The sequence below is a fragment of the Hymenobacter coccineus genome (assembly GCF_001816125.1).
GTDB lineage: Bacteria > Bacteroidota > Bacteroidia > Cytophagales > Hymenobacteraceae > Hymenobacter > Hymenobacter coccineus.
On sequence record NZ_MDZA01000312.1, the window covers coordinates 1 to 81917 of the forward strand.

The window sequence follows — 81917 nt, forward strand, 5'->3', positions numbered from 1 at the left end:
CGGGCCCCGGGGCCCCCTCCCCCTGCGCCCCTGCCCCGAGCTGCCCCTGCCCGAGCTGCTCACCTCGCCGCTGGAACCCGCCGCCGCTGCTGACGCTGGGGGCCCCGGCTGGGGCTTCCATCGCTACGAGCGGCTGCCCGCGCCGCCGGCCCAGGTGTACGCCCGCCACCTGGGGCTGTTTTTGCTGACGCTGCTGACCACCACGCTGGCGGGCGTGCAGCTCACGCGGGGCGACGTGGGCCTGCCGCCGCTGGGCGTGTGGGGCCTGCCGCCACTGCCGGGGCCGGGCGAGTGGGCGCGCGGGCTGTGGTTTGCGCTGCCGTTTCTGGCCGTGCTCACGGTGCACGAGTTTGGGCACTACTTCGTGGCGCGGCGCAACCGGGTGGCCACGTCGCTGCCGTATTTTATCCCGTTTCCGCTGGGGCTGGGCACCTTCGGGGCCGTCATCCGCATCCAAGACCGGATTTTTTCGCGGCGCGAATTCTTTGATATCGGGCTGGCGGGGCCCCTGGCGGGCTTCTTGGTGGCGGTGCCGCTGCTCATCTACGGCTTCACGCACCTGCCGCCGCTCGATTATTTGTTCCAGATTCACCCCGAGTACGCCCGGTTCGGGGCCAACTACGCGCAGCACGTGTACCCGCCGGGGGCCCCGGACGGCATCAGCCTGGCCCGGCCGCTGCTCTACCGCCTGCTCGAAACGGGCTTTGCCGACCCCACCCGCCTGCCCCACCCCAACGAGCTGCTGCACTACCCGGTGCTGCTGGCCGGGGCCCTGGCCCTGTTCTTCACGGCCCTGAACCTGTTGCCCATGGGCCAGCTCGACGGCGGCCACATCCTCTACGGCCTGCTGGGGGCCCGGCGCTTCAACCGGCTGGCACGGGTGCTCTTTATCGGTTTCATTTTCTACGCCGGGCTGGGGTTGTTTTCGCTGCGCTCGGCGCCCGATACGTGGCTGTACTGGGGCCCTGCCTACGCGCTGTACCTGGGGCTGGTGTGCTGGCGGGCGCTGCCCACGCCGCGGCAGGGCCTGCTGCTGGCGGCGGGCATCTGGGGGGCGCAACTGGCCGTAGCGGCGGCCGTGCCGGGGGTGCTGGGCAACCCCGGCTGGCTGGTATTTGGGCTGCTGCTGGGGCGCCTCACGGGCATTTACCACCCACCCGCGCCCGACGACCGCACCCTGAGCCGCGGCCGCCAGTGGCTGGGCTGGGCAATGGTGGTTATTTTTGTGCTTTGCTTCACGCCCTCGCCGTTTAAGTAATTGTGAGGTGGTGAATGAGTGATTTGGTGAATGAGTGATGGGGCCAAGTGGCTTTTGCGCACTTACTCCTTCACTAAATCACTCATTCACCGGATCACTCATTCCCCCGTTCCCATGCACTTTCAACAACGCCAGCCCACCCGCGCCACCTTGCTGACCCTGCGCGAGCATGGCCTGTACGTGTGCCAGCGCGACGGCCGTGGCCACATTGCCCTGGAGCTGGAAATGCCCTACGAGGAAATATTGCCCGTGCGCACCGAGCGCCGCCGCCAGGTGCCGCAGCGGCAGCTGGCGGGGCTGCTGTTTGGGGCCCTGTGGCTAGCGGCCATCCTGGTGCCCCGCGGCGACCTGGCCTCCCCCGAGGTCACTGCGTTTTGGGGGTGGGCCCTGGTGGCGGCGGCCGGCGTGGGGGGCCTCTTTTTCCATGGGCTGCACCATTGGTGGAGCCAGCGGGTGCTGCACACGGCCCGCGCCCAGGTGGTGCTGCCCGACACGCCGGCCGAACGGGCCGCGTTCCAGGACTTTACCACCGCCCTCGACCGCCGCGCCAAAACCTACCTGCGCCGCGAATACGGTACCGTGAACCCGCTGGGCAACATTGAGCCCCAGCTGCGCCGCGTGGCCTGGCTGCGCGAGCTCGACGTGTTCAGCCCCGATGAGGCCCGCGCCCTCACCACGCGCCTCACTGGCCAGGTGCCCAACGCGCCCCTCACCAGCCTGGGCCAGGACCTGGACATGCCGTTCGTGAACTAGGGCCCCGGGCGCAGCAGAAGGGGCAGCCCGGCAGCGGCGCGGCGGTAACACCGGGGCCACGGGGCGCGTACGTGCGGGCACACCCTTTCCCACCCCCTGCCATGGCCATTGCCCTCAACCCCGCCGCCGTCACGTTCGCCAAAAAGCTCATCGAGGCCGGCAAAATCCAGCCCGACGCCGGCCATTGGGGCCAGCACAACCCCGACCCGGCCCACCAGAACACGTTCCTCCAGCAGCACAGCATGGCCGAGTACGCCAACTGGCACCTGGCCGTCGATGCTGGCCACCAGGAATCAACCAAGGGCCGCTACAAATTTCCTTACGGCGACTTTCAGACCGTGCACCGCGACGGCCTAATCGCCGCCAAGGAGCGCGCTGCCCAACAAGGCTACCACGACGTTGCCAAGGCCGCCGACGAGCTATTAGGCCTACTGGAAGAAGCCGCTAAATAATGTGAAACGGAGTGGCACTCCGTTCGGCGCGCAGGTGCCAACCCTTCTGTAAAACGCGGTGGCACTGCGTTCGGCGCGCGGATATCGTCCCTTGTTGTGAAATGGAGCGGCACCCCGTCCAGCGTCCGTGCGCCGAACGCAGTGCCACTCTGTTTTACATCACACGACTTCCGCGCTTTCAGCCCCGGCGGGGCGGCCTATCGGTAGAAAACTGCTGATTAATAGCGACAAAACCCCAGCGGGGCGACCCAACGGTATGGGTTGCCGCTGGGGCTTTAGTATTCTGACACAACGGCTTACTACCGATGGACCGCCCGCCGGGACTGGAAGCGCGGTTAAGTATCTCCTTACTCCCCGCTCACCACTAGGCGGCGCGTTACGGCGCTGCCGTTGGCCAGGTGCAGGCGCACCAGGTACACGCCGGCGGCCAAGCGGCCGGGCGTGAGCCGGGGCCGGCCAGCCTCGGCGGCGGGCTGCTCCCAGATGGTGCGGCCCAGGGCATCGAGCAGGCTGGCGCGGGCGAAGGCGGGCCCCGCTACGGCGATGGTGCCGCCCGTGGGCGAGGGGTTGGGGTAGAGCGTGAACGCAGCGGGGGCCCCAGCGGCCGCGGGCGGCGCAGTCGCGGTAATCACCGTCTGGTTGTTGGTGAGCAGCGGGCGCACCATGGGGGCCCCGGCGGGCAGGGCCGAAAACGTGAGCCACGTGCCCTGGTTGGTGCGCCAGAGCGTGTTGGCGGGGGGCGGGTTGTTCAGGTCGATGCTGTAGGGCAGAAACTGGCCGCGAGCGGTTTGGCCGTAACCCACGTACACGCGCCCACTCACGGGCACGGAGGTACTAAAGAACACGTCCACAAAGGTTTGGCCGGCGGCTGACGAGTCGGTAAGGGGGTTGCGCAGCGTGGCGGTTTGCGTCATCAGGGGCGTGGCGGCGGGCTGGCCGTTGGCATCGGCCCACACCCCGATGGTGACGCTACGGTTGGCCCCGTTATCGCCCTGGCCATTGTTCAGGAACACGGGGTACAGGCGCACGCCCTTCACCTGGTCGGGCTGGTTGAGGTCGAGGGCGTAGGCCAGGTACTGGATGGGGCCCGTGGACGTGGCCGGCAGCGCCAGCACGGCCTCCGCCGAACCATCATCGAAGGCGTAGTAATCGTTCAGGAACACGTCGCGGCTGAGCGTATCGTTGGGCAGGGTGCGGTCGCCAGCGGCCACACGGGTGTTCAGGGCCAGGGTGTAACGCAGCTGCTTGGCGGCGGGGGTGGTGGGCAGGGGCGCCGTGCGGGCGCTGCCCCCGATGATGGTCTGGCGCGGCTGCGTCGGAATGCTGCGGCTGTCCGTCAGCCACGTGCCCTGGAAGCTGCCGGCTACGTCTTGCACTGTACCCGTCCAGCTGATGGGCGTGGGGATGGGCGGTGGGTTGAGGTTCGTGATTTCAGCGTTGAGCATGGGGTTCAACTCACTGGCGGGCGCGGCGGCGTTGTACTGCCACCAGGGCAGGGCCGTGTAGCGGCGCAGCGGGTTGCCTAGGCCCTGAGCGGTGGCCAGGTCGGCGTAAGTGGTGTCGGCGGCCGTGCGGTTGGGCCCCAGCACGAAGTAGTCGAGGCTCCAGGCATCGGTGCTCACCGAAACGTTGCCGGTGGCCAGGAATTGAAACTGAAAACCGGCGTGGAAGTAGCGCGCATCGGCCACGGCCACCGCTTTTTGCCGGAAGCCGCTCACCGCCGCCCCGCCGGCCTGCTGCTTCCACTGCGACACCCAACGCCCGTCGCGGTCCAGGAAAAACAGCTCCAGCGCCACCGGCGTGCTGCCGCTGCTGCGCTCCGAGGGCCCCACCACGCTCCCCTCCTGCCAGGCAAAGGTGAGGTACACCCCGTTGCCGGGCCCGTAGCCACTCAGGTCGATGGGCTGGGAAGTGAGCGAGTCGATGGCCCCGAAATTGGGCGTGTTGCCGTAGCCCTGGCCGTTGGCCCGCAGCCCGTCGAGCGTGGCCACGCCCCGCGTGAGCGGGTGCACCGGCAGGCGGTTGTTCACCAGGGCTCCGCCGCCGGGCAGCCAGTTTTGCACCCGCGGGTTGCCCTCGCGCGGCGTCGTGAAGTCGTCGAAAAACGGTAGCGTGAGGGCCGCCGTGCCACGCCGCGCTGCCTCGGGCCCCGGGCAGGGGCCGCGCGGCTGGGGTCGGCGGGCAGGGGCTGCACGGGCAGCTCGTTTTGGGCCCGGGCGGCCAGGGCCAGCAGCAGCAGCGCCGGCAACAAGCGAAGCAGTCGAATCATAATCAATTAAAAGGCAGCAGTCTAAAACGGGGTGGTCCGGCGAATTGCCCGAAGGGCTTCGTCGGGCCACTCTTACTCAAGAACAGCGGCTCCGGTTCATCGCCAGCGTGGCCCGACGACGGAAAAAGTCATCGGACCACCCCGTTTTAAACCACCGCTAACTAAAAATCAAAAATGCGGGATTAATAACGCCTTTCTATCTGCACCCATTCGCCTCATTTTTAACCCGTTATTTCAATCCTTAATTTCCTTCGAACGGCAACGCCCCGCCCCGCGCTTTAGTGCCTGCCGGGGCGGGGGCCCCGGGTGGCTCGGCTCTGCCAGGCACTCGCTGGGGCCCCCAGGCGCATCCCAAACGACGCAACGATTAGCGGGCAGCCGGCAAAAAAGCCGGCAGCCCGCGCCGGTTCTGGGGCCCTATTGGGCCACCCACAGGTCCACGAGCTGGCCCATGCGGATGGTGGCGTCGGGGCCCGGCACGGGGCGCTGGCGCACCACGGTGCCAGACGCTTGGCCTTCCTCGGCGGCTACTTCAAACACCTCGCCTTTTTGCAGGCCCTGGCCCACGAGCAGCGTAATGGCTTCGTCCTGCGGCATGTCCACCAGTTTAGGCACCGGAAATTCCTGGTTGCCCAGGCCGTCGCCCACTTCCAGGTCGATGCGCGTGCCCTTGGCCACGGGGGCCCCAGGCGCGATTTCCTTACCATTCACAAACTGCTTCAGCACGGCGTTTTGGGCCAGGTTAGGCACCAGCTTAATCTGGCCCACCACCAGGTCGTAGCTCTGCAAAATGAGCTGGGCGTTTTTCACCGAGCCTTCCACCAGCTTGGGCATTTTGATGACCGGCGGGCGCTTCATGGCCACTTGCAGGTAAATCTTGCGGCCCTCCTTCACCTTTTCGCCCGGCGCAGGGTCTTGGGTCAGCACCGTAAACGGCCGGGTGCCGGGGTTGTAGCTGGAGTCGTCCACGAAATACGCCAGGTTGCGCTCGTCGAGGTACTTCTCCAAATCGGCCACGTTCATGCCCGTTACCTTGGGCACGGTGATGGTTTCGCCGTGGTGGGTGGTTACGGGCAGGTACACGTAGAAAAAGCCCAGCACGAGCAGCGCCGCCGCGCCTAGCACCAGGGCTAGGTGCTTCACGACGTCGAGCGGGGTGTTGGCTTTGAAAAAACTGGCCATTAGGTAGATAAAACTTGGATATTATTTATTGATTTTTTGAGCCGTTTGTCATTGCGAGTGCAACGAAGTGAAGCGCGGCAATGACAATTAATCACTAAACACCTAGCAACGTTTTCTTCTGCCGCGCCTTGCCGAACTCCAGAATCCGGTCCACGAACTGGTAGGGCGTGTAGCCGGCCAGGGCCGTTTGGTGGAAGATGCAGGTGGCGGGCGTCATGCCGGGCAACGAGTTGACTTCGATGATGATAACCTCCACCGCGCCGCCCGGGCGCACCCGCACAAAGGCGTCGATGCGGGCGTAGCCCTGGATGTCGAGCACCTCGGCCACGCGGCGCAATACCGCCTTCACCTTGTTGCTCACGCGCTGGCGCTCGGCGGGCTCGGCGGCGTAGCGGGCGGGCGTAATGTTCTGGCCCTCACCGGCCAGGAACTTCTCCTCCAGGCTCAGCACCTCGCCGTTGGCCAGGGCCTCGCTGGCCTCGAATACTTCGATGGCGAGCCGGCCGTCCTCGTCGTAGCTCGTGAGCAGGCCCCCGGTCACTTCGAGGAAGTGCGCGGCCCCGTCGCGGCTGATGAGCGTTTCCACCAAGAAGGCGTCCTTCTGCGGAAATTCCTCTTTGAAGCCCAGGTGCAGCACCTCGGCGGGGCCCGCCAGCAGGTCTTCCTGGTCGCGGAACATCAGCTCCGAGAAGGCCACCAGCTCGGCGCGGTTCTTAATTTTTTTCACCGCCGACGAGCAGCCGTCGTCGGCCGGCTTGGCGATGAACGGGTACGGAAACTGCGTTTCCAGGCTGCGGTAGAAGCTTTCGGGGTCGGCGGCCCACTCCAGACGCGGGGCCATGCGGTGGTCGGCCACCAGCAGGCCGGCTTCGCGCAGGCGCTGGTTGGTTTCGAACTTGTTGATGGTGACGGCGCTGCTGGCCACGCCCGAGCCGTTGTAGGGCAGGCCGAATTTCTCCAATTCCTGCTGCAGGGCCCCGTCCTCGCCGGGGCGGCCGTGTAGGGCAATGAACACCTCGTCGGCCAGCTCGGCTAGCTCCGCAAAGGAGATGCGGCGCGGCTGGGCCAGCCCCTGCCCGGCGTAGGTGCGGGTGAGGGCCCCCGCCTCGGCCTGTATTTTGGCCAGGATGGGGTGGGGCCCCTCGCCGGCCTCGGCGTGCTCAATCTTCTCGCGGATGTCGTCGGCGTTGTCCTTCAGCATCACGTTGATGGGCAGCACGTAGAGGCGGTGCTCCTGGGCCGAGCCTGTGAGGAACACCGGCACCGGCGCGTACTTGGCCGACGAGCTGAGCTTCTCGAAAATGTTGCGCCCGCTCTCCACCGAAATGTGGCGCTCCGACGAGTACCCGCCCATGATGACGGCCACGCGGATGCGCCCGCCCGCGCCGGCCTGCTGCCGGTCGGCCACCGCCGCGTCAAGCTTCGCCAGCAGGGCCCCCAGCTTGAAGGGTGCCATACCACCCGCTCGCCGCGCCGCCACCGACGTGCGGATGAGGTAGGTAAGGAACTGGCTGGGGTTCAGGCCAATCTCGGCCGCTTGGTGGAAGAAGAACGAGGCCGGCAGCATGCCACTGGTCGTGTTCGGGTCGTTGAGGAAGATGGTGCCGTCGGCCTGAATGAAGCCGTCGAGCCGCGCGTACACCTGGAAGCCGAACGTGCGAAACATGGCCTGGCACTGCTGCCGGATGCGCTCAATTTCAGCCTCGGGCAGGTCGATGGGCGTGATTTTGCGGGCCAGGCCGGGCAGGTACTTCGAGCGGTAGTCGAACAGCTCATCGCCTTTCACAATCTCGGTGGGCGGCAGGGCCAGTGGCTCGCCGCGTTCGTCTTCCACCACGATGCAGCTGAACTCGCGGCCTGCCACGAAGGCCTCCACGAGCACCGCAGTTTCGCCGTGAGTGCTGGCCAGGCGCACCGCGTCGGCGGTTTCAAACCAGGCCGTTAGGGCCCCCAGCAGCGCTTCGGGGTGGTAGATGGGCACAGGCTCGGCGACCGGGGCCCCGGCGGTTTCGAGCACCACGGGCAGGCCGATGCCCTCGCGGATGTCGGCCAGGTGCTGCACCCAGGCGCGCTGGCCTTCCGCATCCATCCCTTGCCACTCGGCGCGGGTCAGTTTCTTGCGAAACAAGCTGCGCTCTACGGCCGCCTCGAACGCAGCCAAGTTGCTTTCCTTCAAGATGCTGATGCCAATGCTGCTGCCCTGGTGCGGCGCCTTGAACACCAGCGGCAGGCCCAGGGCCCCCACGGTGTCGGCCAGCACGGCGGCGGGGTCAGCGGCGTCCCAAGCAGCGGCGGTGATAACGCGGAAATCCGGCGTGGGCAAGCCCGTGGCTTGCAGCAGCCGCTTTTGGGCCACCTTGTCGATGCCGAACGCGGAGGGCAAAATGCCCGAGCCCGAGTACGGTACACCCAGCCACTCCAGCAGGCCCTGGATGGCGCCGTCTTCGCCGCCCGGCCCGTGCAGGGCCAGGAAGGCAAAATCCATCAGCAGCGGCAGCTCCTCGGGCAGCACCTGGCGGCCCACGCGGCTCAGCTGGCCGTCGAGCTGCGGGCCAGTGGGGGGCGCCAGGCTCTCCACGTACACCGACCACGGGTGGGTCGTGGGTGGCAGCGCGGCCACCGGCGGGTAAAAGTCGCGAATGGTGCCTTTGTACAAATACGGCCAGTCGAGCAGCAGGAAGCGCCCCAGACTGTCCACAAAAATGGGCACCGGCTGAAACAGCGCCTTGTCCAAGTTATCGAAAACGGTGCGGCCCCCGGCAAACGAAATTTCCCGCTCGCGCGAAGTACCCCCGAAAAAAATGCCAATTCTCATAGTAGCGCAAAGGTAAGGCGGGAGCGTTGGGGCCCACCCGTAGCGTGGACTCTGCGAGTTCGCGCGGTAGAACGGTCACCGCCCGGGCTGTAGCGCGGAATCTGTAGTCCGCGGCTCTGAACGGTCGCCGAACGATTACCGGCAGGACGAAGCGAGCGCCGCGGACTACAACCGAAGGTCAGCGAAGCTAAAGTCCGCGCTACAGCGCAACGGCCACCGGCAAGACGAAGCAAGCGTCGCGGACTACAAAGTCCGCGCTACAGCAGCGCCACTAGCTCGGCCACTAAAGCGGCGTCGGTTTCGAACTGCGGGGTGGCGAACAGGCCCGCGCCAGCCTCAGCTGGCACCAGGCGTTTGGCGCTAGCGTGGAACTCGGGGGCCCCGGTGTGGGCAGCCAGCGCTTGGACATTGGCCGCCGTGATGCCCGCGCCCGGCATAATGCGCACGCGCCCAGCAGCCTGCGCCACCAGCGCGGCCAGCTGGTTTTGCCCGGCTTCGGCGGAGGCTTGGCCGCCCGAGGTGAGCACGCGCTGGCAACCCAGGGCAACGACGGCCTCCAGGGCCCCCGGCTGGTCGGGGCAAGCGTCGAAGGCGCGGTGGAAGGTGACTTCCAAGGGCCCGGCGGCGGCGATGAGGGCCCGGCAGGCGGCTACGTCCACGCGGCCGGCGGCATCCAGGGCCCCCAGCACCACGCCCGCGCAGCCCAGGGCGCGGCAGGCTTCGATGTCGGTTTGCATGAGGGCCAGCTCGTCGGCGCTGTACACGAAGCCACCCGGCCGCGGCCGAATCAGCACGAACACCGGGATGGCCAGCCGCGCCCGCACCGCTTTAATAAGACCGTAGGAAGGCGTGGTGCCGCCCTGCTCCAGGTTTTGGCACAGCTCAATGCGCTGGGCCCCACCGGCCTGTGCGGCCAATGCCGAAGACAGCGACGCAGCGCAGATTTCCAACGGCCGGCTCACTTCAGGAAGTACGCGCTTTCGACGAGGCGCGGCGTGTCGGTGGTGCTCAGCGAGTAGCTGAAGCCCTTTTGCAGGGCGTAGGCCCCGATCTGGCCCTGGCGGTTCACGGCGATGAACGCCACCTGGATATCGCGCGCCTGGGCCCCCTTGATTTTGGCAACGCGCGCAACGGCCTCTTGGCAAGCGGCTTGCGGCGAGCGGCCCTGGCGCATCAGCTCCACCACGGTGTGCGAGCCGGCCATGCGAATCACGTCCTCGCCCTGGCCGGTGGCGGCCGCGGCGCCCACCTCGGGGTCCACAAACAAGCCGGCGCCGATGATGGGCGAGTCGCCGAGGCGGCCGCGCATCTTGAAGCCCATGCCGCTGGTGGTGCAGCTGCCACTGAGGCGGCCCTGTGCGTCCAGGGCCAGCATGGCGATGGTGTCGTGGTTGTTGGCCCCACCGGCGGGGCCCGGGGGCCGCGTACCCGAGTTCTCCACGTTGATAATGGGCTTATACTGGCTGGTTTTCAACCACTCGCGGTAGGCTTTTTCGGCGTCGGGGCTCAGCTTCTGCGCTTCGAGCGGGAAGCCTTGGGCCACGGCAAATTGCTGGGCCCCAGGGCCCACCAGCATCACGTGCGGCGTGCGCTCCATCACGCGGCGCGCCACACTGATGGGGTGCTTGATGCGCTCGAGCGCGGCCACGCTGCCGCAGCCGTACTTGTCGTCCATGATGCAGGCGTCGAGCGTCACGATGCCGTCGCGGTCGGGGTTGGCGCCCAGGCCCACGCAGCAGCTCTGCTCGGCCTCGGTCACCATCACGCCGGCCTCCACGGCGTCGAGGGCGTAGCCGCCGGCACCCAATATTTTCCAGGCGCCGCGGTTGGCGTTCAGGCCCGCGTCCCAAGTGGAAATGACGAGGGGTTTGCCCACCGCGGGGGGCCCCGGCAGGGCCGAGGCGGCGAGCGGCGCGGCGGCCAGCCCGGCCAGGCCAGCGGCGGAAGAATGCAGAAATTTCCGGCGAGAAGACATAAAGCAAGGCAAATGAGGAGCGGCGCAAGATAGGGCCCGCCGCCAACTCGCGCGTACTTTCGCGCCGATGCTACTCCTCGCCGACGGCGGTTCGACCAAATGCAGCTGGTGCCTGCTCGACGACGCCCCCTCCACTCCGCCCACCCACTTCACCACCGAAGGCTACAACCCCTACTTCTGGGACTCGGCCGCCATTGCCGCGTCGCTGGCTAGCGGGCTGCCCGTTGGTGTGGCCCCCGAGCGGGTGCGCGCCGTGCACTACTACGGGGCCGGCGTGCTCTCGCCGGCCAAGGCCGAGGTGGTGGCCGGGGCCCTGCGCCAGGTGTTTCCCGGGGCCCAGGTGCACGTGGCCGAAGACCTGCTGGCGGCGGCCCGCGCCCTGCTGGGCCGCGCGCCGGGCTTCGCCGCCATCCTGGGCACGGGCACCAATTCGTGCTTGTTCGACGGCGAGAAAATCACCCACGTGGTGGAGTCGCTGGGCTACTCGCTCGGCGACGAGGGCGCAGGCACGTACCTGGGCCGGCTGCTGCTGCGCGACTACCTGCGCGGCCGGGTGCCGGCGGGCCTGGCGGCGGCCATGCGGGCCAGCCACGGCCTGGGCGACCTCAGCGAAGTGCTCGACCGACTCTACAGCCAGCCGCTGCCCAACCGCTTCCTGGCCAGCTTTGCCCGGCTGGCGCGCGAGCACTACCACGAGCCCTATTGCCAGGCCGCAGTGGCGCAAACGTTCGAGGCGTTTTTCCAGCAAATTGTGACGCATTACCCCGATTACCAGCGCTATTCGTTCAACTGCGTGGGCTCGGTGGGCTACCACTTCCGCGACGCGCTGGCCGCCGCCGCCACCCGCCACGGCATGGCGGTGGGCCACATCCTGCAGGGCCCCATCGACGCGCTGGCGGCCTACCACCGAGCCGCTGCCGCGCAGTAGGGCCCCGGGCGCGGCGTCACAAAAGCCGCGCGCGCCGTTCAATGGCTAGCCGGGGCCCCGCGGGGCGTTCGGCGTTCTTCCGGCACCTTTGCAGCAATTTCTTCTCCTAAGTTGTCGGTTGATTCATTAGTTATCAGGCTTGTTACTGAATTAGAAAAAAGCAGGCCGTCATGCAGAGCACAGCGAAGCATGACGGCCTGCTTTGTGCAATTCCTTTATTTGGGAATGCCTGTATTGACTAACGACGAACAACTGACCACCCGTTTACTTTCTTCTCCTAACCCCTCCCCTGCTCCATGAACACCCTGGATAACACCAACTTCGCCGGCCGCCGCGCCGTGGTGCGCGTCGATTTCAACGTGCCGCTCGACAAAGACCTGCGCATCACCGACGACACCCGCATCCGGGCGGCCACGCCGTCCATCAAAAAATCCTGGCCGACGGCGGCGCCGTGGTGCTGCTCTCGCACCTGGGCCGGCCCAAGGGCGGCTACGAGAAGAAGTTTTCGCTCGAAAGCCTCGTGCTGCGCCTCCAGCAGGAATACGGCCAGGAAGTGCTCTGGGGCGGCGACGTGCTGAGCGACGAGGCCCTGGCAAAAGCCAAAAACCTGCAAGCCGGCCAAATCCTGCTGCTCGACAACCTGCGCTTCCACAAGGAAGAAGAAGCCGGCGACCCGGCCTTTGCCCAGCGCTTGGCCGCGCTCGGCGACGTGTACGTGAACGACGCCTTCGGCACGGCCCACCGGGCCCACGCCTCCACGGCCGTTATGGCCCAGTACTTCGCCCCCGAAAACCGGGTGGGCGGCTACCTGCTGCAAGGCGAAGTGGACAACGCCCGCAAGGTGCTGGAGCACGCCGAGCGGCCCTTCACCGCCATCATGGGCGGCGCCAAAATCTCGGATAAGATCCTGCTAATCGACAAGTTGCTCGACAAGGTGGACAACCTGCTCATCGGCGGCGGCATGGCCTACACGTTTGCCGTGGCCCAGGGCGGCCACGTGGGCAGCTCGCTGCTGGAAGCCGACAAGGTGGACCTGGCCCGCGACCTCATCGCCCGCGCCAAGGCCAAGGGCGTGAACCTGGTGCTGCCCGGCGACAGCCTCATCGCCGATGTCTTCGCCAACGACGCCAACGTGGACGTGGCCCCCAACGACAGCATTCCGGCCGGCTGGATGGGCCTCGATTTGGGCCCCGACGCCCGCGAAGAGTTCGCCGACATCATCCGCGCCAGCAAAACCATCCTCTGGAACGGCCCGATGGGCGTCTTTGAAATGAGCAATTTCTCGCTCGGCACCGAGTTCGTGGCCCGCGCCGTGGCCGAGGCCACCGAGGCCGGCGCCTACTCGCTCATCGGCGGCGGCGATTCGGCCGCAGCCGTGCAGCAAATGGGCTTCGCCGACCGCGTGAGCTACATCAGCACCGGCGGTGGGGCCCTGCTCGAATTTATGGAAGGCAAGGAGCTGCCCGGCGTGGCTGCCCTGGGCTAAGCACGAGCTTTTCGGCCTGGCATTTTAGGGCCCCGGCTGCGTTGCAGCCGGGGCCTTTGCGTGACTGCTACTGCGGGGCCCTGTAGCTTTGCGGCCAGCATTTTTGCTTTGTACCGCTTTTTTTTGCGCTAGATTCCATGGCCGACATCACTTCCGACGAGCTAAAGCAACGCCAACAAGCCGGCGAAACCCCCACCATCATCGACGTGCGCGAGCCGTGGGAATTTGAGGAAAGTCGAATCCCCGGGGCCCAAAACATCTCCCTCGGCACCCTGCCCACCAAGCTCGACGACTTGGAAGAACTCAAGGACCAGGAAGTGATTGTGCATTGCAAAAGTGGGGCCCGCTCCGCTTCGGCAGCAGCGTTTCTGAAGCAGCAGGGCTTCACCAACGTTCGCAACCTGCTGGGCGGCATCATGAATTACTAAGCGTAGATTTTATCCCGTAGAGACGCGACACTTTGCGTCCCAATTGTTGAACAGTTGCTATCAACACTGGGCATTGATTGGGACGCAAAGTGTCGCGTCTCTACGTTTATTAGCCTGCCAGCTATCGGCTAAAGCGGCGGCCGCAGCTGCCCGTCGGCTTCGTAGCGCAGGGCCCCGGCGTCCACCAGTTCGCGCAGGGTGGCCTTCACCTCGTCGGCCTGGGCGGGCGCGAAGGCGGCCACCACTTCACGGGGCGTTTGGGCCTGCTGGGCCAGGCGCTGCACCAGCTGCTCGCGCAGGCCGGCGGTGACCACGGGGCCCTGGGCGGCTTTTTTGGCAGCTAGGCACACGTCGCAGACCCCGCAGCGGGGCGGGCTGTCCTCATCGAAGTACGTGAGCAGTAGCTGCTGGCGGCAGCGCGTGCCGCTGAGGTAGTGGATGGTGGCGGCGGTTTTTTCCTCAGCCAGGGCCCGGGCGGCTTCGAGGCGGCGCTGGTCGAGGGGCAGCTTGGCGGCCTCGTGGCGGGGGGTGGTGAACATGGCCTGCGGGGCCTCGTGGCGCGGCTGGTAGTGCAGCACGCCGGCCCCATGCAGGTAGCGCAGCTGGTGTTGCACCTCCACGAGGCTACGCCGCACTTGGTTGGCCAGCCCCTGCTCCGACACGGTTTGGAAGCCCGCGAACAGCTCGCCGCCGTGCAGCCGCAGCAGCGCCTTGATAAGCAAGTCGTGCTCGGCGTTGGCCACCTGGAAGGCGTACAGGTCGTGGTTATTGGTCACGATGTGCACCCTCGCCGGGTTATTCACGGCCTCGTTTAGTTGAATAAAGCCCTCGCGCTGCAATATTTTCAGGGCGTTGTGCGCGTCCACGGCCCGGATGCGGTAGGTTTCGGCAAACTGCCCCAGGTCGAAATCGAACGGCGCTAACTCGCCGCCACCCACCGCCGTGCGCGAGTAGTTGGCCAGCGCCTGGTACACGCGCCGCACCGTGTCGAGCGGCGGAAAGGCCAGCGTGGTGCGGCGGCGCATTTCCGGCCCGTCGTGGGGCCCCGCCAGCAGCACGGCGAAGGCGTAAAGGCCGTCGCGTCCGGCGCGGCCCGCCTCCTGGTAGTAGGCCTCCAGGGTATCGGGCGCGTCGAGGTGGGCCACCACGCGCACATCGGGCTTGTCGATGCCCATCCCGAAGGCATTGGTAGCCACGATGATGCGGGTTTTGTCCTCCAGCCAGTCCTGTTGCACTTTGGTGCGGCGCTCGGGGCCCAGGCCGGCGTGGTAGGCGGCGGCGGGCAGCCGGTTTTGCTGCAAGTAGGCGGCCGTGTCCTCGGTTTGGCGGCGGGTGCGGGCGTACACGATGCCGGTTTTGCCGGGGCCCACGCCGCGTAGCACCTCCAACAGCCGGCGCAACTTGTCCTCTGTGGGCAGCACCGAATACGAGAGTTTGGGCCGCAAAAAGCTTTGCTGAAACACGCCGTGGCCAGGTCGGAATAGCAGCTTCTCCACGATGTCGTCGCGCACTTGCCGGGTGGCCGTAGCCGTGAGGGCCACCACCGGCACGCCCGGCGCCAGCAGGCCCCGCAGCTCGGCAATGCGCAGGTAGGGCGGCCGGAAATCATAGCCCCACTGCGACACGCAGTGGGCCTCGTCCACGGCCAGCAGGCTCACCGGCATCTTGGCCACCCGCACCCGGAAGATGTCGGTGAGCAGCCGCTCAGGGCTCACGTACAGAAACTTGACATCGCGGCCGTACACGCAGTTGTCCAGCGTGTGGTCGATTTCCTGGGCGCTCATGCCCGCGTAAATGGCTTCAGCCTTGAGGCCCCGGCGGCGCAAGCCGTCCACCTGGTCCTTCATCAAGGCAATAAGCGGCGACACCACCAGGCACAGCCCCGGCCGGCCAGCGCCGGCACCTGGAAGCACACACTCTTGCCGCCGCCAGTGGGCAGCAGCGCCAGCGTGTCGTGCCCGTCCAGAACGGATTGGATAATTTCCGCCTGCCCCGGCCTAAACGCCGCGTGGCCCCAAAACTCACGCAGCAGCGCCAGGGGTTCAGTATGGGCAACGGGCTCGGGCATGGACGAAATTACGGCACTCCTCCGGCTGGGGCACTTCGCACCCGCCGCGGAGCAGCCGCCCACGCCTGAGCAAGGGGCCCTAAAATGGCTCCGCTGCCCAAGAAAAAATTGTGGAGGCGCTGTCCAAGACGGAGTAAGGAGCAATGCAAGGCTCAACGAGCCGGCTATTGCGCACCGCGAGAATGCTAGTTTATGCCGCGATAATTCCATATAATATAAATTTTACTATATTGCAGCTACTCAACATTTTCCCACTTCAACCGCTTTTTTGATGACGATTCGTTTACTGACAACCACCTGGGCTCGGTGCGGGGCCTTGCTGCTGCTGGCTGCGCTGCCCACTACTGGCCTGCGTGCCCAGTCGCACCCCTTCGAGCTGGCCGATTTGGCCAAGCTGACCGGCCTGACCGACCCGCAATTTTCGCCCGATGGCAAGCGCGTGGCAGTGGTCACCTCCGTGCCCGACTACGACGAGGACCGGTTCCTGACGAGCCTCGTGCTGGTGGATGTAGCCAATGGACAGCAGCGCGTACTGGCCGGGCCCCGCAGCGGCCTCAGCCAGCCCCGCTGGTCGCCCAGCGGCCAGGAAATTGCGTTTCTACTGAAAACCGGCACGGGCAAAGACGCGGCACCGCAGCTGTTTGCGCTGGCGCTAGCCGGGGGCGAGCCGCGCCAGCTCACCCACGCGCCCAAGGGCGTGCAGCACTACGCCTGGCGGCCCGACGGCAGCGCCTTCGCCTATGTGACGGCTGATGAGCCCGCCAAACAGGCTGGCCCGGCCGACAAAGGCTACGACGCATTCGAAGTGGGCGACAACGACTTTTTACTAGGCGCGGCACCAACGGCCTCGCACATCTGGCTGGTGCCGGCGGCCGGCGGCGAGGCCAAGCGCCTGACCTCCGGCCCCTGGAGCCTGCCGGTGACCATTCCGCCGGGCGCACCCTCGTCGCCCCTTTCGTGGAGCCCCGACGGCCAGTCGCTAGCCTTCGTGCGGGTGCCCACGCCCCACTCGGGCGACAACCGGCAACGCAGCATTCAGGTGCTCAACGTGGCCGACGGCAGCATACGCCCGCTCACCCAACGCCCGCTGCTGGAAAGCTACCCCGCGTTTTCGCCCGACGGCAAGCAGGTGGCCTATTGGTACCCCAGCCAGGGTAAATACACGAATATCAGTGAGGTGTGGGTGACCCCTGCGGGCGGTGGCGAGGGCCATGACCTGACGCTCGCTCTAGACCGCGACGTGGCCCGCTCCATCTGGATGCCCGATGGCAAGACGCTGCTGCTGGGCGGGCTCGACGGCGACCGCACCTCGCTGTGGATCCAGCCGATAAAGGGCGGCGCGGCCCGCAAGCTGGCCCTGGGGACGGTGAGCCCGGCGTGGTCGTACTGGGTCGAGGCCAACGTGGGCCGCACCGGCGGCATCGCCTTCGTCGGTTCCAGCCCCGACCGGCCAGCAGAGTTGTACTACCTGGCCTCTGCTTCGGCCGCCCCCAAGCGGCTCACCAACTTCAACGGTGCCGTGCAAGCGTTGCAGCTGGGCAAGGCCGAAACCAGAACCTGGCAGTCGGACGGTTTCCGGCACGACGGCCAGCTAACGTATCCGGCTAACTACGTTGCCGGCAAAAAATACCCGCTGGTGCTCGTCGTTCACGGCGGGCCATACTCGGCATCTACGGCAGTATTTTCTTCGCTAAGCCAGCTATTTGCGGGACGGGGCTACTTCACATTCGAGCCCAACTACCGGGGCAGTATCCACCAAGGCAACGCCTACAAAGCCGCTATTTACAAGGACTTCGGGGCCGGTCCGGGCCGCGACGTGATGGCGGGCCTGGCCCAACTCAAGCGTAGCGGCCTGGTCGACACAGCCCGCATCGGGGTGAGCGGCTGGAGCTACGGCGGCTTCATGACGGCGTGGCTGCTGGGCCATTACCCCGCGCAGTGGAAAGCGGGCGTAGCCGGGGCCGCCGCTACCGACTGGGAAGACCAGTACAACCTGGCTGACGGCAGTACGCAATGGGGCGAGCTTATCGGCGAGTCGCCTTGGCTGAACGAGGCCAATGCCCAAGCCTACCGCGCCCAGTCGGCAATGAGCGCAGCCAGTAAGATTAAAGCCCCCACGCTAATTCTGGCCAACACGGCCGACCCGCGCGTGCCCATTACGCAGTCGTACAAGCTATTTCACGCCCTGAAGGACAACGGCGTGGCCACCAAGTTCATCGCCTGGCCCGTGCCTGCTCACAACGCCAGCGACCCGGTGCGCCAGCGCGAGCGCAACCGCTTCTGGCTGGACTGGATGGATACGTACTTGCAGCCCGGCACCGCGGCCGTTGCACCGGCACCCAAGTCCACGGGCGGCAACTGAGCGGCCACCCACGGGTACTGGGCAGGAGGCTGCCCGCACAAAAAAGCCCGGCCCCCGCAATGGGGGCCGGGCTTTGAATTTTGGTTTGAAAGCGCGTTAAGCCGCAGCTTTCTGGCCACCGTTCTCACGCTCATCGATGGCATTGCCGAGCTTGGCAATGGCCTGGATGGCCCGCTCCTCGTCCAAGCGGTTGATGTTGAGCAGCATCTTGGTCTTCTCCTGGCGGGTGATGACCGGGTGGTTCAGCAAGCGGATAATTTCCTCTTTGTGCGCCGCGGTGGCGTACTGCACTGGGGTAGGCGCGGGGGCTGCTTCGGCAGCAGCGGGGGCCTCAGTGGGCACCACCTGCATGGCGGGTGCGGGGGCGGCGGCGGCTACCGGGGCCAGCACTTGCGGCTGGGGGGCCGCTTGCGAAGCGTTGGTGTTGTAGTCCATTTCCTCGGCCGGGGTGGGCTCGTAGCCGGCGGCACGGATGATCCAGGCCAGGATGTTGCGGTAGGCTTTGCCGATGGCGCGGGTCTGGGCCATGCTCATGATGGCAAATTCCTGGTAGAATTTCTTGCCGCTCTCCTTGTTCGAGCACACCGCAAAGCCGGCGCCCACCGTCACGCCGTGGCGCAGGTCGTACAGCGTCACTTTGGCCTGGTACTTCATCTCCGTTTCGCTGCTCACGTTGATGACGTGCTCCACGATGGGCACGATGCCCAGGCGCGAGCCGGCGTACTGCCAGCCCTCCACGTTCACGAACTCCTTACCCTGCACGTTGGTGGTGAGCTTGTTGTCCTTGATGAACTTAGCCAAGTCCTTGGCCAGGTCCAGTGTCTCGTCGGAGCGCGCAATATCAAAGCTCTCGGCTTTCACCTTCTTGAGCGGTGTTTCCTTGGTGGTCTTGGTGGCGTCGGTGGTCATGGCGGTTGGGGTTATGGGTCTTAAGTCCATTTTGGATTCAGATGTATAACCGACTCGTTACCCAAATCGTGCCAGAAAAGCCAGAATTTTTAGTAAATTTTGTTGCTGATTTTTAGCAACTTACAAACGATATAGATTTTGCTCTTGGCAAGGCTACAATCTAAATCAGTTAGCCAGCCCGATTCTTTAGCCAGCCAGCCTCTTTTACTACCACTGGGGCCCCAGGCATCGGCCCTGTTCTTTGGAAGCGGTGGATGGTCCGGCGACTTTTTCAGTCGTCGGGCCACTGTTACTAAAGCACAATGGCTTGGGGATATCGGTCTTTAGCAAGAGTGGCCCGACGACTGAAAAAGTCGCCGGACCACCCCCGTTGTAGCTTATTGCCTAAACGCAGCGAAGTATCTCCCCTGCGCAAGTAAATAATTACTGTTGCGGGAGAAATGCTTCGCAGTATAGTGGGCACGACACCCTTATAAACCGCTTGGAAACCCCGGCCCGGGCCCCTTACTCCTCCAATACGTAGCCGTCGCGCATCACGATTTTGCGGTCAGCCATTTCGGCCAACTGGTCGTTGTGCGTCACGATGACGAAGGTTTGTTCAAGCTCCTTGCGCAGCAGAAAGAAAATCTGGTGAAGCTCCTGGGCGTTCTTCGTGTCGAGGTTGCCGCTGGGCTCGTCGGCGAAAATGATTTCGGGCGAGTTGATGAGGGCCCGGGCCACCGACACGCGCTGCTGCTCGCCGCCGCTCATCTCGCTGGGCTTGTGCTCGGCGCGGTGCTCCAGGTTCATCATGGCGAGCAATTCGCGGGCCCGCACGCGCACTTCCTTCTCCGAGCGCCCGGCCAAGTAGGCGGGCAGGCACACGTTTTCGAGGGCTGTGAACTCAGGCAACAGATTGTGGAACTGGAAGATGAACCCGATGTGGCGGTTGCGGAAGCGCGCCAGGTCGTTGCGCCCCAGGCTGCTCACCGAGGCCCCGTCGAAGAGCACCTCGCCCGCGTCGGGGTTATCGAGCGTGCCCAGGATGTGCAGCAGCGTGCTCTTGCCGGCCCCCGACGAGCCCACGATGCTCACGATTTCCGACTTCTCGATGGTGAGGTTGATGCCTTTGAGGACTTCCAGCGACTGGTAGCTTTTGCGGACGTTGATGGCTTGGAGCAAAACGAGGAGCGGTAACGGGTGCGAAACAAAGGTAGCCGGCGCGGGACATGGGCCGGCCGGGTGCGGCCTGCCTAATACTACTGGTCTTATACTGTTAAATTGAGATACTGTTGAAGAGCGCCGCCACCGCGCCGCTGGCGTAGGGCCCCGGGCGGGCCGAGAGGGCCCCGCGCTCCCTGGGGCCCTACCCAAATTTTGCCTACCACCTTGCGGCCGCGCACCGTACCTTCGCCGCAGTCAAACCAACCCGACCTCCCCGCATGAACATCCACGAGTATCAGGGCAAAGAAATTCTGAAGAAGTACGGCGTCCGCGTCCAGGAAGGCATCACGGCCGACACCGCCGAGGAAGCCGTAGCCGCCGCCGAGAAGCTGACCGCCGACACCGGCACCAGCTGGTACGTCATCAAGGCGCAAATCCACGCCGGGGGCCGGGGCAAAGGGGGCGGCGTGAAGCTGGCCAAAAACCTCGACCAAGTGAAAGAAGTGGCCGGCAACATCCTCGGCATGCAGCTCATCACCAAGCAAACGGGCCCCGAGGGCCGCAAGGTGCACAAAGTGCTCATCGCCCAGGACGTGTACTACCCCGGCGAAAGCCCTACCAAGGAGTTCTACATCAGCGTACTGCTGGACCGCAACACCGGCAAGAACGTCATCATCTACACCACCGAGGGCGGCATGGACATCGAGGAGGTGGCCGAGTCGCACCCCGAGAAAATCCTCAAGGAATTCATCGACCCCGCCATCGGCCTGCAAGGCTTTCAGGCCCGCAAAATCGCCTTCGGCCTCGGCCTGACCGGCGAGGCGAACAAGGAGATGGTGAAGTTCGTGACGGCGCTTTACAAGGCCTACGACGAAACCGATTCGTCGATGTTTGAGATTAACCCGGTGCTGAAAACGTCGGACAATAAAATCCTGGCCGTGGACGCCAAGGTGACGCTCGACGAGAACGCCCTGTACCGCCACAAGGATTTTGTGGCCCTGCGCGACCTCAACGAGGAAGACCCGTTGGAAGTAGAAGCCTCGGCTTCGAACCTGAACTACGTGAAGCTCGACGGCAACGTGGGCTGCATGGTGAACGGCGCCGGCCTGGCCATGGCCACCATGGACATCATCAAGCTGAGCGGCGGCGAGCCGGCCAACTTCCTCGACGTCGGGGGTGGAGCCAATGCCCAGACGGTGGAAGCTGGCTTCCGCATCATCCTGAAGGACCCGAACGTGAAGGCGATTCTCATCAACATCTTCGGCGGCATCGTGCGCTGCGACCGGGTGGCCAACGGCGTGGTGGAAGCCTACAAGAAAATTGGCGACATCCGCGTGCCCATCATCGTGCGCCTGCAGGGCACCAACGCCGAGGAAGGCGCCCGCATCATCGACGAGAGCGGCCTGCAAGTGAAGTCGGCCACGCTACTGAAAGACGCCGCTGCCCGCGTGAAAGAAGTACTGGCCGAAGCGTAGCCCTCTTCGTAGCAAGTGTTTTTAAAAGCCCGTCTGGTAACCCAGGCGGGCTTTTTGGGTTATAAGTGGATTAAAAGGCCATCATGCTAAATCGTCTGTCATGCTGAGCCTGCGAAGCATCTTTTCACCGCTGAACAAGTCGTTTCAACGTAAAAAGATGTTTCGCAGGCTCAGCATGACAGACGATTTAGCATGATGGTCTCGTGTCCCGTTATACCCTCTCACTCTCCCCCACTTCTACCCTACCCTATGGAATTCACCCGCTTGGGAAACACTGGTTTACAGGTTTCCAAAATTTGCCTCGGCACCATGACCTACGGCACGCCCACCGAGCGCTGGCCCTGGGCCCTGGAGGAAGAAGCTAGCCGCCCGTTCATTCAGAAGGCGCTGGAGCTGGGCATCAACTTCTTCGACACGGCCGATGTGTACAGCAACGGCGCCAGCGAGGAAGTGGTGGGCCGGGCCCTGCGCGACTTCGCCCAGCGCGACGAGGTGGTGCTGGCCACCAAAGTGTTCAACGCCATGGGCCCGGGGCCCAACGACCAGGGCCTCTCGCGCAAGCACATCATGCAGGCCATCGACGCCAGCCTGAAGCGCCTGGGCACGGACTACGTGGACCTCTACCAGATTCACCGCTGGGACTATAACACGCCCATCGAGGAGACGCTGGAGGCGCTGCACGACGTGGTGAAGGCCGGCAAGGCGCGCTACATCGGGGCCTCGTCGATGTACAGCTGGCAGTTTGCCCAGGCCCTGTACCTGGCCGATAAGCACAACTGGACGCGCTTCGTGAGCATGCAGCCGCACTACAACCTGGTGTACCGCGAGGAGGAGCGCGAGATGCTGCCGCTCTGCCAGGACCAGAAAATCGGGGTTATTCCGTGGTCGCCGCTGGCGCGGGGGCTGCTCACGGGCGGCCGCGGCAAGGCCCGCAACGAAACCGAGCGCGCCAAAACCGACGCCTTCGGCAAAAGCCTCTACGGCCGCGACGATGACTTTGCGGTAGCCGACCGCGTGACGGAAATTGCCGAGCAACGCGGCCTGCCCAACGCCCAAATTGCCCTGGCCTGGGTGCTGGCCAACCCCGCCATCACGGCGCCCATTGTGGGAGCCAGCAAGCCCGGACACCTCGAAGACGCCGTGGCCGCGGTGGACGTGAAGCTGAGCGATGACGAGATAAAAAGCCTGGAGGCCCCCTACCAGCCGCACCCAGTGCTGGGCTTTAGCTAAGGTTCATAGCTTGGACGCTGCGAGTCCGAGCGTGAGCGTAGCGAGCAGGCGGAACCGGACGATTCCATACGCTAGATGCTCGCTGTGCTCGCGCTCGGACTACACAGTCCAAGCTACAGGCCAAAACGCAAAAAGGCCCGCCTGAATGTTCAGGCGGGCCTTTTTTATATCTAAGTTACTTAAGCAGCTACGCCGCCTTTTTCGGCTACGCCGGCGTTTTCCTCCGGGGCCACGGGAATGGTTTCGCCCTGCACTTTCAGCTCCACTTCCATGTTGCCGCGGGTACCCACCGAGTACGGGCAGATTTTGTGGGCCTGGCGCACCATATCGATGGTTTTGTCGCGGTCAAAGGCTTTCAGGTCGATGTCGAGCACGGCCGACAGGCCGTAGCCTTCGCCTTCCTGGAACAGGGTGACGCCGCACTTCACTTCGGTGGCGGGGTCGAGCTTGTCGCCGGCGCGCTGGGCGATGACGAGCAGGGCCTGCTGGAAACACGAAGCGTAGCCAGCGGCGAACAGTTCTTCGGGGTTGGTGGCGCCTTTTTTGCCGCCTAGCCCTTCGGGCACCGACATTTCGAGGTCAACGACGCCAGTGGCGGAACGGACGTGGCCGCTGCGGCCGCCCACAGCCGTTGCGTCGGCCGTGTAAAGATTCTTTTTGGTGGATTCCATGGGAGATTGAGAATTGAGGCAGTTTACCGGGTAGTTAACTGCCTTTTGCCACTTAGGGTTGTGGCAGAATTTTGGGGCCCCGGACGCCAATTTGCCCGCGCCATTTGGCAGCCGGGGGTTTTGCGGCTACTTTTGCAGTCCTATCCTGACTTGGTCGCGTCGTACAACGGATAGTATGAGAGTTTCCGAAGCTCTTGATCTAGGTTCGATTCCTAGCGCGACCACTTTTCCTCATCAGCAGTCCGCCCACCGCCTCTTCAGGCCGTGGGCGGTTTTGTTTGGGGCCCTTGCCCTCAAGCCATTGCCTGCGCTGCGGACGCGGCGGGTACTGGCCTTGCTGGCTTGCCGTTGCCCGGGCTAGTAGGCGCGTGCTACCCAGCAGTAGCGTCCAAATCAATAGTTTTCCGTATCCAAGACCCTAAGAGATTAAAAGTTAGCGGCGTGGTCTGGTAACGCACCGCGCTGGCTTTACGTAAAATAGCTTCCTCCTTCACCACTGCCCTTTCCGTCGACTACCATGACCAAGACAATTTTAACCGCCTTTATTGCTGCTGTTATGCTTGGTGCTGCGGCACAAGCGCAAACCACTCCAGCCGGTACCGTTACCGCAGGCAACCGCACGGCCGGCGCCGCAGCCAAGTCCGCTGGCTCGGCCAGCAAAAGCAGCCAGGGCAACTCTGGCAACACGGCGCCCAACCGGTCCAGCACTGCTGGTAGCTCTACCGTCGGAACCTCAAACAACCCAGTAGATGCGACCGGCAAACCAGTTGGCGCAACCCAATCGGGCAACACCAGCACCGGCAAAGCTCCAAAACCTAAAAATTAGTGTTTCTACTAAGCAGCGTTTGGTGCGGCCTTTCCAATGCACCAAACGCATAAAGTATTTTGAAAGCCTCACGCACCACCGTGGGGCTTTTTTGTGCCCCAACAGCGGCTCCGCACACCGATAGGCCCACCGAATTCGGCCTATGAAACCACCATCGGGCAGCCGGCTTTTTTAGCAAAGCGCCTTGGTGCGGGCAAAGAATAGGCAGCGTAGGGCACTGCGGTGGATGGTGGGGGCTTTGGGCTGAATGGCTATGATGGCAACGGGTCAGTGGCTGCACGAGGCTGGGGCCCTAAATTAGCCAGCTACTGGCGGCGCGGAAGCTACGGCCTGGCTAGGCCACCGCGGTGGCAACCGCCCAGAGCAGCTCGCGGGCCAGCCAACGCGCGCCGTTGCACAGGGCCCCAACGGGGGCTGATGCCCAGGTTTTCCGCACCTTCGTGCTATGAGCCTGCCCACTGCGCCATTTGCCGCCCGCCTGCCCCGCTTGCCTAAGCTTGGCGCGGGCCCGGCGCGGCACGCCGTGCTGTTTCCGCGGCGCACGTATTTGCTGATTACGCTGGGCATCTCCATCGCTTTCGGCTTGCTGATATTGCCCGCCAGCACCCTCCAGCGCCCGCACACCACGGCCGCGGAAGCCTTGCTGCTGTTCATCAACCCCGTGTTGGTTTTTCAGGTCCAGTTCGAGTTCAACTACCTGCTGCGCTACCGCCGCCACCCGGTGCAGCGGTGGCTGCGCCGGCAGCCCGCGCGGCTGGCCTACTTGCTCCGGCTGGCCCTTACCGCCGTGGTGGTCAGCCTCTACAACGCGGGGCGCTACTACCTGGACGCGCGCCTGAACCTGCGCCTGAACGACAACCCGCTGGACGCCATCCTGGCGTGGTCGCAGGTGGCCACGGTGGTGGGCTTTTCCTTCCAGCTGGCCCTCGAGCTGGTAGAAAACAGCCGCTACCTGACCATTGAAAACGAAATGCTGAAGCGTGAGCAGCTCCAGGCCCGCTACGAAAGCCTCAAGCAGCAGCTGAGCCCCCACTTCCTGTTCAACTCGCTCTCGACCCTGGGCGAGCTGATCTACGACGAGCCGGACGCCGCGGCGCTTTTTGTGGAGGAAATGGCCCACGTGTACCGCTACCTCCTCCGGCACGGCGAGCAGGCAGCGGTACCGCTCCGCGACGAGCTGCTTTTTTTGCGCTCCTACGTTTACCTGCTGCGGATGCGCTTCGGCGAGGGCATTCAGTTGGAAATAGACCTGCCCGATGGCATCCGCGACCGCCCGGTACCGCCGCTGGCGTTGCAACTGCTGCTGGAAAACGCCGTGAAACACAACGCCGTGAGCCACCGGCAGCCCCTGGTGGTGCGCATCGATTTTGTGGCCCCAGCCACGCTGCGGGTGCGTAACAATTGCTACCCCCGCCTCACGCCCGCGCCCGAAACCAGCAGCGGGGTGGGCCTGAGCAACCTCACCAACCGCGTGCGGCTCCTGCACCAGCAGCGCCTACTGGTGGAGCAAACCGACGGTGAGTTTCGCGTGTACCTTCCCCTACCGGCTTAATTTTTTTGCGCATTGAACATCCTGATCGTTGAAGACGAAATCCGCCCGGCCCGGTCCCTCGAGCGCCTGCTGCAAGAAGTGCGGCCCGAAGCGCAGGTAGTGGGCCGCCTGGAGTTCGTGGCCGATACCGTGGCCTGGCTGCAAGCGCACCCCGCCCCCGACCTAATTTTCATGGACATTCACCTGTCCGACGGCAGCAGCTTCGAGGTGTTCCAGCAAGTGGCCGTCACGTGCCCCGTCATTTTCGTTACCGCCTACGACGAGCACGCCCTCGAAGCATTCCAGGTCAACGGCATCGACTACCTGCTCAAGCCCATCACCCGGGACAGCCTCCAGCACGGGTTCCAGAAGTTTGACGCCCTGGAGCGGTACTACGCCGGCGCCACAGCCCCCGCGCCCGCCGCCGCGGGGGCCCTGCCCCACCTGCCCGAGCTGCTGCGCATGATGCAGCAGCTCAGTGGGACCCCGGCGTACAAAACGAGCTGGCTGATTCCCTACAAAACCAAGCTGCTGCCCATTGCGGTGCACGACATGGCGCACTTCGTCATTCACCACAGCCTCGTGAGCCTCACCACCCTGGACGGGCAGCAGTACACCCTGGACAGCTCCCTCGACGAGCTGGAAGCACAGCTCGACCCCCAGCAGTTTTTCCGCGTCAACCGGCAGGCGCTGCTGGCCCGCCCCAGCATTGTGGCGCTGGAGCCCTACTACAACGGCCGCATGCTGGTGCACTTGCAGCCGCCCGCCACTGAGGCCGTCATCGTGCCGAAGCCACGCGTGGCTGAGCTGCGCAAGTGGCTGAGCGGCGGCTAGGGCACCAGGGCAACGCGCCCCTTTTCCCAGGCCTAGCCGGGGCCCCCGCTGAAATCAAAAAACCCGTCTCCAAAACCTGTTAGGGCTCCGAAGACGGGTTTTGTTGTTGGCAAGGTTTGGCTGCTTACCGCGGCAGCCTACCCTAGTTGAATCGCCTGGGGCCTTTTGCAGGGCCCCAGGCAATTCGGGTTACTACTTCTTGCGGCGCACCGGGGCTTTCTTAGCAGGAGCCTTCTTTTTCAAGCTAGGCACCGGCTTGTCAGCCTTCATCATCTCAGCTACCGTGGGGGCGGCGCCATACTTCACCTCGGCAGCGTTGGTTTCGCCGGTGAGGTAAGGGTCGAAGTCCACGCGGCGGTTCTTAGCCTGGCCAGCAGCCGTCTTGTTGTCGGCAATCGGATGGGTTTCGCCGTAGCCACGGGCTTCGATGCGCTCGGCGGGGATGCCTTTGCTCAGCATGTAAGTGCGGGCCGAAGCAGCACGGTCATAGCTCAGTTTCAGGTTGTAGTTGTCATCACCCTTGCTGTCGGTGTGGCCAGCGATGCTGAGCGAGTAGTCGGGGTACTCGTTCATGATCTGCACCATCTGCTGCAGCTTGGGATACGACGAAGCCTTCAGGGTCGACTTGTTGAAGTCGAAGTTGATGTACTTCGTGGCCTCGTTGAGCACCTTCTTGGTCTCCGCCTTCATCTCGGGGCAGCCTTTGTTGCTGGCAGGGCCGGCACGGTCGGGGCAGCGGTCTTCGTAGTCAGCTACGCCGTCACCGTCGCGGTCAAGCGGGCAGCCACTGGCATCAACCTGCGCACCAGCGGGGGTGTTGGGGCACTTGTCGAGGTAGTCGGGCACTTTGTCGCCGTCGGCGTCAAGCGGGCAACCGCTGGCATCAACGCGGGTACCGGCCGGGGTGTCAGGGCACTTGTCGTCGCTGTCGGCTACGCCGTCACTGTCCGCATCGGGGCAGCCTTGCAGGGCAGCCAAGCCTTTCACGTCGGGGCACTTGTCTTGGTAGTCTGCCACGCCATCGCCGTCCGTATCCACGGGGCAACCGTTCAGGTCAACTTTCACACCGGTTGGGGTGTCGGGGCACTTGTCTTTCTTATCCGACACGCCGTCGCCGTCGGTGTCTTTAGCTTTGCCGAGGTTAGCACGCACACCAGCGGTGAACTGCATATAACGGTCTTTCTTGTCCCAGAACGTGGTGGAGCTGCTGGTTATGCCATCGAGGTTCTCGTCCGAGGTCTGCAAGTAAGCCTGCGAGGCCTGCACGTAGAATACGGCCGACTCGCCCAAATGGAAGTCAAGACCACCACCTACCTGGCCCCCGAAGGAACCAAAGCGACGGAAGTTGTTGGGGGCCGTACGGGAAGCGTACCGGTCGGTCAGCACCCACGAGAACTGGGGCTCTACCAACAGGTAAGGGTGCAGGAAGAAGCTATCCTTGATCGGAGCCTTCAGCTTGAAGCCGAGGCCACCCTGGTACATCTGGGCCTTGAAGCGCTGGCCGGCGCTGTTGAACGTGCCTTCGTTCTGCGGAAAACGCAGACGAGTGTAGTCTAAGTCGAGGCGCAGGTCGAGCCAGCGGCCTACGTACCGGGTGATGTCGAGGCCACCGCTGTAGGGCATGTTGTCCCACTTCCAGAAGGCGCTGCCTAGGTCACCTTTGTACTGGGTGGCGTTGGCATGCAGGCCAATGGAGGTTTTGCGGTCGGCCGTTTGGGCCTGAAGCTCGGGGGCGGCGGCAAAAAGCCCCACGCCCAACAGGGCGGCTTTGTAACAAAGGTGTTTCATAAATAAAGAGCTACGCGGTGTTTACGCAGGCTTTGTTTAGGTAAAAAAATAGGAGATATTTAGGAAGAAGTTTACCTATCCGATGATGCCGGTATAACCAGCGCAGAAGAGGTTTTTTTATACTAGTACGTTGGCCAGTACCAAAAGTGTCATTATTACCTTATCATTATCATCAGCGTTGGACTTAACAAATGTCTAGCTGGCAGTTACAATTTGATTTTTGGGCCCTCGATTGCCGCTGTGGCAGCGTTTTGGCTAGTGAAGGGATCTGGCCGGGCCAGCCGTGGCAAGCAGACAGGCGGGAGGGAGAAGAATAAGCCGGCAATTGCTAAAAGGCCGGGTAGCTCCATTGAACGGCGACAGACCAAACACGTTCGGGAAAATCACACCAATGACCCGAATTAATAGCCCAACGCACCCAATGCGCCCGTGAATCGCCGCAATACCACTCCGAACGGATGCCACAAAAACGGCTTAAACGGCCGCGCAGTGGGCAAGCGCTGGGGGCCCTATTCGGCGTGTTGAAGGCCGGGCAAAGCCACTGAGCAGGCAGCGGCCCGCGGCCCGGTGGACCTAACGCTGCTGGCTGGGCTGGCAGTGCCGCCCCCAGCGCCAAGGGTACCCGCGCCGTTACATCCAAACCGAATGCCCTGCCGTATAGGGCCCTAGCCGCGCACTTGGCGCAGCTTTGCTTTCAAACCTCTTTCTTCTTTCTGATGAACACCAAGCACTTCCTCGCTACCCTCGGCCTCGCCCTCGCCTTTACCGCCCCTGCTTTTGCCCAAACCGAAGTATCGGACGGGGGCGACAAAGTGAAAACCACGCAGGACGGCGTCATGACCAAAACCAAGGTTGCCGACGACGGCAAAATGAAGGTGAAGGCCAAAACCGACGCCGGTGACCGCCTGAAAGCTACCACCAAGCCCCGCAAAGGCGAAAAGGGCGAAAAAGGCATGGCCATGGGCCAGGGCGTGATGGTGGGCGGCGCCATGATGACGCCCGATAAGGACATCGTGGACAACGCTGTGAACTCGAGCGACCACACCACCCTGGTAGCCGCCGTGAAAGCCGCCGGCCTAGTAGAAACGCTGAAAAGCGCCGGCCCCTTCACCGTATTTGCCCCCACCAACGCGGCCTTTGACAAGCTGCCCGCCGGCACGGTGGACAAACTGGTGCAGCCCGACATGAAGGATAAGCTCACCACCATCCTCACCTACCACGTAGTGCCCGGCCGCCTCACGGCCGCCGACTTGAAGGATGGCCAGACGCTGACCACCGTGGAAGGCGAAACCCTGACCGTATCGAAAAAAGGCAAAAAAGTGATGCTGACCGACGCCAAAGGCGGTACGGCCAACGTCACCATTCCCAACATCATGGACTCGAACGGCGTGACTCACGTCATCGACACCGTGCTGATGCCAACCAAGTAAGCGGCTTTGCTTAGCAACAGAGAGGGCCCCGCCGGTAATATCCGGCGGGGCCCTCTCTGTATAAGTACGATGCTGGGGCCCCTAGGCGGCCAGCACGTCGGCGTATTCGGCGTGGTGGCGCTGGGCAAAACCGGCCATGAACGAGCACGAGGTGCGGGCTTTCAGGTGCTGGGCGCGGGCAAATTCCAGGCCGGCGCGGGCCAGCTCGTCGGCCACGCCCTGACCGCGCAGGGCTTCGTCGACGAAGGTGTGCACGAAGTCGATGACGCCGGTTTTGGGTTCTTCGTAAACCAGTTCGCCGGTGCCGCCGGCTTGGGTAGCGGTGAAGCGGTGGGCGGCGGGGTCGTGTTGAATGGGCATAGGTAAAACAGTGAGGAACTGGGAATTAGGTGAGTAAATGTTGGGTTGGGAAGGCAGTAGATGAACGGCAGCGTCGGAATTGCGTAAACAGCGTAGAAATCCCACCCGCTGGGTGTTTATTCAGCTTACTTCTTCTTTCCCCATGGATACGCAAGATTTGCCCAATACGTCGGCCCCTGACCAGCGGGAGCGCGCACAGGAAGCCCGCCTTAACCCCAACGACCCGGCCAAAGAGGCCTTGCCCTCGCCGCAGTACGGCGATTTTGGGAAGCCCACCGGCCCCGCCCCAACCGCTGACAAGCCGGAAGGCCGCAGCGGCTCGAACGACAACCCCGATGAGTTCAGCGAATTCCGCGACAAGAAAGAGGCCAAGTCTCACCCCGATGCGTTGGAAGACCAGCCCGGCCACGTAATGCAAAACCAGGACCCGGCGGGCGTAGCCGAGGCCCAGGCCAGCGGGGCCGAAACTGACGAGCTGCGCGCCGCCTGGTCGAAGGACGACCCGCGCTACGCCGGCGGTGGCTCGCACAACAAAGTATACAACGAGACGCCCGACGAAGCAGACCGCAAGGCCCGCGATGCCGACAAGGCAGCCAACACTTTGTAGGCTGACTGACCTTTCTACGGGGCCCCACACCCGGGGCCCCATCACCCCTTATTAACCTCCCATGTCTCCCAATACCCCCGATGCCAACCAGCAGGAGCAGCCCGAAGAAAACGGCCTGTCCACCCCCATGCTCGACGCGGCCACCTACGGCCAGCAGCTTGATAATGATAACTTATCGGGCCAGGAAAAGTCCGACGAGATGGACGACTCGCTGAGCAACTACCAGCAGGAAATGGCCATCAGCGACCGTATAAACGGCGAGTTCGTATCGTCGGACCCCGATGAGCTACCCAAGGAGTTGACCGATCCTAGCGACCGCGCCTTCACCCTGCCCGAAGAGCAAACCCCCAGATAAGCAGCAGCTTGATTGATATAAAAAGGGGCCCTGGCGCAATTGCCAGGGCCCCTTTTTTGTTGATTAAGAATTTGCCCAAGTCGGCGGTCATGCAGGGCGAAGCGAAGCATATTCACTGCGCCAGCAATCATTATAGTAAGCGGTAGAGATGCTTCGCTACGCTCAGCATGACGGCCTTTTTACGTTTAACTTAATAGTACTCTACCAGCCCCCTGCCCTACCACGCCCAGCCCACCTGGGCCCCGCCGTAGTAGCTGCGGCCGGGCGCGGGTTGAAAGAAGCGGTTGCCAAAGGCGTTCAGGTCGTTGCCGAGGCTGTAGCGGCGGTCGAAGGCGTTATCGAGGCCAGCGAATAGGTTGACGTCCAAGTGGCCGGCCAGGGTGCGGCGCCAGCCGCCACGGGCCCCGTACACCCAGTAGCCCACGGCCGCCGCCGAGTTGGCGTCGTTGAGCTGGATGCGGGCTTGGTGGCCCAGGTTGGGGCTGAGGTAGAAGCCGGTGCGCTCGCTGAAATCGAGGCCCGCGCTCAGGGTTTGGGGGGCCGTGCCGGGCAAGCGGTTGCCGCTGGCGTCGCCGCCCGCGCCCACGTAGGCGCTGCCAAAGCGGAAGTCGTTGTAGGCAAAGCTCGCCCAGGCGCGCAGGCCGCGGGGGCCTGGCCGGGGGCCCAGCCGCGCCCGCCGGCTGCCATAGCCAGCCGCTGAGGCCAGCTTCCACGCCGCGCTGGTGGGTAGCGCCGGCGTTGTTGAACACGGCGATGCCCTGAGCAGTGGTGCTGCTGGTAATGGTTTGACGCAGCTCAAAATCGAACACGGCCACCTCGTAGCGCAGCCGGTTGGCGAAAAAAGCACCCCGGGCCCCTACTTCGTAGCTCACGCCGCGCTCGGCCTGCAAGCCGCCGTTTAGGCTGCCGTCGGAGGGCCGAATTTCTTCCACCGTGGGCGGCGAGAAACCGGCGCTCACGCTGGCGTACACCGAGGCGGCGGGGCTGAATTCCTTGAGCAGCGCCACCCGGGGCGACACCTCGGGGCGGAAGCTGCGCTGGAAGCGGTAGGCGTCGGGCCGGGTCAGGGCGTCACTCACGCGCTCGATGTTGTAGTGCAAGTGGTTGTAACTGGCGGCCACCGTCAGGAGTAGGCCAGCGGGCAGCTCGTAGTCGGCCTGCGCGAAGGCGAAGCCGGTGGTGGTCGTGATTTCATCGTCGTAGCGCAGGGCCCCGGGCGTGCCCGCCCGGTTGGCGTAGCTGCGGCCGTTCACGAAGCCAAATTGGTATTCGCCGCCGGCTTGCAGGCGCAGCACGCGCCCGGCCAGCGCGGTGCGGTAGCGCAGGGCCGTGCGCCCGCCCAGCCCCAGGCCGGTGTTGCGCTCGTAATCCACCAAGTACGGCGTGCGAATGGCCGTGCCACTGCCGTAGAGCGTGGTTTCCAGCCCCAGCGCATCTGAGAACTGGTACGTGTGGGTGAGGCCCAGCAGCGCCGTGCGCGAGGCGTAGTACGCCCGCTGGGCCACGGTGCCGGGCGCGGCGGCGGTGCTGGGGCGGGCCTGCCGCGGGTCGGCCTCGTACTGGGCGCGGGTGAGGCCCCCGGGTAGTTGGTAATTGATATCGGTGTACAGGAAGTGGGCCGCCAGGGTGGCTTTGTCGCCGGCGGCGGTGCGGGCGTCGAGGGCCAGTACGTCGCGGCGCAGGGCACTTTGCTGGCGGTAGCCGTCGAGCTGTTGGTGGGCGTACTGGGCGCGCACGGCGCTGGTGGGGCCCGCGGCTTCGGCGGTGGCGCCGTAGCGCAGCAGGCCGTAGCTGCCCACAGTAGCCCCGGCGCTGGCGCGAGCGGTGCCAGCGGCCACGGCGGGCGTTTCGAACAGGGCCACGCCGCCGGTGCCGGCCCCGTACACGCTGCCGCCGGGGCCCTTCACCACCTCCAGCCGCCCGATGATGGCGGGGTCGAGCAAGTTGAGGGGCGTGGTGCCGCCCGCGTCGGTGAAGGGAATGCCGTTGTAGTAGGTCTTCACGTTGCGCACCCCGAAGGGCGAGCGCAGCGTGCTGCCCCGGATGCTGAGGCGGTAGCTGGCGGTGGCGCGCTCCTCCAGCCGCACGCCGGGCAGCGTATTCACGGCCTGGGTGAGGGCGGCGGGGTTGAAGCGGTCAATCGTCTGGGCATCAATGATGCCGATGGCGGCGGCGGTGCGGCGCAGCGGCAGGCGCTGGCCGTAGCCGGTCACGGGTACGTCGGGCAGGCGCACGGTGCGGGCGGTGTCGGGCAGCGGCGGGGCGGCGGTTTGGGCGCGGGCCCCCAGCGGGACCAGCAGCAACAGGAAGTAGCGAAGCGTCATAAGTAGTAGTAACAGTGGACAGGGCCCCGGGGCCCGATACGGCAATTTTCCGCCGTTCGCCGTCGTTGGCCGCATTAATTTCATCGCCGCCCTAAATTTAACGCGCCCCTACCCCATGCACCTCTACCTACCGCGCCGCCACCGCCGCCCCCTGCTGTTCCCGCCGGGCCTGCTGGCGCTGGCGGGGCTGCTGTGGCTAGGCTGCGTGTCGCTGGGGCCTTGGGAGCCAGCGTTGCGGCAGTATGGTATAATTCAACTGACAATGCCGCTAATGCATCAATCGTCTAGTTCCTTGATACCCTTACGACTTCCACCCTCAGAAGTACTAAATACATTTCGCCCTTGGCACGATGTTGCCTTTACGGGAGATATAGAAGCTGACGCGCGTGAAAGGGTACGAGCAATTACTGCATTGCGCACAATTATGGCTCATTCTGGTCATGCAGGCGGAATGCGCATACACTTCGCGTCAAATTCCCACTACCGAGATTTTGTGTTTGTAATTAATTTACTCAATCACCAAAATATCAAAAGATACTGGGTTGATAATCGCACAAAGGTCACAACTGTGTATGCTTTCACTACTTTGAAAGTAAAGTCTCAACCGAGCGACCTCAATAATTTGCCTGCGTTTTGTTGCGGGACCCGATTCACCTCAGAGCGCCCTGCACCCTCATTGCCCGTTTCCTTGTAAGTGAGATTCACGCAGATGTTGGGTAGCGCAGCATTCGCGTGAGTCCCAATAGGTCTACTTGAGAAAATTCTTAGCGTTGTAATGCAACGAGTTATACAATTCAAATAGGATGTACAGGTATTGTTTTCTAGTGCTGAGTAGTTACGGACCGAACGCACGGGCTACGGGGCACAGATGTTATTTTGAGGCTACGTATCTATAGTTACCCGAATGCCCGCCCTCCCGCCCGACCTGCGCAAAGCCTTATTCCAGCTGCCGCCGAAGGAGAAGGACCAGCTCCTGGCCCGCCTCGTGGCGCAGGACGCGGTGCTGACCGAGCAGCTAGCCTACCGCCTGCTGGAGGGCCCCGATGCGCTGGAAACCCGGCGCGCCGCCCTGCGCGCCCTGGTCGACGACCCGGTGCGGGGCTTCCACCACACGCCCAACGACTTGCTGGTGGTGCTGCGGCAGGTGCAGGCCCGGCTGGCCTACCACGCCAAAATCACCGACGATGCCTTTGGCGAGGCCGAGCTGAGCTGGCGCCTGCTGGCCAACGTGTTCCGGCACCAGGGCCCCACCGTGGCGCGGCTGCACGGCCCCACGCAGCCGCTGCTCCAGCACCTGGTGCGCCGCGCCCAGGAGGCCCTCCGGCTTAGCCAGCGCCTGCACCCCGACTACCACCTGGAGTTGGCCGCCACCGCCGGCGCGGTGCTGGGGGCCCTGTGGGAGTCGGGGGCCGCGCCGCTAGCCCGCGATGCGGGCCTGCCGCGCACCTGGGGCCCTGGGTAGCGTTTTCAGGGCCAGCGCAGTACCTTGGGTTTGCACCTTCCCACCCCGCGCCATGCCCAACTCCGCCGCTGCCCCCGTTCCGCACCTTTCCGCCGCCGATTTGCGCCGGGCTCTTGACGAGCTAGACGCCAAAATCCACACCCTGCGCCAGCGCGCCCACGCCACGGCCGCCGGCTCGCCCGCCACCTACCTGGCCCACGCCGACGCCTTGGAGGCCAAGCGCGCCCGCCTGGCCGCTCAGCTCACAGAGCACGACGCCGCCAACCCGGCCGAGCCGGGGGCCTGGGCCAGCATCTGGCGCGGCATTGAGGCGCTACGCGAAGATTTGCGCAACATTTTGTAGCGCCGACGCGACTGGGGCCCCGGGCCAATTGGGGGCCCCGGCCGCGTTTTTCATTTGGCATTTTCGGGAAAAAATAGCACCCTGGCAACAAGCCGAACGGACTTGCAACTTTGCGGGATGCGCTACTTCCTAAGTGGGCAAAATATTTCCTTATTTTACCGATAATCAGGGCGTTTACTTACGCCCAGGACTTATTGGAATATGGCTAAATTATTACCTATCTGGTATTTACTGCTGTGCTTTTGGCTGGTGGGGGCCCCGGCCGGCGCCAAGGCCCAGGCCGCGCCGCCCACCATCCCGGCCGGCTGGTGCTGAAGCTGCGGCCCGGGGGCACGCCGCCGCGCTGGCGGGGGCCCTGGCGCAGCTCGGGGCCACCGGCTGCCACCAGAAATTTCCGCACGCGCTGCCGCTTGATTTGGAGAAGCCCGGGGCCGTGGACCTGCGGGCGGTGTACGAGGTGGCGGTGCCGCCCGGCCTGCCCCTGGCCCGGGCCCGCAAGGTGCTGCTGGGCACCGGCGAAGTGGACTACGTGGAGCCGCTGTACGTGCGCGCCCCGCTGTACCAGCCCAACGACCCGCGGGCCGACTCGACTCTCACCGACCCCAACCAGGGACAGGTTTACCTCCGGCAAATTCGGGCCTACCGGGCCTGGGACGTGGTGCGCGGCGACAGCACGCTGGTCATCGGCATCACCGACGGCGGGGTGCGCCTCACCCACGAAGACCTGAAGGACCACGTGCAGCACAACTACGCCGACCCCATCAACGGCATCGACGACGACCACGACGGCTACGTGGACAACTTCACGGGCTGGGACCTGGCCAACGGCGACAACGACGCGGGCTTCGACGTTAAAATCATCCACGGCACACTGGCGGCGGGCGTGTGCGCCGCCACCCCCGACAACGGCCGCGGCATTGCGGGCGCGGGCTTCAACTGCCGGTTCATGCCCCTGAACATCTACCCCAACGTGCCCGGCGGCACGTTTGCGGGCTTCGAGGCCATCGTGTACGCCGCTGACCACGGCTGCCGGGTCATCAATATGTCGTGGGGCGGCACAGGCGGCTACTCCAAGTTCGAGCAGGATGCGTGCACCTACGCCGCCGTGAATCGCGATGCCGTGCTGGTGGCCGCTGCCGGCAACACCAACGCCGACCTGCACTTCTACCCCGCTTCCTACGAGCACGTTATCTCGGTATCGGGCGTGAACGAGCGCGACCAGAAAACTTCCAGCGCCACCTACTCGCGGCGCATCGACCTGGTGGCGCCCGGCGACAACATCCTCACCACCTACGGCTACCAGGGCACTACTTCGTCGGGGCCCCGATGCCGACTACATCGCCGTGGGCGGCACCTCGTTTGCGGCGCCGCTGGTAGCGGCGGGCGCGGCGCTGGTGCGCCAGCGGTTTCCGGCCTACACCGCCGACCAAATAGCCGCCCAGCTGCGCCAAACCGCCGACCCGATTGACGCCGTGGCCGGCAACGCCACCTTTGCGGGCCGCCTGGGCACCGGGCGCCTCAACATGTACCGGGCCGTGGCCGCGCCCGCCCGCGAAGTGCGCGTGACGACTACCACCTTCACGCCCCTGCGCCGGGCCTACGCGCCGGGCACCACCCTGCGCCTCGCCGCCACCGTGCAGAATATGCTGCTGCCCGTGGCTGGCCTCACCGTCACGCTCACTTCCCTTTCGCCCCACCTGGCCGTGGTGCAGGGCACGTTTGCCGTGGGCGATTTGGCAACTATGTCCACCGCCGACAACTTGGCCACGCCCTTTGCCGTGGCCGTGGCCGCCGCCGGGGTGCCGCTGAACACCACCGCCACGCTGCGCTACCGCCTCACGGCCGCCGACGGCTACCAGACCGACCAGTTTGTGGAGCTGCTGCTGAACCCTGACTACGTGACCCTCGACGCCGGCGACCTTAGCCTGACCGTGACCAGCCGCGGCAAGCTGGGCTACGACGACCTCGCCGCCACCCTCGGCGACGGCGCTACATACCAGGGCGAGGGGCCCCTGCTCAGCGAGGGCGGGCTGCTGCTGGCCACCTCCCCCACCCGCGTGGCCGACCGCCTGCGCACGAGCGGTAGCAACATCCGGCAATCGTTTTTCCAGGTGGCCCAAATCGGTTTCGCGCCCGCGGGGCCCCGGGCTGACCAGCTGGCCCGGGGCGCGTTCCAGGACACGGTGCCCGCCACCGCTGGGGCCCCGGCGCGCTCGGTGGGCGTGCGCGTGCGGCAGCGCGCCTACGCCTGGGCCTCGGCCACCCGCAAGGATTTCGTGGTGCTCGAATACACCCTACGCAACCTCACCGCCGATACCCTTAAACCGCTGTGCGCCGGCTTGTTCATGGACTGGGACCTGCCCACCGCGCCCGGCCTCAACGCCGCCGCCTACGACACCACCCGCGCCCTGGGCTACTGCTACGACCCCATCGCCAACCGCATATTTGCCGGCGTGCAGCTGCTGCGCGGTGGGGCCCCGGCCGTGTACTCGTTCGACAACAACGCTCCCGCCGGCAGCCCCGTGCGCCTGGCCGATGGCTTCTCGCCCGCCGAAAAATACCTCACCGTGAGCAGCGGCACCGCCCGCGCCCAGCGCACCGCCGGCCTGCCCACTGGGGCCGACGTGTCGCAAGTAGTCGGCACGCGCCTCGCCCAGCTGGCCCCCGGCGATTCGGTGTTGGTGACGTTCGCCGTGCTGGCCGCCCGCTCCCTGCCCGAGCTGCAAGCCGCCGCCGATGCGTCCCGCCTCACCTACGCCACGCTGCTCCCCGCGCGGGCCCAGCCGGGGCCCCAGGCTTCGCCGCCTTCCCCAACCCCACCGCCGGGCCCCTGCGCCTGGAGCTACCTCCCAGCTTCGGCCTCACCGAAATCCAAGTGCTGAACGCTCTGGGCCAAACGGTGTTGCGCCGCCCCGGCAGCGGCGCTTCCGCCGAGTTGGATTTGAGCGGCTTGGCGCCGGGCATCTACACCGTTAGGGCCCTGGGCACGGGCGGTGTGCTGGCGAGCAGCGTGGTGCGGCGGTAGGGAACTGTAATGGTTGACCATATTCTTAAAAAGCTTCAAACGTAAACGAGGAGTTTTACCAAGCAGATAATAAACTTTTAGATATAATGCGCAAATTTTCAAATCAATCAATACGCATTCTATTGATCCAAATTATTGCTGTGATGTTTCTGGCAATTGGAATAAATCAACTCTTTCTAATTCGAGATGTTGATGTTATTGAATTGGCAAATCATTATGGAGCATCAGAAGTACCTAAACATCTTCAGGAAAAATATGGACCTGCGATAACAGAAAAAATCATATCAATGATGATGCGAGATGATTACGCTAATTCGCTTGCAATGGTAGTAGGATGCCTTTTTTCAGCTATAATAGTTTGGCACAGCACAGTAACTCGATTATTACCGGTAGGCCTTTATTTCTTTTCAGTATTAATAATTAAAATTGGAGTATATAAATCACACTTTATATTGACAATTATCAATTCATCCCATGTACCAATTGCCTCATTTGGCCTATTGCCAGCATTATGGGCAACAGGAATTTTATTTATTGGAGGAGCAGTAGTGCTGTTTTTTAATAAACAATTAAACGGCTTTGCAGCTACTTCCGCGCTGGCTGTGCCCCCATTACAAACGCTAGCTCCCCGCCGCCCATAACCTTGCTACGGGCAGGAACGGGCGCATCAGCAACTTACCGTTTGGTTTTGAAGCCTACTGCGCCAACGGCTGCAAGAGAATCTTTACCTCCACGTTTAGCGCTTTGAATACCCGGCGCAACGTGTCGATGGTTACGTTTGAGGAATTGCGTTCCAGTTTGCTGATTTGGGATTTCTGTACCCCGAGGCGTTCGCCCAATTGGTCTTGGGTGAGATGGTTACGCAGGCGGTACTCACGGATGGATTTGGGTAAAAGTTCGAGGGTTACCCGATCTTCATATTCGGTGCGTTCGGATGTACCGGGTGCGCCAAATAGCTCGTCTTCCAGGTCGTTGAAGGCAACTAGGTTTAAGGGCGAGTCATGGTATGAAACCGGATTAATAGGCGTGGTTGCGGTAGTCATAGTAATAAAGCATTAAGATGATTTTTGAGGTTGGCAATTATTTACCAAAGTGCTTCTTCTTCATTTGTTCGGCCTTCTTTATTTCCTGTGATGGCGTTTTTTGAGTCTTTTTATCCAAGCCATGCGTGCAGACAATTAGCGTGTCAGCGGCACCCCGCGTATCCCAAAAGGCGAAGAGGCGGTACGTATGATTAGGGGCAATGACGCTAAATTCATAGATGCCGTCTGTATTGGCCAGTTTCTTGAAGTTGTGGACGGCTTCGCTATTCTGTAGCTTACGAATACTGGCTCCGAATTCGTACCGGGTTTCCTTTTCCAACGCTTTCAGAAATTCTTTGGCCTCTGGCGTTAAAACGGCAATGATTGGTTTTGACATAGGCAAGAAGTCAGCGCATATGAATAGCCAAGACTACTACTAGACAACGCCAAGATACTAAATGTTTCTTTATAACGACACCTCCTACTTGCGCATCGGCCGCGCACCCATCACGAACGCCAGCTCCCCGCCCCTCATTACCTCGGCTACGGGGATGAACGGGCGCGTGAGCAGCTTGCCGTTGAGGCGGGCCGATTGGACATAGACGTTTTTAGGGCCCTGGTTTTTGACGGTGACAGTGAAGGTTTTGCCGTTTTCTAGACGCAAGGTGGCGCCTTGCACGGCGGGGCTGCCCAGGGCGTACTCGCCCGAGGCGGGGGCCACAGGGTAGAAGCCCAGGGCGCTGAAGATGTACCAGGCGCTCATCTGGCCGCAGTCGTCGTTGCCGCCCAGGCCGTCGGGCGTGGGGTGGTACATTTTGGGCAGGATCATGCGCACGCGGGCCTGGGTTTTCCAGGGTTGGTTGGTCCAGTCGTAGAGGTAGGCCACGTGGTGGGCGGGCTCGTTGCCGTGCACGTAGTTGCCGATGATGCCGTCGCGGGTGATGTCCTCGGTTTCGGCGAAGAACTTGTCGGGCAAGTTCATGGTGAACAGCGAATCGAGGTGCGGCACGAAGCGGGCGTTGCCGCCCATCTTGGCGATGAGGCCGGCGGGATCTTGGGGCACGGCGAGGCTGTAGTTCCAGGCGTTGCCCTCGATGAAGCCCTGGCCGTTGGTGCTCAGCACGTCGAACTTGGCCCGGAAGGCGCCGTCGGCCGCACGGGGCCGCATGTAGCCAATGCGGGCGTCGTACACGTTTTGCCAGTTATTGGCCCGCTTGCTGAACTCCTGGTACAGGTCGGCGTGGCCCAGCTTTTGGGCCAGTTGGGCAATGCACCAGTCATCCAGGGCGTACTCTAGGGTGGTGGACACGGAGGTGCCGCTGCGGCCGTCGGGCACGTAGCCGCGGTCCAAGTAGTCGCCCAACCCGTCGTACCAGCGGTGGCGGGCGGTGGCCACGCAGGCGGCCAGGGCCCGCTCGGCCTGCGCGGCCGGCACGGTGCCGGTGAGCACGGCGTCGGCCAGTACGGAGACGCTGTGGTAGCCGCTCATGCACCAGTTTTCGTTGGCGTAGTGGCTCCACACGGGCAGCATGTGCTCGGCGCTCTGGTCGTAGTGGGCCAGCATGGATTGCACCATGTCGGCGTTGCGCTTGGGTTGGATGAGGTTGAAGAGCGGGTGCAGGGCCCGAAACGTGTCCCAGAGCGAGAACGTGGTGTAGTTGGTGAAGCCTTCGGCCTGGTGGTTGTTCTGGTCGAGGCCGCGGTACTGGCCATCCACGTCCTGGTAAATGGTCGGGGTAAGGCAGGCGTGGTACATGGCCGTGTAGAAGTTGTCCTTGTCCACCTTAGCGCCCTGGATTTCGACCTTGCCCAGCTCCTGCTGCCACAGGGCTTGGCCCTGGCGGCGCAGGGCGTCGAAGTCCCAGCCCGGGGCCTCGGCGCGCAGGTTGCGCAGGGCCCCGGCGGTGCTGGTGGAGGAAAGCGCCATCTTCAGCAGCACCTGCTCGCCGGCCTTGGTGGCGAAGTCGAAGTGCAGCCGCAGCTGGTGGCCGGCCAGGTCGGGCCAGTCGTGCACCTGGTCGAAGCGACCCCAGAAGCCGCGGTAGGGCTCCTTCTGGTCGTAGTTGCGGCTGCCGTAGTGCGCAAAGGGCTTCGAGAATTGGAGCGCGAAGTACTCGGTGCGGGTGCGGCCCCAGCCGTTGGTTTGGCGGTAGCCGGTCACCAGCGAGTCGTTTTCCACGCGCACGAACGTCCACACGTTTTTGCCCGGGTAGTTGTAAATACCGGCCATCAGGTCGAGCACGATGTGCGCGTCGGCGGCCTGCGGAAACGTGTAGCGGTGCACGCCCACCCGGGCCGTGGCCGTGAGCTCGGCCAGCACGCCGGGGTCTTCCAGCTTCACGCGGTAATAGGCCGGCTCGGCCACTTCGGTTTTGTGCGAGTAGCGCGAGCGGTAGCCGCTGCCGGGCCGGGCGGCGGTACCGGGGTTGAGGCGCAGGGGCCCCACGGTGGGCATCACCAGGAAGTCGCCGAGGTCGGAGTGGCCCGTGCCGCTGAAGTGGGTGTGGCTGAAGCCCACGATGGTGGGGTCGTCGTACTGGTAGCCGGCGCAGTAGCGGTACACCTCGGGGTTGTACTTGCCCTCGGGCGTGGCGTAGCTCAGCGTGTCGGTGTCGGGGCTGAGCTGCACCATGCCGAAGGGCACCGTGGCGCCGGGAAAGGTGTGGCCCATTTTGGCCGTGCCCACCAGCGGGTGGGCGTACTGCATGAGGTTGGCGGGGCCCTGGGCCTGGGCGGCCCCGGCCAGGCCCAGCAGCAAAGCTAGCGTTGCGGTTTTCATACCAGCAAATAAAGGCGGCGGGGCCCCACGCAGGCCGCGGGCGGGGCGTGGGGTCCCTTTTTACAGGTTGCGACCCGCGCTTATTTAGCAACTATTATTTTTAGTAAATAATTGGTTTTTTAGCGCAAACTGTTGGGGGCCCAGTTGCGTATATTTGATGAATAATGGGGCATAAACTATTTTTAATGAGATTTTAATCTAAAACTCATAACAATTTACTAGCATTGCCTGTGCAGTAAAAAGTGCTGCCAATATTTTTAGTGTTTCACAATTATTTCGTATCTTTGGGTATGTCCAACGTCAAGCTCCCGACCCCCGCTCCCGTGCAGCTTTTCGCTCGCTGCGTGAACGCCGACCACCGCCCCACCGACTACATCGGCGACTGGCCCGCCGCTGGCCGCGTGTACCCCGTGCGGGTGCTGCCCCACGTGCGCACCGGCGCGCCGCAAGTGCACGTGCTGGGCTTCCACGCCGAGCGCCCCTACGGCGCCTTCGCTCCCCACCGCTTCGAGCAGGTGGCTGAGCTCTGGCTCAACTAAGTTATTAGCCATTAGCTGCTAGCTACTAGCTTTTAGTTGTAAGCCGGTGCGTGGTTGCTTTCGACTCACCCCATCCTTCGCCCGCAGCCAAGCTGCGAAAAGCCCCGACGGCCAACGCCCACGGGGCTTTTTCATGTCCGGTGAGGCCCCGGGGCCCTACTCGGCGCTGCCTTCGGGCGGCTTGCCGCTGCGGCCGTACTGGTAGAAAATACCGGTTTCGAAGGGCGTCCAGAGGCTGGCCTTCTGGCCGGCCACTTTCAGGGCGTTGTTGGTCCAGGTGTTGCAGGTGCGCAGGATGCTGTAGGTGCCGTGGGCCTCGTAAAAGGCGTCGTCGGGGCCGTAGCTGTGGCCCGGAATCCAGCGCACGTTGCCCGCCGCGTCGTGCTGGAAGCTGGCCTGGATGTAGGCAATGAGCCGGGCGTACTCGGCGCGGCTCAGGTGCAGCGGCACGCAGGCCGGCGAGGACACCAGGTCGGCGGCGCGGTAGAAGGTGGCGTGCATGGCCGTGGTACTCAGCCAAAAGCCGGCCTTGATGGCCGTGCTGGCCTTGAGTTCGGCCCAGGTGGGCGTGTCCATGTAAAAGCCCTTATCGCCCCACCCAATGCCCACGTAGCCAAACGACGGGTCGTTGGCCTGGGTGTGGGCGTAGGGCAGTTGCCGCGACCAGTCGAACTGGTCGGTGCGCACGGGCAGCACCAGGTCGGAGTGCACGCCGTTGGTGAAGATGAAGACTTCTACGTCGGCCGGGGCCCCGGGGTCGGCCTTGGCCACCGGAATGCGCTCGAGCACCAGCGACGTGCCCATGTACAGGGCCACGGTGCCCACCACCGCCCCCACCGCGTAGCCGGCAATCTTCAAAGTTGTGCGGAGAAAGGCGGCCATAATACGGTTGGGTTTAGGGCCGCAAGTACGGCACGGGGCCCCGGAAGCAACGCGCTGGGGGCCCCTACCTTTGGTTTTTAGCCGCGCCCATGCCCGTTCCCCCCGCCCCCGCCGACGAAGAAATCTACCAAATCCCGGCCGCGTACCGGAAGATGGAAAACACCCACATCCTGTTCTGGCTCGTCAAGGACATCAGCTGGTGCATGATCTGGAAAACGCTGGGCCTGTTGATGGTGGGCCCCACGCTGGGCATCGCCATCGTCATCGCCTGGCGCACGCGGGCCTACAAGTCGGAGCTAGCCCACAACTTGGCCATCGTGTTCTGGATCACGGCCAACTCGTACTGGATGGCCAGCGAATTCTTCCACTTCGATGCCGTGGTGGTGGCCCCGGGCGTCACCGGCAAGCATCTGGCGCTGGTGCCGTTCCTCATCGGACTCGGCATTTTGCTCTACTACTATCTCGTGCAAAAGCCCCGCGAAACGCGGGAAACGCAAGTAGCTACGCTGTAATTACGGAGCTTACGCAAAACGGCAGTGTGCTAAAAAGGGGTGGTCCAGCGAATTGCCCGAAGGTCTTCGTCGGGCCACTCTTACTTGGGAACAGCGGCTCCGGGGCCTTGCAAGAGTGGCCCGACGACAGAAAAAGTCGCCGGACCACCCCGTTTTAGCACACCGCCCGCAAAGCGTTTGTTTTTAGCCCCAGCGGAGCGGCCCATCGGTAGCAAACACCTTTAAGTGAACGATAAAGCCCCAGCGGGCGACCAACATCTGGGTCGCCCCGCTGGGGCTTAGATCATAATAGTCAATTATTTACTACCAATGGGCCGCCCCGCTGGGGCTAAAAACAAACGCTTTGCGTAGATCCTGACCACTCTAACAGTTCGCTGGATAGCAACTTGTCATTCCGACGCAGGAGGAATGTGGGTAGAATCTATCAAATCCATTCCTCAGATTCCTCCTGCGTCGGAATGACAACCGCTTACTCGGATAAGCTCCTGGGGGCCCCGGGCTCAGCCCTGCGCGCTGGGCCGCGAGGTGTCGCGCGTGTTTTTCTGCACGGCGATGGCGGCGAACAGCGCCAGCAGAAACGACATGCCGCAGAAGCCCTTCTCGCTGAGTGCCAGCGTGGCGTTCCACAGGCCCACGATGAGCAGCCCGACGGCCAGCACCGTCGAGAACCAGCTCAAGCCGTAGTAGATGTTGGTGACGGAGATGCCTTCGAGCCGGTCGCGCACGCTCTTTTGCAGTGAAATGGCCGAAAACAGGCCGTACATGAGGATGGTGAAGTAGTAACCTTTCTCGTTCAGGGGCATCGCGGCGTTGAACAAGCCCACCATGAAGGCACCCATGCCCGCCACCCATGCCCGCCACCAGGGCTAACCAGGAAGCGCCAATAAAAGCAGGCGACGGTTGTTAAGGCGACATAGCAGCAGGGGGATTGGTGAGGGGCGGATGAGGCGGCAAGTGAGGCAGAAACGATATATTTCCTTCGCGGTGGGCCCCCAAACGCAACCTTATGGGCGCGCCGGCCGAAAAAGTGCCCACCATGCACTTTTCCGTCATCACCCCCACCCACGACCGCCGCGCCCTGCTGCCCGAGGCCGTGGCCAGCGTCCGGGCCACCACCGGCGCCCCGCTCGATTTCTCCTTTGAGCACCTCGTGTTCGACAACGGCTCGCACGACGACACCGCCTCCTACCTGCGCGAAGCCGCCGCCCAGCCGGGGCCCCCGCTGCGCCACTGGCACCACGCCCCCGCCCAAACCGTGGGCCGCGCCCGCAACCTGGCCATCCGCGAGGCCGCCCCCGACGCCTGGCTCGTGCCGCTCGACGACGACGACCTGCTGCTCCAGCGCGCCCTCTACCACTACGGGGCCCAAATCGAAGCCAATCCCGGCCGCCCGTGGCTGGTGGCCGATTTCCTGCGCGTGGACGAAAACCTGCGCTACATGCCGGGCGAAGACTACTACGCCTGGCAGTTCGACACCCCCACGGCCATGCTCCAGGCCATTTTTCGGGCCGAGCATTTCCTGCAAGGCAACGTGTGCTACAGCCACGCCCTCATCGACCAGGTGGGCGGCTACGACGAGGAGTTGGAAATGGCCGAAGACCTGGATTTGTACGTCCGCTTCCTGCTGGCCGGGCACTTGCCCGTAGTGTGCGCGCACATCAGCCACCTGCACCGCTTCCACACCAATAACGTGAGCATCGGGGTCGATGCCGCCAAGCACAACGCCGACCTGCGGGTGATTTACCAGAAGTACGCCGCGCAGCTGGGGGCCCTGGGCATCGACGAGCCGGGCCAGTAGCCGGGGCCCCGGGCGGCGGTTGCATGCGCAATGTTTTGCCGGCAATGGTTTGGTCCGAACGGACTGCGGGGCGCACGGCTACGACGGTTTCAACCTTCGCGCCAGGGGCCCGTTTAGCCAGTATTTTAATCCATTATTTCCCATGCCACTAGTCCGCATAGACGTTGTTGAAGGGCGCACCGATGAGCAGATTGCTGCTCTTTCCGACGCCATCCAAACCGTGATGATTGAGGAATTTGCCGCGCCACCGCTCGACAAGTACCAAGTCATTCACGAGCACCGCCCGGGCCGCATCCGCGCCCTCGACACGGGCCTGGGCTACCCGCGCACCGACAACATCGTGCTGATTCAGATTACCCAGCAAGGCCGCAGCACCGCGCAAAAACAAGCCATGTACGCAGCCCTGAGTGCCAAGCTGGAAACCCTGGGCATTGCCCCCACTGACTTGATTATCAGCGTAGTGGAAAACACCAAAGCCGATTGGTCGTTTGGCATGGGCAAAGCCCAGTTCCTGACGGGCGACTTATAATCAGTCAAACCTAAGAACCCAAACCGCTACTTTCTACGGGTGGTGCGCTAGCCCCGGGAGATGCCCCGGCCAGCGCGCGCACTGCCCGCGCTGGGCTCCGTTACCCGCCGGCGTTGCATGGCCTATTTGCTCATTAGTGGGTCGTGGGGGCCCTAAGCAATGGTGCAGACTGGCTGGTGGGTAGCTTAGGGCCCCGTACCTTTTTCCCCAGCCCGTGCCCGCGCCCACTGAAGAACAAGCCCACGCCGCGCTGCACGCCTGGCAGCAGCAGATGCAGCGGCCGCCCACGCGGCTCAACCGCTTCGCGCGGCGGGTGCAGCTGCGCCTCAACGCGCTGCTGCCCGAGCGGGTGCACCAGGCCATTACCGCCGCCATCAAGCAAATGGTGCGGGGCGTACTGTTTAGTAGCACCCACACCACGCGCCGCCCCTTGCTGGGGGCCCCATTGGCCACGCGCGAGGCCGAGGTGCGCACCCGCATCCGCGACTACCGCATGATGGCCACCGCCGAGGGGGCCGTAACGGGCGCGGGCGGCTTCCTGCTCGGCCTCGCCGATTTTCCGCTGCTGTTGGGCTTCAAAATCAAGCTGTTGTTCGAAGTAGCGACCCTCTACGGCTACGACGTGCGCGACTACTCGGAGCGGCTGTACCTGCTCTACGTATTTCAGCTGGCCTTCAGCAGCCAGCACACCCGCAACGCCACCTACCACCGCCTGTCCGACTGGGAAGCCTACCGCCTGACCCTGCCCCCGGAGGCCGCCGATTTCGACTGGCGCACTTTCCAGCAGGAATACCGCGACTACATCGACCTGGCCAAAATGGCCCAGCTCGTGCCCGTCATCGGGGCCGCCGTGGGGGCCCTGGCCAACTACAAGCTCATGGAGCAGCTCGGCGAAACCGCCATGAACTGCTACCGCATGCGTCACTTCGCTGCGGAAGATTTGCAAGTACCCACCGCGTTGCTTGAATAAATTATTTAATTAGGGCCCCTGGCAAATGTGTGAATTTGGCAGGTAGTTACGCCATAATTTCCACCAGTTTTCTTTTCCAGCCAATTAATAAAACGCCCACTAGTACCAGCGCCGTTTCGCGAAGCTTCTCGAAAAAGATGCTGCTCGTGCAGCAGGACGCGAGCCGGATGCTGCTGCACTACAGGCGCTGGGCAGCGCCGGGCACGTTGCTTAGCGCCGACTGCGGCCCCGGTGCGGCCTGAGCCAGCGCATTTAGCGTTCCGTCATTTTCGAGCACCACCGCCGCCGCTTCTGCCAGCGTACTGATGCCTCGTTCGCGCAGGCTGGCCAGCACTTCGCCTTCGGTCACGCGCTCGGTGCGCATAGCCTCAGGCAGAAACTGGCCCTGGTACACCAGTAGCGTGGGGCTGGCTTTTACCAGCTGGCTCACGGCTTTGGAGCGCACTGACAGCCAGGTAAGGCAAAATTGCAAGCCAATGAGCAGCCCAAAGGCCAGCAGGCCATCGGCCAGGGCGATGCCTTTGCTAAGCAGCACCGTGGCCAACGTTGAACCCAAAGCCACAGTCACAATTAGGTCGAAAGCGTTCATCTTCGACAAGGTGCGCTTGCCCGACACGCGCAGCATCAGAATCAACCCCAGGTAGGCCAGTACGCTGATAATGAACGTACGCAGCAGGCTAGTCCAACTGGTGAAAAAAATTTGTTCCATGCGGTTTGGGCGTTTATGCAGCCTACGGGGCCGGGCGGCCAAGGTTGGCGAAACGGCGGGCGTACCGCCGAAAGCAGGGTCAGCCATACTAGCTGCCCCCCAAAGCGTGAGGGCAAAGCCCGGCACCGGCAGCACCGGCACCGTGGAATTACCCACGCTGTAGCGCACAAAAAAAGCCGCCCCAAGCGGAGCGGCTTTTTGCAAAGAATGAATCAGCGGCTATTTCTGCGAAAGCTGGGCGTCGCCGCTCTCTTTCTGGCGAATCAGGTTCAGGGCTGAGCCGGCTTTGAACCAGGCAATCTGGCCCTCGTTGTAGGTGTGGTTGAGGGTGATGAGGTCCGTGTCGCCGTCGTCGTGGCGCAGGCGCGCTTGCAGCGGCTTGCCGGGCTGGAAGTCCATCAGGCCGAGGATGTCGATGAGGTCACCCTCCTGAATCAGTTCGTAGTCGGACTTGTTGGCGAAGGTGAGGCCGAGCATGCCCTGCTTTTTCAGGTTGGTTTCGTGAATGCGGGCGAAGCTCTTCACAATCACGGCGCGCACGCCGAGGTGACGGGGCTCCATGGCCGCGTGCTCGCGCGAGCTGCCTTCGCCGTAGTTCTCGTCGCCGATGACCACCGTGCCGACTTTCATGCTCTTGTAGGAGCGGGCCGACTGCGGCACCGTGGCGTAGCCGTCGCCCTGCACGGCAAAGTTGCGCACCGAGTTGGTTTCCTCGTTAAAGGCGTTAGTGGCCCCAATGAGCATGTTGTTGGAGATGTTGTCCAGGTGGCCGCGGTACTTCAGCCAGGGCCCCGCCATCGAAATGTGGTCGGTGGTGCACTTGCCCTTGGCTTTGATGAGGATGCGCAGGCCGGTCAGGTCGGTGCCTTCCCAGGGCTTGAAGGGTTCGAGCAGTTCGAGGCGGTCGGAGGCCGGGTTCACCAGCACCTGCACGCCCGAGCCGTCGGCGGCGGGGGCCTGGAAGCCGGCGTCCTCCACGGCGAAGCCGCGAGGGGGCATTTCCACGCCTACCGGCTCGTCGAGCTTCACGGGGCCGTTGGTGCCGGGCAGCGTGTCGGTGAGGGGGTTAAAGGTCAGGTCGCCGGCGATGGCGAAGGCGGTCACGATTTCGGGCGAAGCCACGAAGGCGTGGGTGTTGGGGTTGCCGTCGTTGCGCTTGGCGAAGTTGCGGTTGAAGCTCGTGATGATGGAGTTGCGGCGCTTGGGGTCGTCGGTGTGGCGGGCCCACTGCCCGATGCACGGGCCGCAGGCGTTGGCCAGCACCACGCCGCCCATCTCGGCAAACGTATCGAGGAGGCCGTCGCGGGCCACGGTGTAGCGCACCAGCTCCGAGCCGGGCGTGATGGTGAACTCAGCGGCCACGTGCAGGCCCTTGCTCACGGCCTGCGCGGCAATGGAGGCGGCGCGGGTGATGTCCTCGTAGCTCGAGTTGGTGCACGAGCCAATCAGGCCCACTTCCAGCTTCTCGGGCCAGCCGTGCTCTTTCACAGCGGCGGCAAACTCCGAGATGGGCCAGGCGGCGTCTGGCGTGAAGGGGCCGTTCACGTAGGGCTCCAGGGTGTTCAGGTCGATTTCGATGAGCTGGTCGTAGAACTTGCCCGGGTCGTTGTACACCTCGTCGTCGGCGCGCAGGTGGGCCCCCACGGCGGCGGCGGCGTCGGCAATTTCGGCGCGGCCGGTGCCGCGCAGGTAGTCGCCCATCTTCTCATCGTAGCCAAACACCGAGGTGGTGGCCCCAATTTCCGCGCCCATGTTGCAAATGGTGCCTTTGCCGGTGCAGCTCAGGCTTTCCGCGCCTTCGCCGAAATACTCCACGATGGCGCCGGTGCCGCCCTTCACGGTGAGGATGCCGGCGACTTTCAGGATTACGTCTTTGGCCGAAGTCCAGCCACTCATTTTGCCGGTCAGCTTCACGCCGATGACCTTGGGAAACTTCAATTCCCAGGCCATGCCGGCCATCACGTCCACGGCATCCGCGCCGCCCACGCCGATGGCCACCATGCCCAGGCCGCCCGCGTTGGGGGTGTGCGAGTCGGTGCCGATCATCATGCCGCCGGGGAAGGCGTAGTTCTCGAGCACCACCTGGTGGATGATGCCGGCGCCGGGCTTCCAGAAGCCGATGCCGTACTTATTGGATACCGAGGCCAGGAAGTCGTACACCTCTTTGTTTTCGGAGTTGGCTTCGGCCAAATCTTCGGTGGCGCCGTCTTTAGCCTGAATCAGGTGGTCGCAGTGCACGGTGCTGGGCACGGCGGCGGTGGGCTTGCCGGCCTGCATGAACTGGAGCAGCGCCATTTGGGCAGTGGCGTCCTGCATGGCCACGCGGTCGGGGGCAAAATCAACGTAGGAAACCCCGCGCTCGTAGGCCTGCTTCACTTCGCCGCCGTAGAGGTGGGCGTAGAGAATTTTCTCGGTGAGGGTGAGCGGACGGCCCACCGCGGCGCGGGCCGCCTCGATGCGCGCCCCCATGCCGGCGTACACGCCGCGAATCATTTCCAAGTCGAATGCCATAGGAGAAGTATAAAAAGTGGTTGTGCAAATGTAGCAACCCAATCAGGTTGCGCCTAATCCGGCGGGCGGGCGTTATTTAGCGGCCCGGCCTATACTTATAACTTAGTTGGGCCAGTCTGGGTTGTGGCCCTTCACGTTTGCTTTTTGCCTTTGCCATGAAGAATGTCGCATTTGCTTTGCTGGCCGGGGCCCTATTGAGCCTGGCGGGCTGCCAGGGTGCCGCCACCAAAACCGACGCCGCGGCGGGCAGCTCCACCTCAGCCGCCGCGCTGCTCACGCCGGGGCCCTGGTTTGGAGAGCTAGCAATACAAGGCCAGCGGCTGCCATTCCTATTCGAGGTAAAAACCGAAGCCGGCCAGCCGGTGGTCTACCTCATCAACAAAGGCCTGAACGGCGAGGAGCGCCTGCGCTGCCCCGAAATATCGGCCGCCGGCGACTCGGCCATCATCAAGCTCCACGCGTTTGACGCCGCGCTAGTGGTGCGAACCGATGGAACAGAAGGAGACAAGGGGCCAAACAAATTGAAAGGTACCTGGGTAAAGTATGACGCAAAAACTCCATACCGGGTACCATTTACTGCTTTGCAAACAGGTATCGACGACCTGTTCGTTAGTGAAGGCACGAAGGTGACTACGCTTTACAAAGGCCTGTTGCAAGGGGAGACATTTAGCACCGTATTTACCGATGAAACTGGAAAAAAGTATCCAGCCGTTGCTGTTATCAAGCAACAAAAAGCGCCGCAGGATGATAATATGGTTGGCACCTTCTTAACTACTACTGGCGACTACCGTTATTTATCAGGAAACTCTGTGAATCGCCAAGGAAAGGAGCACATCATGCTTTCCACGTTTGATGGCAACCATGCATTCTTGTTTGATGCACAGCCTGATAAAAAGCAAGGCATGAGTCTGCTCAAAGGCGACTTTTACTCCGGCAAAACCGGCCACGAAACCTGGACGGCCATCCTCGACCCCAAGGCCAAGCTGCCCGACGCCGATACGCTGACTTACCTCAAGAAGGGCGAGAGCCGGCTGAGCTTCAAGTTCCCAAGCACCGTGCTGGGCGCCAGCATTTCGCCCACCGACCCCAAGTACCGCGGCAAGGTGGTGGTGCTGCAAGTGCTGGGCTCGTGGTGTCCCAACTGCATGGACGAGACCAACTTCCTGGCCCCGTGGTACGAGAAGAACAAGCAGCGCGGCGTCGAAATTATCGGCCTTGGCTACGAGCGGATGCCCGAGTACGACAAGGCCGCGGCGCGCCTACGCGGCATGAAAACGCGGTTCAACATTGGCTATGACGTAGCGGTGGCCGGCGTGTCGAACAAGGATTCAGTGGCTAAGTCGCTGCCGCAACTGGCCAAGTTCCTGGCCTTCCCCACCACCATTTTCATCGACAAGAAGGGCGCGGTGCGCAAGATCCACACCGGTTTCAGCGGCCCCGGCACGGGCAAGTACTACGCGGAGGAAACGGCGGCTTTCAACCAGGAAATCGACAAGCTGCTGAAGGAATAGGGCCCCGGCCGGCGGGAACGGGCGCGGGTGGAGTATATTAGTAATCAATCGGTAGCCGCTAGCAACGGTTGACGATTGATTGGCGATTTTCTTCTCCACTCCCACCCATCCCGGTTATGAAAAACATCCTCGTTGCCACCGATTTTTCGCCCGAAGCGCACCACGCCTTCGAGGTTGCCGTGCAATTGGCCCAGCACACGGGCGGCCAGCTCACGCTGCTGCACGTGCTGGAAGACGCCGACGGGGCGGGGGGCGCTTTCAGCACCGTGGGCGGGCCGGTGAGCGGCCACAGCATCGACCAGATTTTCACCCTCAAGCTGCTGGAAACCACCAAGCGCCGCATGCACGCGCTGCAAGCCGAAGCCACGCAGCTAGCGCCCGGCGTGCCGGTGCAGGACGTGGTGGAGGTGGCGCGCGTGGGCGAGGGCATCCTGGCGGCCATCGAGCGCTGCGAGGCCGACCTAGTGGTGGTGGGCGCGCGCGGCCACGGCGCTACGGAGCACTTCTTCGTAAGCTCGACCACCGAGCGCCTGATTCGACTGGCCCCCTGCCCCGTGCTCACGGTGAAGCACCCGGAGCTTGCCTTTAAAGTACAGCAGATTGTGTTTCCGTCCGATTTTGCGGAGGATGCCACCGAGGCCCTCGCCGGCCTGCGCCGGGTGCTGGCCACATTCCCCGACGCGACGCTGCACTTGCTACACATCGCCGGGGGCGCCAGCGACCATGTGGCCCAGCAGCAAATGCAGGATTTTGCCCAGCAGCACCAGCTTGCCCACGTCGTGGTGGCCGAGGTGGCCGCAAACCACACCAGCGCGGGCATCGAGGAATACACCCGGCGCGTGGCCGCCGACGTGGTAATAATTCCGACCCACGTGCGCTCGGGCCTTAGCCACTTCCTGAGCACCAGCATCGCCGAAACCGTGGCCACCCACGCCTTTCCCCCGGTGCTCACGTACCACTTCGCCAGCTAGTTAGCCGCTGCCCGGGGCCCCTCCCGCAAGCGCAGCCGCACCTGGAAATCGCCCCGCGGCCGCAGGGTGATGAGCGGCTGCTGGGCCACCGGCGGCTGGCCGGCGGGCCACTCCACGTCGAAGGTGCGCAGCAGCTCGACGGCCACCAGCTGCATTTCGGTGAGGGCAAATTGCAGGCCCACGCACAGCCGGGGGCCCCCGCCGAACGGCGCGTAGGCAAACGGCACGAGCGGGCGCGGCGCATCGGGGGCGAAGCGGGCGGGGCGGAACTCGGTGGGCGCGTCCCAGTGCTGCGGGTCGCGGTGCAGGCCATAGAGGTAGAGCGAAAACAGCGTGCCCTTCGGGATGCGCAGGCCCTGGTAGTCGTCGTCGGCCAGGGCCACGCGGTCCACCATCCAGGCAGGCGGGTAAAGGCGCATGGTTTCCTGCACGGCTTGCAGGGCGCGCCCCAAGCGCGGCAAGTCGGCAAACGTGGGAGCCCCAGCGCCCAGCACCTCAGCGGTTTCGGCCTGGATGGCCCGCGCCTCGGCCGGGTGGTGGGCCAGCAGGTACAGCAGCCAGGTGAGGGCGTTGGCGCTGGTTTCGTGGCCGGCCACGAGCAGAATCAGGGCTTCGTCGAGCAGCCGGTCGGGGGCCATCGGTTCGCCGGTGTCCTCGTAGCGGGCGTCGAGCAGCATTTGCAACAGGTCGTCGGGCGGGGCGGGGGCCCCGGGGGCGGCGTTGGCGGCCTGGCGCTGGGCAATGTAGCGTCCCAGCAGCGCCCGCAGCTCGGCCGTGAGGCGGTCGTGGTGGCGGAACTGGCCCCGCAGCCGCCGCCACCAGTTCAGGTAGGGCTGGCGGATGGTGCGGATGTAAAACGCCTGAATTTCCGTAATAAGCTGGGCCAGGCGGTCCAATTCAGCCTCGGCAAAGCTGGTGCTGAACACCGAGCGGGCAATAATGCGGAACGTGAGCCGCGTGAGCAGCGCGTGGGCCGGCACGGCCACCGCCCCGCCACTTTGGGCCGCGGCCTGCACCAGGGGCCCCAGCGTGTCGGCCACTACTTCCTGCATCAGCCCGGTGAGGCCCGCTACCCGCTGGCGGTGGAAGCCGGGCTGAATGAGCCGGCGCTGGCGCAGCCAGTCGGGGCCCTCGTTGGTGAGCAGGCCGTGACCGATGTAGCGCGCAAAGCCGAGCGTGAACTTCGATTTGGCGTAGTTGCGGTGGTTTTTCTGCAAAATGTGCTGCACCAGCCCGGGGTCGCGGGTGAGCACGCTGGGCTGCACCCCGCCGATGTAGAGCCGCGCCGTGTCGCCAAAGCCGGCGTGCACCGCGTCGAGGGCCCCGATGGGGTCGGCCACGAGCCGCAACGAGCCGCGGATGGAGTGCCAGCGCGGCACCTGGGGCAGGAGCGTGTGCGGGGCCTGGGGCCCCAAAGTATCGTCGGCCATAGTGCGGATGGGGCCCTGGCGGGGCCGCGCCCAAAGGTAGGGCGGGCCCCGGGGCCATCCTTTTGCCGGGCCGCCGCGTAAACCCGGGCAGGCCCCGCCGCGGGCCGCCGCCCTTTTTCCAAAACCAACCCGATTGCCCCATGTGGATTGCCCAGAAACCCGACCAGAACGCCCCCCTCGAAGAATTGCAAGGCCGCGCCGTGGGCCTCAAGTTTGAGTGCAACATGTGCCACACCGAAGTCTTCACCGACCTGCTCGGCGTGCCTACCCCCGACCCGATGGCCGACTCGCTGGCCGACACCGACCAGTACGAAAAAGAGGAAGTGAAGTGCCCCAGCTGCGGTATGATCCACACCCTGGAGGTGGACGCGACCTTCGACGGCGTGAAGTTCAAAGTGAGCGACGTGGCCCCCGGCAGCGTCAGCTACCAGGTAGCTGAGCCGAAAGGCTAACGCCCCGCACTATATTAGAAAGGCCGCTTCTGTACCAGGAGCGGCCTTTCTTTTGTGGCCGGCTGGTCCCATGGGGCCCTATTTTTCGCACCGCGTACTGGTGCTGGCCTGGTGCTGGCCGCAGTTTAGCGCGCAGCGCGTAACTGCGCGCCACGGTTTGGGGCGAGTTTGTAACTCGCACAGTTGAACGGCCCAGGCTGCGCAACCCGCTGGGCCGCTGCGCGGCCGTGAGTCGCAGACTCACCCCGTTTTCCGGCCGGCAGTTGCGCGCTGCACGCTAAACTGCGGCCAGTGCGCAACTTCCGGCCTGCGGCTTCCGGGGCCCTATTTCTCCCGCTCAATGGTGTAGTTAATCAACTGCTCTAACGAGGTGCGGCTGGCCGAGGCGGGGAAGGTGTGCAGGATTTCGAGGGCCTCGTCGCGGTACTTTTCCATGGTGGCCACGGCGTAGGCCAGGCCCCCGGATTCCTTCACGAACTCGATGACCTGCTGCACCCGCTCGCGGTGGCCCTCGTTGTTTTTGACGTTGAAAATCATCCGGCGCTTCTCCAGCCAGCTGGCCTGCTGGAGGGCGTAAATCAGCGGCAACGTCATCTTTTTTTCCTTGATGTCGATGCCCACCGGCTTGCCGATTTCGGCCGTGCCGTAATCGAACAGGTCGTCTTTGATTTGAAACGCCATGCCCACTTTTTCGCCGAAGAGGCGGGCGCGCTCCACGGTTTCAGGATCGGCGCCGGTGGAGGCGGCTCCCACGGCCGTGCAGGAGGCAATGAGGGAGGCCGTTTTCTGGCGGATGATGTCGAAATACACGTCCTCTGTGATGTCGAGCTTGCGGGCTTTTTCGATTTGCAGCAGTTCGCCTTCGCTGAGCTCGCGCACGGCCCGGTTCACGATTTTCAGGAGCTGAAAATCGTCGTGCTCCAGGGCCAGCTGCATGCCGCGCGAAAGCAGGTAATCGCCCACCAATACGGCTATCTTATTCTTCCACAGCGCGTTGATGGAGAAAAAGCCGCGGCGGTAATTACTCTCGTCCACCACGTCGTCGTGCACCAGCGTGGCGGTGTGCAGCAGCTCGATGAGCGTGGCCCCGCGAAAGGTGGCCTCGGGCAGGGGCCCCGTGGCGTCGGGCAGGGCGATGCGGGCCGAAAAAAACACGAACATCGGCCGGATTTGCTTGCCCTTGCGCTTCACAATGTAGCCCATTATCTTGTCGAGCAGCAGCACGTTGGTGCGCATCGACTGGCGAAATTTGTGCTCAAACTCAGCCATTTCGGCCGCAATGGGGGCCTGGATCTGGTCGAGGGAAGCGGAGGTGGGCTGCGGCATGGCGTGGCAATATTACGGCGTAACGGCCGAGGCTGGGGTCGGGCGGGGCGCAAAACTTTTGCGCCCCGAATGCCTTACTTGCGGGCCCCGCCCGCGCCTTGCGCCGCCGGGGCCCGCCTCACCCCTGCCCTTGCGCCCATGCTCGCCCACGTTCCGTTCATTCTCACCGGCTTGCGCCACGGCCGGCCATTTGCCGCCGACGCCATGTACCGCGCCGACGGCCGCGCGAAGCCGGTGGTGGTATTCGTGCACGGCTTCAAGGGCTTCAAGGATTGGGGGCATTTCCCGCGGCTGGCCGATTTTTTTGCTGAGCAGGGCTTCGTGTTCGTCAAGCTGAATCTGTCGCACAACGGCGTGGTAGTGGGCGGCACCGGCGATTTGGAGGATCTGGACGCTTTCGGGCGTAATAACTTCAGCCTGGAGCTGGATGATTTGGGCCAACTGCTCGACGCGCTGCACACGCCCGGGGCCACGCCCCTGCCGGCGGCCGAGCTGGATATGGCCCGGCTCTCGCTCGTGGGCCACAGCCGCGGCGGGGCCCTGGTGCTGCTTAAGGCCGCCGAAGATGCCCGGGTGCGGGCCGTGGCCACCTGGGCCGCCATCGCCGACATTGACCAGCGCTGGGGCCCCGAGGTGCTGGCCGAGTGGGCCCGCGCCGGCCACCTCATGGTGCCCAACAGCCGCACCGGCCAGCCCCTGCCCATGTACTACCAGATTGTGGAGGATTACGCGGCCCACCGCCCGCGGCTCGACATCCTGGCCAATGTGACGCACAACTTGCCCCAACCGCTGCTCATCGTGCACGGCGACGCCGACGAAACCGTGCCCCTGGAGGCCGCCCACGCCCTGCACGCCGCCAAGCCCGACGCCGAGCTGCTGCTGGTGCCCGGGGCCACGCACATGTTTGGCGGGGCCCACCCCTGGCCCGGCGCGGCGCTGCCCGAGCCGCCGGCCTGGTAGCGGCGCGCACGGCCGAATTTCTGGCCTGCCAGTCGTGAGCGCGCCCGCCCTGGCCTACCTGCTGCTGGGCAGCAACCTCGGCGACCGGGCCGCCTACCTGCAAGCGGCGCGCACCGGCCTGGCCGCCGCCGGCGAAATTATGGCTACCTCGGGCATCTACGAAACCGCCGCCTGGGGCCCCGCCGACCAGCCGGCCTACCTCAACCAGGCCGTGGCGCTGCGCACCGCGCTGGCCCCGGGGGCCCTGCTGGCCCATTGCCTGGCCACCGAAGCAGCCGCCGGCCGCGAGCGCCACGAGCGCTGGGGTAGCCGCACCCTCGACGTGGACGTGCTGCTCTACGGCGACCTTATAATTGATACCCCGAGCCTAACCGTGCCCCACCCGCGCCTGCCGCTGCGGCGTTTCGCACTGGGGCCCCTGGCCGAAATCGCCACCGCGCTGGTGCACCCGCAACTGCACCTCACCATCGCCGAGCTGCTGGCCCGCTGCCCCGACCCGCTGGCCGTGCGGCCGTGGCTGGGCTAGCGGCCAGGGGCCCCAGTGCCGGGCGCGCAGTTTGCAGGCCAAGGGCCGGCAGCTACAGGAACCAGCGCCGCCGGAGCCGCCCTCGTTGAACGCTCGATGCGCGCCAGCTAGCCCAGTGCCACGGCGGGCCAAGCATCAGCTCCAACCAGCCACTCCTGCTGTTCCTGCGCCCAGCTTATGCGATTTGTTTACTGCGCCGAGGCGACGGTGGCCGTGGGTACAATCTTCTTCACCAGGCCCTGGAGCACCTTGCCGGGGCCGCACTCCACAAAGTCGAGGGCCCCGTCGGCGGCCATGCGCTGCACCGATTGCGTCCAGCGAACGGGAGCCGTAAGCTGGGCCAGCAGGTTGGCCTTGATTTCGGCGGGGGCCCGGTGGGGCTGGCCGTCTACGTTTTGGTACACGGGGCAGCGCGCTTCGCGGAAGGTCGTCTTCTCGATGGCTTCGCCCAGGGCCGTAGCGGCCGACTGCATCAGCGGCGAGTGGAAGGCGCCGCCCACCGGCAGCAGCAGGGCGCGCTTGGCCCCGGCGGCCTTCAGCTGCTCGCAGGCCAGCTCCACGCCGCGCACCGCGCCCGACACCACCAGCTGGCCGGGGCAGTTGTAGTTGGCGGCCACCACCGCGTCGCCCCCGGCGCTGATTTCCTGGCAGATGCGCTCCACCACGTCGTCGGCCAGGCCCAGGATGGCGGCCATCGTGCCGGGCTGCTCCTCGCAGGCGGCTTGCATGGCCTGGGCACGGCGGGCCACCAGGCGCAGGGCATCGGCGAAGTCGAGCACGCCGGCCGCCACCAGGGCCGAAAACTCGCCCAGCGAGTGGCCGGCGGCCATGCCCACCACCCGGCCGGGCACGGCCACGAACTGGGCCACGGCGTGCGCAAAAATGGCCGGCTGCGTCACGTCGGTGCGGCGCAGGTCGTCCTCCGAGCCGTTGAACATCAGCTCGGTGAGCGAAAATCCGAGGATATCGTTGGCCTGGGTGAGGAGCTGGCGGGCGGCGTCGTTTTGGTCGAACAGCTCGCGGGCCATGCCCGGAAACTGGCTGCCCTGGCCCGGAAATACAAAGGCCGGAGCCGACAGCGAAGAGGAAGAAGAAGGGTTCACAGGCAGGAAGCGCAGCGGCTGGTTTGGGTGGAATAGGGCCCCAGCGGGCCGCGGCTACTGCCGCGCCGGCCGGGGCAAACGGCGCGCAAGCTGCACAAAACCCCGCGGCCCACCAAATCGGCCCCGCCGGCCCGGGGCCCCAGCAGCCACCCCGGGGGCCCTAAAAAGCTATCCGAACAAGTACCCATCCTTACAACTCAGGGCCCCTAAAAAGCGAAAGCCGGGCAGCTTCCCGTAAGGAGCCACCCGGCTTTCAATTGCCGTCAAGAAGAAAGCTAACAGCCATCAGCCAAAAGCTAATAGCCTAATAGATGGTCCTAGCGCACAATCTGCACCCAGCCTTTGTAGGTGATTTTCGTGTTGGCCGCGTCGGCAAATTCCACTTCGGCCAGGTAATAGTACAGGCCATCCGACACCTTGCCGCTGCTGCCGCTCTCGCCCACGGCCCCGCCGCCGTCCCAGTTGATGAAGATGCGCGACGTGGTGGTGCTCTCAAAAACCTTCACCCCCCAGCGGTTGAACGCCTTGAAGCGCACGCTGCGCAACGGGCTGGCCGACTTGGGCTGGAAGATTTCGTTCACCCCGTCGCCGTTGGGCGTGAAGATGTTGGGCAGAATGAAGAACGGGCAATTATTCTGGCAAACCACATTGCTGAGGGCGCTGCGCAGCCCCCCCGTGCTCACGGCCTGCACGGCGTAGCAGCCGCCCAGCTCGGGCAGGTTGCGGTGCACGTAGCTCATGGTATTGGTCGAGTCGAGCAGCGTGAGGGCCCCCGTGGCCGTGGCGCTGTAGAACAAGCGGTAGTACGCAATGGGCGCGCTACAACCGGTGGGCAAGGCACTGGCGGTCCAGCGCAGCGAGTTGGCGTAAGTTTGGTTGTCGCCGGGCGGGTTGCGGGCCAGGCTGTCGCAGTTCACCAAGGCCAGCGTCAGCACGGGTATGCAGGGCTGGTCGGTGAGCGTGGTGCAGATGATCTGGCTCTTGTTGAGCAGTTCGCTGAGGTAGCCGGTGGGGTTGTACTGGCCGTTGGTCTGCACGTAGTAACAGTAGGTGTTGCCCTTCACCAGCGCTGGGTCTTTGTCCACGAAGGTGCCACCAGCGGCGGTCGACGTCACCGACCCAACCTGCGCGAAGGGGCCCCCAGCCGCGCCGCTGCGGAACACCAAGGTGGGTTTCTGGGTGTTGTCCCAGGGCGTCTGGAAGGTCCAGCTCACGTTAATCTGCTTGTTGGGGCTGTCGGGCACCAGCGCGGTGCGCACGCTGCTGGCGGTACCGGCCGGCTCCACAATTTCGGTGGTGCTGCCCGCCGACGAGGCGTAGAACAGGTCGAGCTTGTAGGTGTACTGGTTGACTGCGGTGTTGACGTTGGTATCAATGTACACCGAATCGGTGAGGGCAAACGGGGCGGCGCGCACCACCGTGTAGGCCGTGGCGGCAGGCGCCAAGCCCACGGCCCGCGAGAGGCGGTAGCCCGAAGGCGTGTTCAGCAACTGCGTAGTGGTCAGCTTAGCCGGCGACCAGCGCACCGTAATCTGGCCCGTAGCGCTGGTTTGGTCCACGTCCACGTTCTTGAGGCGGGCCGATGAGCCGCCAATGGTAGCGCAGGCCTCAGCCGAGGCAATGCTGGCCCCGAGCCCGGGCAACGGGAAATCGGCGTAGATGCGGTAGCAATACGTTTTGCCCCGCGCTAAGCCCTGCCCGGCATTATCGTCCTTAAAGGCCGATAAATCGGCTGTTACCGAGCCAATCAGCGTGTAGCCAGCACTCGCCGGAATCCCCGTGTCGCAGGGCCCCGGCTTGAAGCCCGACGTATTCTCCTTGCGATAAATGCGGATGAAGCTGGCGTTAGAGCAGATATACCGGCTCCAGGTCAGCGTCACCTGGTTGCCAGTGGGCGTGGCTTGAAGGCTTTGGGGCGGGGGCCCCACCACGGTGATGCGCCACACTTGCTCGTCCACTAGTGGGAAATCAGGAGTGGGCGGACTATCCTGAGCCCGGAAAACTACCGAGTACGGCTCTTTGGCCACGTTGCTGCAATCGGTGGCCCACGTGAAGGTCCCGGTGGCCGTAGGGGGCCCCTTAGACGCTTGCGTGAACAAGGCCGGCGGCAGAATCCCTGAAAAAGCATCCAAAGTAATGGGCGTGGGCGCGGCACTGCCCGCGGCGGTGCCATCGGTCGCTGTCACAGTGCCGGTGACGGTGGTACCGGCAATCACGCACAAGTCGGGCGGAATCGTGAGAATGGGCCGCAGGTTATTGGTAGCTACCACGATAATTTGCATATCGCGGACTACCGAGCCGATCTGGCGGGCCCCAAACTCGCTCCGGCGCCACTCCTCCACGGTAAAGGCTACGTTGTAGAAGCCAGTTTGTAGCGGGGCATTCCAGGTAATCTGACCCGTGCGCACATCCTGCACAAAAATGGCTGGCCCTGCAGTTGGCCCTCCATTGGATGCGGGCACCCCCTTGTAGGGCACTTGCTGGGCCCCCGAGTTCCCGGGCGTTGCCTGCGGGTACACAAAGCCTGCGATATCAGCTGGTATAGGACTATTGTTACTAGGCGGCGACGGCGCTTGCCTGCTAGGGCGCAGCTTAAAAGCCAACGAGTCCCCATCGGCATCATAAGCCCCAGGATTATGCAAAAACACCTGATTTTGACCAGCCTTGTCCACGGCTGGGGTACGCAACACCGGGCTGTGGTTTGGGCCGAGTCCCGGGTCTATTCGAATGACCGAATTGACGTAAAAAGATTGCGTATCTGACTGCGTTCCTATAAAATTCAGAATGTTTCTGTTGCGATTCTCCCCAATAAAACTTACCGTATAAGACTGGGCAGCGGGATAGGTGTGCTCAAAGTAATAAATATTGAGGCCAGTATCTGGATTACCAGGGATGGGAATAGTGTTCCTAATGCCAGTACCAGGCACCCGAGGCACTTCTTCCGAAGCAGTACCATCGCCAAAATACAACTTAGCCGTTGGTTGGTCCGCGCTACTCGGATTTAGATCTTGGTAAATAGTTAGTGTAAAGAATATATGGTTAGGGTTGGCAGGATCCACCCGCGACTCAATATTACCGGCGCGAATGTGCGAGGCGTGCGCTGTACCCGGCAGCAGGGCCCCCAGTACCAGCAGGGCCCCAATAATGGCCAACTGCCAATTGTACCAAATCGCGGAAAGTGCCTTCATAACCGTTTCGTTGTGATTGAGGGGCCCGCCGGCCGTCCCGCCGCGGGCTCGTAATAAACCTGTGTGCTAAGCTAACTTTTTTTTACCTCTGCGGGTTATCTAAGCAGCCCATAACGCCGCCAACGACGGGGGCCCCTGATAAATTCACTGCCTCCGATGCGTGTTGGCTAAAGGCCTGGTTTTTTTGCCTGCTTAGCCCCTCGGCCCTACCTTTGGGCAGCACAAACCTACTATTTCTCCGCCCTGCGGACCGTTTTATGAGTTGGATTTCCAAAACTTTTTCCAGTAGCATCGGGCGCAAAATTGTCATGTCCCTCACGGGCCTGTTTCTGTGCACGTTTTTGGTAGTACACCTCGTAGGCAATTTACAGCTCTTCAAGCACGATGGCGGCACGGCCTTCAACGTTTATTCGCATTTCATGGGTACTAACCCCATCATCCGCACCATTGAGTGGGGCCTGGTGTTGGGTTTTGGCTTCCACATCTACGAAGCGCTGATGCTGACGCGCCGCAACCAGGGGGCCCGCCCCCAGAAATACGTGGCCAACCACTCGGAGCAAAACTCGGAATGGACTTCGCGCAACATGGGTATTCTGGGCAGCCTCATCCTCATCTTTCTCATCGTCCACCTCTACAACTTCTTCTGGCGCGCCCGTTTCGGCGGCTTGGACAAGATTGGCGGTACCGACGTTGAAACACGTGACTACGACAACCTTTATATGGCCGTCGTTTCGTCGTTCCACGTGTGGTGGTACGTGCTATTGTATGTGGCCGCGCAATTCTCGCTGGGCTACCACCTGTGGCACGGCTTCGGCTCGGGCTTCCAGACGCTGGGCCTGAATCACCGCAAGTACACCCCGCTGATCAAGGCCGTTGGCTACGGTTTTGCCGTGGTAGTATCGGCGGCCTTTGCAGCGATGCCCCTCTACTTTTTCTTATTTACGGACGATAACGGCCAGCTTACTTCGGCCGTGTCGCCCTTGGTCCATTCCCTCACGCTAGCCCTGAAATAACTATGTTTCTGGAATCAAAATCGCCCGAAGGCCCCCTAGCCGAGAAGTGGGACCAGCATAAGTTCAACGTTAAACTCGTCAACCCCGCCAACAAGCGGAAGTACGACGTAATTGTGGTGGGCACCGGCCTGGCTGGCGCTGCCGCCGCCGCATCGCTGGCCGAGTTGGGCTACAACGTCCACGCCTTTACCTACCACGACTCGCCGCGCCGGGCCCACTCCATCGCAGCCCAGGGCGGCATCAACGCTGCCAAAAACTACCAGAACGACGGCGACTCGGTGTTCCGTCTGTTCTACGACACCATTAAGGGTGGCGACTATCGCTCCCGCGAGGCCAACGTGTACCGCTTAGCACAGGTATCGGTCAGCATTATTGACCAGTGCGTGGCCCAGGGCGTGCCCTTTGCCCGCGAGTACGGCGGCCTGCTGGCCAACCGCTCCTTTGGGGGGGCCCAGGTGAGCCGCACGTTCTACGCCCGCGGCCAGACCGGGCAGCAGTTGCTGCTGGGGGCCTATTCGGCCCTGAGCCGCCAGGTAGCCTACGGCAAAGTGAAGCTGCACACCCGCTCTGAGATGCTGGATTTGGTGACAGTTGATGGGAAAGCCGCCGGCATCGTCACCCGTAACCTGCTGACGGGTGCCATTGAGAACCACGCGGCTCACGCAGTAGTGCTGGCCACTGGCGGCTACGGCAACGTGTTCTACCTGAGCACGAATGCTATGTATTGCAACGTAACCGCCGCCTGGCGGGCCCATAAAAAGGGCGCGTACTTTGCCAACCCCTGCTTCACCCAGATTCACCCCACCTGCATCCCGGTATCGGGCGATTACCAGTCGAAGCTGACGCTGATGTCGGAGTCGCTGCGTAACGACGGCCGCGTGTGGGTACCCAAAACCAAGGAGCTGGCCGAGCGCCTGCGTAAAGGCGAAATCAAGGTAAAAGACCTCAAAGAGGACGACCGTGATTACTTCTTGGAGCGCAAGTACCCCGCCTTTGGCAACCTCGTACCGCGCGACGTAGCCTCGCGCAACGCCAAGCAGATGTGCGACGAAGGCCGCGGCGTGGGCAGCACCGGCCTGGCCGTGTACCTCGATTTTGCCGACATCATCCAGCGCACCAGCGCCGAAGCAGTGAGCCAGAAGTACGGCAACCTGTTTGAGATGTACGAGAAAATCACCGACGAGAACCCATATGAATTGCCAATGCGTATCTACCCGGCGGTGCACTATACCATGGGCGGCCTATGGGTTGATTACAACCTGCAAACCACCGTGCCCGGCCTCTACGCGGCTGGTGAGTGCAACTTCTCTGACCACGGTGCTAACCGCCTCGGGGCCTCTGCCCTTATGCAGGGCTTGGCCGATGGCTACTTCGTGATTCCGTACACCATTGGTGATTACCTCGCCAAGACGGCCCCCAAGCCGGTGGACACCAACCACCCTGCCTTTGCCGAGGCTGGCAAAGCAGTGGAGGAACGTACCGCCAAGCTGCTCAGCATAAAGGGTAACCGTACCCCCGACCAGTTCCATAAAGTTCTGGGCCACATCATGTGGGAATACTGCGGCATGGCCCGCAGTGCCGAGGGCCTCACCCATGCCAAAGCCGAAATTCAGAAGCTGAAGCGCGAGTTCTGGCAGGACCTGAAACTGACCGGTACCAGCGAGGAGCTGAACCAGGCGCTGGAAAAAGCCGGCCGCGTGGCGGATTTCATCGAACTGGGTGAGTTAATGATAGACGACGCCCTTGACCGGAACGAAAGCTGCGGTGGCCACTTCCGCGAGGAGTACCAGACCCCCGAAGGCGAGGCACTGCGCGACGACGAAAACTACGCCTACGTGGCCGCTTGGGAGTTTATGGGCGAGAACCAGCCCGAGCGCCTCAACAAGGAGGAGCTGCAATTCGAGAATGTGAAGCTGACCCAACGCAGCTACAAGTAATCAATTAAAAATTATGAATTATGAATTAAAAATTGAGTCTTGAAAACCTCCACACACCGAGGTATCAATTCATAATTTTCAATTCATAATTTTTAATTCAAAAACTATGGCCGGCTCCAACCCCAACGCTAAACCAATGAACCTGACCCTGAATGTTTGGCGGCAGCCCAGCCCCAAAGCGCAGGGAAAGATCGTAGAGTATCAGGTAAAGGATATTTCGCCCGAAATGTCGTTCCTGGAGATGCTCGACGTGCTGAACGAGGACTTACTGCACAAGGGCGAAGACCCCGTGGCGTTTGACCACGATTGCCGCGAAGGCATTTGCGGTTCGTGCGACCTGTTCATCAACGGCCGCTCGCACGGCCCGGAGAAGGGCACTACTACTTGCCAGCTCCACATGCGTAAGTTCTCGGATGGCGACACTATCACCATCGAGCCCTGGCGGGCCAATTCCTTCCCGATCAACAAAGACCTGAGCGTGGACCGCTCAGCTTTTGACCGCATCATCCAGGCCGGTGGCTACGTGAGCGTGAACACTGGTGGGGCCCCCGACGGCAACGAGATTCCAATTCCGAAAGACATTGCCGACCGAGCCTTTGAGGCGGCTACGTGCATCGGCTGTGGCGCGTGCGTGGCAGCTTGCAAAAATGCTTCGGCCATGCTGTTCGTATCGGCCAAAGTATCGCAGCTGGCTCTACTGCCCCAAGGCGACGTGGAGCGCAAAACCCGCGTTGAAAATATGGTGGCCCAAATGGACATCGAGGGCTTTGGAGCCTGCTCCAACATCGGTTCTTGCGCTGCTGAATGCCCGGTGGGCATTTCGCTGGAAAACATCGCTATCCTGAATCGCGAGTTTTTAACTGCCAAAGCCACGTCGAACAACTTGGCGTAAGCTTTCGTCCCTTTTAAAAGGGCGCAGCGGCTAAGCCGTTGCGCCCTTTTTTGTTGACCATTTTTTCTTATCCCCATTTTTGGTCTCTTACCGTCCCATTAGCCGCGGCCACATAACCAACGGCAGCGGGAGTGGTTTAGCTGGTGGCCTTTGCTTCATCATTCGTTTTTGCTTTGATTACCCTGATTGTCAGCACCAACCGCCCCAACTCCCGCGCCCGCCGCGTGGCCAGTCTCTACGCATCTCTGTTGCACGCACTGGGCGCCGAAACCCAGTTCCTGGATTTGGCCGATTTGCCCGCCGATGCGCTGGAGAGCACCCTATACCACAACACGGGCAAGCACGAAGCCTTCAACCGCCTGGCCGCTGGCCTCAATGCCAGCGACAAAGTGGTATTCTTCGTGCCCGAATACAACTGCTCGTTTCCCGGGGCCCTAAAATTATTCATCGACGGCCTCCCCTACCGCGGCGGCCTGCGCGGCAAAAAGGCCGCGCTGGTGGGCCTGGGCACCGGCAGCCAAGGCGGCAGCCTGGCCCTAAGCCACCTCACCGATGTGCTGATGTACCTCAACTCCGCCGTACTACCCCAGCGCGTACGCCTTCCCTTCATCGACAAAGAACTTACCGCTGAAGGCCATTTGGCTACCCCGTTGCTAATGGAATTACTACGCGAGCAAGCGGCGGCACTGCTGGCGTTTTAGCTTTGCCGGGCTTATGGCAATCGTATCGTAGTAAGGTGTCTACCAAATTGTTGCGAGTTACCTAACAGCAAAGAAGCCCGCCCTGAGTCAATTCAAGGCGGGCTTCTTTGCTGTTAATGAATGCAACGTATTAGTCCACGTTGTCGTGCAGGAAGCGGTTATCGCCAAGCAATTCGTTGTCGTCTGATAGGTTGAAGCGGGAGATATTCTGCTCTGAGCTGGGCACTACGGTTTCTAGTTTTACCTGGCGGCGCAGGTAAGCCGGGGCCTCGTACTGCGTCACGGCATCGGGTGGCAAGCCATGGCTTAGCTCCTGCATGCGGCGGCGGCGCTCCTCGGCCTGGGCATCCATAGGGCGCGGGCGGGCGGGGGCAGTGGTCGTGTTGGCCGGCAGCAGCACGGGCTCGCCGGGTCCCGTAATAGGCTGGCCGGTGAGGGGTGGCGTATTGCCGGGCAGGCCCGGGCCATCCAAGGTGAGGTGCACGCGGGTCGGCTCAGCAGCAGGGGGCCCAAAGCTCGGCACGAACGGCGCAGCAGAGGCCCCAGCAGCGCTGGCAGGCGTGGCCTGCTCTGCCTCAGAAGCAGCTTCGGCCGCTGGGCGCTGGCCGGGCGTAGTGATGGTGTGCGCCTCCCGGGCGAAGCCGGTAGCAATCACCGTTACCCGGATGCTCTGGCCCAGCGTTTCGTCCACACCGTGGCCGAAAATCATCTCCGCATCCTGCCCGGCTTTATCCTGGATGTACTCAGTGATTTCCGTTAGCTCGTCCATTTCCAGCTCGTGCTCGATGCCCGACATGATGGAGAGCAGGATTTTCTGGGCCCCGTGGATATCAGTATTATTGAGCAGCGGCGAGTTCAAAGCCTCCTCAGCGGCGCGGCGGGCGCGGTTTTCACCATCTGTGATGCTACTACCCATTACGGCGGCGCCCGATTGCTTCATGGTCGTTTTCACGTCCTCAAAGTCCACGTTCACGTCGCTCGTCACCGTGATGATTTCGGCAATCGACTTGGCGGCCGTGGTCAGCACGGTATCAGCCTTAGCAAAAGCGGCACTCATCGTCAGGTTGCCATAAATCTGGGGCAGCTTGTCATTGAGAATCACCAGCACCGTGTCGCAGTGCGCGCTCAGTTCCTTGATGCCCTCCTCAGCCTGCAAGCGCTTCTTCTTGCCTTCGAACAGGAAAGGAGCCGTCACGATGCCCACCGTCAGGATGCCCAGTTCCTGCGCTACCTGCGCAATAACCGGAGCGGCCCCGGTACCGGTGCCGCCGCCCATGCCCGCCGTGATGAAGAGCATCTTGGTGCCCTGGTTTAGCAGCTCGCGGATTTGCTCTTTACTTTCCAGCGCAGCTTGGCGGCCACGCTCGGGCTTGGCCCCCGCGCCGAGGCCCTCGGTCAGATCCACCCCAATTTGGAGCTTGTTGGGCACCGTCGAGCTTTGCAGTGCCTGCTGGTCGGTGTTGCAAATGATAAACTCCACGTCCTTGATGCCCTGCTTGTGCATGTGCTTCACGGCGTTGGAGCCACCGCCGCCCACCCCAATCACTTTAATGATGGATTTGGTTTGGGCAGGAATATCAAATTTGTAATTCATATGGGTTCATTTAACATTTAGCAATTAACATTTAACATTTTCGCTCGCAGATACCCGTGGGCCCCCATAAATAAAAATGTCAGTTGTTAAATGATAAATGATAATTGTTAAATGATTTAGTAAGATTTATCGTCGTAGTCGTCAATCAGCAGCCCTTTCGTGCGGCTGAGAATGTCCTTGAAGAAACCGGCGGCGCGGCTGGGCTGCTTAGGCTCTTTTTTGGGCTCGGGGGCCGGGGTTGCCGCCGGGCGCGCCGGCAAGGTGGCCTGCGGTGCTGGGACAGCGGGTATCGCCGCGGGGGGAGACACCACATAGGCGCTGGGCTCCTCGTCGAACAACGAGCGCGGGCTGCGCTCTTCCAGGCCCTGGTAGCCCGATAGCACGAGGCCCACCGTGGTGGCATACATCGGCGACTTCACGGCCTCGATGCGGCTCTTGCCCAGGTGCTGGTTCGGGTACCCGATGCGGGTATCCAAACCGGTGATGTACTCGGTGAGCTGCTCCAGGTTTTGCAGCTGCGAGCCGCCGCCGGTGAGCACAATGCCGGCCGAAAGCTGGTCGTGCAGGCCCATGCGGTAAATCTCGGCATACACCAGCTCCATAATTTCCGACATCCGGGCCTCGATGATATAGGCCAGGTTTTTCAGCGAAACCTCCTTGGGCGGGCGGTTGGGCAAGCCAGGGATGCTTACGATTTCATGGTCGCTGGCTTCCTCGGCAATAGCTTTGCCGAACTTCACCTTCAACTGTTCAGCTTGGCCGGGGGCCACGTTGCAGCCCTGCTTAATGTCCTGGGTGATGATGTTGCCCCCGAACGGCAGCACCGCCGCGTGGCGGATGATGCCATCCTTGAAGATAGCCAGGTCGGTGGTACCACCCCCGATGTCAATCAAGGCCACGCCGGCCTCTTTCTCTTCCTCCGAGAGGATGGACATGGAGCTGGCCAGCGGCTCCAGGATGAGGTCAGCGATTTCCAACCCCGCCTTGGTCACGCACTTATTGATGTTGTTGATGGCCGTGCTCTGGGCCGTGATGATGTGGAAGTTGCCCTCCAACCGCACGCCCTCGTAGCCCACGGGGTCCACAATGCCCTCCTCGTAGTCCACCTTGTAATCCTGGGGCATTACGTGGATGATCTGCGAGCCGGGCTGCGTCACGAGCCGGTACATGTCCTGGGTGAGGCGGTTCACATCGTCGGGCCCGATGGTATCGGCCGAGTTGCGGGTGATGCTGCCGTTGTGACGCAGGCTTTTGATGTGCTGCCCGGCAATGCCCACGTTCACCACGCCGATGCTGATGCCCGACTGCTCCTCAGCCTGCCGAATGGCCCGGCGGATGGCGTCCACTGTCTTGTCAATGTTGAGCACAATGCCCCGCGAAACGCCTTCCGACACGGCTTTGCCCATGCCCAGAATTTCGAGTTTGCCGAATTCGTTTTTACGGCCCACCAGGGCGCAAATTTTTGTGGTGCCGATGTCGAGCCCGACGACGATTTTATCCTGTTGCATGAGAGAGGTGCCTGGCGAAAGCAATTGGGGCGGGTAAAAAAAATACTGGACCTGCGCCCAATGTAAGTATATATCAGCGAATTACTATTCGCAGATGATTTGATTTTGGTACTCTACATTCACCCGGTGGTAGGTGTCCCAACCGAGGACTGATGGAATTTGGCGGTAAAATACCATAAGCTTAGCGAATTTATCGGGAATGTTGTCCGGGGGCCCGAATTCTACGCGCTGGTCGCCCACCTGTTGGGTGAAAGATAAGCGGCCATCCGCCCCAATTATTACCTCCGCCACCTGCGCCCGCCAAAAGGGATGTTCATCCACGAAACGAAGAAACCCAAGGCAGCGTTGCCCCGTGCTGTCCTGAAAAAAATCGGCCGGTAGGGCCGCCCCACCGGGCCGGGCCACCGTGGCCACCCGCGCCGTGTAGAGCGGCGAGAGTGGCAGCGGCCGGCCGGCGGCGTCCACGTAGGTATCGAGGCGGGCGTCGGGGTGCGTAAGGCGGGCAATGGGGCGGTTCTGGGTCACGTCGGCGTGTAGATCACCGGCCAGGTCGCGGTACACCTGGGCGGTGCGCACGAACGGGTGGGCAGCGAGGCGGGCTTCCAACTCGCGCAGCCGGGGCCCCTCGGGACGGGTGCCCAGCACCGGCTCCTGGCCGCCCTTGGTGAGCAATGCCGTCACGCCCCGCTCGCTGATAAAGTAATTATCAAACTCGTTGGCGATGCGCACATCCACGGCCCCCACCGGCCGGTGGGCCTGGCGCACGGCCGCAAATACGCCCAGCCCGCCCAGCACCAGGAGGCAGACAAAAACAACGGAGAAATTACGAACGGTGCGGTGCATGATTACAGAGAAAACTGAAGCAATAAGTTACTGATTATGCTCCAAGAGATTTGAAAATTGGATGATGATTTTAATTATATCAAGTCAGCATTTGTCGGTGCCGAATTAATTAATTTTTCCAACGCGCAGCAAAAATCGATTTTAATTCCGGCACGAGGGTATCAATGTCGCCCGCGCCCACCGTGGCCAGCACTTCGAGCGGATCAGTTTGGGCCCCGGCCAGCACCTGGGTTTTGGTTTGAATGGATTTAAGCGGGCTGGTGATACCGGCCAGGATAATTTCCGACGTGACGCCGGGCAATGGCAACTCACGGGCAGGGTAAATATCTAACAGAATAACTTCGTCTGCAATACTTAAACTCTGGGCAAATCCTTCGGCAAAATCGCGGGTACGGGTGAACAAGTGGGGCTGGAATACCACCCGCAGCTGCCGCCCCGGGTACAGCGCCCGCACCGAACGCAAGAACGCCTCGATTTCGCGTGGGTGGTGGGCGTAGTCGTCCAAATAAACCTGCCCCTGGGGGCCCGTCGCCACGAATTCAAACCGCCGCTTCACGCCCCGGTAGGCGGCCACGGCGGCCGTGATTTGCGCCGCGTCCAAGCCTTCAATTTGCGCCACGGCGGCGGCGGCCAGCATATTCTCCACGTTGTGGAAGCCGGGCACGGCCAGCGCCAAGCCAGGTAGGGCCCCCAGGGGCCCGTGCAGGTCGAAGTGAAATTCGTGCCCCTGGGCCGTTACGGCGGCGGCGAATAATTCGCGGCCCGGCGCAGCATCCAGCCCGTAGTGGATGACGCGGGTGCCAGCCGGTGCGGCCGCGGCCACGCTGGCGTCGGCCGTGTGGTTGACGAGCAGCGTGCCGCCGGGCTTGATTTGCCCCACGAATTGCCGGAACGACTCAATCAGGGCCCCTTGGGTGCCGTAAATGTCGAGGTGGTCGGCGTCGGTGCTGGTCACGATGGCCACGTCGGGGCGTAGCGTGAGGAAGCTGCGGTCGTACTCGTCGGCCTCCACCACCACGGGGGCCCCGGGCGACTGCGGCAGCAGCAGGTTACTGCCCAAGTTCACAGCTATGCCGCCCAGGAAGGCCCCGGCGTCGTGGCCGGCGTGGTGCAGCAGGTGGGCCACCATGCTGCTGGTGGTGGTTTTGCCGTGGGTGCCGGCCACCGCAATCGTGCGCCGGCCCTGCGTGAGCACGCCCAGCACCTGGCTGCGCTTGCGGATGTCGTAGCCCTCGGCGCGCAGCCAGGCCCACTCGCGGCTATCGGCCGGAATGGCGGGCGTGAGCACCACCAGCGTTTGCGCCTTATTCTCCCGCACCACCGTTGGAATGTTTTCTACCGCATCAGCATAATGCACGGCAATTCCTTCGGCCTCCAGGGCTTGCGTAAGCGGCGTTTCGGTTTTGTCGTAGCCACTGACTTGGTGGCCGTTGGCGCGAAACCACCGCGCCAGCGCCGACATGCCGATACCGCCAATGCCCAGAAAGAAAATGTACGGAAATTGGTCCAAAGGGCAATTAATAAATCTCGCGCAAAGTCTCGCGAAGTGAAAAGTAAGTTTCGCTAAAACGAAGCGGCTTCAACTTTTAATTAATTTCAATAATTCGTCGACGATAGCCGTGGTGGCGTCGGGCCGGGCCAGCTCAAGCACCCGTTCCTGCAACTGCTGCTGGCGGGGCTCGTCGGCCAGCAGGCGCAGGGCTTCGTCGTAGAGGCGCTCGGCGGCGTGGGCGTCGGTGATGAGCACGGCGGCACCTTTGCCCACTAGGGCCAGGGCGTTTTTGGTTTGGTGGTCCTCAGCCACGTTGGGCGACGGCACCAGAATGCAGGCCTTGCCGGTCAGGGCCAGCTCGCTCACCGACAGGGCCCCGGCGCGGCTCACCACCACGTCGGCGGCGGCGTAGGCCAGGTCCATGCGCCGGATGAACTCGTGGGCAAACAGACCATCGGCGGCGTAGGGCGCGGCTTGCTGCTTGGCCTCGGGGTAATAGAGCTTGCCGGTTTGCCAGAGCAGCTGCACGCCCGCGGCTTGCAGGCGGGCCAGAGCGGCGGCTGTGGCCAGGTTGAGGGTCCGGGCCCCCAGGCTGCCGCCCACCACCAGCAGCGTTTTCTTAGCCGGGTCGAGGCCAAAAAACGCCAGGGCTTCGGCCCGGTCGCCGCCCACAATTTCGGCCCGCACGGGGTTGCCCGTCAGCACCACTTTATCGGCGGGGAAGAACTTCTCCATGCCCTCGTAGGCCACGCAAATGCGCGCCACCCGGCGGCCCAGCAGCTTATTGACCAAGCCCGCGTAGGAGTTTTGCTCCTGGATGAGCGACGGGATGGCGCGGCTGGCGGCGGCCAGCAGCACTGGCGCCGAGGCGTAGCCTCCCACGCCCACCACGGCATCGGGCAAGAACTCCTCGATGAGCTTGCCGGCCCGGCGCACCGAGCGGAACACCTTCACCGGAAACAGCAGGTTTTGGGGCGTGAGGCGGCGTTGCAGGCCACTAATGTCGAGGCCCACGATGTCGTAGCCGGCCTCGGGCACGCGCGTCATTTCCATGCGGCCGTTGGCGCCCACAAAGAGGATGGCCGCGTCGGGGTGGCGGCGGCGCAGCTCGTTGGCAATGGCCACGGCCGGGAAAATGTGCCCGCCGGTGCCGCCGCCGCTGATGATGATTCGCAAGGGATTGCTCATGCCGAAACGAAGGAAAAACTACGCATACGACGGGTTTTGGCGCGGGATGCGCGGCGCGTCGGGGTCAGACCCCACGACGGGCCGAATTTCGGGCTCGCCCCGGCTCACGGCCAGGATAATGCCGATGCTAATACCGGTAAAAATTAGCGAAGTGCCGCCCATGCTCAGCAGCGGCAGCGGCAAACCCGTGATGGGGCCCAGGCCCACGGCCACGCCCATGTTCACCAGCGCTTGCAACACTAGGCTGAAGCTGAGGCCCGCCGAAAGCAGGCCCCCAAAGGCACCGTAGCTGTTCATCACCGTTTTAAGGCCCCGGTACAGCAAGGCTAAGTAGAGCAGCACCACCACGCCCCCGCCCAGCAGGCCGTATTCCTCGATGATGATGGCGAAAATGAAGTCGGAGTAAGGGTGGGGCAGGATGTTGCGCTCGGTGCTTTTGCCGGGGCCCTTGCCAGCCACGCACCGGTGGCAATGGCGATGTAGCTGTGTTCCAGCTGGAACGGCGTCTTCTTATTAGGGTCGGAGAAGCTCGACACGCGCGACATCACGGTGCCCAGGCGCTGGCCGGCGGCCAGGCCCGCGCCGCCCAGCACCACGCCGATGGCCACCATCACGGCCATTTGCTTGAGCGGCACGCGCCCGATGAACATCAGCAGCATGCAGGTGGCAAACAGCAACAGGGCCGTGGACGCGTTACTGAGAATGATGAGACCGCAGATGACGCCCACCCACAGCATCACCGGCAGCAGCGTGGACTTGAAGTCGTGCAGGTGCTGCTGGCGGCGGCTGAGCATGCTGGCCAGGTGCGAAATCAGGGCCAGTTTGGCCAGGTCGGAGGGCTGGAAGGTGAGGTGGATTACCGGGATGGTGAGCCAGCGCGAGGCGTCGTTGAGGGTGGTGCCGCCCACGAAAAAAGTGAACAGCAGCAGCGGCACCGAAATGAGCAGCGCGTAGAGCGACAGCCGCGAGTAGTGGCGGTAATCGACGCGGTGCGCCAGCCACATCAGGGCCAATCCCATGAAGATGAGGCCGCTGTGCTTGAGCACAATCATTTCTGCCGAGCCGGGCCGGCCGCGCAGCTCGTTGCGGTAGGCCAACGTGCCGGTAGCCGAGTAGACCACAGCGATGCTGATGACGGAGAAAATGAGCACAATGGCCCACAGAATGGGGTCCCCCTTGAGGTTGCGCTGGAGCCAGTTGGGCCGAAAAGTGGATTCCATAAATCGCAGATTTTGCAGATTATCGCGGATTGTAATTGATTACGCAGGCTTAGCTGAAGCTAATTCCTGCACAGCGGTGGCAAATTGCTGGCCGCGGTCTTCGTAGTTCTTAAACAGGTCGAAACTGGCGCAGCAGGGCGAGAGCAGCACCACGTCGCCGGGTTGCGCCAGGGCCCCAGCGCGCGCCACGGCGTCGGCCATGAGTTGGGTTTCCTCCACGTGCGGCACCACGCCCTCAAACGCGGCGCGCAGCTTGGCATTGTCCACGCCCAGGCACACCAGGGCCCTAACTTTCTGGCGGGCCAAGTCCACAAGCGGCGAGTAGTCGTTGCCCTTGTCGGTGCCCCCAGCAATCCACACGATTTTGGTTTTGACGCCTTCCAGGGCGTACCAAGCGGCTTCCACGTTGGTGGCTTTGCTGTCGTTGATGTACTCCACGCCGGCAACCTCGCCCACCGCCTGTAAGCGGTGGTCGGCGTTGCGGAAGGTAGCCAGGGCTCCTTCAATCTGAGCGATGCTAATGCCCGCCACGCGCGCGGCCAGCGCGGCCGCCAGCACGTTCTGGCGGTTGTGCTCACCAATGAGCGGCGACTGCGCCGTGCTGATGGTTTCCGTTTTACTATAATAGCCGGGCAGCAAATCCACGCAGAGCTGCGTGGCCGCTTTGTAGTAGCCCGCCAAGTGCAGGTCGGCCCGGTGCTCCAGGCCAAACGGCATTTTCATCACCGGCCGTAGCGCCGCTTGGAAGTAGCGCGTGATGTTCTCGTCGTCGGCGTTGTAAATGAAGTAGCCGCTGCTGTCCTGCTTGCGGGCGATGCGCAGCTTGGCGTGGGCGTACTCGCTCAGCGAGTAGTTGTAGCGGTCGAGGTGGTCGGGGGTGATGTTGAGCAGCACGGCAACCCAGGGCCGAAACTCGTGCGTATCATCAAGCTGGAAACTACTGATTTCCAGCACGTAGTAGTCGTGCTCATCGGCAATGACCTGCTCGGCAAAGCTGCGGCCCACGTTGCCGCCCAGGCCCACCTTCAGGCCGGCCTCGTGCAGCAAGTGATAGGTGAGCAGCGTGGTCGTGGTTTTGCCGTTGGTGCCGGTAATGCAAATGCACTTGGCTTTGGTGTAGCGGCCCGCAAATTCAATTTCGGAGATAATCGGCGTTTTCTGCTCGCGCAGGGCCTGGATGACCGGCGCTTTCTCCGGAATGCCGGGACTTTTGATTACTTCGTCGGCGGCCAGCACCCGGGCCAGCGTGTGCTGGTTTTCTTCGAATTCGATGCCGGCCTGAACCAGCTTCTCGCGGTAGCTGGCCAGAATGGCGCCGCGGTCGGACACGAATACGGCGTGGCCCTTGGCCTGCGCCAAGAGCGCCGCCCCTACCCCACTTTCGGCCGCGCCCAGAATGACAATGTTCATAGTTAGCGCAGCTTAAGGGTAACCAAGGTGATGACGGCCAGCATGATGCCCACAATCCAGAACCGCGACACGATTTTAGATTCGTGGTAGCCCAGCTTCTGGTAGTGGTGGTGCAGCGGCGACATGCGCAGGATGCGGCGGCCTTCGCCGTACTTGCGCTTGGTGTATTTGAAGTAGCTGACTTGGAGAATAACCGACAGGTTTTCAATCAGAAACACGCCGCAGAGAATGGGAATCAGCAGCTCTTTGCGCACGATCAGGGCCAGCACGGCGATGATGCCGCCCAGGGCCAGCGAGCCGGTATCGCCCATGAATACCTGCGCCGGGTACGAATTGTACCACAAAAACCCAATGCAGGCCCCCACGAAGGCGGTGCAGAAAATAACCAGCTCGCCCGAATCTGGAATAAACATAACATCCAGGTAATCAGCCAACAGGGCATTACCGCTCACAAAAGCGAAAATGGCCAGCGTGATGCCAATGATGGCCGAGGTACCGGCCGCCAGCCCGTCGAGGCCGTCGGTAATGTTGGCCCCGTTGCTGACGGCGGTGATGAGGAAGATGACGATGGGGATGTAGAAAAGGCTGTAGAGGCCGTTGAAAAACGAACCGGCCGTGGCGAATAAGTCGCCGTAGTTCAGCTCGTTGTTCTTCATGAACGGCACGGTGGTAATCATCAGGTGCACGTCATGGTAGATTTTGCTGGCATCCACTTCCGACAGGGCCCCATTGGGCAGCAGGTACTGGCGCACGGTCACCTCATTCGAGAAGAACAGCACCCAGCCCACCGTGAGGCCCAGCCCCACCTGGCCCAGCACCTTGAAGCGCCCGCTCAGGCCCTCCTTGTTCTTGCGGAACACCTTGATGTAGTCGTCCAGAAAGCCAATTAGCCCGAGCCACACCGTGCTTATCAGCATGAGGATAATGTAGATGTTGCGCAACCGGGCCAGCAGCAGCACGGGCACCAGAATGGCCAGCAAAATGATGAGGCCGCCCATGGTGGGGGTGCCTTTTTTCTCGTTCTGGCCCTGCAAGCCCAGGTCGCGGATGCTCTCGCCCACCTGCTTCTTCTGGAGCAAGCGGATGAGGCGTCCGCCAAAAATCTGGGCAATGAGCAGCGAAATCACCACCGCCAAACCGGCCCGGAACGTGGTGTACTGAAACACCCCGGTGCCGGGCACGTGAAAATGGTCGTGGAGGTAGCGGAAGAAGTAATAGAGCATGGGCAATTAAACCGGGGACTTAAGCGAAAATTGAACGTCATGCTGAGCGTAGCCGAAGCATCTCGCACGCTCACTATTTAATGATTATTGCCGCAGTAGAGATGCTTCGGCTGCGCTCAGCATGACGTTCAAATATTACTTGTTCAAAGTTTCAAATAATTCGAGCAGAACCTCCTTGTCGTCGAAGTGGGTTTTCACGCCCTGCACGTCCTGGTAGTTTTCGTGGCCTTTGCCGGCCACCAGCACAATGTCGTGGGGCCCCGCCCAGACAAGGGCGGCTTGGATAGCGGCGTGGCGGTCGGGTAGGGTGCGCACGCGGGCCGCGTCGGGCGCCAGCACGCCGGCCTGCATCTGGGCCAGTATTTCAAGCGGGTCCTCGAAGCGCGGATTGTCGGAGGTCAGGACTACTTGGTCGGAGAAGCGAGCGGCGAGGGCGGCCATCACGGGGCGCTTGGCGGCGTCGCGGTTGCCGCCGCAGCCCACCACCGTCACGATGCGCTGTTCAGGCCGGCGGATCTGGTGCAGGGTTTGGAGCACGTTTTCCAGGGCGTCGGGCGTGTGGGCGTAGTCCACCACCGCCGTGATAAACTGCTGGGGCGACACCACCGGCTCGAAGCGGCCGGGGGCTGTGTTCAGGCCCGAGAGGATGGTGAGCACCTCCGTAGGGTCTTCGCCTAGCAGCACAGCGGCCCCGTACACGGCCAGCAAATTATAGGCGTTGAACACCCCGATGAGCCGGAACTGCACCTCGCGGCCGTCGATTTCCAAGAACAAGCCGTGCACCTCGTTGGCAATGAGCCGGGCCCGGAACGTGGCGGCTCCGCGCAGCGAATAGGTTTCGCGGCGGGCGGCGGTATTTTGCAGCATCACGGGGCCCCGCTTGTCGTCGGCGTTGGTGAGGGCAAAGGCCGTTTTGGGCAGCGCGTCGAAGAAGCCCTTCTTGGCTTTCAGGTAGTTATCGAACGTGCCGTGGTAGTCGAGGTGGTCGTGGGTGAGGTTGGTGAACACGCCACCGGCGAAGCGCAGGCCCGTCACGCGGTGCTGGGCCACAGCGTGGCTGCTCACCTCCATGCAGGCGTGGGTACAGCCGGCGTCCACCATGCGGGCCAGCAGCGCGTTCAGCCGGATGGCGTCGGGGGTAGTGTGGGTAGCGGGGACGACGGTTTCGTCGATCTGGTTTTGCACCGTGCTCAGCAGGCCGGCGTGGTAGCCCAGCTCGCGCAGCAACTTGTGCAGCAGCGTGGCGCAGGTAGTTTTGCCGTTGGTACCCGTCACCCCAATCAGCTTAAGCTGGCGCGATGGGTGCCCGTGGAAGGCCGCCGCTACCAGGCCCAGGGCCCCGGCGCTGTCGGCTACCTGCACATAGGCGGTGCCGGGGTTTAGTACGGCCGGCAGCTCCTCGCAGATGACGCGCCGCGCCTTGGGCCACAGCGGTTTCGATGAACCTGTGGCCATCGGTGGCCGTGCCGCGCAGGGCGCAAAACGCCACCCCGGGGCCCGCCTCCCGCGAGTCGAGGGTGAGGCCGGTGATGGGCACGTCGGCGGGGCCCTGCTGCTGGAGCAAGGCCACATCGGCGAGCAAGGAAAAGAGCGGGAGAGAAATCAAGGGCAAAACCGCGGGGCCGCGGGGCTTCAGGGTCGAGGAAACAGGTTAGGCGTTGCGCGCCGGTTTTTGGGGCTTGTCGGCGGCCAGGCGGTTTTTGGCGGGTTTGGCTTTAGCGTCGGATTTTGGCTTGGCATCAACGGCCTTGGGCCTGGCAGTAGGCTTGGCAGTAGGCTTGGCGGCGGGCTTCGCTTCCACTTTGGCTTTGGCCTCCGCTTTGGGTTTGGCGGGGGCCCCCTTGGGAGCCGCGGCTTTGGCCTTGCTAAGCGAAGCCTTGGTGGTTACCAATCCGGCTTCCGTGGGCACCAGCAGGATGTTCTCCTCCAGGTCGGTGTGCTCGGGCTCGGGCAGGGCGCGGGGGGCATCGTCGCGGGGCCCCGTTTCCACCAGCGTAAGGGTGATGGCGTCGCCGCGTTTGTAGGGGGCCCCGGCGGCCAGGCTTTGGGCGCGCACGCGGCCCGTGCCCAGGGCCCGCACGTGCAGGCCCCGGTTCTCAAGCAAAAACAGGGCGTCGCGCAGGCTCAGGCCCTGGGCGTTGGGCACGCGGCCGGCGCGCACGGGGTTCACCACCAGGGCCACGGTGCGAGCGTGGAACGCCGTATCGGACGCGCCCCGCACCCACTCCTCGCCGCCGGTGGCCTGGGTGTTGCCGGCCAGGCCCAGCTTCTGGCAGACAAGGGCCAACTCATCCTGCATGCCGGCGCGCACCAGCGGCACGCGGCTCTTGTTCAGGCGGGCCTTGGCCAGCAGCGGGCGCTGGCTGAGCAGGTCGCGGGCCATGCACTTGTCGGCCACTTCGCGGAATACCGGAGCGGCCACGTCGCCGCCATACACGCGGCCGCGGCTGGGCGAGTCAATCACCACGATGCAGCTGTACTTGGGCTTGTCGGCCGGGAAGTAGCCGCAGAAGCTGGTCGAGTACGTTCTGGTGTAGTGGCCGTTTTTGAACTTCCAGGCCGTGCCCGTTTTGCCGGCGATGGTGTAATCCTTCGGCCGGATGCGGCTGGCGGTGCCCTCGGCCACCACGCCTTCCAGCATGGCCTTCAGCTTGCGCAATGTGTTGTCAGAACAGATCTTCGGAATCAGCACCCGGGGCGCAAACTCCTGCACCACTTGGTCGGCCTGCTTGATTTGCTTGACGATCATGGGGGCCACCTTCACGCCGTTGTTGGCCACGGCGTTGTAGAAGGCCAGCGTTTGCAGCGGGGCCAGCTTCAACTCATAGCCGATGCTCATGGTCGAGAGCGAGGTGCGGCTCCAACTGCGGTCGGTGGGGTCCTTCACGTAGGGCAACGCCTCGCCACTCATTTGGAAGCCCAGCGGCTTGTCGAGCCCGAATTTCTTGAGGTAGTTGGTGTACTGCGAAGGGTTGGCGGCGAAGTGCTCCTGTACCAGCCGCGCCACCCCGATGTTGCTCGATTTCTCGAACACCTGCTGCACCGTGATGCGGCCGTTGGGGTGCGAGTCGGTCTTCACGGCGCCGCCAATGGACATGCGCCCGGGGCCCGTGTCCACCACGTCGTCGAGCGTGATGTTGGGGTACGCCTCCATCAGGGCCATCATCGAGGCCAGCTTGAACGTCGAGCCCGGCTCGGTGCGGCCCTGGTCGGCGAAGGCGTAGTTGTAGTCTTCCTTATAGGTATCGTCAGCGGCGCGGCCCAGGTTGGCCACGGCCTTGATTTCGCCGGTCGCCACTTCCATCAGAATCACGCAGCCATACTGGGCGTTGTTATCAACCAGCGACTTGTAGAGGGCATTTTCGGCCACGTCCTGCAAGTTGATATCGAGCGTGGTTTTGATGTCGTAGCCCGGCTGGGGCTTGATTTCAGTGCCGTCGTAGAGGGGTTTCACGCCGCCCGGCACCCGCTCAAACAGTGCCTCGCCGGCCTTGCCCGCCAGGCTGGGCTCGAAGGTGAACTCCAGGCCCGCACCGTGCTGCTGCTCGTTCACGAAGCCCACCGTGCGCTGCGCCAGGCCCCCAAACGGCCGGAACCGCTTGTCCACTTTCTCAAAAATAGCGCCCCCGCGGTTGCGCTTGGCGCGGAAAATGGGCCACTGGGCCAGCAGCTTTTTTTCCTGGAAATTGATCTGGCGCGAATTCAGGCGGATGTAGCGCACGGCCGGCTCCTTGGACCGACGGGCGTTGGTGAGGCGCCGCTTGTACTCCTGCTTGGTGCGGTCGCCGAAGAAGTGCGACAGCTGCCAGGCCAGCGAATCGACCCCGGCCTGAAACACGGCTTCGTCCACCACGGCTGGGTCCCAGGCCACCCGGTAAAAGGGCAGCGAGGTGGCCATGATGCTCTCGTTGTCGGAGAAAATATTGCCCCGCGTGGCCGGCACCGGCTGGTAGCTGATGCGCCGCTCCTGCTCCAGGGCCCGCCACTTGGCACCCTCCTGAAATTGGATGCGCGTGGCTTTCCACAGGATAAGGCCCGAGAAAACGGCCACCCCCAAAAAGGCCAGCCGCACCCGCGTCACAATTGACTTTTTAACGCTGCCTTTCATCGACGGGGGAAAGTAGTGGGTTGGGTACGAGCCGCTTCTTTCTTGTGCTTGGTTGTACTCTTTGTACCTTTTTTAACTGATTTCTTATTGACGGGCTTGCCCGCTGCTTTGGCTTTAGGCTTCTCCATCAGCACTTTAGGGGCCCGGCGCGCAGGCACTGGCGCCGCGGCGGCGAGAGAATCTTCCGGAATAGCGGCGGCAATTTCCGGTTCGCCATCGGTGCCCGAGTTGACGTAGCGGCGGCGGCCGGCCAAGGCATCGGCCCGCTGGGCGGCCAGCGAGTCGCGGCCGGCGCGGGCGGCCAGCGTATCGGCCGTCAGCACGGGCATTAGCTCCAGGGCGGCGGCGTCGAGGTGGCCGGCCGGCACCTGAATGCGGAAGGGCGGCGAGGAGCTTTCGACCAGCCCGAAGGCCGCTACTTTGCGGGCCACCTCGCTCTGCTTACTGGCCTCCATGTAGTCCGATTTTAGGGTGGTGTAGTCGGCGCGCAGGTCCTCGGTTTCCTGCTTGAGGCGCTGGATGCTGCGGCTCATGCGGTTGCCGTAGTGCGTGTTGCCGATGTAGAGCAGCGTGAGAAACATCACGAACAGCAGGTGCGGCAGGTAGCGCACCGGCAGGCCCTCGCGGAAGAGCCCATCCACGTTCGTCATCCGGTCGAAGACCGAGAACAGGCTCCAGGTGCGGGGCACGCGCTCGGGGCGCGGCGGGGCGCTCGGGGCCGGGCCGGGCGGGGGGCGTGGGGGCCTCCACCGCGGGGCTTTTGGGGGCCACGGGGCTCCGG

General features: G+C 63.2%; 68 protein-coding genes, 1 tRNA gene and 4 pseudogenes. 36 read left to right on the top strand and 37 right to left on the bottom strand.

The features are described from left to right. The 3 genes from BEN49_RS16175 to BEN49_RS16185 all read left to right on the top strand — a co-directional run. A partial coding sequence (locus tag BEN49_RS16175) for a site-2 protease family protein (RefSeq protein ID WP_438831789.1) occupies positions 1 to 1258 on the top strand: 1258 nt, incomplete at its 5' end. Between the two features lie 114 nt (positions 1259 to 1372). Then, positions 1373 to 2011, top strand: coding sequence for a hypothetical protein (locus BEN49_RS16180; RefSeq protein WP_070745117.1), 639 nt, complete (start codon positions 1373 to 1375; stop codon positions 2009 to 2011). A 101-nt stretch (positions 2012 to 2112) separates the two neighbouring features. Continuing rightward, a complete protein-coding gene (locus BEN49_RS16185) occupies positions 2113 to 2463 on the top strand; it encodes a hypothetical protein (RefSeq protein WP_070745119.1) in 351 nt (116 codons plus the stop codon). A 347-nt stretch (positions 2464 to 2810) separates the two neighbouring features. Here the strand turns inward: BEN49_RS16185 and BEN49_RS16190 are convergent, their stop codons facing one another. The 6 genes from BEN49_RS16190 to BEN49_RS16210 form a co-directional block, all read right to left on the bottom strand. Continuing rightward, positions 2811 to 4526: a T9SS type A sorting domain-containing protein gene (locus BEN49_RS16190; protein WP_070745121.1), complete on the bottom strand. Its 1716-nt coding sequence runs from the start codon at positions 4524 to 4526 to the stop codon at positions 2811 to 2813. After that, positions 4490 to 4732 carry a hypothetical protein gene (locus tag BEN49_RS27045; protein WP_125916946.1) on the bottom strand — a complete coding sequence of 81 codons (243 nt, stop codon included), beginning with the start codon at positions 4730 to 4732 and terminating at the stop codon, positions 4490 to 4492. The genes BEN49_RS16190 and BEN49_RS27045 overlap by 37 nt, the downstream gene beginning before the upstream one ends. A gap of 417 nt (positions 4733 to 5149) precedes the next feature. Continuing rightward, on the bottom strand, positions 5150 to 5914 hold the full coding sequence (locus BEN49_RS16195; protein WP_070745123.1) for a PASTA domain-containing protein: 765 nt from the start codon (positions 5912 to 5914) through the stop codon (positions 5150 to 5152). 94 nt (positions 5915 to 6008) lie between these two features. Continuing rightward, a complete protein-coding gene (locus BEN49_RS16200; RefSeq protein ID WP_070745125.1) occupies positions 6009 to 8729 on the bottom strand; it encodes a D-alanine--D-alanine ligase family protein in 2721 nt (906 codons plus the stop codon). A gap of 257 nt (positions 8730 to 8986) precedes the next feature. After that, on the bottom strand, positions 8987 to 9691 hold the full coding sequence (locus BEN49_RS16205) for a copper homeostasis protein CutC (RefSeq protein WP_070745127.1): 705 nt from the start codon (positions 9689 to 9691) through the stop codon (positions 8987 to 8989). Beyond that, complete coding sequence (locus tag BEN49_RS16210) at positions 9688 to 10704, bottom strand: glycosylasparaginase (protein WP_070745129.1); 1017 nt, start codon at positions 10702 to 10704, stop codon at positions 9688 to 9690. The genes BEN49_RS16205 and BEN49_RS16210 overlap by 4 nt, the downstream gene beginning before the upstream one ends. A gap of 67 nt (positions 10705 to 10771) precedes the next feature. On the opposite strand from BEN49_RS16210, the gene BEN49_RS16215 reads away from it, so the two are divergent. The 3 genes and pseudogenes from BEN49_RS16215 (at position 10772) to BEN49_RS16225 (ending at position 13546) form a co-directional block, all read left to right on the top strand. Then, positions 10772 to 11632 (top strand): N-acetylglucosamine kinase, encoded by an 861-nt coding sequence (locus tag BEN49_RS16215; protein WP_070745131.1) that lies wholly within the window; start codon positions 10772 to 10774, stop codon positions 11630 to 11632. A 296-nt stretch (positions 11633 to 11928) separates the two neighbouring features. Further along, positions 11929 to 13118 (top strand): annotated as a pseudogene (locus tag BEN49_RS16220) (phosphoglycerate kinase). A gap of 137 nt (positions 13119 to 13255) precedes the next feature. Next, a complete protein-coding gene (locus BEN49_RS16225) occupies positions 13256 to 13546 on the top strand; it encodes a rhodanese-like domain-containing protein (protein ID WP_070745133.1) in 291 nt (96 codons plus the stop codon). Positions 13547 to 13674: 128 nt separating this feature from the next. Here BEN49_RS16225 and BEN49_RS30190 read toward each other — a convergent pair whose 3' ends face one another. Both BEN49_RS30190 and BEN49_RS30195 read right to left on the bottom strand, forming a co-directional pair. Beyond that, positions 13675 to 15414: a RecQ family ATP-dependent DNA helicase gene (locus tag BEN49_RS30190; protein WP_262490212.1), complete on the bottom strand. Its 1740-nt coding sequence runs from the start codon at positions 15412 to 15414 to the stop codon at positions 13675 to 13677. Next, positions 15393 to 15614 carry a DEAD/DEAH box helicase gene (locus BEN49_RS30195; RefSeq protein WP_262490213.1) on the bottom strand — a complete coding sequence of 74 codons (222 nt, stop codon included), beginning with the start codon at positions 15612 to 15614 and terminating at the stop codon, positions 15393 to 15395. The genes BEN49_RS30190 and BEN49_RS30195 overlap by 22 nt, the downstream gene beginning before the upstream one ends. 271 nt (positions 15615 to 15885) lie before the next feature. Here BEN49_RS30195 and BEN49_RS16235 point away from each other — a divergent pair, with 271 nt between their 5' ends. Continuing rightward, positions 15886 to 17976: a S9 family peptidase gene (locus tag BEN49_RS16235; RefSeq protein ID WP_083326182.1), complete on the top strand. Its 2091-nt coding sequence runs from the start codon at positions 15886 to 15888 to the stop codon at positions 17974 to 17976. A 96-nt stretch (positions 17977 to 18072) separates the two neighbouring features. Here the strand turns inward: BEN49_RS16235 and BEN49_RS16240 are convergent, their stop codons facing one another. Continuing rightward, positions 18073 to 18885, bottom strand: a complete 813-nt coding sequence (locus BEN49_RS16240) for a hypothetical protein (RefSeq protein ID WP_070745135.1) — start codon at positions 18883 to 18885, stop codon at positions 18073 to 18075. 504 nt (positions 18886 to 19389) lie between these two features. Beyond that, positions 19390 to 20046, bottom strand: a complete 657-nt coding sequence (locus BEN49_RS16245) for an ABC transporter ATP-binding protein (protein ID WP_070745136.1) — start codon at positions 20044 to 20046, stop codon at positions 19390 to 19392. A 260-nt stretch (positions 20047 to 20306) separates the two neighbouring features. Between BEN49_RS16245 and sucC the strand changes: the two genes are divergently transcribed. Beyond that, positions 20307 to 21503 (top strand): ADP-forming succinate--CoA ligase subunit beta, encoded by a 1197-nt coding sequence (gene sucC / locus BEN49_RS16250; RefSeq protein ID WP_070745137.1) that lies wholly within the window; start codon positions 20307 to 20309, stop codon positions 21501 to 21503. A 249-nt stretch (positions 21504 to 21752) separates the two neighbouring features. After that, positions 21753 to 22733 (top strand): aldo/keto reductase, encoded by a 981-nt coding sequence (locus BEN49_RS16255; RefSeq protein ID WP_070745140.1) that lies wholly within the window; start codon positions 21753 to 21755, stop codon positions 22731 to 22733. A 179-nt stretch (positions 22734 to 22912) separates the two neighbouring features. On the opposite strand, the gene BEN49_RS16260 is transcribed toward BEN49_RS16255, so the two are convergent. After that, positions 22913 to 23404 (bottom strand): Ohr family peroxiredoxin, encoded by a 492-nt coding sequence (locus BEN49_RS16260; protein ID WP_070745142.1) that lies wholly within the window; start codon positions 23402 to 23404, stop codon positions 22913 to 22915. Between the two features lie 152 nt (positions 23405 to 23556). On the opposite strand from BEN49_RS16260, the gene BEN49_RS16265 reads away from it, so the two are divergent. From BEN49_RS16265 to BEN49_RS16275, 4 genes are all read left to right on the top strand, one after another. Further along, positions 23557 to 23628, top strand: a tRNA-Arg gene (locus BEN49_RS16265). A 293-nt stretch (positions 23629 to 23921) separates the two neighbouring features. Next, positions 23922 to 24230, top strand: a complete 309-nt coding sequence (locus BEN49_RS27050; RefSeq protein WP_125916948.1) for a hypothetical protein — start codon at positions 23922 to 23924, stop codon at positions 24228 to 24230. 445 nt (positions 24231 to 24675) lie between these two features. Next, complete coding sequence (locus BEN49_RS16270; protein ID WP_070745144.1) at positions 24676 to 25782, top strand: sensor histidine kinase; 1107 nt, start codon at positions 24676 to 24678, stop codon at positions 25780 to 25782. 12 nt (positions 25783 to 25794) lie between these two features. After that, a complete protein-coding gene (locus BEN49_RS16275) occupies positions 25795 to 26595 on the top strand; it encodes a LytR/AlgR family response regulator transcription factor (RefSeq protein ID WP_070745146.1) in 801 nt (266 codons plus the stop codon). A 192-nt stretch (positions 26596 to 26787) separates the two neighbouring features. Here BEN49_RS16275 and BEN49_RS30600 read toward each other — a convergent pair whose 3' ends face one another. Beyond that, complete coding sequence (locus BEN49_RS30600) at positions 26788 to 28383, bottom strand: OmpA family protein (protein WP_070745148.1); 1596 nt, start codon at positions 28381 to 28383, stop codon at positions 26788 to 26790. A 953-nt stretch (positions 28384 to 29336) separates the two neighbouring features. Here BEN49_RS30600 and BEN49_RS16285 point away from each other — a divergent pair. After that, positions 29337 to 29813, top strand: coding sequence for a fasciclin domain-containing protein (locus BEN49_RS16285; protein WP_239691977.1), 477 nt, complete (start codon positions 29337 to 29339; stop codon positions 29811 to 29813). Between the two features lie 81 nt (positions 29814 to 29894). Here the strand turns inward: BEN49_RS16285 and BEN49_RS16290 are convergent, their stop codons facing one another. Then, a complete protein-coding gene (locus BEN49_RS16290) occupies positions 29895 to 30173 on the bottom strand; it encodes a GNAT family N-acetyltransferase (protein ID WP_070745150.1) in 279 nt (92 codons plus the stop codon). A gap of 142 nt (positions 30174 to 30315) precedes the next feature. Between BEN49_RS16290 and BEN49_RS16295 the strand changes: the two genes are divergently transcribed. Further along, a complete protein-coding gene (locus BEN49_RS16295) occupies positions 30316 to 30780 on the top strand; it encodes a hypothetical protein (protein WP_070745153.1) in 465 nt (154 codons plus the stop codon). Between the two features lie 61 nt (positions 30781 to 30841). Continuing rightward, entirely contained in the window at positions 30842 to 31135 is a 294-nt protein-coding gene (locus BEN49_RS16300; RefSeq protein WP_070745155.1) for a hypothetical protein, read from the top strand. A gap of 217 nt (positions 31136 to 31352) precedes the next feature. On the opposite strand, the gene BEN49_RS30975 is transcribed toward BEN49_RS16300, so the two are convergent. Both BEN49_RS30975 and BEN49_RS30980 read right to left on the bottom strand, forming a co-directional pair. Beyond that, positions 31353 to 31502 carry a TonB-dependent receptor gene (locus tag BEN49_RS30975; RefSeq protein ID WP_162276476.1) on the bottom strand — a complete coding sequence of 50 codons (150 nt, stop codon included), beginning with the start codon at positions 31500 to 31502 and terminating at the stop codon, positions 31353 to 31355. Then, positions 31471 to 33459 (bottom strand): TonB-dependent receptor, encoded by a 1989-nt coding sequence (locus BEN49_RS30980; protein WP_158022974.1) that lies wholly within the window; start codon positions 33457 to 33459, stop codon positions 31471 to 31473. The genes BEN49_RS30975 and BEN49_RS30980 overlap by 32 nt, the downstream gene beginning before the upstream one ends. 904 nt (positions 33460 to 34363) lie before the next feature. Here BEN49_RS30980 and BEN49_RS16310 point away from each other — a divergent pair. From BEN49_RS16310 to BEN49_RS27055, 6 genes are all read left to right on the top strand, one after another. Further along, entirely contained in the window at positions 34364 to 34921 is a 558-nt protein-coding gene (locus BEN49_RS16310; RefSeq protein ID WP_070745157.1) for a hypothetical protein, read from the top strand. A 52-nt stretch (positions 34922 to 34973) separates the two neighbouring features. Further along, complete coding sequence (locus tag BEN49_RS16315; protein ID WP_070745159.1) at positions 34974 to 35264, top strand: sll1863 family stress response protein; 291 nt, start codon at positions 34974 to 34976, stop codon at positions 35262 to 35264. 415 nt (positions 35265 to 35679) lie between these two features. Beyond that, positions 35680 to 36732, top strand: a complete 1053-nt coding sequence (locus BEN49_RS30200) for a S8 family serine peptidase (protein WP_070745161.1) — start codon at positions 35680 to 35682, stop codon at positions 36730 to 36732. After that, positions 36635 to 38146, top strand: coding sequence for a hypothetical protein (locus tag BEN49_RS29690; protein WP_369073217.1), 1512 nt, complete (start codon positions 36635 to 36637; stop codon positions 38144 to 38146). The genes BEN49_RS30200 and BEN49_RS29690 overlap by 98 nt, the downstream gene beginning before the upstream one ends. Beyond that, positions 38101 to 38289, top strand: coding sequence for a T9SS type A sorting domain-containing protein (locus BEN49_RS29695; protein WP_239691978.1), 189 nt, complete (start codon positions 38101 to 38103; stop codon positions 38287 to 38289). The genes BEN49_RS29690 and BEN49_RS29695 overlap by 46 nt, the downstream gene beginning before the upstream one ends. 86 nt (positions 38290 to 38375) lie before the next feature. Further along, the gene (locus BEN49_RS27055; RefSeq protein ID WP_125916950.1) at positions 38376 to 38930 is read left to right on the top strand and encodes a hypothetical protein; all 555 of its coding nucleotides are present in this window, start codon (positions 38376 to 38378) and stop codon (positions 38928 to 38930) included. Between the two features lie 54 nt (positions 38931 to 38984). Here the strand turns inward: BEN49_RS27055 and BEN49_RS16330 are convergent, their stop codons facing one another. From BEN49_RS16330 to BEN49_RS16340, 3 genes are all read right to left on the bottom strand, one after another. Beyond that, positions 38985 to 39332 carry a helix-turn-helix domain-containing protein gene (locus BEN49_RS16330; protein ID WP_083326185.1) on the bottom strand — a complete coding sequence of 116 codons (348 nt, stop codon included), beginning with the start codon at positions 39330 to 39332 and terminating at the stop codon, positions 38985 to 38987. 37 nt (positions 39333 to 39369) lie between these two features. Further along, positions 39370 to 39708 (bottom strand): type II toxin-antitoxin system RelE/ParE family toxin, encoded by a 339-nt coding sequence (locus BEN49_RS16335; protein ID WP_070745164.1) that lies wholly within the window; start codon positions 39706 to 39708, stop codon positions 39370 to 39372. A gap of 84 nt (positions 39709 to 39792) precedes the next feature. Then, entirely contained in the window at positions 39793 to 42090 is a 2298-nt protein-coding gene (locus BEN49_RS16340; protein ID WP_070745167.1) for a GH92 family glycosyl hydrolase, read from the bottom strand. Positions 42091 to 42413: 323 nt separating this feature from the next. Between BEN49_RS16340 and BEN49_RS16345 the strand changes: the two genes are divergently transcribed. Beyond that, on the top strand, positions 42414 to 42629 hold the full coding sequence (locus BEN49_RS16345; RefSeq protein ID WP_125916952.1) for a hypothetical protein: 216 nt from the start codon (positions 42414 to 42416) through the stop codon (positions 42627 to 42629). Between the two features lie 156 nt (positions 42630 to 42785). Here BEN49_RS16345 and BEN49_RS16350 read toward each other — a convergent pair whose 3' ends face one another. Beyond that, entirely contained in the window at positions 42786 to 43511 is a 726-nt protein-coding gene (locus BEN49_RS16350) for a TIGR02117 family protein (protein WP_070745173.1), read from the bottom strand. Between the two features lie 89 nt (positions 43512 to 43600). Here BEN49_RS16350 and BEN49_RS16355 point away from each other — a divergent pair, with 89 nt between their 5' ends. Then, positions 43601 to 44023 carry a hypothetical protein gene (locus tag BEN49_RS16355; RefSeq protein ID WP_204376137.1) on the top strand — a complete coding sequence of 141 codons (423 nt, stop codon included), beginning with the start codon at positions 43601 to 43603 and terminating at the stop codon, positions 44021 to 44023. 500 nt (positions 44024 to 44523) lie between these two features. Here BEN49_RS16355 and yiaA read toward each other — a convergent pair. Further along, positions 44524 to 44875, bottom strand: a pseudogene (gene yiaA, locus BEN49_RS16360) (inner membrane protein YiaA). A 154-nt stretch (positions 44876 to 45029) separates the two neighbouring features. Here yiaA and BEN49_RS16365 point away from each other — a divergent pair. From BEN49_RS16365 to BEN49_RS16375, 3 genes are all read left to right on the top strand, one after another. Continuing rightward, a complete protein-coding gene (locus BEN49_RS16365) occupies positions 45030 to 45821 on the top strand; it encodes a glycosyltransferase family 2 protein (protein ID WP_070745176.1) in 792 nt (263 codons plus the stop codon). A gap of 142 nt (positions 45822 to 45963) precedes the next feature. Then, positions 45964 to 46350, top strand: a complete 387-nt coding sequence (locus BEN49_RS16370; RefSeq protein ID WP_070745179.1) for a tautomerase family protein — start codon at positions 45964 to 45966, stop codon at positions 46348 to 46350. 214 nt (positions 46351 to 46564) lie between these two features. Then, on the top strand, positions 46565 to 47320 hold the full coding sequence (locus tag BEN49_RS16375; protein ID WP_083326186.1) for an EcsC family protein: 756 nt from the start codon (positions 46565 to 46567) through the stop codon (positions 47318 to 47320). A gap of 178 nt (positions 47321 to 47498) precedes the next feature. Here the strand turns inward: BEN49_RS16375 and BEN49_RS16380 are convergent, their stop codons facing one another. Further along, entirely contained in the window at positions 47499 to 48029 is a 531-nt protein-coding gene (locus tag BEN49_RS16380; RefSeq protein ID WP_070745249.1) for a DUF421 domain-containing protein, read from the bottom strand. A 219-nt stretch (positions 48030 to 48248) separates the two neighbouring features. Further along, positions 48249 to 50540 carry an aconitate hydratase gene (locus BEN49_RS16385; protein ID WP_070745182.1) on the bottom strand — a complete coding sequence of 764 codons (2292 nt, stop codon included), beginning with the start codon at positions 50538 to 50540 and terminating at the stop codon, positions 48249 to 48251. 155 nt (positions 50541 to 50695) lie between these two features. Between BEN49_RS16385 and BEN49_RS16390 the strand changes: the two genes are divergently transcribed. Continuing rightward, complete coding sequence (locus BEN49_RS16390; protein WP_083326191.1) at positions 50696 to 52051, top strand: TlpA disulfide reductase family protein; 1356 nt, start codon at positions 50696 to 50698, stop codon at positions 52049 to 52051. Positions 52052 to 52167: 116 nt separating this feature from the next. Further along, the gene (locus BEN49_RS16395; RefSeq protein ID WP_070745185.1) at positions 52168 to 53022 is read left to right on the top strand and encodes a universal stress protein; all 855 of its coding nucleotides are present in this window, start codon (positions 52168 to 52170) and stop codon (positions 53020 to 53022) included. Here BEN49_RS16395 and BEN49_RS16400 read toward each other — a convergent pair. Further along, complete coding sequence (locus BEN49_RS16400; RefSeq protein ID WP_070745188.1) at positions 53019 to 54452, bottom strand: cytochrome P450; 1434 nt, start codon at positions 54450 to 54452, stop codon at positions 53019 to 53021. The genes BEN49_RS16395 and BEN49_RS16400 overlap by 4 nt on opposite strands. Before the next feature lie 140 nt (positions 54453 to 54592). Between BEN49_RS16400 and BEN49_RS16405 the strand changes: the two genes are divergently transcribed. Continuing rightward, positions 54593 to 54904, top strand: coding sequence for a hypothetical protein (locus BEN49_RS16405; RefSeq protein ID WP_070745191.1), 312 nt, complete (start codon positions 54593 to 54595; stop codon positions 54902 to 54904). Positions 54905 to 55228: 324 nt separating this feature from the next. Here the strand turns inward: BEN49_RS16405 and BEN49_RS16410 are convergent, their stop codons facing one another. Further along, positions 55229 to 56230, bottom strand: coding sequence for a polyprenyl synthetase family protein (locus BEN49_RS16410; protein ID WP_070745194.1), 1002 nt, complete (start codon positions 56228 to 56230; stop codon positions 55229 to 55231). A 138-nt stretch (positions 56231 to 56368) separates the two neighbouring features. On the opposite strand from BEN49_RS16410, the gene BEN49_RS16415 reads away from it, so the two are divergent. Continuing rightward, positions 56369 to 57190: an alpha/beta hydrolase family protein gene (locus BEN49_RS16415; protein WP_070745255.1), complete on the top strand. Its 822-nt coding sequence runs from the start codon at positions 56369 to 56371 to the stop codon at positions 57188 to 57190. A 34-nt stretch (positions 57191 to 57224) separates the two neighbouring features. Continuing rightward, positions 57225 to 57716 carry a 2-amino-4-hydroxy-6-hydroxymethyldihydropteridine diphosphokinase gene (gene folK, locus BEN49_RS16420; RefSeq protein WP_070745197.1) on the top strand — a complete coding sequence of 164 codons (492 nt, stop codon included), beginning with the start codon at positions 57225 to 57227 and terminating at the stop codon, positions 57714 to 57716. Between the two features lie 188 nt (positions 57717 to 57904). Here folK and fabD read toward each other — a convergent pair whose 3' ends face one another. After that, entirely contained in the window at positions 57905 to 58819 is a 915-nt protein-coding gene (fabD, locus tag BEN49_RS16425) for an ACP S-malonyltransferase (protein WP_262490214.1), read from the bottom strand. Between the two features lie 317 nt (positions 58820 to 59136). Next, positions 59137 to 61227, bottom strand: a complete 2091-nt coding sequence (locus BEN49_RS16430) for a T9SS type B sorting domain-containing protein (RefSeq protein WP_158022975.1) — start codon at positions 61225 to 61227, stop codon at positions 59137 to 59139. A 1037-nt stretch (positions 61228 to 62264) separates the two neighbouring features. Here BEN49_RS16430 and BEN49_RS16435 point away from each other — a divergent pair. From BEN49_RS16435 to BEN49_RS16450, 4 genes are all read left to right on the top strand, one after another. Continuing rightward, on the top strand, positions 62265 to 63020 hold the full coding sequence (locus BEN49_RS16435; protein WP_070745206.1) for a succinate dehydrogenase cytochrome b subunit: 756 nt from the start codon (positions 62265 to 62267) through the stop codon (positions 63018 to 63020). A gap of 2 nt (positions 63021 to 63022) precedes the next feature. After that, positions 63023 to 64957, top strand: coding sequence for a fumarate reductase/succinate dehydrogenase flavoprotein subunit (locus BEN49_RS16440; protein ID WP_070745209.1), 1935 nt, complete (start codon positions 63023 to 63025; stop codon positions 64955 to 64957). 136 nt (positions 64958 to 65093) lie between these two features. Continuing rightward, positions 65094 to 65849 (top strand): succinate dehydrogenase/fumarate reductase iron-sulfur subunit, encoded by a 756-nt coding sequence (locus BEN49_RS16445; protein ID WP_070745258.1) that lies wholly within the window; start codon positions 65094 to 65096, stop codon positions 65847 to 65849. Between the two features lie 173 nt (positions 65850 to 66022). Continuing rightward, entirely contained in the window at positions 66023 to 66550 is a 528-nt protein-coding gene (locus BEN49_RS16450) for an NADPH-dependent FMN reductase (protein WP_070745212.1), read from the top strand. A 130-nt stretch (positions 66551 to 66680) separates the two neighbouring features. On the opposite strand, the gene ftsZ is transcribed toward BEN49_RS16450, so the two are convergent. The 11 genes and pseudogenes from ftsZ to BEN49_RS28685 all read right to left on the bottom strand — a co-directional run. Then, a complete protein-coding gene (gene ftsZ, locus BEN49_RS16455; protein WP_070745215.1) occupies positions 66681 to 68144 on the bottom strand; it encodes a cell division protein FtsZ in 1464 nt (487 codons plus the stop codon). Between the two features lie 116 nt (positions 68145 to 68260). Continuing rightward, the gene (ftsA, locus tag BEN49_RS16460; protein ID WP_070745217.1) at positions 68261 to 69652 is read right to left on the bottom strand and encodes a cell division protein FtsA; all 1392 of its coding nucleotides are present in this window, start codon (positions 69650 to 69652) and stop codon (positions 68261 to 68263) included. An 84-nt stretch (positions 69653 to 69736) separates the two neighbouring features. Continuing rightward, a complete protein-coding gene (locus BEN49_RS16465) occupies positions 69737 to 70495 on the bottom strand; it encodes a cell division protein FtsQ/DivIB (protein ID WP_070745220.1) in 759 nt (252 codons plus the stop codon). Positions 70496 to 70604: 109 nt separating this feature from the next. Next, positions 70605 to 72005: a UDP-N-acetylmuramate--L-alanine ligase gene (murC, locus tag BEN49_RS16470; RefSeq protein WP_083326188.1), complete on the bottom strand. Its 1401-nt coding sequence runs from the start codon at positions 72003 to 72005 to the stop codon at positions 70605 to 70607. A 69-nt stretch (positions 72006 to 72074) separates the two neighbouring features. Beyond that, positions 72075 to 73175, bottom strand: coding sequence for an undecaprenyldiphospho-muramoylpentapeptide beta-N-acetylglucosaminyltransferase (gene murG / locus BEN49_RS16475; protein ID WP_070745222.1), 1101 nt, complete (start codon positions 73173 to 73175; stop codon positions 72075 to 72077). 18 nt (positions 73176 to 73193) lie between these two features. Beyond that, positions 73194 to 74395: pseudogene (locus BEN49_RS16480) on the bottom strand (FtsW/RodA/SpoVE family cell cycle protein). A gap of 39 nt (positions 74396 to 74434) precedes the next feature. Then, positions 74435 to 75805, bottom strand: a complete 1371-nt coding sequence (murD, locus tag BEN49_RS16485; RefSeq protein WP_070745224.1) for a UDP-N-acetylmuramoyl-L-alanine--D-glutamate ligase — start codon at positions 75803 to 75805, stop codon at positions 74435 to 74437. A gap of 2 nt (positions 75806 to 75807) precedes the next feature. Then, positions 75808 to 77028 (bottom strand): phospho-N-acetylmuramoyl-pentapeptide-transferase, encoded by a 1221-nt coding sequence (gene mraY / locus BEN49_RS16490; RefSeq protein WP_070745227.1) that lies wholly within the window; start codon positions 77026 to 77028, stop codon positions 75808 to 75810. Between the two features lie 135 nt (positions 77029 to 77163). Further along, positions 77164 to 78631: pseudogene (locus BEN49_RS16495) on the bottom strand (UDP-N-acetylmuramoyl-L-alanyl-D-glutamate--2,6-diaminopimelate ligase). 48 nt (positions 78632 to 78679) lie between these two features. Further along, positions 78680 to 81136, bottom strand: a complete 2457-nt coding sequence (locus BEN49_RS16500) for a PASTA domain-containing penicillin-binding protein (protein WP_094123180.1) — start codon at positions 81134 to 81136, stop codon at positions 78680 to 78682. Next, positions 81133 to 81917: FtsL-like putative cell division protein (locus tag BEN49_RS28685; RefSeq protein ID WP_204376138.1), on the bottom strand; the 785-nt coding region annotated here is incomplete at its 5' end. The genes BEN49_RS28685 and BEN49_RS16500, both read right to left, overlap by 4 nt.

Coding starts and splice junctions, on each gene's coding strand:
- murG (WP_070745222.1), bottom strand. CDS start 73,175: ATGAGCAATCCCTTGCGAATCATCATCAGCGGCGGCGGCACCGGCGGG.
- BEN49_RS16290 (WP_070745150.1), bottom strand. CDS start 30,173: ATGCCCATTCAACACGACCCCGCCGCCCACCGCTTCACCGCTACCCAA.
- BEN49_RS16310 (WP_070745157.1), top strand. CDS start 34,364: ATGCCCGCCCTCCCGCCCGACCTGCGCAAAGCCTTATTCCAGCTGCCG.
- BEN49_RS16285 (WP_239691977.1), top strand. CDS start 29,337: ATGGCCATGGGCCAGGGCGTGATGGTGGGCGGCGCCATGATGACGCCC.
- BEN49_RS30980 (WP_158022974.1), bottom strand. CDS start 33,459: ATGACGCTTCGCTACTTCCTGTTGCTGCTGGTCCCGCTGGGGGCCCGC.
- BEN49_RS16200 (WP_070745125.1), bottom strand. CDS start 8,729: ATGAGAATTGGCATTTTTTTCGGGGGTACTTCGCGCGAGCGGGAAATT.
- BEN49_RS16185 (WP_070745119.1), top strand. CDS start 2,113: ATGGCCATTGCCCTCAACCCCGCCGCCGTCACGTTCGCCAAAAAGCTC.
- BEN49_RS16335 (WP_070745164.1), bottom strand. CDS start 39,708: ATGTCAAAACCAATCATTGCCGTTTTAACGCCAGAGGCCAAAGAATTT.
- BEN49_RS16235 (WP_083326182.1), top strand. CDS start 15,886: ATGACGATTCGTTTACTGACAACCACCTGGGCTCGGTGCGGGGCCTTG.
- BEN49_RS16295 (WP_070745153.1), top strand. CDS start 30,316: ATGGATACGCAAGATTTGCCCAATACGTCGGCCCCTGACCAGCGGGAG.
- BEN49_RS30600 (WP_070745148.1), bottom strand. CDS start 28,383: ATGAAACACCTTTGTTACAAAGCCGCCCTGTTGGGCGTGGGGCTTTTT.
- BEN49_RS16445 (WP_070745258.1), top strand. CDS start 65,094: ATGAACCTGACCCTGAATGTTTGGCGGCAGCCCAGCCCCAAAGCGCAG.
- BEN49_RS16195 (WP_070745123.1), bottom strand. CDS start 5,914: ATGGCCAGTTTTTTCAAAGCCAACACCCCGCTCGACGTCGTGAAGCAC.
- BEN49_RS16465 (WP_070745220.1), bottom strand. CDS start 70,495: ATGCACCGCACCGTTCGTAATTTCTCCGTTGTTTTTGTCTGCCTCCTG.
- mraY (WP_070745227.1), bottom strand. CDS start 77,028: ATGCTCTATTACTTCTTCCGCTACCTCCACGACCATTTTCACGTGCCC.
- BEN49_RS27050 (WP_125916948.1), top strand. CDS start 23,922: ATGACCAAGACAATTTTAACCGCCTTTATTGCTGCTGTTATGCTTGGT.
- BEN49_RS16365 (WP_070745176.1), top strand. CDS start 45,030: ATGGGCGCGCCGGCCGAAAAAGTGCCCACCATGCACTTTTCCGTCATC.
- ftsA (WP_070745217.1), bottom strand. CDS start 69,652: ATGCAACAGGATAAAATCGTCGTCGGGCTCGACATCGGCACCACAAAA.
- ftsZ (WP_070745215.1), bottom strand. CDS start 68,144: ATGAATTACAAATTTGATATTCCTGCCCAAACCAAATCCATCATTAAA.
- BEN49_RS27055 (WP_125916950.1), top strand. CDS start 38,376: ATGCGCAAATTTTCAAATCAATCAATACGCATTCTATTGATCCAAATT.
- BEN49_RS16215 (WP_070745131.1), top strand. CDS start 10,772: ATGCTACTCCTCGCCGACGGCGGTTCGACCAAATGCAGCTGGTGCCTG.
- BEN49_RS16380 (WP_070745249.1), bottom strand. CDS start 48,029: ATGGAACAAATTTTTTTCACCAGTTGGACTAGCCTGCTGCGTACGTTC.
- BEN49_RS16240 (WP_070745135.1), bottom strand. CDS start 18,885: ATGACCACCGACGCCACCAAGACCACCAAGGAAACACCGCTCAAGAAG.
- BEN49_RS16180 (WP_070745117.1), top strand. CDS start 1,373: ATGCACTTTCAACAACGCCAGCCCACCCGCGCCACCTTGCTGACCCTG.
- BEN49_RS16370 (WP_070745179.1), top strand. CDS start 45,964: ATGCCACTAGTCCGCATAGACGTTGTTGAAGGGCGCACCGATGAGCAG.
- BEN49_RS16210 (WP_070745129.1), bottom strand. CDS start 10,704: ATGTCTTCTCGCCGGAAATTTCTGCATTCTTCCGCCGCTGGCCTGGCC.
- BEN49_RS16225 (WP_070745133.1), top strand. CDS start 13,256: ATGGCCGACATCACTTCCGACGAGCTAAAGCAACGCCAACAAGCCGGC.
- BEN49_RS16270 (WP_070745144.1), top strand. CDS start 24,676: ATGAGCCTGCCCACTGCGCCATTTGCCGCCCGCCTGCCCCGCTTGCCT.
- BEN49_RS16255 (WP_070745140.1), top strand. CDS start 21,753: ATGGAATTCACCCGCTTGGGAAACACTGGTTTACAGGTTTCCAAAATT.
- BEN49_RS16330 (WP_083326185.1), bottom strand. CDS start 39,332: ATGACTACCGCAACCACGCCTATTAATCCGGTTTCATACCATGACTCG.
- BEN49_RS27045 (WP_125916946.1), bottom strand. CDS start 4,732: ATGATTCGACTGCTTCGCTTGTTGCCGGCGCTGCTGCTGCTGGCCCTG.
- BEN49_RS16350 (WP_070745173.1), bottom strand. CDS start 43,511: ATGGCCGCCTTTCTCCGCACAACTTTGAAGATTGCCGGCTACGCGGTG.
- BEN49_RS16390 (WP_083326191.1), top strand. CDS start 50,696: ATGAAGAATGTCGCATTTGCTTTGCTGGCCGGGGCCCTATTGAGCCTG.
- BEN49_RS16340 (WP_070745167.1), bottom strand. CDS start 42,090: ATGAAAACCGCAACGCTAGCTTTGCTGCTGGGCCTGGCCGGGGCCGCC.
- BEN49_RS16315 (WP_070745159.1), top strand. CDS start 34,974: ATGCCCAACTCCGCCGCTGCCCCCGTTCCGCACCTTTCCGCCGCCGAT.
- BEN49_RS16435 (WP_070745206.1), top strand. CDS start 62,265: ATGAGTTGGATTTCCAAAACTTTTTCCAGTAGCATCGGGCGCAAAATT.
- BEN49_RS16260 (WP_070745142.1), bottom strand. CDS start 23,404: ATGGAATCCACCAAAAAGAATCTTTACACGGCCGACGCAACGGCTGTG.
- sucC (WP_070745137.1), top strand. CDS start 20,307: ATGAACATCCACGAGTATCAGGGCAAAGAAATTCTGAAGAAGTACGGC.
- BEN49_RS30195 (WP_262490213.1), bottom strand. CDS start 15,614: ATGCCCGAGCCCGTTGCCCATACTGAACCCCTGGCGCTGCTGCGTGAG.
- BEN49_RS16440 (WP_070745209.1), top strand. CDS start 63,023: ATGTTTCTGGAATCAAAATCGCCCGAAGGCCCCCTAGCCGAGAAGTGG.
- BEN49_RS16410 (WP_070745194.1), bottom strand. CDS start 56,230: ATGCCGCAGCCCACCTCCGCTTCCCTCGACCAGATCCAGGCCCCCATT.
- BEN49_RS16415 (WP_070745255.1), top strand. CDS start 56,369: ATGCTCGCCCACGTTCCGTTCATTCTCACCGGCTTGCGCCACGGCCGG.
- BEN49_RS16355 (WP_204376137.1), top strand. CDS start 43,601: ATGCCCGTTCCCCCCGCCCCCGCCGACGAAGAAATCTACCAAATCCCG.
- BEN49_RS16395 (WP_070745185.1), top strand. CDS start 52,168: ATGAAAAACATCCTCGTTGCCACCGATTTTTCGCCCGAAGCGCACCAC.
- BEN49_RS16300 (WP_070745155.1), top strand. CDS start 30,842: ATGTCTCCCAATACCCCCGATGCCAACCAGCAGGAGCAGCCCGAAGAA.
- BEN49_RS16500 (WP_094123180.1), bottom strand. CDS start 81,136: ATGAAAGGCAGCGTTAAAAAGTCAATTGTGACGCGGGTGCGGCTGGCC.
- BEN49_RS16405 (WP_070745191.1), top strand. CDS start 54,593: ATGTGGATTGCCCAGAAACCCGACCAGAACGCCCCCCTCGAAGAATTG.
- BEN49_RS16400 (WP_070745188.1), bottom strand. CDS start 54,452: ATGGCCGACGATACTTTGGGGCCCCAGGCCCCGCACACGCTCCTGCCC.
- BEN49_RS16385 (WP_070745182.1), bottom strand. CDS start 50,540: ATGGCATTCGACTTGGAAATGATTCGCGGCGTGTACGCCGGCATGGGG.
- murD (WP_070745224.1), bottom strand. CDS start 75,805: ATGAACATTGTCATTCTGGGCGCGGCCGAAAGTGGGGTAGGGGCGGCG.